Below are 112,979 nucleotides of genomic sequence, written 5' to 3' on the forward strand. Positions count from 1 at the left end.
ATGACGTGCTGGCCCACCGTGGTGGAGATCCACGTCTGCACCACCCCGAGGATCGAGGCGACGACGGTGACGGCGAGCATCGCGCCGACGGCGCCGAGCAGCAACGGCACGTCCTGGTCGGGAATCGCGTGGTCGATGAGGGTGCGGACGAGGAACGGGTTGGCGAGCGTGATCACCGACGACACCACGATGAGCGCGACGACGAGCGCGACCTGCCAGCGGTAGGGCGCGAAGAGCGCGCCGATGCGGCGCACGCTCACGGGGGATTCCTCGAGCTGGGCGCGGTCGCGCGGGTCGGGCTTGGCGTGCCGCATCGGTCCCGGCCCGCCGCCGGGCGGAGGCTGCATCATGCCCATCACCTCCTTCGTGAGGCACGAAACGTACTTGTTGAGGTTGCCTCACTAAGAGGCAGCCGTCAAGTGAGGTATGATCCGCATCATGTCCGACGCCCCCACCGACCCGGCGCTGCGCGACCTGCTGATGACGGCCACCCGCACGCTGCGACGCCGCTGGCACGCCACCCTCGTCCCGTGGGAACTGTCCCCGCACGAGCACCGCGCGCTGCACGTCGTCGGCCACTCCGCTCAGCCGCTGCGCCTCGGCGACGTCGCCAAGGCGCTGCGCATCGCGCCGCGATCGGCCACCGAGGTGATCGACCGGCTCGAGGCCCGGGGCCTGACCCGTCGCGTCGCCGACCCCGCCGACCGTCGCGCCGTGTGCGTCCACCTCACCGACGAGGGCCGTCGCATCGCCGCCGAACTCGACGCGGCCCGCGACGCCGAGGCCACCGAGTTCTTCGCCCACCTCGACGGCCCCGAACGCACCGAACTGGCCCGCCTCCTCACCAAGCTCGCCGACGGGTGACTCCCGCGACGAAGGGGAGGTTGTTGTGGCAACGTGCGAGTGGCGTGCCCGACAACCGCCCCCTCGGCGCGACAACCTCCCGCTCGGATCTCACGTTCCCCGCCCGACGGACGTCTACCCGGTGGGCCGGGTGGGACAGCCCGGGCGGAGGAGGAACCATGACCACCGGGAACCGGACCGACTCGCTCACCGCGCGGGTCGATGCTCAGGACTGGCCGGCGCTCGTCGCCGAACTCGACGCGACGGGGTGCGCGCAGACCGGGCCGCTGCTCACCGCGGACGAGTGCGCGCGCGTCGCCGCGATGTGGGACGACGACCGCCGCTTCCGCAGCACGATCGACATGGAACGGCACCGCTTCGGCAAGGGCACCTACCGCTACTTCGGCGACCCCGTACCCGAGGGCATCACCCGGTTGCGCGCGGCGTTCTACCACCGGTTGCTGCCCGTCGCACGGGACTGGGCGCAGCGGCTCGGCGACCCGGCGCCCTGGCCCGACGACTTCGGCGACTGGCTCGACGCCTGCCACGCCGCCGGACAGGCCAGGCCGACGCCCATCCTGCTGCGCTACACGACCGGCGACTGGAACGCCCTGCACCGCGACCTCTACGGCGACCTGGTGTTCCCGCTGCAGGTGGTGATCGGCCTCGACCGGCCCGGCCACGACCACCTCGGCGGCGAGTTCCTCCTCGTCGAGCAACGCGCCCGCGCACAGTCCCGCGGCACCGTCACCGTGCTGCAGCAGGGTCACGGGCTGATCTTCACCACCCGCGACCGGCCCACCCCCTCCGCGCGCGGCTGGACCCGCTCCCCCGTCCGGCACGGGGTCAGCACCGTCCGCGCCGGCGTCCGCCGCACCCTCGGCCTCGTCCTGCACGACGCCCGATGACCGGCTACACGCTGCTCGGCGCGGACGGCCGTCCCTACCGCAGCCCGATCCCCGGGTCCGTCGGTGGGCACCGGCGCGGCCGGATCTACGGTCGCCTCGACTGCCGCGCGGCGCTGCGGGCGATCGCCCGCGGCGGGTACGTCCGGGACCGGGTCTTCTTCGCCGACGAATCCGATGCCGTCGCAGCCGGATACCGCCCGTGCGCGGTGTGCCTTCCGGGGCGCTACCGGGAATGGCAGACGAGGCGGCACCCGTGAGCGACGCCCTGTTCCCCGTGCCGCGCGCCCGCGTCGAGATCGCCCCGGGCGCCGTGCACGTGCCCGGCTGGCTCGACGTCGACGAGCAACGCCGCCTCGTCGCCGCCTGCCGGGACTGGGCGCGCGGGCCCGTGCCGATCCGTCACACCGCCCTGCCTGGCGGGGGCCGGATGTCGGTGCAGACCGTCTGCCTCGGGTGGCACTGGTCGCCGTACCGTTACACCCGCACCGCGGTGGACGTGAACGACGCTCCCGTCGCCCCTTTCCCGGACCGGCTGGGCGACCTCGGGCGGCGTGCCCTCGTCGCCGCGTACGACGACCCGCACGCCGGCGACGATTACACCCCCGACACCGCGCTGATCAACTTCTACGACGGCGACGCCCGCATGGGCATGCATCAGGACAAGGACGAACGCAGCGACGCCCCCATCGTGTCGCTCAGCATCGGCGACGCGTGCACCTTCCGGTTCGGCAACACCGAGAGCCGCGGCCGGCCCCACCGCGACGTCCGGCTCGAATCCGGCGACCTGTTCGTGTTCGGCGGTCCGTCGCGGTTCGCGTATCACGGTGTGCCCAAAGTCTTTCCCGGCACGGCCGACCCCGCGTCGGGGATGACGCGGGGCCGGCTCAACCTCACGATGCGGGTCACCGGGCTCGGCGGGTGAGCTACCCCGGAGCGGCGGGGAGCCTCACCCCTCCTCGGGCTTGACCGCCAGCACCGGTTTGCGGCAGGACAGCAGCAGCCGCTGGGCGGTACTGCCGAGAAGCAACTTGCCGACGGGTGTGCGGTCGCGGACCCCGATCACCAGCAGTTGCGCCTCGTCGGGCTCCATGGCGTCCAGGATCACGTCGACGGTCTCGTCGCCGACCGTCTGCCTGATCTCGTGCTCGACGCCGCTTCCGGACAACTTCTCCTCCAGCGCCTCGAGCTGTGCCCGGGCGGCGAACGACCGGTCGGCGAGGGCATCGCCCCTGGAGGTGTTGATCACGAGCAGTGAGGTGCCGCGCAACCGGGCCTCGGCGATGCCGTGGTCGACGGCGGCTCCGCCGTACCGGTCCGGGGTGAATCCGACGACGATCATGCGTGGGCCTTCTCTCGGGTCTCGCTGGAGTCGTCACCGGGGGTGCCGGCCGGAATCACGGCAGGCCGTCGCGAGTGGACGAACCGGGCGGCGAGCGGCGCGACGAGCAGCAGTGCGATGACGATGTAGACGACGATGGCGACGGGTTCGGTGACGAGACTGCCCCAGTCGCCGCCACCGAGCTGCAAGCTCTGGCGGAGTTGGCGTTCGATGCGCGGCCCGAGGATCACCCCGATGATCAACGGCAGGACCGGAAGACCGAACCGGCGCATCATGAGCCCGAGCAGGCCGAACGTCAGCAGCAGGGCGAGGTCGAGCCACTGCAGGTTGACGGCGAACGCGCCGAGCGCGGCGAAGAACAGGATGCCGGCGTACAGATACGGCCGGGGCGTGCGGAGCAGCTTGGCCCACAGCGGGGCGAGGGGAAGGTTGAGGACGAGCAGGAGGAAGTTGCCGATGAACAGGCTCGCGATCAGCGTCCAGATCAGCAGCGGTTCCTTCTCGAACAGCGTCGGCCCGGGCTGGATTCCGTACGACACGAAGGCGGTCAGCATCACCGCGGCGGTCGCATTGGTCGGCAGGCCCAGCGACAGCATCGGCACGAGGGTGCCCGCCGCGGAGGCGTTGTTCGCCGCCTCCGGTCCCGCGACGCCTTCGATGGCGCCCTTGCCGAACTCCTCCTTGTGCTTCGACAGCTTCTTCTCGGTGATGTACGAGAGGAAGGTCGGCAGCTCGGCACCACCCGCCGGCAGCGCGCCGAACGGGAATCCGTATGCGGTGCCGCGCAACCACGGCTTCCACGACCGCTTCCAGTCGCTGCGGCCCATCCACGGACGGCCGACCGGGATGACCTCGGCGGGGCGGCGGCGCAGGTGCGCGGCCACCCACAGCGCCTCACCGACCGCGAACACCGCGACCGCGACGACGACGATGTCGATGCCGTCGGACAGCTGCGGAATGCCGAAGGTGGCGCGGGGCTGCCCGGTGAGGAAGTCGATTCCGACCAGTCCGATCGCGAGGCCCAGGAACAGCGAGATGCAGCCCCGGAGCTTGGAACTGCCGAGGACGGCGGTGACGGCGACCAGCGCGAGCAGCATGATCGCCAGATACGACGGCGCACCGAGAGTCACGGCGAAGCGCGACACCGCGGGAGCGAAGAGCACCAGCAGCATCGTGCCGATCGATCCGGCGACGAACGAGCCGATGGCGGCGGTGGCGAGGGCCTGCGCCGCGCGCCCGGCTCTCGCCATCCGGTTGCCCTCGATCGCGGTGATCACGGAGGACGACTCCCCCGGGGTGTTGAGCAGGATCGAGGTCGTCGACCCGCCGTACATTCCGCCGTAGTAGATGCCGGCGAACATGATGAACGCGGCGCTCGGGCTCACGTTGTAGGTGACGGGCAGCAGCAGCGCCACCGTCATCGCGGGCCCGATGCCCGGCAGCACTCCGACCGCGGTCCCCAGCAGGACACCGAGACACGCGTAGAGCAGGTTCATCGGGGTCGCCGCCTGCTCGAACCCCTGCAGCAGCCAGGTCAATGTGTCCATGTCACAGAATTCCGTCCAGAATGCCTGCGGGCAGCGGTATTCCGAGCCCGACGTAGAATGCGTAGAAGCTGCCGAACCCGAGGACCGCCCCGATCACGAGACTGCGCACGTAGTGCCTGTTTCCCAGGACCGTCGCGGCGCCGGCGAACAACAGGGTTCCGGTGATCGCCCACCCCAGCGGGCCGACGAGGGCGATCGTCGCGACGAACAACGCGACCAGCAGCCCGACCGTGCGCCAGTCCCCGGGCGACGACAGGTCCACGTCCTCTCCGCCGTCCTCCTCGCCGGTCGATCCCCACAGGATCGCCGCTGCGAGCGCCACCGCGCAGACGACGAGTCCGGTGCCGACGACCATCGGGAACAGCCGAGGCCCCACCGGGTCGACCTTGACGAAACCCGCTGTCAGAGTGAGCGCGTCGACGATCAGGAAGACTCCCACCGCCACGAGCACACCGCAGACGACGAACTGGGCCGGATCCTTCATCCGGCGGGCCGGCGTCGCATCGGCCGCTGCCCGCGTACTCATGCCAGCCCCAGCTCGGACAGCGTGGACGAAACCCGCTCGTCCTGCTCTTCGAGGAACCGCTCGAACTCCGGTCCGGTCGCGAACGCGTCGCTCCACCCGTTCTTCACCAGAGCCTCCTTCCATGCCGGGGTGTCGTGCAACTTCGCGAGCGCCTCCACCATTGCCGCCTTGGCCTCGTCCGAAATTCCGGGCGGCGCAAGGATTCCGCGCCAGTTGGTGAAGGTCAGATCGATGCCCGCCTCACGGAGCGTCGGTGCGTCGATGCCGGGAACGCGCTCGTTGCCCGACACCGCGAGGACCCGGACCTGGCCCGCCTCGATCTGGTCGACGTACTCGCCGAGCCCCGACGTGCCCGCGGTGATCTTCTCGCCGAGCAGCGCGGTCAGCAGATCACCGCCGCCGTCGTAGGACACGAAGTTCACTGCCTTCGGATCCACTCCCACCGCACGTGCCGTCTCCATCGGGAACAGGTGGTCGGGACCTCCGGGTGACGATCCACCGCCGATCGTGATCGCCGACGGGTCGGCGCGCCACGCGGCGACGAAGTCGTCGACGGTGCGCAACGGCGAGTCCGCGGGGACGAGAATGCCCTCCTGCTCCTCGACCATCCTGGCCAGGGCCGTAGCGTCGGACACCCGGGCCGTCGAGCCGTTCGTGTAGCCGGCGCCGACCACCCCGAGGCCCATCATCATCATGAGGTCGTCGTTGCCCGCCTCGTTCATGAGCCGGGCCATCGCCACCGTTCCGCCTGCGCCGATGACGTTGAAGACCTCCACGCGGCCGGTGATGCCGTCGTCCTCCATGATCTTCACCGCCGTCCGGGCGGTGAGGTCGTAGCCTCCGCCGGGGCTGTTGGGAACCATCATCCGCACCCGGTGCAGACCCTCGTCCTCGCCGCGGGTGACGCCGCATCCGGCAACGAGAATCCCCGCGAGCACGAGCAGTAGGACCGCACGTACGCGGCCTCCGCCGGCTGTCCTGGACATCGTTCCTTCTTTCGCCGAAAAATGTGACCTTCGGCAATACTGAACCCGTCAGTGAGTCACGTCACTCTTGAGTACGAAACGGAACTTGAGTTCATTGTGGTCACCACGTCCCCTCCGTATCCGCAGCCTCGCCGGGCAGGTTCTGCTCCTTCAGCTCGCCGTCGTGGCGGTGGTGCTGCTGGCGGTCGCCGCGGTGTCGGTGCACCAGTCGACCGTCGGATTCCGCGACCTGCAGGGTCAGCGGATGATCGCGGTCGCCGAGAACGTGGCCTCGACGCCCGTGGTGCGGGAACTGCTGTCCGCACCGTCCGCCGGCACGGTTCTCGCGCCCGAAGTGGACCGCGCCGTGAACCTGTCCGGGGCGACGCTCGCCGAGATCGTGACCGCCGACGGCACGGTCCTCGTGTCGTCGGACCCGACCCGGCTCGGCGCGGCTGCGGAACTCGGGGCCAGCGACGTGGCAAGCGGCCGGGCCTGGTCCGGTGACGTGGTCGTCGACGGCCGTCGGGCCATCGCGGGACACGTCCCGATCCTGTCGCCGGCCGGGTCCGTGCTCGCGATCGTGGCGGTGAGCGACGACTACCCGTCCCTGTGGGACCTCCTCCGCAGCGCCGGAGCCCGGTTGCTGCTGTATCTCGGCATCGGCGCCGGGCTCGGGCTCCTCGGCTCGTGGCTGTTGTCGCGACGGATCAAGACCCACACCCGGGGGCTCGAGATCGCCGAGATCGCCAACCTCGCCGACCACCGCGAGGCGCTGCTGCACAACATCCGCGAGGGCGTGGTGGCGGTGAACACCGAGGGCGTCATCACCGTTCTCAACGACAGCGCACAGGAGCTGCTCGACCTCACCGCGGACGCCGTCGGCCGCCGCGTCGACGACGTCGACCTCGAACCGGCGGTCCGTCAGTACCTGCTCAGCGGGGACGACAGCGGCGACGTCGTGCTGTCGACGGCGTCCCGGGTGCTGGCGCTCAGTCGCCGGACCGCGACGAGCCGGGGACAGCGGATCGGCACCGTCACCACGATGCGCGACAGCACCGAGCTGGCGTCGCTGCAGAGCCAGCTGTCGTCGCACAAGAGTGTCACCGACACCCTCCGGGCCCAGACCCACGAATTCGCCAATCAGCTCCACACCATCTCGGGGCTCACCCAACTCGGCGACTACGACGCCGTCACCGACTTCGTCGGAACTCTCACCAGGCGCCGAGCGGAAATCAGTGACGCTGTGACGCAGCGTATTTCCGACCCCGCCGTGGCCGCCCTGCTCATCGCGAAGACATCGCTCGCCGCGGAGACCGGAGTGACCCTGGTCCTCGAGCCCGATTCGCGCCTGCGGGCCCTCGACCCCGAACTCGCCACCGACGTCATCACCGTCCTCGGCAATCTCGTCGACAACGCCGTCGACGTGTCGCAGGGCGGGCGGGACGCGCGGATCTCCGTCCGCATCACCGACTCCGATGGCATCACGGTCGAGGTCGCCGATTCGGGTCCCGGCGTGCCCGATTCCCTGCGGGAGGAGATCTTCGCCCGGGGCGTCACGTCCAAACCCGACACGCCCGGGGGACGCGGGGTCGGACTGGCGCTGGTGCGACTGGTCAGCGCCCAGCACGGCGGATCGGCTACCGTCTCCGATGCCCCGGTCACCGGCGGCGCCTTGTTCACCGTCCACATCCCGCGCAGTAAGGATGGCTGACCATGCACGACCGTCCAGGATCGGACGAGGCGGCGACGCACAAGGTCGTCGTCGTGGACGACGACTTCATGGTCGCGGAGATCCACCGTCGATTCGTGGACCGGACAAAGGGATTCACCACGGTCGCGGTGGCACACAGCGGCGCGGAGGCGCTCGACGCCGCGCGGACCACCGCACCCGACCTCCTCCTGCTCGACGTCTACCTGCCCGACATGTCGGGACTCGACGTTCTTCAGCGGCTGCGCGCCGAGGGCGACGCCGTCGCCGTCATCATGATCACCGCCGCCCGGGAGATCGACACCGTCGGTCGCGCCCTGCACGGCGGAGCGACCGACTACCTGGTCAAGCCGTTCGAGTACGCGCAGCTCCGGGAGAAGCTCGAGCACTTCCGGCGCCGAGCGCACGAGCTCGCGACCCAGACGAGCGCCGACCAGACGTTCATCGACTCCCTGTTCGGTGCCGGCGGCAAGGCCGCCGAACCCGTACGGCTGCCGAAGGGTCTGAGCGCCGAAACCGGCCGGCTGATCCTCGCCACGGTCCGCGCCCGCGGCGAACTGTCCGCCACCGAGTGCGCGGAGCTGGCCGGGTTGTCGCGGGTGAGCGTGCGCCGCTACCTCGAGCACTACCTGGACGCAGGCCTGCTCGAACTGCGTCTCGAATACGGCGGCACCGGCCGACCGGTCCGCCGCTACCGGCCCGCCGGGCACTGACCCCGGGCCGCATCCCGGGAGTGTTCCGCGGGTTGCAGGTGCACGACGGAGCGGTAGAACGCGAGGTGCGCGGCCGCCGCGTCGTCCCAGGTGTGGGCCGCGGCGAGCGCCCGCCCCCGGTGTGTCCGCGCGGCGTCGGGCGGCTCGGTGAGGGCGCCGGCCATCTCCCGGTGCGTCGACGCGAACCGGACGGTGTCGCCGAACACCTCGCGCAGTACCGGCAGATCCCGCGCCACCACGGGCACTCCGGCGGCCAGGGCCTCCATCGCGGCGAGCCCGAAGCCCTCCTTCGTGGACAGGAACGCGAACACCGACGCCTGCGCGACCAACGCCGGCAGCGCGTCCTCGGCCACCGTCCCCAGGATCGTCGGATCCACGCCCAGTTCCGCGCAGCGACGGTCGAATTCGGCTCGGTACGGCCGGTAGTCGAACAACGTCTCGCCGCCGGCGAACACCAGCCGCATCCCGGGCCGCTCACGGCGCAGCAGGGCGAACGCCTCCACCAGATCGATGCTGCCCTTGCGGGGCTCGATGCCACCGACGGCCAGCACGTACTCCCCCAGCTGCGCCCGCCACCGGGCCCGCGCCGCCCTGTCGTGCTCGGCGCGCGAGAAGCGGTGCGCGTCGACGCCGTTGGCGATGACCGTGGGCGTGAAACCCCAGCCCGCGCGGACCTCCTCGGCGACCGCACGCGAGACGCAGATCCGCGCATACGGTTCGGCGACGGCCCGTTCGTGACAGGCGGCGAGCTGCGGCGTGGTGAACCGGTCGAGGTGGTGGATCGTGCGGATGCACCGGTTTCCGACGGCGTTGGCGCTGATGCAGTCCTGCGCGTGCACCACGTCGTACCTGCCGGGGGTGAACGCCGCGCCGAGCGCGGCGATCGAACGCATGATGCGCTCCCCGACCCCCTCCCCCTCCACCCCGGCGAACGGGACGACGCGCACCCGCACGGCCGGGTCGACGGCGCGGAAGAACCCGTCGTCGCCGCCGCGCCCGAGCGTCCACACGGCGACGTCGTGGCCCGTCCGGGCCAGGGCCTCGGCAAGATTGAGGGTGTGGACGACACCGCCGCGCGGCTTGGTGGAGTACGTGAGCAGAGCGATCCTCACCCGATGTCCCCCTTCTCGTCGAGCAGTCCCCGATAGGTGTCCACGCGCCGCTCGGCCAGGTGGTGCAGCACCCGGCGGGCCCGTTCCACCTCGACCTCGACGTCGATGTCGACGACGGCGAGCCCGCCCTTGGTACCCGTGCGGGCGAGCACCTCGCCACCCGGGCCGACGATCTTCGCCTGCCCGAGGAAGCGCATGCCGCCCTGCATCCCGGTCTGATTGGACGAGACGAGCACGACCTGGTTCTCGGCGGCGCGGGCCGCGTCGTACAGGTCGAACAGCCGGGACTGCCGGTCCTGCGGCAGCCGGGCCGCCCGGTCGGTGACGCTCGCGGGCCACGCCGACAGCGCGGCGACGATCCGTGCGCCGTCCAGCGCCAGCGTGCGGGCGGACTCGGGGAACGTCTTGTCGTAGTCGATCAGCATCCCCATGCGACCCACCGGGGTGTCGAAGGCCTCGAACCGGTCGCCCGGCGCGTAGGCGAGGAATTCCCCGGCCGGCTGGTGCACCTTGCGGTGGGTGCCGAGAATCCCGTCGCCGGTGACGCAGGCGGCGGCGTTGTACCGCAGATCCCCGTCCCGTTCGGTGTAGCCGACGCACACGGTCATCTCGCCCGCCATCCGGGCGAGCGCGTCGAGTTCGGGTCCGTCCCGCCACAGTGCGGGCGGCAGGTCGTCCGGGTCGGGCCGGCGCAGGTCCGAGATGTACCCGCCGAGGCACGCGTCGGGCAGCACCAGCAACTCGATGCGGTCCCGTCGCGCGGACTCGATCAGGGTCTCCAGTTTGAGCAGGGCCCGCGGCACGTCGCGTCCGAAGTGACCGGCCAGGGCGGCGATGCGCGTCATGCGGCGCCCGTCAGGCCGGGGCGCCGATCGAGGCCCGCAGTCCAGCCTCGAGCTCGATCCGGTCCGCGAGGTGTTCGGCGTCGCGGGCGATTCCGGCGAACCGTCCCGATCCCCACGTGTGCAGCCAGGGCAGGCCCAGGAAGTACAGGCCGGGCACCGAGGTCACGCCCCGATTGTGGCACGGCAGACCGGCACCGTCGAAGACCCCGGCGTGCAGCCAGCGGTAGTTCGTCCGGAATCCGATCGACCAGATCACCGAGCCGATCCCGGCGGTGTCCAGGTCCAGGCCGGTGGGTTCCTCGGCGGGTCGCCACACCGGGACGTACCGCTCCTCCGGCGGGGCGTCGATGCCCTCCCGCGCGATGTGGTCGTCGATCAGGTCCTTGATGCTCTCGGCCACGGCGTCGGCCGCGTCGAGCGACGCGCCGAGGGTGGGCGCCACACGCAGCACTCCGTCGTCCACACCGAGCAGCCTGCCGTAGAGGCGCATCCCCTCGAGGGCGAAGGACCGCAGGTCGATGTCGCGACCGCCGTCGCGGCCCGTGACGTAGTGATTGGTGTTCTCCCGTTTGGCGGTTCCGCCGGGGTGTTCGGCGATGGGCACGTCATAGGTGCCCATGTCGTGCAGCCAGGCCACGCAGTCCCGCCCGCGGTAGAACCGCGCCACCCGCGGTGCGCTCCCGGTCACCAGGTGGACCTGCCGGCCGGCGAGCATGAGGTCCTCGGCGATCTGCGCGCCGGACTGCCCGTTGCCGACCACCAGCACCGCACCGTCCGGCAGCGCGGACGCCGACCTGTACCGCGAGGAGTGCAGCTGGGTGAGGTGCGCGGGCAGCTTCTCCGCGTACCGCGGCACCACGGGCTCGTGGTAGCCGCCGGTGGCGACGACGACCTGCCGCGCCCGGATCGGGCCTGCGGTGGTCTGCACATCGAAGCCGCCGCCGGCCGCCTGCGTCACCGACGTGACCGCGACGCCCTCGCGCACCGGCGGGTGGAAGGTGCCGGCGTAGCCGCGGACGAACGCGTACGTCTCGTCGCGGGTCATGAACCCGTCCGGATCGTCGCCGCGGTAGCTGTAGCCGGGCAGGTTGCATTGCCAGTTGGGGGTGACGAGGGTGAAGTTGTCCCACCGGCTGTCGCGCCACTCGTGGGCGATGCCGTCCCGTTCGAGCACCACATGGTCGATGCCCCGCTGCACGAGGTGCCAGCTGACGGACAGACCGGCCTGGCCCCCGCCCACGACGACGACGTCACGGTTCTCGATCATCGGACTGTTCCTTCCGGTCGGTGGGCTGCGCCGGCGCCGCCCGGCGCGGCGTCGACGGTGGGCGGATCCAGGGCCAGCACCCGCACGACGGCATCGGGTTCGTAACGACCGGCCGCCGCCTCGATCTCCGCGAGTGTCGCGGCCGCGGAGGTGCAGTACATGCCGAACTTGACGCGCACGCGTTCGCTCGCCTCGGTGAGGGCCAGGCGAGTGCGGTCGACGAAGTCCCGGACGGCGTACTCCGCGCCCGCGGTCAGATGGTCGTGCATCACCAGGGACGGCGAGTAGTACTCGCCGGCGCGGCCGTCGGGCCACCGCACCGTGCAGGTCATTTCAGGCATGGGCCGGCACACCTGCGCCGCGGAGGGACGCCGGCCGCTGCTCGCGGCTCAGCTGCGTCCCGGTCACCAGGTTGGGGGCCACCACGTCGCCGTAGACCTCGGGCCGCCGGTCCCGCAGGTTGTACATGCCGCCGCCGCGGATCGCGTCGAGTTCGGCGCGCACGTCGAGCCGGGCGGACGCGAGGCCGGGGTCGGTGCCGGTGGTCGCCAGGATCTCCCCACCCGGCCCGACGATCTTGGCGCTGCACACGAACCGCAGCGACCCGAAGGTGCCGGCCTGGTTGGACGCCACCCACACCACCTGGTTCTCGGTGGCCCGGGCCCGGTCGTAGATGTCGAAGCGCTGCGTCCACCGATCGTCCGCGAGAGCCGCGGCCTGCGCGGTCCGGGCCGTCGGCCAGGCGGACAGCGACGTGACGATCTCCGCGCCGTCGAGCGCCAGGGCGCGGGCCGCCTCGGGGAACGCCTTGTCGTAGCAGATCTGCATGCCCATCCGGCCGATCGGCGTGTCGAACGCCGCGTAGCGGTCGCCGGCGTCGTAGCAGAGGTTCTCGCCCAGCGGCTGGTGCACCTTGCGGTAGGAGCCGAGGATGCCGTCGCCGTGCAGCGTCACGGCCGCGTTGTAGCGGGTCGGCCCGTCGGCCTCGCAGAAGCCCAGGGTCACCACGAGGTCGCCGGCGAGGTCCACGACCCGCCGCAGTTCCGGTCCGTCGAGTGCGAGCGCCGGCGGCAGCGCGCGCAGGCGCCGCTCCCGCGCCGCCTCGCTCTCGTCGCCACCGCCGAGGCTCGGCAGGTACCCGCCGAGGCACGCTTCGGGCAGCACCAGCAGGTCGCTGCCGCGGGCGCGGGCCTGGTCGATCAGTGCCGCGATCGTCGCGTAGGACTGCTCCATGTCGCGGCCGAATTCCGCCGCCGCGACCGAGATTCCGATCTCGCTCATGCTCTTCCCAATCCTGTGACGGTGCCGTGCACCGCGTTCGTGATCATGCCGTCGGGCCAGCGCAGGCCGACCCCCGGTCGTGTGGTCAGTTCCCCGCACACCGCGGACACAGCCGGTCCGCTCGGCGGCGTGGGGCGTCCGGGCCGGTCCGCGGTCACCATCGCGAAGCCCGGGAAGCACGCCATCCAGTCGCCCATCGTCGCGCCCGCCGGCCGGGGAATCCTCGCGACGTCGAGGACGGCGCCGACGCCGCTCGCTTCGGCCAGCATCCCGACGGTGCCGGCGAGTCCGGCCATGCTCACGTCCTTGGCCGCCGCCGGCCGCGCGCGGCGGACGAAGGACCCGAGCAGCGCGAGCTCCTCGGACGTGCACGTCGAGGTGGAATCCCATTGCTGTCCAGTGTATCCCGGTCGCCACCGGCCGCGCAGGTCCACGGTGAGGCGGAGGTCGTGGCCCGCGGAGCCACCGCCCGCCGGGATCGGCTCGGCCGCCGCGCCGAGCGCGGTGACCGACAGCGCGGCGGGGACGCCGAGCTGGGTGTGGCCACCGAGGATCGGCACGTTCCACATCCGGCCGGCGTGCGCCAGCCCGCGGAGCACGCGGGTGAGCACCGAGCGGTTGGGGGCGCCGACGGCGTCGAGCATCCCGACCGGCGTCGCACCCATCGCGGACAGGTCGTTGAGGTTGACCAGGGCCGCGCACCAGCCCGCCCACTCGGGATCGCGCTGGACCATCGCCGGCACGATCGCGTCGCACGCCGCGACGAGGTCGCTGCCGGGGACGGGCGCACCGTCGTCACCACGAAACCCGTTGCCACCGAGCCCGTCCGGATCCCGGTCCAACGGCGCCAAGACCTGCGCCAGGACCGATTTCGTGGACCGGACGAGCCGTTCGATGCGGTCGAGCGGCCACTGCATCAGCACATGCGGGGCACCGGCGACGACGACGTCGTCCCGGCGGACCCAACCGAGTCGGGTGAACATCGGCTCGTTGGGTGCCTGCACGGTCGCGTCGAAGCGCAGCACGCCGTGGGACTCGGCGTACGCGCAGGCCGCGCGGACGAGGGCCCGGCCGATGCCGCCGCCGTGGCGGCTGCGGCTGTCGACGACCAGGCGGCTGCCGGTCCACCAGCCGAGGTCCACGCCGTCGGTGGCCGGGGCGAGCCGCACCCCGCCGAGGACGGCGCCGTCGGGTGCGGCAGCGACCAGGACGACGGTGCGGGGATCGTCGTCGAGGTCGTCCCGGTCGCTGCCCGCGAACAGTCCCTGCTCGAGCACGAACGTCTCGCGGCGCAGCCGGTGGTAGGCGGCCACGTCGCCGGCGTGGGCCGCCGCGCGCACGAGGAAGCCGGGCGGCGGCGCCGGTGCGGGACCGGCGAGCACCGCGGGGTCGAACAGTTCGGTGGTCCGGGAACCGGATTCGGATGTCATGTCAGCCTCCCGCGTTCTGCAGCACGCTGCACGCGCCGCACGCGGCGCATCCGGCCTTCTGGTCGGAGCCGGCCATGCCCGCCGCCCGCAGCTGCGCGGCGACGCGCCGGGTGACGTCCTCGAGCAGCGTCGCGTCGGGGGCCGTCGCCCCGTCGACGTCGACGGCGAGGGTGCCGGCGAGGGGCCGGAACGGCACCACGAACGGGTAGACCCCCATCGCGATGAGTTCGGCTGCGCCGGCGACGAGTTCGTCGGCGTCCTCGCCGAGTCCGACGAGCAGGTAGGTGGAGACCTGATTGCGCCCGAAGACGCGCACGGCCTCGGCCCACGCCGCCCGGTACTCGGCGAGCGGAACCGTCGCCTTGCCCGGCATCCAGCGCCGGCGCACGCCGTCGTCGAGGGATTCGACGTGGATGCCGATCGAGTCGGCGCCCGCCCGGCGCAGGTCGGTGAGGGTGGCGAGATCGCCGGGCGGTTCGCACTGCACCTGGACGGCGAGGTGCGGCACGGCCGCCTTGACCGCGCGCACGCAGCGGGCCAGGTGGCGGGCGCCCCGGTCCGTCCCGGCGGAGGTGCCCGTGGTCATGATCATCTGGGTGACCCCGTCGAGGTGGACCGCGGCCGCGGCGACCTCGGCGAGCTGCTCGGGACGTTTGACCGCGACCGTCGAACCCGCCGCCAGCGACGCCTCGATCGAGCAGAAGCGGCAGCGCTGGTCGGGGTCGTACCGGATACAGGTCTGCACCACGGTGGTGGCCAGGACGTCGGCGCCGTGCAGGCGGGCGATCTTCTCGTAGGAGACGCCGTCCGCGGTCTGCAGGTCGTAGAACCTGGGCCGGCGCACCGGCTCGACGTCGAGGCCCATGTCCGTTCCGTCCAGCAGCAGCCGGGTGCCGTCCACCGTGTACGGGCTGTCGGACCGGATAGGGATCGCGCCGCCCACCCCGCCGATCAGGACGTGCCCGTCGTCGCTCGGGCCGGCGCCGGAACGCCTGTGCACCGGCGCCTCGAGGGACCGGATGCCGCGGACGGCCAGGTCGACCCGGGTCGAGAGACCGCTCATGGTGTCACCCTTCAGACCATGTAGGTGGAGTTGATGATGGCGCCCTTGCGGGCGTAGTGGATGATCGCGTCCTGCACGTCCAGGGGGTGGGCGGGAATGGCGCCCTCGATCAGGTCCTCCTCCCGGTGCCCGTGCAGCGCGAGGCCGAACCGGCACACGAAGACCTTGCCGCCCTCCGTGATGAAGGTGGTCAGCGCGTCGTTGATGTTCTGCTCACCCGGGAACCCGTTGTCACCTGTCGTCGGGAAGCCGCGTGTGGCAACGGCATTCATCGCTCCGGTGCCGTAGAAGTAGATGGCCGACTCGAAGCCCTTGCGCAGCGCGCGCGTGGCCTGCAGGACCGCGACGAAGCTCACCGACGACTCGTGGGCGATGCCGTGCACGAGGGTGAAGTAGCACTCGCCGTCCTCGGCCCGATAGTCGGGGAAGATCTTGGTCGAGCCGTAGAGGTTGGTGCCCTTGGGCAGTGCCGGATGGGGGATCTCGGCCAGGGACCTGGCGATGTTGTCGGCAATGGTCTGCTCGATGTCGGTCACTGAGTTCTCCTCGGAGATCGGTGGATTCGGCGGGCGCGCCGGTGATCTCGCCCGGCTGCGGCCTGCAATCAGTAGACGTGCAGTCGATTTCGCGTTGGTCATCCCTGGAACAACGCCGCATTTCGTGGAGCTCACATCGGCCGGAATCCCGTCATCGCCGCGTAACACCGCCGCCGGGAGGGTGCGCGGCAGCGGGTGCGAGGCGACGGCAATGGGCAGGTCACCGGTTGGGTAGCATCGAGACCATGAGCACGGAGGCCCGCCCGCAGTCGGCCGGGGTCGAAGCCGGGTCGGCGAGGGCGACGGACGACCCGCTCGCCCTGGACCGTCAGGTCTGCTTCGCGCTCGCCGTCGCCAACCGGGCGGTGCTCTCGGTGTACCGGCCGGTGCTCGAGCCGCTCGGCCTGACCCACCCGCAGTACCTGGTGATGCTGGCCCTGTGGGGCGACGCCCCGATGTCGGTGAAGGAGATCGGCCGGGCCCTGCAGCTGGACTCCCCCACCCTGTCGCCGTTGCTCAAGCGGCTCGAGTCGACCGGGTTGATCACCCGCACCCGCAGCCCGCTGGACGAGCGGCAACTCGTCGTCGACCTGACCGACGAAGGCCGGGCCCTGCGGGCGCGGGCCGCGACGGTCCCGGAGACGGTCGTCCGCAAGCTCGGCGTGAGCCTGGCCGAGCTGGAGGAACTGCACGACGTGCTCACCCGCATCAACGCCGCGGCGCTGAAGGCCGGCGCGCTGCACCACGACTGAACCGCTCGCACCCCCCACCCCCGTGCGCGGCGGCGTCCACCATGCGGGAAACCCCAGAAGAACAATTACGGAACAGTAACGAACTCTCTCCATCGTCGCATCGACCGGATCCCGCGTGCGCTCTGTGGGTACGCAGGGACGGTTGTCCGAACGAAGGGAAGTGTCGTGAGCACCACCAACGCCGGCCGGAAGGGTGAGCCCCAGGAGGTCCCACCGGGGCATCTACGGCGCGCCATCAGCGCCTCTGCCATGGGGAACTTCACCGAGTGGTTCGACTACGGCGTGTACGCCTACACCGCCACCTACATCGCCGGCGCGTTCTTCCCCGACGATCTCGAGTCGGCAACCCTGCTCACCCTCGGCGTCTTCGCCGTGTCCTTCCTCGTCCGTCCCCTCGGCGGGCTGGTGTGGGGCCCCCTCGGCGACCGCCTCGGCCGCCGGCAGGTGCTCGCGCTCACGATCATCCTGATGGGCACCGCGACCGTCCTGCTGGGCGCCGTCCCGTCGTACGCGTCCATCGGGTTCTGGGCGCCGCTGCTGCTGGTTCTGCTGCGCATGATCCAGGGCTTCTCGACCGGCGGCGAGTACGGCGGCGCCGCGACGTTCATGGCCGAGTACTCCCCCGACCGCAAGCGCGGGTTCTTCGGCAGCTTCCTGGAGTTCGGCACCCTCGGCGGGTTCTCGTTCGGCGCGCTCATCGTGTTGTTCGTCGACCTGGTCTCCACCGACGCGTTCATGAGCACGTGGGGCTGGCGTCTGCCGTTCTTCGTCGCCGGACCGCTCGCCCTGGTGGGCCTGTACCTGCGGTCCAGGCTCGACGACACCCCGGTGTTCCGGGAACTCGAAGCCGAGGGCGCCGTCGAGCACGACACCGGCACGCAGTTCAAGGACCTGCTCGTGCAGTACCGGCGGCCCATCCTGACCCTGATGGGCCTGGTCGTCGCCCTCAACGTCTGCAACTACACCCTGCTGAGCTACATGCCCACCTACCTCGAGAACCGCATCGGGCTGTCGAGCACCGCGTCGCTGTTCCTCGTCGTGATCGGCCAGCTCGCGATGATGGCCGTCATCCCGTTCGCGGGCGCCCTGTCCGACCGGATCGGCCGCAAGCCGATGTGGACGATCTCGATGGGCGGCCTGCTGCTCTTCGCGGTTCCCATGTACAAGCTCATGAGCATCAGCTTCGGGTGGGCGATCGTCGCGTTCACCGTCCTCGGTCTGCTGTACGTCCTGCAGCTGTCGACCATCTCGGCGACATTCCCGGCCATGTTCCCCACCCACGTGCGCTTCGCCGGCTTCGCGATCGCCTACAACGTCTCGACGTCGCTGTTCGGCGGGACCGCACCGGCGGTCAACGAGTGGCTGGTGGAACGGACCGGCAACGACCTGGTGCCCGCCTTCTACATGATGGGGGCATGCGTCGTCGGCCTCGTCGCGCTGTACTTCGTGGCAGAGACGGCCGGGGCTTCCCTGCGCGGGCGCGGCATCCCCGGCGTCGACACCGAACCCCACCCGACGGCGCTGTCGAAGGCCTGACATCCGCCGAACACCTTCTCCGGAGGGGTCTTTCGATCGACCCCCGGGGCCGGGTACGCGACCGCCCCGGCTCAGGTCGACGTTACGGCGCGGGTCATCGCGGCACGTAAAGCGACGTCGCGCGGATCGTTTCGAGACTTGCCCATGCGGTTGCAGACGTAGCCGTAGCCGATCCCGGCATCCGGATCGGCGTAGCCGAAGGAGCCGCCGGCACCGGGCGCGCCGAACGACCGGGGCCCGCCGAAAGACCAGTCGGGACTCGGGCGCATGAAACCGAGGGAGAACCGGATGTCCCCGAGCATGCACGCGTCGTGGAATCCGTTCCGGGGCGGCACCGGCGGGGCCGTCAGTTCGTGCAGCGTGTCCGGGCGCATGCCGAGTTCCGCACCGCCGGTGGCCAGGACGCCGTAGGCGTGCGCCAGGGCGCGTGCCGTGCCCACGCCTCCGCCGGACGGTGCCTCCAGATCGCGTGCGTAGATCGTGTCCGCGTCCATTGCCACGAGCGTTCCCGGGTTGGCGACCAGCGAGCGGTAGAACACCGACCGCTTGTTCAGGAACGCCGGAAACAGCCGCGGCGACAGCTCAGCGAGGTTCAGGAAGGGGTTCCGCATCACCAGCGGGGCAAGTCGGGCGTCGGGAACGGAGGCCGGGAGACGGATGTAGAACTCCAGCCCCAGCGGGGTCGCGATCTCGTCCTGGAAGACCTGCCCCAGCGTGCGGTGCTGCGGGTCGACCCGGCGAACGAGTTCACCCTGATAGAAGCCGAGGCTGATCGCGTGGTAGGCCTGCCGCGCCCCCGGCTCCCACTCCGGTCTCTGGCGAGCCATGATCGCGGCCAGCCGGTCCGGATCGGCAATGACCCCGACATCCACCGGCTCGTCGAAACCGAACAGCCCGGCCTGGTGGGCCAGCAGTTGGCGGACGGTGATCCGTTCCTTGCCGTTCTGCGCGAACTCGGGCCAGTAGGTGCAGACGCGCTCGTCGAAATCGAGCCATCCACGGGAATGGGCCAGCGCGACGGTCATGGCGGCCATCCCCTTCGTGGCGGAGAACACCAGCGCCATGGTGTCCCGTTCCCAGGGTTCGCCGGTCGCCTTGTCCCGTACCCCGCCCCACAGATCGACCACCTTCTCGCCGCGGTAGTAGACGCAGCAGGCAGCGCCCAACTCCCCACGGCGGGCGAAGTTCTCGGCAAACGCCTGCCGTACGGCCGCGAAGTCGCTGCGCGCGTATCCGTGAATCCCCGGATGTACGGACTTTCGAGCGGACACGGTCGTCTCCTCTCGCGCGGGCTCGGCACCCGGTTACCGACGGTCCGGCACGGGGCCGCTCACAGCTTGTAGCCGATCGTGCGCAGCAGGGCTTTACGGTCGGCGACGTCGGAACTCGACTCCACGCGGGCAGGCGGCCGCCCGTCGATCATCCCGGCGATCTCCCGACGAGGTTCATGTCGTCCGACTCGTCGACCGCCACGATCTGCAACTCCACGACCGCCTCCTCGAACGCCTGCGACTCGCCGGGTCGCCGTCCACAGACAGTCTCCCGCGCCCGGGAGACGAGGGCAATGCAGTCGCCGGCCGGGGCAGGCGCCCATCGGGCACATGTCCGCCGCATCAGGGATGAGGGAGGATGGTGCGGTGACCGATTCCTCCCGTTCCCCGGTGAGCCGGCTCCGCAGGCGCGGACGTTCCGGCCGCGCTGTCGTCCTCGTCGGCTCGCTCGCCTCGGCCCTGACCGTTGGCATCCTGTGGCTGCGGTCGGGCCAGGGCGTCAGCGCGTCGGCGTGGCGTGACGACGAAGTGGGCCCGGACGATCTGGCCGGGTGAGTCCGGAGGATTCACCCGGCCTCAATCGGAACCCACACTCAGCGCCGCGCGGATCGTCTCGGCGGTCCCGTCGAGTACGGTGCGGTTCGGCGTGCGCGGCACCGCCCGCAGCCCGAACCCGTCGCCGCGACGCCGCGGAACGACGTGCAGGTGTACGTGGAACACCTCCTGGCCGGCGGCGACGCCGTCGGCCAGGAAGAGGTTGACCCCCTCGATCGGGAGCGAACTCGCGCGCAGTGCGGTGGCGATGCGCCGGCCCGCGTCGAACACCCGCGCGCCGTCCTGCGGATCGAGGTGCGCGAGACCGGACGCGTGACGCTTCGGGATCACCAGCAGGTGTCCCGGTGTGAACGGGCGAATGTCCATGAACGCCAACACGTCCGGTTCGTCCAGCACGATGCTCGCCGGCGCGGTGCCGGCGACGATCGCGCAGAACACGCAGTCGCTCACGCACTCTCCTGGACGGGTGCCGGCCGCCGGACGCCCTCGAGGAGCTGCAGCAGCTGCGCCTGCACCTCCGGCCGTTCGCGGACCGGGTCGTCGCTGTGGGCGAGGTAGAGCATGGCCTCCTCCACGGCCGCGACGATCATGTGCGCCAGCGCCGAGGACTGCGGGGCCGGCTCACCGCTGCGCCGCGCGATGGCCCGCAGCGCGCGCTCGGTGATCATGATGGTGTTCTTGCGGTGCCCCTCCCGCACCTCCGCCCAGCCCAGCACCGCGGGAGCCTCGATGAGCAGCAATCGGCGGATCGCCGGGTCGTACACGACGTCGAGCGAGGCGAGCACCGCCGCGGTGAACGAGTCCCACGGATCGTTCCCCTCGATCGCCGCGAGCGTCTCCTCGGTCTCCACCTGCATCCGTTCCACGACGCCGCGGAACAGGTCCCGCTTGTTCGCGAAGTGGTGGTAGAGCGCCCCGCGGGTCACGCCCGCGACGGCGACGATCTCCTCGGTCGCCGCCGCGGCGTATCCGTCGCGGAGGAAGACCTCCGTCGCGGCGTCGAGCAGCGCGGCTCGTGTCCGCACCGCATCCCGAATTCGTACGGAATTACCCGGCTTCCCAGCCAACATCTTCTCCCCTGCACTTCGGCTACCCCCATCTGACAAATCCCCTGGCAGCCCGTTCCGGACGATCCCTACAGGATCGGCGCCGGCGTGTACTTCGCGGCGTCCGGGTACTGCTCGACGAGGTCCTGCACCGCCGCAACGACGGTGGCGACCTGCGCCTCCGCGGCCCCGACGAACGCCGACCGGTCGGCCAGCGCGGCGTCGAGAGCCGCTCGATCCAGTGGCAGCCGCTCGTCGGCGGCCAGCCGGTCCAGCAGGTCCGGCTCGCGGCCCTGCTCGCGCATCGCCAGCGCCACGGCGACCGCATGCTCCTTGATGACCTCGTGGGCCGTCTCGCGGCCCACGCCCGCGCGCACCGCCGCCATGAGCACCTTGGTGGTGGCCAGGAACGGCAGGTAGCGGTTGAGCTCCTTCTCGATCACCGCCGGGTACGCGCCGAACTCGGCGAGGACCGTCAGGAACGTCTCCATCAGGCCGTCGAGGGCGAAGAAGGCGTCGGGCAGTGCGACGCGCCGCACGACCGAGCAGAACACGTCGCCCTCGTTCCACTGCGCGCCGGCGAGCTCGGCGGCCATCGACGCATACCCGCGCAGCACCACCTGCAGGCCGTTGACACGCTCGCAGGAACGGGTGTTCATCTTGTGCGGCATCGCGGACGAGCCGACCTGGCCCGGCTGGAAGCCCTCGGTGACGAGCTCGTGCCCGGCCATCAGGCGGACGGTGTGCGCGAACGACGACGGCCCGGCCGCGACCTGCACGAGCGCGGAGAGCACGTCGTGGTCCAGCGAGCGCGGATAGACCTGACCGACGCTGGTGAGCACGTTCGCGAACCCGAGGTGCTCGGCGACCGTCGCCTCGAGACGCGCGAGCTTGCCGGCGTCGCCGCCGAGCAGGTCCAGCATGTCCTGCGCGGTGCCCATGGGGCCCTTGATGCCGCGCAGCGGGTACCGGGCGATCAGCTCGCGCAACCGGGTGAGCGCGATGAGCAGCTCGTCGGCGGCGGACGCGAACCGCTTGCCGAGGGTGGTGGCCTGCGCGGCGACGTTGTGCGACCGGCCCGCCATCACCAGCGCCGAGTACTCGGCGGCGCGGTCGGCCAGCCGCGCGGCGATCGCGACGCCGTGGGCGTGCACGTGCTCGAGGGAGCGCAGGATCTGCAGCTGTTCGACGTTCTCGGTGAGGTCGCGGCTGGTCATGCCCTTGTGCACGTGCTCGTGGCCGGCGAGGGCGTTGAACTCCTCGATGCGGGCCTTCACGTCGTGGCGGGTGACGCGCTCGCGGGCCGCGATCGACTCGAGGTCGACCTGCTCGAGCACCCGCTCGTAGTCGGCCAGGGCCTCCTGCGGGACGTCGATCCCGAGTTCCGCCTGCGCCCGGAGGACCGCCAGCCACAGCTGGCGCTCGAGCACGATCTTGTGCTCCGGCGACCACAGCGCTGTCAGGTCCGGGCTGGCATAACGGGTGGCAAGAACGTTCGGGATGCGACTCACAGGACATCAGTTTACGGCGCCCCGTCACGCCTCCTGTTCGGCAGGCGGTGCCACCCGCTCCACGACGTCGGGCAGGATGCCCCGCGCGAGGGCCCGCGGATCGGGCTCGAGATCGCCGAGCGCGCCGAGCACGGCCCCGTCGACGACCGCGACGAGCCGCCGCAACTGCGGCTCGTGCACCGAGCGCCCGCACCGCTGCAGCAGGTCCGTGAGCAGCTGATCGATCTGCACGCGCAACTCATGCTGGACGTCGCGCAGTTCGGGGTGCCGGGCGGTGGCGACGCACCGTTCGTAGCGGGCGATGAGGCGCTCGCGTTCGATCTCGCCGACCCCGCCGGGGCCGACGAGCAGGTCGACGATCAGGTCCGCGGTGGACTCGGGGCTGCGGTCGCTCGGCGGGACGCACTGCACCCGCGAGCGCATCGCGTCGAGCTCGCGCCGCCCGTTGTGCTGCACCGCGCTCGCGATCAGGTCGTCGAGGGAATGGAAGTAGTAGGTGGTCGAGGCGAGCGGAAGTCCGGCGCGGTGCGCGACGGCGCGGTGCCGGACGGCATCGATCCCGCCCTCGAGGATCAGGTCGGCCGCCGCCTCGACGAGCGCCTGGCGGCGCCGTTCGCCCTTCGGGGTGGCTGCGATCGACACCCTTGTCATGGTGCCAGTCCCGGTGGTCACGCCTGAGGGAAACGGCCCGAATACTCGCAGGTAGGACCTATCTGTCGGGTTTCGTCACGGTGTGGGCAACCAGGCGCGCAGCCGTTCCAGCGCCGCCCGCACGTCCGCGGTGGAACCGGCGAAGGACAGCCGGACGGTCCGGTCGCCGTGCACGGTGTCGAAGTCGACGCCGGGCGCGAGCGCCACTCCGGTCTCCTGCAGCAGCCGGGCGCACCAGCGGGTGGAGTTCTCGCCGGCCGGGAGCAGGTGACCGATGTCGGCGTAGACGTAGAAGGCGCCGTCGGCGGGCGCAAGCTCGGTGATCCCCAGCTCCGGCAGGCCCCGGAGCAGCAGCTCGCGGTTGGCCGCGTACCGCGCGACGTGGCCGTCGAGTTCGGCCCGGGCCTCCGCGCCGAACGCGTCGACGGCCGCGTACTGGGAGATCGTCGGCGGGCACACCGTCATGTTGGAGGCCAGCCGCTGCAGCGGCGGGCGCAGTCCCTCCGGCACGAGCATCCAGCCGAGCCGCCATCCCGTCATCGAGAAGTACTTGGACACGGAGCCAATCACCACGGCTTCGCGGGAGGTCTCCCACGCGCAGCTCGTTGCGGGCGCACCGTGCGTTCCGAACTCGATGCCGTGGTAGATCTCGTCGGAGATGAGCAGCGCGCCGTGGTCGTCGCACCAGCGGGCCAGCGCGGCCAGCTCGGCCGGTTCGATCATGGTGCCGGTCGGGTTGGCGGGGCTGGCGACGACGAGTCCGGCGATCGGACCGTCGAGGGCCTCGAGCATCTCGACGGTCGGCTGGTAGCGGGTGTGCGGCCCGCAGTCCAGCTCGACGACCGTGCAGCCGAGCGCGGCGAGGGTGTTGCGGTAGGCGGGGTAGCCGGGCCGGGCGACGACGACCGTGTCGCCGACGTCGAAGGCGGCCAGGAACAGCAGGGTGAACGCCCCGGAGGATCCGGTGGTGACGACCACGTCGTCGGCGTCGGCGTCGATGCCGTAGCGGTCGCGGTGGTAGCCCGCGATCGCCGCGCGCAGCGGCAGGATCCCGAACGTCTCGGTGTAGCCGAGCAGCTCGTCGTCGAGCGCGCGGTGGGTGGCGCGCAGCACCGGGGCGGGTGCCGGCGTGGACGGCTGACCCGCCGCCAGGCTCAGCACGTCGCCGTGGGTGCGCTGCCGCTCGGTGGCGGCCTTCCACACGTCCATGACGTGGAAGGTCTGGATCCGGGATCGCTGCGATTCGCTCCGCACGTCACCAGACGGTAGTCGCGGGCCCGGGGGCGACCGGCGGCCGGGGACGGTCAGACGGTGATCCGGCCCTCGACGGCGGCGAGGCCGATGTCCTTGCGGAAGTGCCCGCCCGGCAGCTTGATGCCGGCGAGCGTGGCGTAGGCCTCGTCGCGGGCGGCGGTCAGGTCGGCGCCGGTGCCGACGATGCTGAGCACGCGGCCGCCGGCGGAGACCAGCGATCCGTCGGCGAGCCTGGTGCCGGCGTGGAGGACCCCGTCGGCGTCGGCCCCGGTGATGACGTCGCCCGTGCGCGGGCTGGCCGGGTAGTACTCGGCGGCCAGCACCACGGTGACGGCGGCGCCGTCGCGCCAGCGCAGCGGCGGCAGCTCGGCCAGGGTGCCGGTCGCGACCGCGTTCAGCGCCTCCCCGAGCGGCGACTCGAGCAGGGCGAGCACGGCTTGGGTTTCGGGATCGCCGAAGCGGCAGTTGAATTCGACGACGGCCGGGCCGTCCTTGCCGATGGCCAGGCCCGCGTAGAGCAGGCCCGAGAAGCCGCATCCGCGGCGGACCATCTCGGCGGCGACGGGCCGGACGACGTCCTCGACGATCGTGTCGACCATGCCTTCGGGCAGCCACGGCAGCGGCGTGTAGGCGCCCATGCCGCCGGTGTTGGGGCCGGTGTCGCCGTCGCCGACACGCTTGTGGTCCTGCGCGGGCAGCAGCGGCACCACGGTCTCGCCGTCGACGAGGCAGAACAGCGAGACCTCGGGGCCGTCGAGGAACGATTCGAGCAGCACCGGGTGCCCGTTCTCGAGGATCTCCGCCGCGTGGTCGCGGGCGGCGGCCCGGTCGGTGGTGACGACGACGCCCTTGCCGGCGGCGAGCCCGTCGTCCTTGACCACCCAGGTGGGTCCGAAGCGGTCGAGCTTCTCGTCGAGCTCGGCCGGATTGTCGACGACCTCGCTGTGCGCGGTGCGCACCCCGGCGGTCTGCATGACGTCCTTGGCGAAGGCCTTCGAGCCCTCGATGCGGGCGGCCGCGGCGGACGGGCCGAAGCAGGCGATGCCCGCGGCGCGGACGGCGTCGGCGACACCGAGGACGAGCGGAACCTCCGGGCCGATGACCACGAGGTCGACGTTCTGTTCCTTCGCGAGCGCGACGACCTCCTCGGCGGAGGCGGCGTCGACCGGGAACTGCTCGGCGATCCGGCCGATGCCGGCGTTGCCGGGGGCTGCCAGCACGGCCGTCACGCCGGGATCGCGGGTCAGGGCCAGGACGAGGGCATGTTCACGGGCACCGGAGCCGATAACGAGTACGCGCACGCAGCACAGGTTACGGGACCGGTCCGGGGCCTCGGACCGACGCATCCGCGCGGCTCCAGCGGGCCGCTCCCGCGCCTCGGTCGTTCCCCTCCACCGGGCACCACACGAGGTCGGCGCGGTCGCGGGTCCGCGCGACGGTGCGCGCGTTGGGCATATCCACCGTGCGGACCCACTCGGCGGCCTGCTCGGCGGTGGATCCGGTGGCCCGATGGCGCCGGATGAGCCGGGCGGCGAGCTCGTCGCCCGGTGCGTCGAGGTAGACGACGAGGTCGAGCAGCGGGCGGATCCGCTCCCACCCGCCGTCGCCGAGGAGCAGGTAGTTGCCCTCGGTAACGACGACGCGGGTCTCGGGGGTGATCTCGTGGAACGCGGCGATCGGTTCGTGGAGGCGGCGCGAGTACTCGGGGGCGTGGACGGTCTCCGTGCGGTCGTCGCGGATGCGGCGCAGCAGCGCCGCGAACCCGGCGACGTCGAACGTCTCCGGCGCACCCTTACGGGATCGGGTGCCGCGGGCGTCGAGCCGGTGGTTCGACAGGTGGAAGCCGTCCATCGGCGCGGCCGCGGCGGGTATGCCCGCGTCGCGGAGGAGGCCGACGAGCAGGTCGGCGGCGGTGCTCTTGCCGGCGCCGGGTGGGCCGCAGAGCCCGACCACGCGCCGCTCCCCCGCCGCGACGATGCGCAGGTGCCGGTCGATCAGGTCGGCGACGAGCGCGCGCAGCGGGCCCGTCCGGGGCGGCTGCGGCGACGACATGCGACGAGGATACGAGAGGCGGCGCGCGCGGCGGTCCGCCTATTCTCCCCGGTATGGCTTCCGTGTTCAGCATGATCATCGCCGGCGACCTGCCGGGCCGGTTCGTGTGGCAGGACGACGACGTCGTCGTCTTCCTGACCATCAACCCCGTGAACCAGGGCCACGTGCTCGTGGTGCCGCGTCAGGAGGTGGACCACTGGCAGAGCGTCGACGCCGACGTGTGGGGCAAGGTCGGCGACGTCGCCCGCATCATGGGCCGGGCGGTGTGCTCGGCGTTCGACGCGCCGCGCGCGGGCCTGCTCGTCGCGGGCCTCGAGGTGCCGCACCTGCACCTGCACGTCTTCCCGGCGTACGACCTCGGCGACTTCGACATCAGCAAGGCCGAGAAGGACCCGTCGCCGGAGTCGCTCGACGAGGCGCAGGCGAAGCTGAAGGCCGCGCTACGAGAACTCGGGTACGCGGACAACGTCCCCGACTGACGCGCCGGGACCCGTCGGCACCGGCGCCGACGGGTCGTCGAGGAACGCGGTGAAGTGCGCCCACGACGTGCCGCGGGCGGTGAGGCCGGCGAGCAGCCCGAGGTGACTGCCGGGCACGACCTCGAACCGCACGTGGGGCGAGCCGGGCAGCACCCGGCGGATCGCCTCGACCGCCGGGACGGGCGCGAGCACGTCGTCGCTGCCGCCGAGTGCGAGCACGGGCACGGAGACGTCGGCGAGGTCGATCGTCCGGTCGTCGAAGCGGACCCGGCCCGTCGCGAGATCGTTCGCGACCGTGATGCGCATCGCCATCTGGTGGAACAGCCTGCCGGGGTAGCCGGGCATGTCGGCCTGGAACCGGTCGATCGCCTCCATCCGGGCCAGGGTGTCGGCGTCGGCGAGGTTGCAGGCGACGAACCACGGCCGGGTCAGTTCGCGTTCGAGGGCGGTGGCCCGGTAGCCGATCTGCACCAGCGGGGCGGGCACGCCGCCGAGCAGGTGGGTCACGGCGGTGAGGGCGGGCTCGCCCAGGGCGCGTCCGAGGTGGCGGGCCGGCCCCAGGAAGGGGATGCGCGCGTAGTCGATCGGCGTGCCGAACGCGGTGATCGAGCGGATCGGCAGCCCGGGGTGGGCGGCCGCGGTGAGCAGGCACAGGGTCCCACCGAGGCTCCAGGCGCCCAGGTCGACGTCGCGGCCGCCGCACAGTTCGGAGACCCGCGCGATCGCCTCGGGCACGATGTCGTCGACCCAGTGCTCGAAGCCGAGGTGCCGGTCGGAACGGTCCATGGTGCCGAAGTCGAGGACGTGGACGCTGCGGCCAGCGTCGACGAGGTGCTGCACGAGGCTCTGCCCGGGCCGCAGGTCGTAGCAGCGTGCGGGCGCGGCGAGCGGGGGCACGAGCAGGACGGGGGCACCCGCGTCGGGCTCGCCGTAGCGGCGCAGGGTACGGTGCGGTCCGTCGGCGACGACGGCCGACGCGGTGGCGTGCGGCGGTTCGATTCCGTCGCCGACGAACAGCGCCCAGGCGTTGCGCAGGGCGCGCTGCGCCGTCCCCGACAGTCCCACGCGACGTCTCCTTACTCGAAAGTCAGTTACGTCACCGTAGCCGAGGGCCGGATCGTCACTCCACCGGCATCCGCGGGATGAGCACCCGGAACGTGGAACCGGCGCCCACGGCCGACTCCACCTCCACGCGGCCGCCGTGGGCCGCCACCAGCGCCGCGACGATCGACAGTCCGAGACCGCTGCCGCCCGACGATCGGGTGCGCGACGTGTCGGCGCGATAGAACCGCTCGAAGACCCGGGCACGGTCGGCCTCGCTCAGGCCGGGGCCGGTGTCGAGAACCTCGAGCACCGCATCGGATCCGATCGTGCCCACCCGTACGGTGATGCGGGCGTCGGCCGGGGTATGGGTGAGGGCGTTGGTGACGAGATTGCCGAGGACCTGCCGCAGCCGCGCGTCGTCGCCGAGCACCTCCGGGGTACCGGGACCGTCGACCACCTCGAGCCCGACGGTGCGATCGGGCGCGACGGCCCGCGCATCGTGCACGGCGTCGGCGGCCAGGGCCAGCAGGTCCACCGGCTTCCGCTCGAGCGGCCGCTGCGCGTCGAGGCGGGCCAGCATGAGCAGATCCTCGACGAGGATCCCCATGCGCCGGGACTCGCTCTCGATGCGGTCCATCAGCATCGCAGTGTCGCTGCTCGCGCCCTGGCGGTAGAGCTCGGCGAATCCTCGGATCGTGGTGAGCGGGGTGCGCAGCTCGTGGCTGGCGTCGGCGACGAACCGTCGCATCCTCTCCTCGGATCTGCGCGCGGATTCCTCCGACGACGCCGTCGCCGCGAACGCCGCCTGGATCTGGCTGAGCATGACGTTCAGCGCCACCGACAGCCGGCCGACCTCGGTGCGCGGATCCCGTTCGGGAACCCGCCGGTGCAGATCCCCGCCCGCGATCGCCACGGCGGTGCGCTCGACCTCCACCAGGGGCCGCAGGCTGCGCCGCACCACGAAGTAGCCGGCCACCCCGAGAACGAGCAGCACCGCGGCGCCGATGCCGACCTGCAGCACGACGAGCCGATCCACGGTCTCCTCGATCGAGGTCAGCGTGACCCCGACGGTGGTCACGATGCCCGCGGCGCTGCGGGTCGACACCACCCGCCAGCGCACGTCGGAACCGTCGACGGAACCCACGGTCACCGGCTCCCCCGCCGGCTCGCCGGGCAGCGCCGGCGACGTGGACTCGTCGTTGACGACGAACCGCTCCACCCCGTCGGGGCCGACGACCCGCACATAGAACGGGCTCGGCGGGCGATTCGAACTCGGGGCGTCCGGCGGCGGCAGCTCGCGGCCGGCACCGGGCGGCTTGGCCCACGTCTGCGCCGCGGTGCGCAGATCCTGATCGGTGCGGGCGAGGAGCGAACCCTGCAAAGCGGACGTCACCGCCACCCCGGACGCCAGCAGCCCCAGCCCCGACAACGACACCAGCGCCGCGACCAGCGCCAACCGCAGCGGCAGCGCCCGCATGCGGCTCACTCGCGGGGTTCCCGCATGACGTACCCGACCCCGCGCAGGGTGTGGATCAGCGGCTTGTCCCCGGTGTCGACCTTGCGGCGGAGGTAGGAGACGTACGACTCCACGACGCCGACCTCCCCGCCGAAGTCGTAGCTCCACACGTGGTCGAGGATCCGCGGCTTGCTGAGCACCGTGCCCGCGTTGACCATGAAGTACCGCAGCAGGGTGAACTCGGTGGGTGAGAGCGACACCGGCCTGCCGGCCTTCCACACCTCGTGGGTGTCGTCGTCGAGTTCGATGTCGGCGAAGGTGATGCGGGACGAGCGTTCGTCCTCGGACACCTTGCCGGCCCGCCGCAGGATCACCCGCAGCCGGGCGATGACCTCCTCGAGGCTGAACGGCTTGGTGACGTAGTCGTCCGCACCCAGGGTCAGGCCGGACACCTTGTCCTCCACGGCGTCCTTCGCCGTCAGGAACAACACCGGCGCGTCCGAACCGTCGGCCCGGAGCCGGCGCAGCATCCCGAACCCGTCCATCCCGGGCATCATGACGTCGAGGATCACCGCGTCCGGCCGGAAGGCCCGGGCCCGGTCGAGTCCCTCGGCGCCGTTTCCCGCCGTCTCGACCTCGAAACCCTGGAACTTCAGGCTCACCGAGAGCAGTTCGACGATGCTCGGCTCGTCGTCGACGATCAGGATCCGCGCTTCGGGGGTCTTGTCGGTCACGGCGTCGATTCTCCCGGAGAGCTCTGGCATGCCGCTGCGAGAATCCTGGGAACTTCCTGTATGCCGGCCCTGCCGAATTCGGGCCGTCGGAGTACGGCGATCGGGGATCATGGACGTGTCCGCACCGGGAGGAGCCGCCGTGTCGCCGAAGTGGGTGCGCCGCGGGGCGGCGTCGGCCGCAGCCGTCGCCGTGTCCCTGATCGCGGTCTGCCCGCCCGCGGCCGCGGAGGAGGTCGAGGTCTCGTTCGGCATCGCGTGCCGGGTGCGGTCGGTGATCGACGTCGACGAGCTGCTCGGGTCGTCGGCCACGGTGGACGCGCCCGCCCGGGTTCGTCCCGGCGAGCGGTTCACCTACCGCATCCAGACGGCGCCCGTCGCGTACCCCGACTCGAGCCGCGGCGCCACCACCCGCAGCGTCTCCCGCCTGAAGAACGACTTCGCCATTCCCGCCAACGCGACGTTCGTCGACGCCGCTGTCGTACCCGGCACCGCCTTCAACCTGGACAACGTGCCGCCCGGTGTGCTGCGGGTGAACGAGGACGGCGTCCCCGACCCGGCGGGCACGATCCTGCGCCTGTCCGGAAACAACGAGGTCATCGGCAACAGCCCCACGTCCGGTGCCGACAGCGAGGCCGGGATCCGGGCGCCGAAGACGCAGCTGCAGCTCGACGGCTCCCCCAGCCCCGTCGGCGACAGCTGGTTCCGGCTGCCGGCGGTGGAGGTGACCATGATCGCGGGCGACGCGGGCGTGATCACGCCGATGCTCCGCACGGCCGGTGCCGCGGGCCTGGTCGACGACGACGCCAACTACAACACCTCGCTCACCCAGGCCACGTTCCTCGGCACCAACCAGTGGGGACCGACCCGCTGCTCGCCGCGGGACACCATGACCGGTCCGCTCAACGCCGGCGCCGGCCCGCTGGCGACCATCACCATCTCCGACACCGCCGAGGTGCCCGCCACGGTCACCGTCGACGCCCCGGACGTGGTCGACGACGGGACGGTCGTCACGCTCACGGCGACGGTGTCACCGGACGTCGACGGCGGCACGATCCTGTTCCGGGACGGCGGCACCGACCTGGGTCCACCGGTGGCGGTCGTCGACGGCCGCGCCACCACCGAGCACCGCGTCTCCGGCGCCGGGAGCCACACGATCACGGCGGTCTATTCGGGCGCGCCCGGCGCGGCGGGCGCGACATCCGAACCCGTCGCCGTGACGGTTCCCGGATCCGACAGCACACCCGGCTGGTGGGTCGCAGCCGGGATCGGGGTGATCGCCGGCGCGCTGGCCGTCGCCCTCGTCGCCCGGCGCAGGCGGCGCTGATCCGGCGTAACACGCCCCGCACGTCCACCACCTTGTCGGCGCGTGATGCTATTACGGGACGAAGACAGCCACCGCGAAGGAGGTCCCGCCCATGACGTGCCGGGCGTGCCGATCCGATCTCGACCACTGTCACGGCACCCTCGTCGTGCACGCGACGGTGCCCGTGGAATGCACCGAACCCGACTGCTTCGACACCTCCCGCGTGCGGCACATGCTGGTGGTCGACTGCTCCGACCTCGCCCACGGCTGCGGATGCACCGAGACGTACGTACGGGTCGGAACGCTCCGCGTCTCCTGACGACCTTCGGTAACGGCTCGTCCCGCCGAGCCGGACTGTTGTGCCGGTTACAGTGACAGGCATGAGTCTGGCGTCCGCGCTCGCGTTTCCCGTCCGCCTCGGATTCGCCGCAGCGGACTCGGCCCTGGGCGTGGCGGAGGGCGCGATCGCCACCGTCCGCCTGGCGATTTCCCCCCGGACGTACGCGGGGTTGAGCGCGGTCGGCGTGGCGAATCCGCGGGGACCGCTGGGCCTGCTGCAACAGGTCTCCGTGCTCGCCGCCGACGACCGTCCTCTCGGCCAGGCGCTGCGCCCCGACGGACCGCTGGACCGCCTCCTCGCCCCCGGCGGGCCGGTGGACCGGCTCACCGCACCCGGCGGCCCCCTCGACCGCCTCCTCGAGCCCGGCGGCGCCCTCGACCGCGTCACCGCCCCCGGCGGTCCGCTCGAGAAGATCCTCGCCGAGGACGGGGCGCTGGACCGCCTGCTGTCGAACGGCGGCCTCCTCGACCGTCTCACCGCACCCAGCGGCCCGCTCGAGCGCCTGCTCGCCGAGAGCGGGCCCGTCGAACGCCTCACCGCCCCCGGCGGCATCGTCGACATCGCCCTCCAGCCCGGCGGCCTGCTCGAGCGGGCCCTCGAGCGGGGTGGAGTGCTGGACACCCTCCTCGCCGAACAGGGCGCCCTCGAGCGCCTCCTCGCCAAGGGCGGTCCGCTCGATCAGATCGTGTCGCTGTCCGAGACGCTGGCGCAGCTCACCCCCAGCATCCTGCGGATGAGCACCAGCATCGACGTGCTGCAGGAGACCGTCGAACTGCTCCGCGGGGCGGTGGGCCCACTGGGCGACCTCGCGGGCAAGCTGCCCGGTCGGTGGCTGCGCAGCAACTCGGGCGGCACGGGCAACAGCGGCAGGCACGAACTGCAGCCACCGGACTGAGCCGGTCACTCCTGCAGGTCCGTGACGGCCCGGAAGGAACCGTCCATATGGAACGGGGTGGACTCGTGCTCGTGCGCGATCCGCCACGACCCCTCGACGCGGCGTAGACCGAACGTGACACGGAACCACATGTCGAATCGCGGTCCACCGAGCTGTGTCGCTCCCAGCCGCGACAGCGCGTGGCAGAACGCGACGTCGCCGGCCGCCTCGACGCGCAGATCCCGCACTTCGCAGTCGAGAGGGCCGTCGAACCCCGCGAACCACGACGCCCAGGCCTGCGGGTCGGGAGCGGACTTGCGCAGCGGCGGCGCCAGATCGAACACCGTCGCACCGGGGATATAGCACGCGGCGAGCCGATCGACGTCCTTGGCGTTGCGGGCCGCGGTGTGTTCCTCGATCAGCGCGCGGATCTGTTCGTCGGCCGGGGCCTCGTCCACCTCGAGGAGGGCGAGGATGTTGCCCGCCGGGTCCCGGAACCAGGCGATCGGCGGACCCACCCGACGGAAGATGCCCTTGCCGTCGACACCCTCGTAGCGCTCGAACCGGATTCCGCGCGCGGCGAGTTCGTCCACCGCCTTCTCGATGTCGCGAACCGGGAAGTTGAGGATCGTGTAGGTGGCCGGGGTGTGGTCCTCCTTCGGATAGATCAACGTGTCGCGGCCGCCGTCGAGGTGCAGGTGGAGCATTCCGTGCTCCTCGGACACGGAGACGCCGAGGACGTCGCCGTAGAACTTCGCGGCCGCGGCAACGTCGTCGACGGCGAAGCCGGAAAAGGCTGGGGAACGGTCGAACATGGTGCTCACTCCTCCGCTGCGAACGATGCTGCACCTGTTCCGACCGCCGAGCGACGGCAAACTCATCGGCCGGCCGGGGACCTTCTTCCCTGACGCGGATCCGGACGCCGGGGCTAGCGTGGAAGACGGTCCTGCCCGAGGGAGGTCGCCATGACACCCACCACGACCCGTCCGCGCTCCCCGGTCGCCGCCCGGCGATTCGGGTATCTCGTCGCGGTGCTCCTCAATGCGGCGGTGCTGTACGCCGCCAACGTGTGGCCGGGCTGGGAAGCCGTACCATTCCTCACCGACGGCACCCGGTCGGTCATCGGCTTCGTCAATGCCTCGATCCTGGCGAGCCTGGTCGCCAATCTCCTGTACTTCGTGTGGGATCCCATCTGGTTCAAGGCGCTGGGAGACGTGGTCACCACCGCGGTCGCGCTGCTGGCGCTGCTGCGGATCTGGCAGGTGTTCCCGTTCGACTTCGGCGACGCCTCGTTCGACTGGCCGCTCGTGGTGCGCATTGCGCTGGGACTGGGAATCGTGGGCAGCATCATCGGAATCGTCGCCGCGTTCGTCACCTTCGTCCGCAACGTGGCGGGCCACCCGTCCACCCGCGAGATCCGGCACCACTGAACGGCGCCCCGAACCGGCGATTTCCCCGCAATCCGGAGGTCAGCATGGAAGAGCGTTACGACTACGACGTGATCGTCATCGGGGCCGGACCCGGTGGGCTCACGGCCGCGGCATATCTGGCGGCCGCCGGGCGCCGGGTACTGGTGGCCGACGCCCGCAACCAGCCGGGTGGGCACATGTCCGCCTTCACCCACGACGGATACGAATTCGACATCGGGCTGCATTACACCTCCGAGGCGCCGGTGCGACACGCACTCGGACCGTTGGGTGTGGACGTGACGTTCCGGGAGTTCGATCCCGCAGGAATGTTCCGGCTGCTGAACGGCGACCGCGAACTGGCGGTCCCGAAGGGCATGGATGCCTTCAAAGCCACTCTGTACGAGGCATTTCCGGCAGAGCGTCACACGATCGACGAATTCCTCACCACCGTCGAGCTGCTCACCGAGGAGCTGGGACGGATCGCGGAGCGGCCGCACCTGCGTGAGCTGCCACAGCTGCCGTGGCGGCTACGTGGCCTGCTGCGCTACGGACGCGCGACCGCCGGTGGCTACCTGCGCCATCTGCACGCCTCCCCGCAACTCACCACCGCACTTCTCGGCTGGACGACCGGCAGTCTGGCCGTGGCGCCGTCGCGGCTGTCGCTGCCGGTGGCGGCCCGGATGATCCACACCTATCTCGAGGGCCTGTCGTACCCGCAAGGCGGATCGCGGGTCGTCTCGGAGGGCCTGGCAGAGGTGGTGCGCGGCCATGGTGGCGACGTACTGCTCGGCACGGAGGTGAGCCGGATTCTCGTCGACGACGGCAGAGTTCGCGGCGTACGAACACAGGACGCATCGCTCGACACCGTTCCGGGGGCCGGACGCGAGATTCTCGCCCCCGCGGTCGTGTCGGCGGTCGATATTCAGCAGACGTATCTGTCGCTGCTGCCGCCGGATCGTGTGCCTTCCCGGCTCCTCCGGCGGGTACGCAGCTACGAACTGGCCCTGCCGCTCGCCGTCGTCTATCTGATTCTCGACCGGGACCTCGCCGCCGAGGGCTATCCGAACGCGACCCGTCTCGTCACCGACACGGACGACTTCGATGCGGAGTACGCCGCGCTCCGTGCGGGTGAGCTTCCCTCGTCCACGTCCGCCGGCCTGTGGATCGCGAGCCTCGCCGACCCGGAGAACCCCCGGCTGTGCGCGCCCGGGCAGACCAACGTTCAGCTGATCGGCCCGGCCCCGGCACAGCACACCTGGTGGGGAATAACACCGGGAAGCGGTTCGACAGCGCGCTACGACGCGAGACGACGCGAGCTTCGCGACCGGCTCGTGAGGTCGGCCGAACGCACGGTTCCCGGCCTGGCCGACGCCATCGTCCACGAGGAGACGGGGACTCCCGTCACCGACGAACGCTTCATGCGCTGCACCGGCGGCGTGTCGTACGGCCCGGCGTTCACCCCGAGCCAGACGTTCACCCGCCTCGGCGCGACGGGACCGGTCGAGGGCCTGTTCCACGCCGGTGCGGGGGTGCGCCCGTCGCACGGGCTGGTCGGCACCCTGTTCGGTGGGGTGGCCGCCGCAGCGGCGGTCGCGGGAGTATCCGTCGACGACCTGCGGGACGCCGCAGCAGCCGGATGCGGCGCGGCCGCGGCCGGCACCCCCACCTGACCGGTCACGGGACGGCGGCGTCCCGCCGCGCCACACGACTCGGACCGCATGACGACGGCCGTCCGGCGAGGCTTGCCTGGTACCACCCCCGGCACCGCACTAGCGTTGGAACCATGCCCGTTCCCGAACTGCTCGCCGGCCGCTACGAGTTGCGCGGCCTGCTCGGCTGCGGCGGCATGGGCGAGATCCACGACGGCTGGGACACGCGGCTGGGGCGGCCCGTCGCGGTGAAGGTGCTGCGCGGCGAGTTCGGCCGCCAGCCCGACGTACGCCGGCGCTTCGAAGCCGAGGCGCGAGCCGCGGCGAACCTCACCGATCCGCACATCGTCGCGGTGCACGACAGCGGTGAGGACGCCGGAGTTCCGTACATCGTGATGGAACGCCTGCCCGGCCGCACCCTCGCCGACGAGATCGCCCTCGGCCCGATGCCGGAGGACCGGGTGCGCGCGATACTGATCGCCGTGGTGGCTGCGGTCGCCGCGGCGCACGACGCCGGGATTCTCCACCGCGACATCAAGCCCGGCAACATCCTCTTCACCGAGACCGGAACGGTGAAGGTGACCGACTTCGGTATCGCCAAGAGCGCCGGCGAGGACTACACCCGCACCGGTGAACTCGTCGGCACCGTCGCCTACCTGAGCCCCGATCGGCTCTCCGGCACACCGGCGAGCGTGACGGACGATCTGTATGCCGCCGGGGCCGTGGGGTACGAGGCGCTGACCGGGCGGAAACCCTACGACTACGACAACCTGCTGGCCCTGGCGCGGGCGATCACGCAGGGGCCGCCGCCGCCGCTGGCCACCGCGCGACCGGACGTCGACTCCGCACTCGTGGCCGTGATCGAGCGTGCGATGGCACGCGAACCGGAGCACCGCTTCGGGAGCGCCCGGGACATGCTCGCTGCACTGCGGGAACCGCACCTGGCCACACTGCGGGAACCGCACCTGGCCGCACTGCGGGAACCGCACCGCGCCGATCCGGTGACCGAGGTGATCCACGCGCCGACCCGGGGGTTCACCGTTGCCGGGCCGCCCGTGCCGGCGCCCGTCCCGACGCTGTCGACGTTCGACGCGGCGCCCGACTCCGGTCGCCGCCGGATCCTGCTCGCAATCGGCCTCACCGCCGCGGCGGTGGTCGCCCTCCTCCTGCTGGCCTGGGGTCAGGGCGGCGACACACCGCCGGTCGCCACGCCGGGGACGAGCAGCGTTCCCGCCACCGCCCCGACACCGGTCGGCAGCGTGGGTTCGCCCACCCCCTCGGCCGTGGACACCGGGCCCGTCTTCACCACCCTTCCCGTACCGGCCCCGGCGCCGGCACCGGCGCAACCGCCGGCGGAGGAGAAGCCTCCCAAGCCCGAAAAGCCCAGCAACGACAACGGAAACGGCGGCGGAAACAACAGCAACAGCGGAAACAACGGGGGCGGCAACAATGGGGGCGGCAACAATGGAGGCGGCAACGGCCGCTGACCGTCGGCCGTCGAGACAGGCCCGGCACGAGCCGGGACCGCGCGCCGCAAGCGCTCCCGCTTCGAGGCGGAGCGCTTGCGGCGTGGGTCGAGCGTGGGTCAGAGCAGGATGCCGAGACCGGCGAGCAGCGTGAACAGCGTTGCAGCGAGGGAACCGAGAACCATGTTTACCTCCGTTGTGTCGAGTGACGATCCTTCCGTCCTCGCATGAGCGGGGACGAACGACGCTCCCGCAGCAGCAGGGTGCACCACAGGGGACGCCATCAAGATCATCGAGCGGTACGTTCTAGGTGTTACCCGCGGTTCGACGTCCCACTCCGTGATGTGCATCACCGACGCTTCCGTCAGCCTCCGAGGATGCGGCGCAGCTGCCGGGCCTGACCGACGAGGTGGCCGTCGCCGTCGGTCAGCTCCGCCTCGTCGACGCACAGCATCTCGGTGGCCCACACCGTTCGGTGCCGCAGGTGATACCAACCGTCGGCGGCTGCACGCGACGGGGCGAAATGCGCCGCGAACTCCACCGTGGGAACCGGGACGGGTGCGGACATCGTCGCGAACAACCCCGGCGGCAGCGCATCGAGGAGGATCGCGGCGCGCTCGACCGGAGCGAACTCGACCGCGGACATCAGCCGTATCCACACCTCGAATTCCGGGTCGTCGCCCCGGCCGAAGGGCCGGGCCGCATTGATCGGCCGGATGTCGAGGTACTGCGAGAACGGCACGAAGTCGACCGGGATCTCCAGGGGCGGCAGCGTCACGGGATCCGTGCCGCCGAAATCGCTTCCCGTACGCGGCCAGGTCGTTTCACCCACCGTCCGGGCGAGCCGGACGAGGGCGGTGACCGAGTCCGGCATCGATGCCCGGGCGCTCACGGTCCGGCCGCCGCGGACGTCGTCGACCGCGACGTCGACGGGGCCGGGCTGCACAGGGCCGGTGAAGTGCGCCGAGACGGCGAGCGGCGTTGCGCCGGTTTCCACGGCGGCCGCGCGGATCAGGGCCGCGACGACGAGTCCGCCGTGCACGCCACCGAATCCCAGCCAGCTGGAATCGAATTCGATCGGGAAGGGGGCGGGGGCGAGATGGGTCATGCCAGGACCTTCACTTCCGGTGTGGACGGGCGGGGGGTCATACCTCCGGCGGCGAGGGCGGCGACGACGGCAACCGCCGCGATCGTCCACCAGGAGAATCGGAAGGCGGACACCGCATCGTCACCGGCCCCGAGGATCGCGACGAGCACGCTGATCCCGAGCACGGTGCCGAGCTGCCGGCTCATGGTGACGATCGCGCTGCCGGTGGCGGTGCGTGCGGGGGGCAGTTGCGCCGTGGCGGCCGAGAGGATGGTCGGCAAGGCCAGCCCCACGCCGACGCCGCCGATCAGCCAGCCGGGCAGCAGCGCGGTCGCATACTCCGGCTCCGGCCCCACCGTCGCGAGGACCAGGCCGGCGCCTGCGCCCCACAGCACGCATCCCGCTGCGGCGATCGTGCCGGGGGTGAAACGTCGCGCGAGCACCTGCCCGACGGCGGCGAAGAGCGGCACCATCAGCGGCCCGGGAGCCACGGCCAGACCCGTCCGCAGGGCGGAGTATCCCCAGACCTGTTGCACCCACAGCACATTGGCCAGGAGACCGGCCGCGAACGTCGCGCTGAAGATCAGGGCGGTCACGTTCGACCAGGAGAAGGAGCGCACCGCAAGCAGACTCGGCTCGATCAGCGGCGCGGGGTGCCGGGCGTTGACGTGCGCGAACAGCAGCAGGGCCCCGGCGGCGACGACGAACGCGGCGAGGATGCGGACGTCGGCCCAGCCCCACTCCGGCCCCTGGACGAGTCCGAGCGCGAGTGCACCGATGCCCAGCGTCAGCAGAGCGGCGCCGGCCAGGTCGAGGCGGGTGCCGGAATCGACCGGGCGGATGTCCGGCACGACGCGCCGCGCGACGGCGAGGAGCAGGATCCCGATCGGGACGTTGATCAGGAACGCCCAGCGCCACGAGACCTCGACCAGAAGCCCGCCGACCACCGGGCCGAACGCCGCCGCCGCAGCACCCGTGGCCGCCCAGATCCTCACGGCACCGGCACGTCGCGCCTCCGGCACCGCGCTCACGAGCAGCCCCAGGCTGGCCGGCGTCAGCGCCGCGGCTCCGACGGCCTGGAACAGCCGGCAGATCACGAGCACCCACAGCGACGGACTCAGCGCACATGCCGCGCTCGCGACGGTGAACAGCCCGAGGCCGGCGAGGAAGCCGCGCCGGCGGCCGATGCGGTCGGCCCAGCGACCGAGCGGGACCAGCAGCGCCGCGTACACGATCGCGTAGCCACTGAGCACCCAGCTGAGCTCTCCCAGCGAGCTGCCGGGGTAGCTGGTCCCGATGTCGCCCAGTGCGACGTTGAGGACGAACAGATCGAGGCTCGCGACGAAGGGCGCTCCCGAGAGGACGGCGAGGAGCGGGCCGATCCGGACCGAGGCCTGACTTTGGCTTTCCATAGCCAGAGAGGTTAGAAGCTGACTATGGCCTTGGCAAGTCAGATAGGATGGGGGCATGCATGCGGCACGGTTGGACGGCTTCCTCGCCGATCGCGACGCCTGGCAGGCCTCCCAGTGCTCGATCGCCAAGGCGATGGACGTGGTGGGGACCCGCTCGGCGATGCTGATCCTGCGCGAGGCCTACTACGGCACCACCCGGTTCGACGACTTCGCGCGCCGCGTCGGCATCACCGAGGCCGTCGCGGCCGCACGCCTGCGCGAACTGACCGCCGAGGGCCTGTTCGAGCGCCGGCCCTACAAGAAGCCCGGGCAGCGGACACGGTACGAATACATCCTCACCGAGAAGGGCCGCGACCTGTTGCCTGCGGTGCTCGCGCTGATGCAGTGGGGCGACAAGTACCTCCAGGGCGAGCGCGGCGGCCCCCTCGGCCTGTCCGACGACGCCACCGGCGACCCCGTGCGCGTCGAGGTCCGCAGCACCGAACGTGAAGTCCCCCTGGAGGAATTGCGCCTGACACCGAACTTCACCGAGGAGCAGGCCCGGCGCGCGATGCGTCGCACCGACCCCGCAAACCGATGACTCGCCGTCACGCGCTCTGAGACAATCGCATCGGTCGATGCGTTTCCACGAGCGTGCCGGGGTGGTCACGGTGACAAAGATCCCGGAAGACGGTGCCGGGCCCGATCTCACCCGGGTGCCTACCGACTTGCTTCTCGCCGAGCTCCGCCGGCGGATCGAGTCGTCGACGGCCCCCTCCGCGGCGGCAACGCCCGGACGGAACGAGGGCACCCCTCCCCCGAACACGCCCCTGCAGGTGTTCGAGGTCTCCGAGGGCGACGAGAGCGAGCTGCGCACGTCACCGATCCACCCGGACAGCGAGACCTGAGCCGAGCACATTCCCACGCTTTGACGGTCATGCGCATGATCAAGCCGGTAGTTGCCACTCTGCTCGAGACAGGCGGGTGTTGCGGCCAGTGAGCCCGGACAGGGCCGGCGCCGTGGGGCGGCGGAACCGCTCGGAGTGTGCAGCCCAGTACTCGCCGAGCGGCTGCCGACGATGCACCTCGGCGGCGGTCCCGTGGTGCACTCCCGTCGGGGCGTGCCGGCCCGGTGCGCTGTGCCGGCGCTCGGTCGCGACCCGACTAGCAGTGTCGCTCAATATGCACCACGGAGTTGGAACCCGTCCTCGGCCGGTCAGCTCGTCGCGACGAGCCCGTCCACTGCGGCTTCGGCCAGGGCTTCACCGAACTCGTCGGCACCGAGCCGACCTTCGGGTGAATACCACTCCGATGCGGAGGTGAGCATGCCGATCACCGCAAGCACTGCGATGCGCTCGCTGCGCGCCTTCCGGAAGGTGCCCTCCGCGACCCCCGCCCGATAGATCTGCAGAAATACATTCTCGTACTGCTTACGCAGCTCGACTACTTGCTCTCGGGCACCGTCACCGAGGAACCGCCATTGATGAAAGGCGACCCGGGTCTGTTCGAGGGTCTTCGCCAGCACCTTCACGTGGGCCTTGACGGCGCCGCGCATCCGATCGGGAGCCGGATCCTGGGATTCGAGGAAGGGGCGGAGTTCTACCAGATAGTTCGTGATGCCCTCGGTGACGATGTCGGCGAGCAACTCTTCCTTGCTGCTGATGTGGGCGTACAGACTACCGGGCAGCAGCCCGACCGCCTCAGCGATGTCTCGCATCCCGATGACGGGGAACGTCCGCTCGCTGAACAAGGCCAAGGCGGCTGCACGGATCTCCGCAGCCGAAACCGGGCCGCTCTTTGCGGAACGGCTGTTGTTACGCCGTTGTCTCGGTGGCATGCCTCCCCCTTCCCCGTCCGGGACGGTCAGTTCTTCTTACGAATGTAACCCAAACAAACAGTCGTTACCAAGGCGACAGCATCGGGTTCGTGCCGCTTCCCGGCTGCTGCGACATCGACCGCTACGGTGCATTCTCGTCGAATGGACGCAGCCCGGCGAGAAGGATGTCTGCCAGCTTCCGCCCGCTGTCCGCACGCGCTGGATCGTCGGCGTGGATCCATTCCGGCGCCCAGTTCAGCGCGCCGAGAACCGTCAAGGTTGCGTAGCGAACGTCGAGGTCAGGGCGGAATACCTGGGTCTCGGCGCCCTCGCGGATGGTGGTGCGGAAGAACTCTTCGTAACGGCGCCGGGCTGCGATCACCTGGGCACGGGACTCGTCGCCCAGATACCGCCATTGATGGAAGACGACGAGGGCCCGTTGCGGGTTTTCGGCGACGATGTCGATGTGGGCACGGATGGCTTGTTCGAGTCGTTCGTCCGGTGCGGTGGCGGGGTCGATGGATTCGACCGCAGAGACGAACCGGTCGATCCCGGTGGAGACGATCTCGTACAAGATCGCCTCTTTGCTCTCGACGTAGGCGTAGATACTGCCCGGGAGCATGTCGACCGCCCGGGCGATGTCGCGGATGGAGGTGGCCGGGTAGTCGAGGTCACCGAACAGTGCCGTCGCCGCGGCGAGGATCGTTTCGCGCGTGGCGGCGGCAGGTGCCCGTTCCGAAGTGCTCACAGTGTCACTGTAGTGAGGCGTCACTGTAGTGAGGCGTGAGCGGGCGCCGATGCCGCCGGATCCGCGGTGGGCGAATCCGCGGCGTGTGTCCGATCCTCGTTGAAGCGTGGTGGACGCTTGTCGAGGAAGGCCGAGACCCCTTCGAGCAGATCCGGCCCGTAGTGCAGGGCCGAGACCGCCCAGAAGCTGTTGGTCATCGAGGTGGCCAGGTCGACTTGCCACGTCGAGCGCAAGGCTTGTTTGGTGGCCTCGACCGCGCGCCAGGACTTGGCTGCGATCTTGCCGGCCAGCGCCACCGCCTCGGGGAGCAGGTCCTCGGGTTCGACTACACGGTTGACCAGCCCGATCTCGAGAGCGCGCTGCGCGTCGATGACGTCCCCGGTCAGCGCCAATTCCGCCGCCATGCCCGATCCGAGGAGTCGCGGCAGGAAGTAGGAGCCACCGTTGCCAGGGGGAAGACCCATGTTGATGTAGGTCTCCCCCATTTTCGCTCTGGTGGAGCAGATGCGGATGTCGCATGCCAGGGCGAAGTCGAGGCCCCCGGCGGTGGCGCCCCCGTTGATCGCCGCGATCGTCGGCAGCCGGGATGCGACGACACGCTGGGTCAGGGGGAAAAGTACCCGGGCGTTGTAGGGTTCGTGCTCGACGCGGTGCTGATGTTCGAGGTAGTCCTTCATCGCCTTCAGATCGGCACCGGCGGAGAACTGCTTCCCGGCGCCGGTCAGGACGAGGGCACGGACACTCTTGTCGGCCTCGAGCCGCGTCAAGGTCTCCACGAAGTCCCGGACCAGTTCCGGCACGACCCCGTTGCCCCGATCCGGGCGGTTGAGTGTCAGTACGACGACGCCGTCGTCGGCCTGCTCGTAGTACAGCGTTTCCAGGTCTTGCCGCACTGGTGTCTCCTTGGGTGCTGGATGGACGGTGCCGACGACGGTCACCGCGTGAGGAGGGTGGCGACGGTGGTGGCGTAGGCGCCCGCCAGCCATCCGCCGGCATTGACTGCCAGCCCTACGCCGGCGCGTTCGACCTGCCGGGCTCCGGCTCGTCCGCTCAGCTGGTCGAACAGTTCGACGATCTGGGCGCAGCCGGTGGCGCCGAGGGGATGTCCCCGGCTGAGCAGACCGCCGCTGACGTTGACGGGGGTACGGCCGCCGAGGGCGGTCTGACCCTTGCGCAGCAGCAGGTGTCCTTCCCCGTCCTCGCACAATCCGATTTCGCTGTACTGCAGGATCTCCGACGGTGCTGCGGCGTCGTGAACCTCGATGACGTCGAGGTCGTCGGGGCCGATGCCGGTGGCGTCGTAGACGGCGCGGGCAGCGCGGGCGACCGGTTCCGAGCCGGCGCCGTGGCCGGAGGCCAGGTCGATTCCCCGGATCTGACACGTGCCTGCCCCGTTGCGGTTGCGGTAGCGCTCGGACACGAGCACGACGGCGGCGGCGCCGTCGGTGGTCGGTGAGCACATCGGCAGGGTCAGTGGGTCGACGATCATGCGGGCGGCGAGCACGTCGTCGATCGTCTGCGGGGTGCCGAACTGGGCCCGGGGGTTGAGGGCGCCGTGAGTGCGGTTCTTGACCGCCACGGCGGCGAAGTCTTCGACCGAGGCGCCGTAGGTGTCGATGTACTCGCGGGCCTCGGCGGCGTAGACGTCGAGCAGGGCCGAACTCTTCAGTTCCTGGGCAGCAGCATCGGTGTCGAGTTCGGCGACATCGGTCGCGCCGCGGATGGCGGCGAAGGTGCGGTGTTTCTCGCTGTGGGAGAGTTTTTCGACGCCGATGGCCACGGCCACGTCGCAGCGGCCGGCGCGGATGGCGTCGTATGCCCCGAGCACCGCGCTGCTGCCGGAGGCGCACGCGTTCTCCACATTGACCAGGGGTATTCCAGCCAAGGGGGTGTGGCGAAGCGCCACCTGGCCTCGGATCATTTCCTGGCCGGTGAGCAGGCCGGCGGCGCCGTTGCCGAAATACACCCGGCCGACGTCGCGGGGCTCGATGGCGGCGTCGGTCAAGGCTTGCGCGGCGGCCGCGGCTGCCATCTCGCCGAGGGTCTGGTCGGTGCGGCTGACGAACGGTGTCATGCCGACGCCGGCGATGAAAACTCTGTCCACGGCAAACTCCTGGTTCTGTGAGGCGGCCGGGCCACCGCGAGGGTCGTGGCGCCGTCGCGGCGGCCCGGCATGCCAAGGTCGTTACGGCGTCGCGGTCGCCACGCCGCGTGCGCCGCCGCCGACCTTGCGGTCGTGGCCGGCCCAGTAGCGGTCGCGGACCTCGCGGCGCAGGATCTTCCCGTAGGCACTGACCGGGAGTTCCGGTACGAACTCCACGGCTTTGGGTTTTTTGTATCCGGCCAGGTTCTCCCCGCAGAAGCGGATGAGCTCCTCGGCGGTGACCTGGTGGCCCGGTTCGGTCACGACCACGGCGTGCACGGCTTCGCCCCAGTACTCGTCGGGGATGCCGAAGACCACCACGCTGGCCACCGCAGGGTGGGTGATCAGCACTTCCTCGACCTCTCGGGGGTAGACGTTGTTGCCGCCCGAGACCACCATGTCCTTGGTCCGGTCCAGAAGGTAGAGGTAGCCCTGGTCGTCGAAGGTGCCCACGTCGCCGGTGTAGAGCCATCCGTCGCGCAGCGCCTCGGCGGTGGCCTCGGGATTGTTCCAGTACCCGCGCATGACGACGTCGCCACGGACGATGATTTCGCCGGCTTGGCCGGGAGCGACGGGAGTGCCGTCGGCATCGACCACCCGCACCTCGACGTCGGTGCGGGCTATGCCGGCCGATCCGAGGCGGGGATCGTCGGTGGCCGCGAACCGGGCGTGCATCTCCCGGGTCAGTCCGGTGACCGTGATCGGAGCTTCCCCCTGGCCGTAGATCTGCGCGAAGATCGGGCCGAAGGTTTCGACAGCGGCCTTGAGGTGCTCGAGGTAGATCGGGGCTCCCCCGTAGCACACTGCCTTCACGGTGCTCAGATCGAACCGGTCCGGGTCGTACTTGTCGAGGATCGCGACGATCTGGGTGGGGGCGAGGAAGGCGATGTGGGAGACCTTGTGCCGGGCGACGGTGTCGAACAGCAGTTCCGGGGAGAAGCTCAGCGCATCGAGGATGACGTTGGTTGCGCCCCGGGCGATGGTGGGCAGAGCGACGATTCCGCTACCGTGCGACAGGGGTGCGGCGTGCAGCACGACATCGTCATGGTCGATGTTGTAGACGTCGGCGAGGTAGTTCATCACTACCACGCGGCCGGTCCGGTGGGTCCAGGTCGCGCCCTTGGGGCGTCCGGTGGTGCCGGAGGTGTAGAACAGCCAGCTCGCGTCCTCGGCGGTCACCTCCACAGGCGCCTCGAGCGGCGTGCCGGAGTCGAGGAGGCGGTCGTACGGTTCGATGCCCGCGGTGCCCCCGACCTCGAAGCGCCACTGCATGCCGTCGAATTCGCCCAGGTGCTCGTCGATCTGGGCGGTGAAGGCGGTGCCGTGGATGAGTACCTTCGCTCCCGAGGAGCGGACGATGTAGCCCATCTCCTTGGGGTGCAGCCGGGCGTTCATCGGAACGGCGACCAGCCCGGCGGCCAGGCACCCGAAGACGGTCTCGAGGACCTCGGGACTGTTGTGCAGCGCGAAGGCGACCCGGTCTCCGCGACGCAGCCCGCGGGCGAGCAGTTCGCCGCCGATGCTCAGGGCACGACGGTAGAACTCGCGGTAGGTGACGGTCCGGGCCCCGGCCACGATGGCCGGGTGATCCGGGTGGTGGGTTGCGGACTTGGCGAGGAAGGTCGCGATGTTCATCTCGGGGATAGACACGGCACCGGCTTCCTATTCCGCCCGGAACCAGGCGATATGGCGGCCTTCGTCCGGGGTGGTGTCGAACTGGACCCGCATGTCGCAGCGATAGGCGTCCCAGCCGCCGTTCGCATCGGGACGGAGACGGGCGAGGAGCTGGACGCCCTCATCGAGCTTGACCACGCCGACGGCGTACGGCAGGTCGTCCTCGAATCCGGTTGGAGCCCCCACTCGCTGAATCGCGAAACTGTGCAGCTGTCCCGCGCCGGGAGTGGGCGTCCATCCGAGATCGGTGCTGCCGCAGGAGGGGCACACGTACTTCGGGTACATGATGGGGTTGTGGCATCCACCGCACTGCTGGATCACCAGTTCGCCTCGGCTCAGCGCGGCGTAGTACTCGTCGGTCAGAGAAGTCGTCATGTTGTCCCTCACTTGTCCACGCGCTCGAGCAGGAGCACCTGGCTGTCCATATAGGTGCCGCCGGAGCCGCCGCAGACGGCACGCCGGCAATCGGAAATCTGGCGGGCGTCCTCGGCGCGGCCGAGGAGCTGGCGGATGCCCTCCACCAGCAGGGCGGTGCCGCCGCCGACGCCGGTGTGCCCGGCCGAGAGCAGACCGCCGTTGGTGTTGACCGGCAGGCGGCCGCCGGGAGAGAACTCCCCGGCGGCGAACAGCCGGGCGCCCTCATGCAGCTTGCACAGGCCCAGGCCCTCGAGGCCGATGGTCAGCACGGCCGCATAGGAGTCGTAGACCTGCGCGATGTCGGCGTCGTCGGGGCCCCAGCCGGCCTGTTCGTAGGCGCGTTCACCGGCCCGCCGCCATCCCATGGTGGCCAGGTCGTTCTCCTGACCGATGCTGTAGTGCGACACGCAGCCGCCCGAGCCGGCGATCCGGACCCACCGGTCATGCGTCTTGCGGGCATTCTCGGTACTGGTCATCACGTACGCGGTGGCGCCGTCGGCCAACATCGGGCACTCCATGGCATGGATCGGATCGCACACCATCTTCGAGCCGAGCACCTGCTCGACGGTCAGGTCCTTGTCCTTGTACATCGCATTCGGATTGAGTCGGGCCCACTGGCGCAGGGCGACGCATACCGCGGCCATCTCTTCCGGAGTCGAGCCGGACGCTGCCATGTATCGCTGGGTGATCAGGGCGCCGACCGCGTTGAAGGTCAGGCCGGTGGGGCGCTCCCACTCGCGGGGGATGCCGTAGCCGCTGAGCATGTCGACCATGTCCGCGACGGGGGCGGAGCCCCACTTGTCGGCCTGGACCACCAGGATGTTCTTGGCCTGTCCGCTGGCGATCAGGCCGGCGGCGGTGCGGGTGATGTTGTCGCTGGTCGATCCGCCGGAGTGCAGCATGGCGCTGGCCTTGGCGCGGCCGTGCAGGCCGAGTTCCTCCACCACACGGGAGAAGATGAGGTCGGCCTGATCGTCCGCGGAGTGCAGGCACGGGATCAGCAGCACCGTGTCGATGTCGGAGATCTGCATGCCGGCGTCGCGGACCGCGGCGACCGCGACCTCGACGAGGGAGCCGATGAAGGGGCGGTTCGGATAGCGCCCGGAGGGGATTTCGGCGATACCCACGAAAGCTGCTTCGAGAGGGCTTCCCGCCATGGGGTTGAAACCGAGATCGGTCGAAGAGAGTGTCATGTGTCAGCCTTCCAAGGGGCTACGTCGCTTGGCCAGCAACACCATTCGGACGGTCATCACCGTCTCGTCGTGCTGGTTGACCACGGTGTAATCGAGGGAGAGGATGCCCTGGTCGGGCTTTCGTGCGGGTTCGGCAGCCACCACTTCGACCCGGACGTGCACGGTGTCGCCGGGACGCACCGGCTTGAGGGCACGGATCGACTGGACCTCGCGCATCGCGACGATGGCTTCGCCGTAGAAGCCGGCCAGGGCCACCAGACCCACCGCGATGCAGAAGGTGAAGGGCCCGTGCGCGATTCGGGTACCGAACTGGGTTCGGCTGGCGTACTGTTCGTCGGTGTGCAGGGGATAGTGGTCGCCGGTCAGGCCGGCGAACATCGAGATGTCGGACATGTCCACGGTGCGACCGCCGGTGACGCAGACCGTGCCGACCGGGAAGTCCTCGAAGTAGCGGTCGACGTTGAAAGTCCCCGTCTCGGCTACGGTCGAGGGTGCTGTGCTGGTCACTGTTCGGACTCCATTCCCAGATCGATGGCGGCGAGCGCTTCGTGCGCGAGGCCGAGACTCAGGTCGGCTTCCATGACCCGCCGCAGCTGACGGGTCAGCACCTTGCGGGCGTACCGGCGGGCCAGGAGCGGTTTCTCGGCGATACCGCGGGCGAGCTCCCAGGCGCGGGGCAGCAGCTCCTGCTCGGACAGGACCTCGTTGACCGCGCCGTAGTCGAGGGCGGTGCGAGCATCGAGTTCCTGGCCGGTCAGCAGGAAGTAGCGTCCACGGTTCGAGCCCAGCACGTGCGGCCACACCACGTGGGCGCCGTCCCCGGGCACGATGCCGGAAGGGAAGTGCGGTCCGTCCTGGAAGGTGGCGGACTCCGCGGCGAGGACGATGTCCGACATGACGGGGATCTCCGGGTGGTTGGTCACCGGTCCGTTGACCGCCGCGATGACCGGCACCTCGATACTCAGCAGGTTGTTGAGCAGACGCTGGCCTTCGAAGATGATCTCGTCCCAGTCGTGCGGGGTGCCGAGGTTGAACGAGGTGAAGTCGATCTCGTTGCAGAACGAGGGGCCGGTGCCGGTGAGGATGACGACCTTGTTCTCCCGGTCGCACGCGATGTCGTGGAAGCAGTAGGCCAGCTCGTCGTGTGCGGTTGAGGTCCACACCAGGCTCTTGCCTTCGGTGTGGACGGTGACCAGGAGGACGCCGCCGTCTCGTTCGAGGCGGATGTTCTCGTACTTCTGTGAGTACTCCTGGAAGGGGGTGGCCAATTGCTTCATCGAACTTCCTCCGTTCGAGTCACCGAGGAGCGGTGAACAATCATTTGTTTTTTGAATGTAACATCAGGTGAGGCCGGTAACAAGACCGCTGTACTCGTCGGAAACCGGGTAGAGAACAATCAGGTGTCATGCCGTGGTGTCCGCACTGCACGGCCACCCGTTCGAAAGGAGGCGCCATGCCCCGGCAGTCCCGTGCCCGCGCTTCGGCACCGAAGAAACCGACCAAGCAGGAACGGCTCATGGCGGCAGCGGTGCGTCTGTTCAGCCGGCAAGGCTATGCCGGTACCTCCGTGCGCGACCTCGGCGAGGCGCTGGGAATCCAGCCGGGCAGCGTGTACGCCCACATCGACAGCAAGCACACGATGCTGGTCAGTCTCGTCGAGAGCGGCATCGACCAGTACCTCGACGCTGTGGCCGAGTTGCCCGGCACTCCGACCGAACAACTGCGGCACTTCGTCGAGGCCCACGTGCGGGTCGTGGCCGAAGACGTCAACCGCGCCCGAGTCGTCTACCACCAGTGGCGCCACATCCAACCACCGGAGCGCACCCGGATCGTGGCCAAGCGCTACGCCTACGAACACCGGCTCCGGGACATCATCGACGCCGGGGTAGCGGCCGGCGAATTCGCCCCCGACCTCGATCGTCCGACCGCCGTACGCGCCGTCCTCGGCATGGTGAACTGGTGCCCGGAATGGTTGCCCGCGGACGGCTCGGAGCCGGCCGAGGCGGTCGCTGCGGGCGTGGCCGAGATCGTGCTGGCGAGCGTGCGCGTCGGCCACGGCGCAGCCCACGCCTAGTCGGGCCGGACGACGACGGCGCCGACGAGCGAGTCCGGCACACCGGAGTCGACGCACCGGGTGTGGATCAGCCAACGGCCGTCGACCTTGGCGAACTCGTCGCGGTACCGCCCCAGGGCGGCCAGACGCACGGTCTCGCCGTCGACCCGCAGTGCCAGCACGCGCGCGCTGCCCCGCGCCCGATCCGTGGACATTTTCTCCACCAGGATGTTGCTGACGATGTGATGGGTGCCGGCGGACCGTTGGGCCGCGGCGGCGAAGAACTGCGCCAGTGCCGCTGTGCCCGCCACCGGTTCCCGCCCCGTAACGGTGAATGTGCCGTCCTCGGTGAACAATTCGATGCATCCTGGGACGTCCCCGGTGTCGAAGGACGTCGAGTAGCGCGCGTACAACTCGGTGATCGCCACCCGGTCCGCTACGGGGAGGGTGCGTTCGATATCGATGCTCACAGGTACCTCCTGATCGTAAGAATTCGCCGTCAGCCGACGGCGCCGGCCGCGGCCTGCTTCTGAAAGGCCAGACGCGCCTCGAGGAATTCGCGGGGACTGTTGGAGGCGAACACCCCGGTGACGGTGCTCCCGCAGCGCAGGTGCGCGACGAACTTCCCCTCGTCGATCGATCCACTGAGCACGTCCACTTCGGCGTCGGTGCCGCCGGCACCGACGAACTGCAATCGGTGGCCGTGCTGCTCGGTCCAGAAGAACCCGTCGCCCGGGTCGTGGGAGTGCTCGGCCTCCATCAATGCGTGGGCGGTGCGGCGGGCGCTGTCGGCGGCGGCCGTCCAGTGCTGCAGGTCCTCGTGCTCGGGACCGATGTGCATGCACACGATGTCCCCGACACCGAAGACGAACGGATCGCTGGTGCGGCCGTCGACGTCGCACACCAGGCCTCGGTCCACCTCGAGCCCGGCCTCGCGCAACCACTGCAGCTCGCGGCCGACGCCCACCCCCACGGCCACGATGTCCGAGGAGCGGGAGGTGCCGTCGTCGAGGGTGAGGGTCACCCCCGTGGCGGACTCGTCCACCGACGACACCACGACCGAATTGGTCAGGCGCACCCCGTGCGCGGTGTGCAGCTCTGTCAGCCACTGGGACAGCCGGCGACCGACGATGCCGATCATCGGTCCTTCGTCGGCGGCCACGACGTCGACCTCGAGACCGAGGTGGCGGGCCGACGAGGCCACCTCGAGCCCGATGAAGCCGGTTCCGACGACCGTGATCCGGGAGGCGTCGGCCAACGCCGTGCGTAGCGCACGGGCATCGTCGACGGTACGCAGGTAGTGGATGCGCGCTGAGGGCGACAACCCCGGCAATCGGCGGGCCTGCGCCCCGGTGGCCACCACGAGGCGTCCGTAGGGCACGGTGGTGCCGTCGGCAAGGGCCAGACGGCGGCCGGCCGGATCGAGCGCGACGACTTCCGAATCCAGATGGATGTCGAGGTCGAGTCTCGCCAGGGCCTTGTCGTGGAGCAAATGCAGGCCGTCGGTGTCGAGTTCACCGGTCAGAAAGTCCTTCGACAGCGGCGGGCGGTCGTACGGCGGTTCGGACTCGTTCGAATACAGACGGATCGGCCCGTCGTAGCCCAGGGTCCGCAGCCCCTGCGCGGTCCGCACGGCGGCCAGGCCACCGCCGACGATGACGATGTCGTTGGAGGGTTGGGCCATGGTCATCTCACCGTTTCGACGCGTTGGGCCAGCACTTGGGTCGCCCGCTGCACCAGGCGGAACTTCTGCACCCGGCCTGTCACGGTGACCGGAAGCTCGTGCTCGGCGACCACCAGGACATGGGCCGGCACCTTGAATCGGGCGAGCAGATCGCTGCAATAGGCGATCAACTCGTCTTCTTGGATCGAGGCGCCGTCGGCAGGCACGACGAAGGCACATCCGACTTCGCCCATGCGCTCGTGCGGAACGCCGACCACGTGTGCCACCTTCACCGCCTCGTGGCGGTTGAGCACGGCCTCGATCTCCGACGGGAGCACCAGCTCACCACCGCAGCGGTACGACTCCTTGATCCGACCGGTCAGCGTGAGGTAACCGTCTGCGTCGAGGCGACCGAGGTCGCCGGTGCGCATCCACCCGTCCGCGGTGAACAGCGCCGCGGTCTCGGCGGGCTTGTTGTAGTACCCGGGGGTGACCGCCGGGCCTCGCACCACGAGCTCACCGATCTCTCCCACCGGCAGATCGGCGCCGGTGTCGGTCGCGATGACCTTGTACACCGCCACGGCAGCGCCGAGGCCGGGGTCGCCGGCGGCGCCGGCGGGCTTGACGGTGCCGTTGGTGGTCTGGAACCGGATCAGCGCGTCTCCCGGCAGCGTGCACATCGTCGACGCGGTGGTCTCACTCTGCCCGTACGCGGTGAACAGTTCCTCGACGCCGAGCACGTCGAGCATGCGCTGCCACATCTCCGGGCTGTGGGCGGTGCCCGAGGAGAACATCGTCGACAGGGGTGAGAGGTCGTAGGTTCCGTCGGCGGCCGCGTCGAGCAGCCGGGAGGTCATCGTCGGCACGCAGATGAGTTCGTCGATGTCGTGGCGTGAGACCGACGCGAGCATGGCCGCCGGATCGAACGTCACCTGTGGTGCCACGGCACCACCGACGAACATCGCCGCCACCATCGCCTCGATGTAGCCGAAGACGTGGTACATCGGCAGGGCGTAGCCGATGCGACGCCCGTCCTGGAAGGCCCGCGTATAGGCCGAGCTGTAGGCGGTGCGGGTCACCGCATCGTGAACGAGCATGACCCCCTTGGGTTTGCCCGTGGTCCCGGACGTGTACAGGATGTCCGAGACGGTCCGCGCGCCGACCCCGGGGGTGACCATGAGCACCTGCTCGTCGGGGATCGAGGCACCGGCGGCCTCGATACAGGACAGCGGAGCGCCGCGGCGGGGCAGGTCCGAGGTCACGGCGCGGACGAAGACGTGCCGCAGCCGCGGCAGGGCCTCTCCCCCACCGTTGTCCTCCCAGCCCGGAGCGATCCGGTCGAGGCAGTCCAGATAGTCGAGCCCTCTGAACTCGTCCATCGTGATCAGCACGCTCGCGTCGGACTGGCGCAGCACGTAGGCCAGTTCTTCGTGCCGGAGCAGGTAGTTGACCGCGACGGACACCGCGCCGATCCGGGCGATTGCCAGCTTGAGTGCGATGAAGTCGGCGAAGTTCGCCATGTCCACGGCGACATGGTCGCCGGGCCGCACGCCGACCGCCATCAGTCCGGCGGCGAGTCGAAGGGTCCACCGGTGCATGTCGGCGTAGGTGTAGGTGCGGTCGTCGGTCAGGACGAAGGGGCGCTCGGGGTACTCGGCGGCGACCTCGTCGAACAGTTGGGCGGTGGTACGCGGCCGCCACGGGGCGTACCGTTGCTCCAGCGCCAAGCGGCGTTCGGTCGTAGTGTCAGGATTCATCTCGGCGGGTCTCCGGTTCACGGGAGGGTGTTCTCGGCGGATACGAGGGCACGGATCTCTTCGGGGGCGAAGCCGGCCTCACGGAGGATGTCCTCGGTGTGCTGGCCGAGCGGCGGTGGAGAGACGAGCGGCAGGTCGCGGTCTTGGTCGAGCGGCAGGCGCACCTGTGCGGCAGCGGGGTCGTCGACCACCAGTGCGCGTTCCTTGGTCAATGGGTGGGCGAGGGCCTCCTCGAGGGAGTGGACGGGACCGACCGGCACCCCGGCGGCTGCGATGCGCGCGAGCCAGTAGCCGGACGATTGGGTGACGAACACCTTCTCGAGTTCGGTGGTGAGGTCCTCGCGGTGGTGCACCCGATCGGTGACGGTCGCGAATCGCGGATCGTCGACGAGTTCCTCGGCTTCCATTGCAGAGCAGAGTTTTTGGAAGAGTCGGTTGGTGGCGGCGGCGACCATGATCGATCCGTCGGAGGTGGGGAACTCCTGGTAGGGCGCGGTGCTGGGGGCGGCCGATCCCAGTCGTTGCGGGTGGAAGTCGGCGGCCACGAGGCCGATGATCTGGTGGCACATCATGAACAGGCCGCTGTCGATCAGGGTGGATTCGAGGCGGACCGGACCGTCCTGACGGGGCCGGTTGGCCAGCGCGGCCATGATCGACATGCCGGCCCACATCCCGGTGGAGATGTCGACGAGGGAGGGGGCGGTGCGGGCCGGGCGGCCATCGGGGTCACCGGTCAGACTCATGATCCCGGTGAAGGCCTGGACCAGCGCGTCGTAGCCGGGGCGGTCATGGCCGAGTCGTCCGCGGCCGAAGGCGCTGATCGAACAGTAGATCACTCGGTCGTTGACGGCGGTGACGTCGTCGAATCCGAGGCCCAGTCGCTCGGCGACACCGGGCCGGAACGACTCGACCACCACATCGACGTCGCGGGCTAGGCGCAGGACGGCGTCTCGCCCCTGCCTGGTGGCGAGGTCGAGGGCGACGCTGCGCTTATTGCGGTTGACTGTGGAAAACACCGTTCCGGTGCCTTCCCGTTGCGGCGGGAGCAGCCGGGTGGAATCGCCACCGACGGCGCGTTCGATCTTGATCACGTCGGCGCCGAGGTCGGCCATGATCATGCACGCGAGGGGACCGGCGATGTTCTCGCTGAGGTCGAGGACTCGTATGCCCTGGTACGTGTGTTGCAGACCCATCTACGCTCACATCTTTCCATGGTGCCCGACTGAGAACACCGGGGCGGACGGTGCTGAAAAAACAATCACTTGTTTATTGCTATCAGATGCGGTTAAGGTGGTCAAGACCACAGCGTCCTCCGAATATCACCCCCGTCACACCCCAGGAGAACTCATGGATTTCCGTTTCACCGACGAGCAGCAGATGTGGCACGAGACCGTCCACGCCTTCATGGAGCGTGAGGTCGGGATCGAGTACATCCGCAAGCACGACGAGGCCCGCGAGTTCCCGGAGGAGGCGTACCAGAAGATCGCCGACCGCGGCTGGCTCGGGTTGCTCATCCCGGAGCAGTACGGCGGCCTCGAAGCCGACCCGGTGATGTACGCGATCTTCTGCGAAGCCATCGCCAAGTACAGCCTCGACTTCGCCGCGGCGATCATGACCTCGATGTTCACCGCCACCAACATTGCGTTCCACGGCACCGACGAGCAGCGCCAGAAGTACCTGCCGGACTTCATGGAAGGCAAGATCAAGTTCAGCATCTCCATCACCGAACCCAATGCCGGTTCCGATGCCGCCGGCCTGCGCACCCGCGCCGTTCAAGACGGTGACTCGTGGATCATCAACGGCAACAAGGTGTTCTGCTCCGGAGCCCACCTCCCGGGCACAGTCATCGCCGTCATGGCCCGCACGTCCGAGGACAAGCACAAGGGTCTGAGCATGATCCTGGTGCCCAACACCACCGAGGGCGTCGACGTCCGCAAACTCGACACCATCGTCCGCCGCAGCCTCGGCACGACGGAGATCTTCTTCACCGACGCCCGCGTCCCAGTGGAGAACATCATCGGCCAGCCGGGCGACGGCTGGACCGTCGTCGGCAGCCACCTCGAATGGGAGCGCCTGAGCCTGGCAGCCACCTACGTCGGCAACGCCCGCACCGCCCTCGACGACACCATCCGCTACACCAAGGACCGCACCCAGTTCGGCCGGCCACTGTCGTCCTTCCAAGTGCTCAAGCACCGCATGGCCGAGGACGAGTGCGAGGTCGAGGCGGCACGCCTGCTGGTCTACAGCGCCGCCACCAAGCTCGCCCGTGGAGAGAAGGCGCTCAAGGAGGTCTCCATGGCCAAGGTCTTCGCCGCCAAGACCGCCTTCCGGGTGGCCACCAACGGCATGCAGGCCCTCGGCGGTTACGCGACGCTGCCCGAGTACGACATGGAGCGCTACTTCCGCGAGGCCAAGCACGGCATGGTCGGCGGTGGCACCAACGAGATCCAGCACAGCATCATCGCCAAGCAGATGGGGCTCTGACCGGCCTCGAATTCCCTGCAAGCCCCATACGCGTGACACATATCCGTGGATACGTGCGGCGCATGAAAAACAAACGATTGTTATTGGTCCGGGGCTCGATCGACGCAGCGAAGCGGCTCGCCTGTTCGGCCGCCCGGAACGCTCGCCCCCAGGCCAACGAGAGGAAGTGCAATGACGAAAGAACTCGATTTCGACGCCGTGGTGATCGGCGCGGGATTGACCGGTCTGTACCAGACCTATCGACTGCGCGAGATGGGCTACTCCGTCCTGGGCGTCGAAGGGTCGGACGACATCGGCGGTGTGTGGCATCACAACCGCTATCCGGGCGCTCGGGTCGACTCGGAGAGCGAAGTGTACGGCTACTTCTGGAATGAAGAGCTCATGCAGGAGTGGAACTGGTCCGAGCGCTTCGCCGCCCAACCGGAAGTACTCGAATACATCCACCGCGCGGCCGACCTCATGGACATCCGCAAGGACTACATCTTCAACGCGCGGGTCAAGAAGGCCGTCTTCGACGACGAGAACAACTATTGGACACTCGAGTTCGAACAACAGTATCGCGCTCCGGTGACTGCACGCTTCGTCTTCTCGGCCCTCGGACCGCTGTCCGCGCCCCAGATGCCCAACGCCCCCGGCATCAACACCTTCAAGGGCGAAAGCTTCCACACCGCGAACTGGCCGCATGACCCGAACGGATTCGGTCCCGCCGATCTGGATTTCTCCGACAAGCGCGTAGCCGTGATCGGCGTGGGTTCAACGGGTGTGCAGGTCATTCAGGAGATGGCAAAGGTCGCCAAGAACCTGACGGTGTTCCTGCGCTCACCGAACTGGTGCACGCCTCTGGGCAACGGTCCCATGACCCAGGAGCGGATGGACTACATCAAATCGCACTACAACGAGTTCATTGCCAAGTGCGACGCATCCATTGCCGGCTATACGCACGAGTTCATTCCGAAGAACCTGTTCGACGTTCCGAAGGAGGAGCGCGATGCCAAGCTGGAAGAACTGTACAAGGGCCCGGGATTCTCGCTGTGGCTCGGTGCGTATCAGGACGTGCTGTCCGATCCGGTAGCCAACAAGTACGTCTCGGAATTCGTGGCCCAGAAGATTCGTGAGCGGGTCAAGGACCCCCGCACCGCCGAACTGCTGATCCCGAAAGATCACGGCTTCGGCATGAAGCGGGTGCCTCTCGAAACCGACTACTACGAGGTCTACAACCAGGACAACGTCTCCCTGGTCGACTTGAACACGACGCCGATCACCAGAATCACACCCGATGGCATCCAGACCACCGAGACCCTGCACGAATTCGACGTCATCATCTACGCCACGGGCTTCGATGCAGTCAAGGGAGCGTGGAACCGTATCGACATCCGCGGCACGGACGGTGTGGCACTGAAGGATGCGTGGGCTGATGGCGTGACCACCTACATGGGTATGCAATGCCCCGGTTTCCCCAACTTCTTCCTGCTTGTCGGACCGCAGAGCGGGGCCACCTTCTGCAACATTCCGCGCTGCTCGGCGCTCGCCGTCGACTGGCTGAGCGAAATGATGGCCCATGCAAAGGAAAACCATGTCCAACGCATAGAGCCGGAACCCGATGCAGCCGAAAGCTATACGCTCTACTGCACGAAGTTGATGGGCAAGTTGCTCCTTGGGCAGACGAACTCCTGGTTCACCGGCATCAACAAGAACATCGAGGGGCGCGACAAACGCGAGGTGTTGCTCTTCGTTGGGGGCAATCCCAGGTTCCGGGAGTACTGCGAGGACGTGACCCGCAACGGCTACAAGGGATACGTCATGTCGTGATCCTGCGACGTCTCGGATTTACAGCTGGCCAAGGCACCGAATGCACACAGAAATCGATCGACTTGCCACACCGGCCGGTTGATTCGCGAAAGGAGAGAAGCAGATGACACGACTGTCCGATAAGACGGCGGTAGTGACCGGAGGTGGCCGCGGCCTGGGTTCGGCCATCTCGACCGCTCTGGCCTCGGAAGGCGCACACGTCCTGGTGGTTGACAGGAACAAGGAAGCAGCAGATGTCGTGGTTGCGGACATCAAGGCTTCGGGTGGTTCGGCCTCTGCCGAGATCCTGGACATCAGCGACCGTGAGGGCGTCAATGCCTTCGGCGCTCGGATGGCCGAGCAATACGGAAATATCGATGTGCTGGTGAACAATGCGGGCATCGCGCCCCGCATCAGACCGAACGATCCTGATCAGGCGGAGAAGTGGGATCAGGTCATCGGCGTGAACCTCACTGCGCAATGGGACATTACAGTCGCGCTGCTGCCCACGTTGAAGCATGCGGGCGCAAGCGTGATCTTCGTTTCGTCGATTGCCGGATTCACGGCGCCGAGATCGAGTGCCGCCTACGGCGCGTCCAAGGCTGCCGTCCGCTCACTGGTCCAGTATTTCGCCCGAACGCTCGGCCCGACAGGTGGTCGAGCCAACGGACTGGCACCGGGCAGGATCAAGAGCGACCTGATGACGGTGACCGGTGAAGCGGGCGAGAAGTTCCTCCAACGACTACCGCTCGGTCGTGTCGGCGAGACACAGGAGATCGCCGGCCCGGCGGTGTTCCTCGCTTCCGATATGTCCTCGTATGTCACAGGAGTCACGATTCCCGTCGATGGCGGTTACCTGGCCTTGTGAGCGGCAGCGTCACGCTTGGTGCACGCCGACGCAACCGCTGAGCCCCCAAAGAGTCGCCGCGATCGGAGATCCCGACCGCACTCCGATCGCGGCCTGACTCCATTGCAATCAGGAGAGAAGACAAATGGTGCTGACCGAAATCGAGCCGTTTCAGCCGGCGGATCTGTCGCAGATCGGCAGTGGCCTGAACCGGCCGGAATGCGTGCTGGCAGCAAGCGATGGCTCGATCTACACCGGCGATTGGACGCTCGGTATCGCGCGGATCGCGCCCGACGGGACCACTGGCCCCGCCGTCGAGGCAGATCTGATTGCGCAGGGCTTTCGGCCGAACGGTATCGCGTTGACGGCAGACGGTGACTTCTTGTTCGCCAATATGGGTAAGGCGGGGGGTGTCTGGCGGGTCGGACGGCGTGGTGAGGCCCGCCCCTTCGCGACCGAGCTCGACGGGACCGCTATACCGCGCACCAATTTCGTGCTGGTGGACGGTGACCGGGCCTGGATCACCATCAGCTCGTTGAGACGCAAGCACGACCACTTCACCGCGGAAGAGAACACCGGGCAGATCCTGCTGGTGCACGATGGCAAGGTCACTGTTGCGGCAGATGGGCTGAACTGGACGAACGAACTACGGCTCTCGCCCGACGGCAAGTACCTTTTCGTCAACGAGACCTTTGCCTGCCGCACCACCCGGTACGACGTTGCGGCAGAAGGCCTGTTGAGTAATCCTGTCCGGATCACCTACCCGGAAGACACCTTCCCCGATGGCATGGCCGTCGATGCGGAGGGCGCGCTCTGGATCGTCTGTGTCATCTCCAACCGCCTGATCCGCATCGCACCGGATATGACCTGGACCGTCGTGTTCGAAGACGTCAATCGCAGTGAGCTGGACGCGATCGCCTCGGCCCATGCCGAGGGGCGCCTGACCTGGGATCAGATTTCGCACAGCCGTGGGTCTCGTGTGTCCAACCTGTCCAGCATCGCTTTCGGAGGACCGGATCTGAAGACGCTCTATTTGGGTGGGCTCGGCAATCGAGAGGTGCAGGTGTTGTGGTCTCCGGTAGCGGGAATGCCCATGGAGCATTGGCGATGAGGCCCTCGGCTCAGGTATTGGATCCGACTGTTCGCGGGCCTGTGACCTGGGGTGTCGGTAGAGGATCTGCGTCGCGCACCGACGGCTGTCCCACCGAATCGATCATCGTCGGCGAGTAGGTCGCACCGCCGATCCGCCACCGGCCGTCGGGGGCCGACATCGCCCATACGGACGGTTCTGCGGGACCGAGTGATCGGAAAGGGATTCGTGAGCAGAGAACTGAACGGCAAGGTAGCCGTCGTCACCGGTGGCGCGGGCGGGATCGGCCGCGCCGTCACCGAAGCGTTCGTCGACAACGGCGCCGTGGTGCTCGTCGGAGACATCGATGACCACCGCGGCGCCGAAGTAGCCGACACCCATCCCGGTTCGATCGTGTTCCACCACACCGACGTCACCTGCGAGACCGACATCCAGGCTCTCGTTGCCGCCGCAGTCGACACGTTCGGCCGGATCGACATCATGGTCAACAACGCCGGCGCACTCGGCGGCCAGGGTCGCCTGCTCGACGTCGACGCCGACTCCTTCACCCGCACCAGCGATCTGTTACTACGATCGGTGTTGCTGGGGCACAAGCATGCCGGGCAGCGTATGAAGGCCCAGGGCACCGGCGGAAGCATCGTCTCGATATCGAGTATCGCCACGACACTGGCCGGCATCGGATCGGTGTCCTACTCGGCCGTCAAGGCCGGAATCGAGCAGATCGCCCGCGCCGCCTCCCACGAACTGGGCCGCTACGCGATTCGCTCCAACGTCATCACTCCCGGTGTCATCCTGACCCCCATCCTCGCCCAGGCCACCCGCCTCGGCCGCGAACGCCACAACGAGTTCCTCGACCGACTGGCCCCACGGCTGGGCGAGTTGCACCCGCTCGGTCGTGCCGGCACAGTCCAGGACATCGCCGACGTGGCAGTGTTCCTCGCTGGTGACCGCTCCGGATTCGTCACCGGCCAATCTCTCACCGTCGATGGCGGTCTGACCTCCGTGTGGGCTCACGACATGGCCGTTCTCGTCCGGGAGGTGCTGAGCACGATGGCCGAAGGGCAGGGACCTCTTCGAACCCCGCCATCCGGAACCGCTGAGATCCGCTCCGGGACGGTGACCGAGTCGACAGATCGCTTTGAAACTTCTTGACATTCCCCGAGTGGGAGCGCACAGTGTGACGCAGAAAACAATCAATCGTTTTTTATGGCGTTCGTCCGGCTCGGCCGATGCCCGCCACGGTGGAAGCACCGTCGTCCAGGACGAATCCGTCCGGGCACGGAACGTCAGGGCGCACCTCGATCGAGGTCAGTGTCCCATCGGTTCCGTCGGCCCGCAGCTACCGACCCAGTGCCCGCCGAGCCGGCGGGCACGGCGCGCTGGGTAGACGCCATCATCCCGTCACCGTTCCACGAGGGAGCAGAAGGTATGGATGTCATCAGCAAGATCAATTCAACGAAGATGAGGCCTTATCAGTGGCTCATCGTTGTCTTGTGCATGTTTTGCAACATGCTCGACGGCTTCGATTTCTTCGCCATGGGCTTCGTGCTGCCTCATCTACCGGCAGACTTCGCCGCCCCCAGCGAAAAGGGATACCTGATCAGTGCCGGACTCCTCGGCATGGCGGCGGGGGCGATCTTCGTCGCTCCTCTGGCAGATCGCTACGGCCGGCGCCTTCTGATCCTGGCGGGCCTGACCCTGAACATCGTCTCGATGGTCACGACCGCCCTGGCACCGAACTCTGCGGTCATGCTCGGCGGCCGCTTCCTCACCGGCATCGGTGTCGGCGTCATCAGCGCCACCATGATCGTGGTGGCCCAGGAGTACTCCTCGGCCGCGCGCCGCAATTTCGCCATCGGCATCGTCACCGTCGGATTTCCCTTGGGCAGCACCCTCGCCGGCCTTACCGGCGTGTCCCTCATGTCGATCTTCGGCGGGGCATGGCAGGCGATGTTCTGGGTGGGGGCCGCCGTCAGCTTCCTCGGACTCGTCCTGGTCGCCGCTCTGCTGCCCGAGACCTTGACCTTCCTGCTGACCACCGACAAGCCGGGGGCACAGGACAAGGTCGCTCGCATCGCGACGAAACTGGGCCTGGATTACACCCCCACCGAGCAGCAACCGCAGTCGTCGACCACCGTCGCTCCCCCCGCCCCCGGCAAGCCTCGGGTGCTCAGCGCCGAACTGCGCGAGCGCACCGTACTGCTGTGGATCGGCTACGCCTTCCTCACCGCGGCGTACTACTTCGTCGGCACCTGGACGCCGCAGCTGATCGCCGACGCCAGCGGCAGCACTCAGGACGGCGCCATCGCCGGCACGATCATCAGCATCGGCAGCCTCGCCGGATCGATCGTCTTCGGGCTCATCGGCCTGAGATTCCTCGCCACCCGAATCGCCTGGATGGCACTGAGCCTGGCCGTGGTCAGCCTGGTGCTCTTCACCCTCACCATGGGCGGACCCCTCGCCCTCGTCATGGCCACCGCACTCGGACTGGCCGTGTTCGTGTCCGTGTCCTCCTACACCGCCATGGCACCACCGATGTACCCGGCGCTCGCCCGCGCTCGGGGTTACGGCCTGATGGTCGGTATCAGCCGTATCGGCGCGATCATCACCCCGATCCTGGCCGGCTACGCCTCCGAATCCGTTGCCCCCAAGTACATCTTCCTGGCGGCCTCGATCCCGCTCGCGATCTCGGCCCTGGCCGCTCTGCGTCTGTGGTCGATCACCCGTACCCAGTTCACCGCCGAACTCGCGGACGCAGCCGCGCTACACGAGGCGGCGCAGACTCTGGACACGGAATCGCGTACGGCCGTCCGGTAGGCGACACGTCCTCGGGCCAGACGATCCGCAGAGCCCGCCCCGGAATAACCGGCACAGCACTCGATCCCCACAACTCGACGGAAGGAACCACGATGTCCTCGACAGGTGACGATCCCACGGTCTGTGGCGGCCGGACCGCCGAGCGGATCACCAAGGTGGACCACGTCGCCTTCGCGGTCTCGTCGATGGCCGAAGCCGCAACGTTTTTCCGTGACGTGATCGGCGGGACGTTCCTGTGCGGCGGGGACAACGACGAGACCGGGATCCGGCTGACGCACTGGATGCTGCCCGGGTTCAAACTGGAACTGATGCAGCCGCTGCGCAGCGATTCGCTCATCTCCGAAGCGATGCGCCGCCGCGGCCCGGGTTTTCACCACATGACGTTCCTGGTCGACGACATCCCGCGCACGGTCGAGGCCCTGCGCACCGACGGGTGCGAACCCATCGACACCGACACCCGCCTATCGGCCTGGAGCGAAACGTTCCTCTCGCCTCGAGTCACGTTCGGAGCGCTGCTCCAGTTCGTCAGTACCGATCTGCGGTGGGACACCCCTACCCAGGATTACACCTGCGAGGACGTCCTCGCCGGCCGCATCGTGTGGCGGGACTACATCGCCTGTGTACGCGAGGACCACCCGATCGCCTGATGCGCCCCGCTGGACGACAAGGAGCAGTGATGACCGCCAATCCCGAGATCGAGAAAACCCCGTCCCTGACCGAGCTGGCCGCCTCGGTTCGAGAGCTGCAGGACAGGCAGAGCATCCGCGACTGCCTGATGACCTATTCACGGGCGGTGGACCGGCTCGATCGCGAATTGCTGCTGTCGGTTTACCATCCCGACGCCATCGACGACCACGGCGTCTTCGTCGGAAGCCCGGAGGAGTTCGCCGACTGGGCGATCGACATGCACACCCGGACCCACCTGTCCCACCAACATGCCATCTTCAACATCACCTGCGAGCTCGACGGCGATGTCGCCCACACCGAGACGTACTACATGTTCGTCGGGCTCAACCGTGAGGGAACACCCCTGACCATGAGCGGTGGCCGCTACCTCGACCGATTCGAAAAACGCGACGGCCACTGGGCGATCGCCGCGCGCGCCTGCATCCGGGACTGGGCACCGCTCGACTCGATCCCCGACCAACTCGACCAGGTCGCGATGACAGTGGTGAAAAACCTTCCGGAACGGACAAAGACCCTCATGCGGACGGGTCCCCAGCCTCGCCGAGACCGTTCGGACATCTCCTATCAGCGTCCGCTGACCATCGATCCCTCACGCCTCGGCGGCTGAGCCGCCGACGACGCCGTCACCACCCAGATCAGTCTCACAACAACACCACCCATCGAGCAATCGTCCCAGGAGAGATCCACATGAACAGACTGCAGGACAAGGTCGCCTTCATCACCGGAGCCGGCCGCGGGCAGGGACGCGCACACGCCGTGCGCCTGGCCGAGGAGGGCGCGAACATCATCGCCGTCGATCTCTGCGCGAACATGGCGAGCGTCCCGTACGACCTGGCGACCCAGGACGACCTCGCCGAAACCGCCCGGCTCGTCGACAAAGCCGGTGGACGGATCGTGGCGCGAACGGCAGACGTGCGGGACCTCGACTCTCTGCGCGCCGCCGTCGATGCCGGGGTCGCGGAGTTCGGCCGCCTGGACATCGTCGTGGCCAACGCCGGGATCTGGTCCAGCGCTCCCTTCCTCGACATGCCCGAACAGACGTACCACGAGATGATCGATGTACAGATGCACGGACCCTACAACACGTGTCGTGCCGCCCTTCCCCACATCGTCGACGGCGGCCGCGGCGGCTCGGTGATCATCATCAGTTCGACCGCCGGGATGCGGGGCTTCCCCAACCAGGTGCACTACAACATGGGCAAGCACGCCGTCGTCGGACTCATGCGGACCTTGGCGAACGAGTTTGCACCCCAGTTCATTCGCGTCAACACCATCCACCCCAGCTCCGTCGACACGAAGATGATCCAGAACGACGCGATCTGGTCCGCTTTCGCACCGGGAGTGGAGAATCCCACGTTCGACGACTTCGGTGACACCTTCACCGCCATGAACCTGCTGCCGGTGCCGTGGATGGAGCCGGAGGCGATCTCGGGTGCGGTCGCATGGTTGGCGTCGGACGATGCGAAGTACGTCACCGGCGCCACTATCCCCGTCGATGCGGGCTATCTCGGAAAGTACAACTGAGGCGGCAGACCCTGCGTGCGGGCAACCCGCGGTCCTCGTGATCTCGAGTTGTGTCCGCGAGCGACGGCGAGACAGCCACGCCCGCCTCCACCACGGGCGATGAGTCACTGCGCCGAGATCGAGCCCGTCAGCGCGGAGCGTCACGCCGACGGGGCTCGGATGCCCCAGCTCCGCCGGCGGGACCGGGTGAGGCAGACCCTGTATGCGGGTCTGCCTCACCGTCGTGAAAAGGACGACGAGTTGGACGAAGAGGGCGGAAGCCCCGCACAGGCGCGAGAAGAAATCCTGATCGAGGGCAGCACGGACGACACTCCGGTATCGGTAGAGTCGCCGGCGAGCATTCGTAGCAGACACATAGTGGACGCGATCTCCCTGAACACCATGCGCATTCTGCCCAGCTTCTGGTCAGCGCGATGGGCGAGAACATCCGATCTGCACCTCGACGAAGCTGTCCTCGGGTTCGCGTTCTCCGGCTATCGGCTGGTGGCGTCCGTTGCCGCGTTTCCGAGGGCCGTACTCGCAGACCGATGGGCGCCGTGAGAGCACTGCGCGCCGCCGGCCTCGGTGCGTTCGCCCTGGGTCTTGTCTTCACCTGGGCCGCGCACTCCGGTGCGGGTTTGGTACTCGCACTCGCGGTGGTCGGACTCGCTCCGGCCTTGGCCACACCCGCAGTGAACGTGGTGATCATGTCGGGTGTGCGCGTCCAACGACGCGCGCTTGCGTTCGCGGCGGCAAGTGCCAGTCCCGTGACGGCGCTGATGGTGGCCGGAGCAACCGCGCCGGTGCTGGAGAGACTGATCGGATGGCGGTCCGCCCTCGGCATCGGGGGTCTGGTCGCCGCGCTGATCGTGCTGTGGCTACGCGGGGCACAATCGCAACGGACGCGTTCCGTCCCGGCCGCTGCTCTGGAGAAGGTGTCGTTGCGTCCCTCTGGTGGTGATGATGACCGGGGTCCTGGCCGGCAACGTGGCATTGGGCGGCGCCACGGCCTTCGTGGTGATCGCCGCTCCCACTGCCGGCCTGGACATCGCGTCCGTCTCGTTCGTCGTTGCCGCCTGTGCCTGTGGATCGATCCTGTTCCGTCTGACGTGTGCTCTGATAGTCGACCGGCGGGGATCGGACCCGTTCCCCGTGGCCTGGATGATGATGGTGGCCGGCGGCGGTGGGGTTTCGTTCTGTTGGCGTCAGGGATTCCCGGAGCATTTGTCGCCCGACTGATTTTGGTCTTGGTGCCCGGCTGGTCGTGGATCCCGCTGCTCGTACACGGGGTCACGAGCCGGTATTGCGATGCGGTGGCACCGGCCTCCGGTGTGGTCCAAGGTGCATACTTCGGCGGTGGTGTCGTAGGACTCTCGATAATGGGGGTTCTCGTCACGACCGCTTCGTACTCGTTTGCCTGGTTGGCGATGGGGGCTGCCAGCCTCGTCGCTGCACTCTCGGTCCTCGGGCAGGAACGCCGACTTCCACCGTTCCGCACGGCACGGGTGGGATGCTGATTCAGGCGTGGCCGTCCCGATCGGCCCTCTCGTCGCACGCTTTTTCGGATGGGGATGTGCGTTGCCAAGCCCCGGTACCCGCGCTGACGCATGCCCGGGGGTACCCCCGCCGGACCGATTCTTGTGGAATCGTGCCCGACGTGCGTTCGACGGCCTGCAATAGCGTTCGCAGCCACAAGTGCCCACGCTGTCGACACGCATCGCCACGCCGTGGCGACCGTGACCGTCCCTCAGGTTCCGCCCCTTGGGCCGGAGCACGTGAGGCAGACCCTGCGCGTGGGTCTGCCTCACCCGTCCTGACGACTGAGTTGGAGGAAGCGCCGGAACTCCACGCGGGCGTAGGAAAGCAGAGGATTCACCATCGGACTGATCTTGGTCTTGGCGCCCGGTTAGTCATGGATCTCGTTGGTCCTGGTTCTCACTGCATGTGACGCGGGGGCAGCGGTCTCCGGTGTGGTTCAGGTTGCCGACGTCAGTGGTGATGTCTTCGGCCTCGTTACCATGGGCGTACACATCGCGTTCACTTCGTACTCGATAACTTGGCTCTGGACGGGTCCTGCACGCAGTGTGTCGTCGCGTTCTCCTGGGTGGGAATGTCGCGGACACCATGCGCCGTGTCGGATAACGCTGTAGCACTTCGTTATCCGACACGGCGCACCGCGTCGCATTTGCCGATTTACAGGCTCAGTGGGCGGTCCCACCTCCGTCGACCACGAAGGTTTGTCCGGTGACGAGGTCACCACCGGAGCCGTGCAGGTGTAAAGCCATGGATGCGACGTCGTCGGGATTGCCCAGTCGGCCGGCCGGGGTACCGGCGATCATCACGTCGTACAGCTCCTTCGGGATATCGCCCAGGATGGGAGTCTCGATAGTGCCGGGCGCGAGGACGTTGACCCGGATTTTCTCGGAGGCGTCCTGGATGGCAGCTTGGCGGGAGAGGCCGAGGATGCCTCCCTTCGCAGCGGCGTACGCGGCCGTGTTCTGCATGCCGATCAGCGCGGCGACCGAGGAGACATTGACAATCTTCCCGCCACCGGAACCGATCATCGACGGCAGCACAGCCTGCATGCCGAGCCCCATTCCCTTCAATGGGCCGGGTCACGGCTTGTCCCGGCCGCCCTGTCACGACGCTGACGCGTTCAGACCAGGGTGTAGCCGCCGTCCACGAGAATGTCGTCGCCGGTGATGAACGAGGACTCGTCGGAGGCGAGGAACAGAGCAAGGTTCGCCACTTCGGAGGGACTGGCGATGCGATTCAACGGGGTGGCGTCCTTGATGCCTTGGATGAGATCGGCCGGAAGGTGGGGTGTCATTCCGGTGCCGATCACGCCGGGCAGGATGGCGTTGACGCGAATGTTGTCCTTGGCGTACTCCACGGCAGCAGTCTTGGTCAGCATAACGACGCCTGCCTTGCTCGCGCAGTAGGCGGGCATGTTCGCGAAGGCGACGTTGGCGGCCATCGAGGCCGTACTGATGATGGAGCCCCCACCGTTCTTGATCATTGCCGGGATGCCGTGCCGCATGCCGAGGAATACACCTTTGAGGTTCACATTCAGCACCTGGTCCCACGCCTCCTCGGTGTATTCACCGGTGGCCGCTTGGTCGCCGTCGATGCCTGCATTGTTGTACAGCACATCGAGACGGCCGAAGTGGGTGATGGCTGCCTGGATCATCGCCTCGACGTCGGCCGACTTGGAGACGTCGACGTGGACCGGAATACAGCCCTCGCCGAGGCGCTTGGCCACCTCTTCCTGCTTTCCGGAGATATCGGCCACCACGACCTTGGCACCTTCCCGATGGAAGACCTCCGCTGTCGCCTCTCCGATTCCCGATCCCGCTCCGCTGATGACGGCGACCTTACCTGCCAGCCTTCCGGACATTTCTTCCTCCTCGCATCGGGTGAACGACCGTGGAAAACAATCATTCGTTTCCAGAGACGGTAACGCGGGGGGCAAACAGCGTCAATAGGTTTCGGCACAAGCCGGGTAGACGACGATGAAGCCGCCTTTACCCCGTCAGGCCGAGGAGGGATGGTGGCGCCGCCAGAAGCAGCCGAGAGTGCCGGCACTCACAACCCTGACCGAAGGGTGGTTGACGTCACACCGATCGGCATCTAGCCTTGGAAAAAACAGACACTTGTTTTTTGACCCGGACCGTCGGGCCAAGTCCACCCAGAGAGGCAACGAGGCATGACTCAAGAGCAGACGCGCACCACCCCGGACGTCGAGTCCCTCAAGGGACGCTTCGGACGAGACATGTTCAACGACTTCGATATCGACGACCCGAAGTTCAACGAGCACTTCTTCGACATCCTCGACGAGATGGTCGCGAAGTGCCCGGTTGTGCGCAGCAACGTCGGCAACGGGTACTGGATGGTCACCCGTCAAGAAGACGTGCGGAAGGTCGGCCAGGACTGGCGTACCTTCAGCAGCGCCAAGGGATACATGCCGAACCGCCCCGAGGGGCTGCCGTACCTCATGCCCGAGGAATCGGACCCGCCCAAGCACACGGCATGGCGGAAGGTCCTGAACCCGTACCTGAGCCCGACCACCGTCGCCCGGTACGAGGATCAGATCCGCGCCGACGTGAACACCCTCATCGACCGATTCATCGACAAGGGCGAATGCGAATTCGTCAGCGAATTCGGATCGAAGCTACCGGGATGGGCCTTCTTCAAGAACGTGCTCGGCGTGCCGATCGACGACCTCGACATGCTCGTCACCGGCGTGGAGAACGGCACCTTCGCTCCGCCGGAGGAACGGCCCGGACACATGGCGAAGGTCTTCGAGTACCTCGGCCAATACCTGGAGATCCGCAAGAACCAGCCCCCGCGCGGTGACCTGGTCGACGTCATCGCCGCCGGCGTGGAGTACGAGGACGGTCAGCCTGCACCGTGGGAGGACCGGGTCAGCATTCTCGTCGACCTGACCTTCGGTGGCATCGCCACCACCACCTACGTCATGGCGGGTGCCATCCATCACCTGGCCACGCATCAGGGGGATCGTGAAGCCCTTGTCGACAATCCCGACATGATCGAACGGGCGGTGGAGGAATTCGTCCGGGTCTTCCCACCGGTGGTTGCCCTCGGGCGCACCTGCACCCGAGACACCGAGGTCGCCGGCACGCCGATGAAGGAAGGGGATTTTGTTCTGCTCGGTTACAGCACAGCATCGCGCGATCCCCGTGTGGTGGAAAATCCCGGGAAGATCGATATCACCCGGCAGACGGTGCTCCACACCGCTTTCGGCGTAGGCCAGCATCGCTGCATCGGGTCGAACTTGGCACGACTGGAACTGCGTGCCACCTTCGACGAGTGGCTCAAGCGGATCCCCGATTTCGGTATCAAGCCGGGAACCGAGCCGAGCTACGAGACCGGAATTCTGCGCACGATGAAGGATCTGCACCTGGTCTTCTGACCAGCATGCTCCGGGCGTAGACGCGCCGACCAGTGGCGCGACCGGACACTTCGGTCGTGGATGTAGTGAACCACGCATGAACGACGTGATGGAGGATCACGATGAAGGTAGAGATCGACGGCACACTGTGCTCAGGTCATGGACGGTGCTTCATCCTCGCCAAGGATGTGTACCGACTCGACGACGAAGGCTACAACGCCGACCGCGGTTCCACCATCGAAGTGGCGCCCGGCCAGGAGGCAGCCGCCGAACTCGGGATGCGAAACTGCCCCGAGGGAGCGATCGCCCTCGTCGACAATTAGGACGGGACACACGGGCGGGCGCGGAGCAAAGGCAACGTCTCCGCGCCCGCCCCCTCTACCTTCCAGCGCTGACCCGGCTACTCCGACACACTCACTCGTCACCGACCACGCTTTCATCGATGGCGACCAGCCATCCATCGCCACTTCCATCCCCTTCTGAAGGGTTGTACCGAGGACACTTGTCATGGCCTATGTGATCACCCAACCGTGTTGCAACGACGCCTCCTGCGTGCCGGTGTGCCCGGTGGACTGCATCCGCCCCACCCCGGGGGACCCGCAATACCTGAACACGGAGATGCTCTACATCGATCCCGTGACGTGCATCGACTGCGGGGCGTGCATGGACGCATGCCCGGTCGGCGCCATCTACCCGGAGTGGGACCTCACCGGGACCGACGTGCGGTACGCCAGCATCAACGCAGACTATTTCGACAAGCACCCGCTCCAGTCCAAGGGCATGCCGAACATTTCGGTATCGACGATCGCATTGCCCGAGCAGGACCAACCGTTGCGGGTTGCGATTGTCGGCTCAGGCCCGGCGGCCTGCTATGCGGCCGATGATCTGCTCACCAACGTTCACGGGGCCGTCGAGGTCGAGATGTTCGACCGGCTCCCCACCCCCTGGGGGCTCGTGCGGGCGGGTGTGGCTCCCGACCATCAGCGCACCAAGGCTGTCACCGATCTCTTCCGAAACGCCGCAGCCAAGCCGGCTCTGCAGTTTCACCTCAACGTCGAAATCGGCAAGCACCTGAGCCACCCGGAGCTGATGTCGCACCACCACGCCGTCATTTACGCGGTCGGCGCGCTACGCGACCGTCGTCTCGGCGTTCCGGGTGAAGACCTGCCCGGCAGTCACGCTGCGACCGAGTTCGTGGCCTGGTACAACGGTCACCCGGACTATGCCGACCTGCAGTTCGATCTGTCCGGTGAACGTGCCGTCGTCGTCGGCAACGGCAACGTCGCCTTGGACGTGGCACGTATCCTGGTCTCCGACCCGGACGATCTCGCTGGAACCGACATCGCCGATCACGCATTGGACGCTCTGCGACACAGCCGTATTCGCGAGGTGTTGGTGCTCGGTCGTCGCGGACCGGTTCAAGCCGCATACACTACCCCGGAGCTGTTGGCTCTCGGAGCGCTCGAGGGGGTCGACGTGGTGGTCGATTCTCAGGATCTGATCTTGGACGAGCACAGCAGAGCTGCGCTGGAGGACCCCGCGGCCGAGCCCTCGACTGTGCTCAAGACCGAGCTCGCCCGCGAGTACTCCACCCGAGTCCCCGACCCGACGCGCAAGCGAATCGTGCTGCGCTATCTCGCTTCACCGACCGCGGTGCTCGGCGCCGGCCATGTCGAAGCCATCGAAATCGCACACAATGAACTCTATCGGGCCGCCGACGGCTCTCTCAAAGCCCGCCTCACCGACCGGACGGAGACCATAGAGACGGGTCTTGTGCTGCGTTCCATCGGATATCGCGGCGCAGGCGTTCCCGGCGTCCCCTTCGACGACGCCACAGGAACGATCCCCCATCGAGACGGGCGGGTCATCGACCCGCAGACCGGCGAGTCCCTGACCGGTGTGTACACCGCAGGCTGGATCAAGCGCGGACCCTCCGGCGTCATCGGAACCAACAAGAAGTGCGCCCAGGAGACCGTCAAGGTATTGCTCGAGGATTTCCTCGCCGGCACACTGGAGGGACCCGCTTCCGACTGCAGCAGGGAACAACTGAGCGCCCTCGTCACCGAACGACAGCCGGAGGTCGTCGACTACCGAGGATGGCAGGCCATCGACGCTGCCGAACGCAAGCAAGGCAGGGAACACGGACGTCCCCGCATCAAGATCACCAATGTGAAGGCGATGCTGGAAGTGGTCAAGGTGCACGACACCTCGACACGCTGATCTCCCACCTCGCAACGGCGGTGCGGTCACGGCGGGAGTCAGTCCTGTGGCGGAAGAGCAGGGTTTGAACACGTCAATGCAGACACTGCACGGGCCTTCGATTCGAGGGCGGGACCGCAGGACACGCCGCGATAGTCCTGCGCTGCAGTGTGTGCGAACAGTCGCGTTGTGCATCCGCCCGTCGATCAGCGGCAGCTGTCCGAAAGGGCGCCCCTGCGTCGGCCGAGTGCACCCAGGGGAATCAATCCGCAGTATTGAAAAACAAATAATTGTTTGCAACACTGGAGACCAGCCCACTGGATGCCGGAACGCCCGAACTTCTCACACTGGGCCGATCCATCTACGGATCAGTACTTCCCGTCCGGTCCGTTGCGCCCCGAGGCACAACGTGAACGAAAGGAGAGATCGATGACCACCGAAGACCAAGAGTTTATCGACTTCGCAACCAAGTGGCTCCCTTTCGGCGGGGGCGACGAATACATTCTTCCCCAGTTCGGCGTCACGCCGTACACCTTCTACCTACGACTGCACACCCTGCTGCAGTCACGTCCGACGCTCGGCTTGGGGCTGACGGCAAAGCGCAAACTGGCCGAAGCGTGCGCAGCAAAGCTGTCCCAGAGGAGTCGACGCGCCTCCGAGTTGGTTTGACCGCTTACGTCGACCCCGGGTCTCGGGGCGCGAAACTCGAGGAGAAAGGGCAGACGGATGGATCTCGGTGTGCACGGTAAGGCGTTCGTGATCACGGGCGGCTCCGACGGCCTTGGTCTGGCGACCGCGCGCTCGCTGCTCGCCGAAGGCGCCCACGTCACCATCTGCGGCCGCGACAAGCGTCGACTCGACGACGCCGTCACCGCCCTCGGTCACGACGTGCACGCGGTCCCCGCCGACGTCACCCGCATCGACGACCTCACCACCCTTATCGACGCCACCACCGACCGGTGGGGCCGCGTCGACGGACTGCTCAATGCCGCCGGCGTGCATACCGGCGGCCGGTTCGAAGACATCACCGACGAGGAATGGATCGCGGACTACGAACTGAAGTTCCTCGCCGCCGCCCGGACGATCCGCCTCGCCCTTCCGCACCTGCGAGCCAGCCGCGGGGCCGTGGTCAACGTCCTGAGCACCGGCGCCCGCACTCCCGGACGCAAAGCCATGCCGAGTGCCCCTCTGCGCGCCGCCGGGCTGAGCATGACCAATGCGCTCGCCACCGAACTCGGGCCCGACGGGATCCGGGTCAACGCAATCCTCGTCGGCGTCATCCGCAGCGGCCAGATCCAGCGCCCCGCACTCGAGGCGGGCCGCGACGTCGAGGAATACCTACACACGATGGCCGACCGGATGCGGATCCCGCTCGGTCGGGTCGGCGAAGCTCACGAGTTCGGTGACACCGCCGCCTTCCTGCTCTCGCCCCGAGCGGGCTACATCACCGGCACCGCCGTCCACGTCGACGGCGGCCACTGCCACGCCATCTGACAGCGCGTCCAGAGTTGGTCGATGCGCCCCTCCGTCGATCCGCTGGCGAAAGGTCCGACCGATCCAGCCGATGCCGGACTACCCACCATCCCCACGGTTGCCTCTCCCCTGTCGGTGGTCGTGGTCTCAGTTGAGCGATCGGCCGGAGCCGAGCGCCCTGCCTCCTCCTCGGCAGGGTGTTCGGTTATCCACCACCGCGTCTCGACAGACCTGGGGGCTTCACGAACGAGATGAAGGGATGGTCCGTCGACGAGGCGATCAGCCATCCAGAGCGTAGTCGACGGCATCGTCGAGCCCGAGTCCTCTCCCGTGGCGCAGTCGGGCTTCGAATTCGTTGTTACCGAGAGTAATCCGCGCGGACTTCTCGCATTCCGCATGATTGCGGTCAAGCGCACGGAAGAGTAGCGATGAGCTTCCGGTCGCACGTCCCAACGACTCCGCTGCGCCCATCAGTACGGCAGCGCGTTCGGCACGGTTCTCAACGTCCTCGGTCCACGCCAGCGCCTCGAGGCATACCGCAGCAGCCAGAGGTTCGCCGACACGCCGAATCACACCGAGCGCCTGCTCGAGCATCACCCGAGCCTCATGGTGATCGCCCTCCTGGAACAGCGCAACACCCAAGGCCCACTGCGAGTAGGACCGATACACGAACTCACCGTGCGCTTCGGTGATGGCCAGCACCTTCCGGTGGCACTCGATCGCTCGGTCGGTATCGCCGCGCAATTCGTATGCGAGACCGAGCATCACCAGAATCCAGACGTGCCGCGAAAGGTGATGTTCCGCATCGAAGACCGCGAGTGCACGCTCCAAATGCGTGCAGGCCTGGACCAGATCACCGCTGTACAAAGCGAGAAGGCCGGCGGCGTGATCGGCGCGGGCATCCAGGAGCGGGTCGTTCGCGCCCTGGACCAGGGCTTTGCACTGCTCGACCAACTCAGCCCCGGTAGCCAAATCGCCCTGCAGTTCGGCGAGAACACTGTGGGCATAGAGGGCGTCGATCCTGTCATTGCTGGAGGCGAGAGGATGCATGAGCATACGTCCGAGCCAGTGGCGGCCTTCGTTGAGCAGCCCCCGTGCCAGCCAGTACGGAAACAGCGCGGTGGCCATCCGTAATGCGGGATCCGATCTGGACGCGGCCGGTTCGGTCGAAGCGAACTCGAGGGCCTCACGCAGATTCGGCAACTCTCTGTTCAAGCAGGTGATCCAGTCCAGCTGCCGGGGACTGATCCATTCCGCTTCTGCCCGCAGGACCATCTGCTCGAACCACTCCCGGTGGCGGTGGCGCCACCCGAGGTACTCATCACACTGTTGAGCCTTCTCGCGACCGTACTGCCGGATCGTCTCGAGCATCCGGAAGCGAACCTGATCATCGTGCTGTTCTCGAATCATGATCGACTTGTCGACCAGCGCAGTGACCCGGTCGAGAACGTCGGTAGAGGTCGCGGTGCCGCCACTCAGGTACTCGACCGCCTCGAGGCCGAAACTGCCGGCGAAGATCGACAACTGTTGCCACAGTTGCTGTTCGGCGGGCGTGCACAGATCGTAGCTCCAGTCGATCGACAGACGCAGCGTCCGTTGTCGTGTGGGCACGTGCCGCTCCGCCGTGGTCAGGACGGTGAACCGCTCGGCCAAGCGTTGCCGGAGCTGCTCGGCAGACATCACCCGCATGCGGGCCGCCGCCAGCTCGATGGGCAAGGGCAGTCCGTCGAGCCGGGTACAGACCTCCACCACAGCGGCACGGTTGTACTCGGTCAACTCGAAGTCCGGCACGGCGGCTGCTGCCCGCTCGACGAACAGCTTCAACGCATCGAATCGGCGCGGTTCCCGGACCGATCCCAATTGATCCAAGGGCGGCACCGACAGCGGCGATACCCGCATGACCACCTCACCGCGAATACCGAGGGGTTCACGGCTGGTGGCCAGAATGCGTAGATCCGGACAGTGTCGCAACAACCGGTCCGCCAGCCGCGCCGCAGCGTCGACAATCTGCTCACAGTTATCGAGTACCAGCAGAAGCTGTCGCGAGGCCACGAAGTCGACTACTGCATCCTCCAGCGATCGACCCGGCGAATCTCGGACGTCGAGTACCTCGGCCACGACATCGACGAGTAGCGCCTCGTCGTTGAGTTCTCCCAACTCGACCAGCCACGCACCGTCGCGGTAGCTCGGCTGCAGCTCCGTCGCGACCCGCAGCGCCAGCCGCGTCTTACCCACCCCACCGATCCCGGTCAGCGTCAGCGCGCGGGAGGCCGTCAATCTCTTCTTCGCGGCGGAAACTTCTCGCCGGCGCCCCACGAAGGTGGTCGATTCGGCGGGCAGGTTCCCCACTCGGCGGACAGGTCTCACAGCATCGGGTAATCCGGGCCGGAGCCGGCCGCTGTACTCGAGCAGCGCCATCTCGTCGGCTCGCTGCCCTCGACTCACCTGGATTTGTTGCAGCTCGTGCCCAAAGGCTGCTGCAGTGCTCGGGCGTCGGCGGGGATCGGCGTCCATGGCGCGTTCAACAGCGCGGCTGATGTCATCCGGAAATCCGTTTTCGCGTAGATCCGGGACCGGCTGGGTGGTGATCCGCAGGAATTGGGCGACCACCTGCTCACCCTGTCGGCGTTCGAAGGCAGCGTGCCCGGTCAGAGCTGCGAACAACGTCGCTCCGAGGCCGTAGATGTCCGAGGCCACACTGGGACGCTCGCCGCTGAGCACCTCCGGCGCGGTGAATGCGGGCGACCCGATGATCGCCCCGGTTTCGGTTTCGAAGCCCCCTTCGATGTGGGCAATCCCGAAGTCGGTCAGCACCGGCTCGCCGTACTCGGTGAGAAGGACATTCGCCGGTTTGACATCGCGGTGCAAGACTCCCAGCCGATGGGTCGTGTCCAAGGCACCGGCAAGCCGGACCCCCATCCGCAGGGCGTCGTCGACCGACAACGGACCTTGGCGGCGGATCCATGCGTCGAGGGAAGTCTGGGGGTAGTACGGCATCACCAGATAGGGCCGGCCACTGTCGGTCGTCCCGACCTGCAGGACATGGACGATGTTGGGATGCCCGGTCAACCGGCCCATGGCCCGCTGCTCACGCAGAAACCGGGCAAGGTTCTCCTCGTCCAATGACACGGTGAGGATCTTGACGGCGACCGTACGGTCCAAGGCCCGCTGCCGACAGCGGTAGACCATGCCGAAGCCGCCGCGTCCGATCTGCTCGGCGTCCTCGAAACCCGCTGCCCCGAGTTCGGCACCGATGGCCGTCGCGTCGTCGCGCTGAGTCGCCCGCGGATCACCGCCTGCCATCGCAGCAACCTGTTCCAGCGTGTCGGCTCGACCGCTTCAACGCAACAATCAGGCTTGTTCGCCGTTCCTTCAATGCCATGTGCCACCTCTGCGGACAGTTTCAGAATAGCGCGGCAACACCGCCGTCACCGTGCAGCTGATGTCGACGAACGTCTGGAACATGATCCACATCGTCGCCACCGCGGCGAGCATGCACAGGAACGGATCAGCCGAACCCATCGCCACCCGTAATCCCACCCACAATTGCGCGGCGAACTGCCCGATCACCACCAGCATGCCGAATTCTTCCCCGGTGATCGAAAAGGGGAATTCGTTGTATGCCTGCGGCCTGGAACTCCACTTCGGGTCCGAAGGTCCAGGCCTGCACCCCAACCATCGAGCGCACGATCTACAGTCGCGCCCTGATCTCCTGGACTACGGCTTCGACGTCGGTGTACGAGGATACGGGGAAATCCCCACACAACTGCGCGGTCGCCCGGCTGATGCCCTGCTCTTTCCGACCAGGGGGTGATCATGGCACAATCCTCCCACCGCACCAATTGCCTGAACATCGTAATATGTTGGGGCACAGGGTCATATCTCGGAGAGTAGCCACGCCGCCCCGGTACGCCCCACACCCACGGCCGTGTGTGTGCTCCGGCTGTCGCGCTGGACAGCCCAGTATCCGATGTCGGGGACACACCGCAGCCGCACCGGGGACCGGTGTACGCGGCCGCCAGCCCCGGGGCATTACCGATGTCGAACCTACGTTCCCGTGAGTAGATGGCACTCCCCGGTCCTCATGCTGGTCCACATTCCCTGCGCCAGAAGGGCAGAACAAGCAGGTCGCCCAGTCCGGCGCTTCGAGCAGGGAGATTGCCATGACCCACGAACAAGGCCGACACGGCGTATGGCAAGCCGACCGTGCCCCTCGACCCGCCAGCCTCCGCACAGCACACCGCTGGGGAAATAGCGCCGGTCGGGCAGGACACCGGGCGGGCGGGACTATACGACGCACTGCGCACTGCCGGCACCGCCTACTTGCGCACCGTCAGCGAAGCACTCGCCGCACACCAGCGCAACGAGACCGGCCCCAACACCGATGCCGGCACCGAAGCGGAAGAGACGAGCTGCCATGCCACGCGCCCGACCTCGGCGACGAAGCCGAACCGGCATAGTGGCGGTGGCAGACTCGACACGCTGATATGGCATTCGGTATCAGCGTGCCGGACCGTCAGCTGTCGACGAACCGAAGGCTAGCATTATCGACAGGTGACAAGGCCGTCCGAAACCTGATGGGGTGCATCGGTCCAGTCTCGGCGGGACCGGTGCCTGAGACGCTATCGAGTTCGCGGCCGATGAGGGCCGGGTCGTGCATTTTCCGCTCGACCGTGTCCTGGATGATCTCTCCGAGCCGGATCAACCCTCGATCGTTGCGAGTGGCAGCGGTCGGCGAGCGACCCGACGGTGCTTTCCAGCTGCTGCGACGGTGAGCGGCTCGAGTGGCTCGGCTACCGCGGTGGTGTCGGCCTGGCGGGTGGCTTCGAGGGCGTTGGAGCGAGCTGTCCGGGCCATGTGCTCATCCCGGGTGACGATTTCCGGCTGGCCGCGGATCCGCTCGCACAGCCGGGCGGCGTCCGGGCGTTGGACAGCGGCAACTCGGCGCGCAGGGGTTGGCTGCGGCATCGTGGCCTGTGCTGAAGGAGACAGGAATGCGACGTCACGGGGTCAACGCCCGACAATCGTCGAGCTGAGCGGGGGGCTGGCCACCGCCGCGTTCCCGGCTGTCGTCCTGGATCACCGTGCCGACGTACCGATTCGTGAACGGGATCTTGTCGGCCCCCACGGTCCCCTGCAGCACGATCTTGCCGTTGACCCGGGCTGTGTACAGGTCTCCCTCGGCCCGCAGCTCGATCACTGCGCCTTCGGGAAACCTCGACGTGGACGCGTACTGCGGAGTCCCCGCCACGGGGGTGAACCCGTTCGGGTTGGCAGGATCTTCGTGGTACAACGCCATGATGCTGTCGGTGAACGCGAACTGCACACCGGTGTCGACACCGGGATTGGCGCGCACCACCGGACCGATCGACGAGTGCTCCGGCTCGCGTCCGTTCCAGCGGACCACACACCGCATCACCTGCGTCTCGCTCGGCATCGGCTCACTCCAGAACGCAAGACTCAACGGAGTCGACGGAGTCCCCCGGCCGTCGAGATGACCGTTCACGATCTTCAGTGTGCCTCCACCCCAGGTGATCCAGTTCGGGCCGAGCGGGCCGTCCGGGCGATCGAAGTCGTCGGCCGCACGCAGCACCAAGGGGGTCGCCGGAGCCGGTGCGCGGTAGTTGTCCCCGCCCCTCTCGTCGGCGGTGTCTATGAGCGGCGAGGCCACGATCCTCGGAATCGGAGCGAATTCGGGCCCGGCAGGGCGGGCATGTGGGTCCGCGGTACCCGGATCCGCGTCAGCCAGAGGTGCCAGTCCGGTTGCGAGGGCGAGCGACCCACACACGATGCCGAGCCGCACGGCGCCTTTTCGGACGGACGTGAGAATACGATCGTTCGGTTCGGGAAGCACGCCGGGAATTTTAGGGCCCGAAAGCACATATGACAGTGATGCTCGTCACGACCACGTCCCTCCGGGCCGCGGCGGGCCGATGTCTCCAACGCCCATATGCACCGATCAGAGGCATACACGGTGTCAGTAGTGGGGGACCCTGGCGGTCCTGTTTCCGGGATTCGAACGGCCGCCTCGACGGCGGAGCTCTGCGCCCAGCCGTGCAGCCTGACGCGTGAGGTGGTCGCGTTCGGGGAGGTTGGGCGCCGATCGGGCCGCTTCGGTGTAGAGCCGTGCTGCGGTCACCAGGTCACCGGCACGCTCGTGGAGGTACGCCGCGGCGGCGGCATGGCGGGGCAGGGCGGGGTCGAGCCCCGCCAGGGCGGCCAGACCGGCCCGCGGGCCGTCGGCCTCGCCGACCGCGACGGCGCGGTTGAGGCGGGCCACCGGGTTGTCGGTGAACCGCAGCAACTCGTCGTACCACTCGACGATCTGCACCCAGTCGGTCTCCTCGGCCGTGCGGGCATCGGCGTGGAGCGCGGCGAGGGCGGCCTGGGCCTGGAACTCCCCCAGTCGGTCGCGGGCGAGCGCTGCCTGGAGCACGTCGACGCCCTCGGCGATCAGACGGGTGTCCCACAGGCTGCGATCCTGCTCGGCCAGCGGCACGAGGCTGCCGTCGGTACGGGTCCGCGCCGGGCGCCGTGCGTGGTGGAGCAGCATGAGCGCGAGCAGGCCCGCCACCTCCTCATGCTCGATCATGGCCGCCAGCTGGCGAGTGAGCCGGATCGCCTCGACGGCGAGGTCGACGTCGCCGGAGTAGCCCTCGTTGAAAACGAGGTAGAGCACGCGCAGCACCGTGGCGACGTCACCGGGCCGGTCGAACCGGACACCCGAGAGGGTCCGCTTGGCCCGGCTGATGCGCTGGGCCATGGTTGCCTCGGGCACGAGGTAGGCCTGCGCAATCTGTCGCGTGGTCAGACCGCCGACCGCGCGCAGTGTCAGCGCGACCGCCGAGGCCGGCGTCAGGGACGGGTGCGCGCACAGAAAGTACAGCGCAAGCGTGTCGTCCACTGCCTCGGCCGGGCCGGGCCCGGGCTCGACCTCGACGAGCACCTCGCGCCGCCGCCGGGAGGACTCGGCGCGGGTGGCGTCGAGGAACCTGCGCCAGGCCACGGCGACCAACCAGCCCTTCGGGTCCCGCGGCGGATCGTCCGGCCACACGCGCACCGCTTCGACCAGGGCGTCCTGCACGGCGTCCTCGGCCGCCGCGAAGTCGGCTCCGCGGCGGACGAGGATCCCGATCACCGTGGGGGTGAGGGTCCGCAGCAGGGTCTCATCCACCGTGCCTCACTCCGTGACGGTCGGAGGCGCGGACAGGAACGGGCGCACCTCGAGCCACTCGTGAATCGGCTTCCCACCCGCCCCCGGAGCCGCAGACAGCTCGCCGGCCAGCTCCAGCGCCCGCTCGTAGCTGTCGACGTCGATCACCATCCAGCCGGCGATCAGATCCTTGGTCTCGGCGAACGGGCCGTCGGTGACCGGCGGCCGCCCCTCGCCGTCGTACCGGACGAACGTCCCCTCCGGGGACAGCGCCTGCGCGTCGACGAACTCTCCGGTGCCCTCGAGCCGAGCGGCGAAGTCGTTCATGTACTGCATGTGGGCGGAGATCTCCTCCGGCGTCCACTGGTCCATCGGCACGTCGTTGACCGGTGCGGGCGCGCCACGGTAGTGCTTGAGCAGCAGGTACTTGGCCATCGTGTTCTCCTTGATGCGGTACAGCCCATTGTGGCCGTGTTCACCTCAGGGACGGAGCCGTGCTCGGGATCTCGACATCCCACCGCGACATTTCCCGGCGATCCTCCTGACACCGCGCACTCTGCGGCGCCACGGGAGCCGCGACGAGCTTCGCGCCCGCGGGCTTGCAGGCCGGCCACGACGGCGTCGAGCGAGAGAATGTGGGCAAGAACCAGAACAGGGCCGGCTCCCGTTCCCGGAACCGGCCCCTGACCTGCCGTGCAGCGTTTCCGCTGGTGGAGCCCCCTGTCAGGATTGAACTGACGACCGCTCGCTTACAAGGCGAGTGCTCTACCACTGAGCTAAGGAGGCAGTCGAGCGGCCCCATCATATCGGTAGCGCCCGCTCCACATGCGACCGCCCGGGTTCGTTACGGTGGATCCATGGCTGCTGTTACCGCGCGCATCGCCGAACACCGGACGGACGGGAGCACGTAACGGTGGGGACGCTGGCAACCGCCTTCGGGAAGCTCGTCCTCGACCGTCGCGCCACCCTCGACACCATCACCGAGGCGCCGGCGCCGCTGCAGCCGATCGACCTGACCGACGACGCGACGGTCGCCGAGGCGCTCGACGTCGCCGTCCGCGTCGGCGAGGTGCTGCTGGCCGCGGGCACGGGTGCGATCGACACCTCCGAGCAGGTCCGTTTCGTCGCCGCGACGTACGGCCTGGCCCAGTGCGACGTGGACGTCACCTACAACTCGATCGTGCTCTCGGCGTACCGGGGGCCGACGATGCCGCCGGCGAGCACGATGCGCGTCGTGCAGTACCGGTCGATGGATTTCACGCGGCTCGCCGCGGTGGACCGGCTGACCCGGCGCATCCGACGGGAGGCGATCTCGCCGGCGCAGGCCCGCGAGGATCTGCTGGCGATCACGACGGCGCCGCACCCGTATCACCGCTGGGTGGCGACGTTCGCGTGGGCGGCGATGGCCGCGTCGATCTCGGTGCTGCTCGGCGGCGGCGCGCTCGTGGCGGTGATGGCGTTCGCATCCACGGCGGTCATCGACCGGACGAACCGCGTCCTCAACGGCATGGGCCTGCCGTTCTTCTTCCAGCACGTGGTCGGCGGCATCATCGCCGCGACGCCCGCGATCCTGTTGTTCAACCTGCGCGAACCGTTGGGTGTCGACGTGCCGCCGGGCCTGATCATCGCGGCCGGCGTGACGGTGCTGCTGTCGGGACTGTCGCTGGTCGGTTCGGTGCAGGACGCGATCACCGGGGCACCGATCACCGCGTCGGCGCGGTTCTTCGAGCTGGTGATGATGACCGGCGGAATCATCGCCGGCGTGGCGACGGCGCTGAAGGTGATGGAGGCGCTCGGCGCGGAGCTGCCGGTGATCAGCAACGATGCGCTGCCGACGGCGACCGCGCTGCCGGTGAAGGTGCTCGCCGGTGCGGCGTCGGCGTTGTTCTACGCGCTGGCGTGCTACGCCGAGCGACGGGCGCTGACGGCCGCCGCGCTCGGCGGTGCGGTGGGCAGCCTCGTGTTCTTGATGTCGATGGAGTTCGCGGTGGGTCCGATCATCTCGTCGGCGACCGCCGCGACGGTGGTCGGCTTCGCCGGTGGCTTGATGGCGCGACGGGCGCTGACCCCGCCGCTGGTGGTGGCGGTCGCCGGCATCACCCCGTTGCTGCCGGGCCTGTCGTTGTATCGGGGCCTGTACGCGGTGATCGGCAGCGAACTGCTGCTCGGGCTGACCGCGCTGTTCTCGGCGTTCGGCATCGGGTGCGCGCTGGCGGCAGGGGTGACGCTCGGCGAGTGGCTGGCCCGCACGGTCCGGCATCCGCGGAGCGTGCTGCGGGCGGGGTCGCTTCGCCGGCCGCAGTTGCGCCGCGTCCGGCGGGTGCGTCCGTACCGGGGCTCGAAACGCCACGAGAGTCACTCCGCGGGTGGTGCACCCACGGCGTGACTCTCGGTCGACGCGGTTACCGCGGCAGGTCAGGCGCCCGCGTTGCGGGCCTTCTCGTCTGCCTCCATGGCGTCACGCAGGCTCTTCGGCCGCATGTCGGTCCAGTTCTTCTCCACGTACTCGACGCATGCTGCACGCGACTCCTCCCCGAACACCACGCGCCACCCCTGCGGCACCTCGGAGAAAGTCGGCCACAGCGAGTACTGCTCCTCGTCGTTCATGAGGACGTAGAAGCGGCCGTCTTCGTCGTCAAAAGGATTCGTGCTCATCTCGCCTCACTTGTCGCATAGGTGTGCTGCTTTCGTACCCTAGCAAGCCCGGGGGTCCGGTCATGACCCGCTGGTAGTTTTCCTCCGCGCCGCTCGAGGACGGATCCGAGGATCTCCCCGGACCGGATCGCCACGTTCGACAGCAGCGACGCCGTCAACCCGTGGGTCTTCTCGGTGCCGCCCTGCAGATAGATCCCGGCACGGACGTCGCCGGCGGTGGGCAGGCGGTAGTCCCGGTCGACCGTGCGCAGCGGCGACGACGCGGAAGCGAGGGCGCCGAGCAGGGGCGGCAGCGGGGCGGGCTCGAACCCGGTGGCGAGGACGACGGCGTCGCACATCAGGGTGTCGGTGAGTCCGTCGATCGTGCTGCGCACGTCCACCTCGATTCCGGTGGTCGTCTCGGTGACCGCGGCGATCTCGGAGGCGCGCCGCATGAACAGCCGCCGCCGTCCGCTGACGCGTTCGCGGTACTCGGCCGCGTACAGCGCGGTGATCAGGTCGGGGTCGACGACGGAGTAGTTGGTGCCGCGGTGCAGGGCGAGCAGTCGTGCCCGCTCGGCCTCGGGTGCGGCGTGCAGTTCGTCGACGGTGGCCGGGTCGAAGATGCGGTTGGCGTACGGACTGTCGTCGGCGGGGCTGTAGCCGAAGCGGGCGAAGACGTTGTGCACTTCGGCCTGCGGATAGTGGCTGTGCAGGTACTGCACCACCTCGGCGGCGCTCTGGCCGGCGCCGACGACGACGAACCGCTGGTGCACGGGCGCGGGCATCTCGGCCAGATGGAACAGGAACCGGTGGTTGTGGAAGCAGCGCGCGGTCTCGGTGGCCCACGCGGGGATGCGGGGCCGCAACCCCACGCCGACGACGACGTTTCGGGCGTGCACGACGGTGCCGTCGGCGGTGTGGACGGCGAGGCGGTCGGCGATGCCTGCCTCGTCGTGCACGGCCTCGACCGCGGTGACCTCGGTGCCGTAGCGCACGTCGGCGTCGACGCGGCCGGCCGCCCACTGCAGGTAGTCCTGGAATTCGTGCCGCGTCGGGAAGAACGTCTGGTGGTTGACGAAGTCTACGAGCCGGCCCCGGTCGTGCAGGTAGGCGAAGAAGGTGTAGGGACTCGTGGGGTTGCGGAAGGTGACCAGGTCCTTCGGGAAGGCGATCTGCATGGTGGCGCCCTCGAGGAGCATGCCGGGATGCCACGCGAAGGCGGGTTGCCGGTCGAAGAACCGTGCCCGCACGGGATCGTGCGGGGCGTCGGCATTGCGTTCTTCGACGGCGATCGCCAAAGCGAGATTGGCGGGCCCGAATCCGATCCCGACGAGGTCGAGGAGTTCCGGTGGTTCGCCGTCCGGCGACGGCGAGTCACCGCTGTCGTTGCAGGATCGGTCGGTCATTGGTCGCTCTTCCGTGCTCTGGGGCCGCAGCCGCGGATGGATCGATCGCACAAGAAGATAGCTCAGGCTATCCTTGGTTTGGTTAGCCTACCAATCATTGAGGTCGGCTGGGGAGGCTGCGCTGCACCCCTCCCGGCCCGGCTCCGGCCCGCCCTAGTTGCGCTCCTCCGCCCGCGCGAACAGGTCGCCCTTGCGGATCTTGCCGGTGGCGGTCATGGGCAGCGCAGCCACGAGTTCGACGATCGGCACCTTGTAGCCGGCCATGTTCTCCCGCGCCCACGCCACGAGCCCCTCGGCCGTGACGGCCGCGCCGGGGACCGGCTGGACGAACGCGAACGCGACCTGTCCCCTGTCCGGGTCGGACTTGGGGACCACCGCGACCGTCGCGACGTCCGGATGCATGCGCAGCAGCGCCTCGACCTCGGCGGGGAAGACGCTCATGCCGTTGGTCTTGATCATCTCCTTGTTGCGGGCGAGATAGTGCAGCGCGCCCCGCTCGTCGAACCGACCGACGTCACCGGTGCACAACCAGGCGCCCTGGAACGAGTCCGCGGTGGCCTCGGCGTTGCGGTAGTACCCGGTCGTCACCGAGGGGCTGCGCACGATGATCTGCCCGGTCGCGCCGATCGGCACCGGAACGCCCGTCTCGTCGACGATCAGGATGTCGGTGCCCGGCACCGGCAGGCCGCAGAACACGGGCTCGCTCTGGAGGTCGACGTCGCCGTCCTGGAAGCCGAGGGTGAAGGTGTCGGCGGTGTTCGTCTCGGTCATGCCGTAGCTCGCCTCCCGCAGGGTGTGGCCGGTCGCGTCGCGCCACCGCCGGCGGATCGCCGGATCCAGCTTCAGCACGAACGACACCGCCATGGCGTTGTCGAGGCTGGCGGCGCGGCTGCCGTCGAAGCCGGGCGCCTCCAACAGCTCCACGTAGTTGTCGACGGTGCCGACCGTGCTGGTGACTCCGTGCCGCTCGACGAGGGCCAGCGCGGCGTCCGCGTCCCACCGGGTCATCAGCACGACGGTGCCGCCGTTGACGAGGGGATTGAGGATGCCGAAAACCTCGCCGGCGATCCAGAACATGGGCAGGTAGTTGAGCACCACCGTCGTCTCCCCCACCCGGCGGCCGCCGCCGACGGTGGCCGCGGCGGCGGTGTAGACCATGTGCCACTGGGTGTGCTCACAGCCCTTCGGCATGCCGGTGGTGCCACCGGTGTAGTTCAGCGCGGCGAGCGCGTCCGGATCGGTCGCGACGGCAGGAGCGCGGGGGCTGTCGACGATGCCCGCCCAGTCGCCGACGGCGGGATCGGCGACCGGGAAGGGCGGTGGCACCTCCCCCGGCGCCACACCGGCGAGCATGTCGCCGAGGGCGGTGACGGCGACGTGCCGCACAGGGGTGCGCGGCCGGACCGCTTCCACGAGCGGGAGCAGTTCGGGCTGCGTGAGCAGGATCGTGACGCCGGCGTCGGCGAGCTCGTGGGCGAGTTCGTGCTCGCGCAGCATCGGGTTCACGGGCACGTGGACGGCGCCGATCTTGAGGATCCCGAGCATCGCGACGTGGAACTGCGGGCAGTTGCCGAGGTGGACACCGACGCGGTCGCCGGCCCGGGCGCCGCGGGCGAGCAGCCAGCCGGCGAACCGGTCGGAGAGGTCGTCGTACTCGGCATAGCCGACGGTGCGACCGTAGAACTCGATCGCGGGGGCGTGGGGACGCACGCTCGCCCAGTGCCGCAGGTAGTCCACGAGCCCGCGACCCTCGATCGGGTACTCCACCGTGCGCGGCACCTCCGGCGGCCAGTGGGCCTCCTGCACCCGCCGGATCTCGGCGAGCGCGGCCTCGAGCGCATCGGAATCGGTGGGGACCGTGTCGAGCTGGCGTGTCATGTCGACCTTCCGTTTCTCGGGGCATCCGCGACGGCCGGGGTGATCCCGGTCACCCGCCATGTATAGTTGAATCCGGTGTCGGATTCAACTGCCCGGAATTCTCGCGAGGAGTCCGAATCACCGCACCGCAGTAGACGTTCCGCTGCCGAAAGGAATACGCATGGCGTCCGTGAACAAGCAGGTCCGATTGGCGCGACGACCGGTCGGCCGCCCCGACGAGTCCACCTGGGACATCACCACCGCACCCGTTCCGCGGCCCGCCGACGGCGAGTTCACCGTCCGCGTCGAGTATGTCTCCCTCGACCCCGCCATGCGGGGGTGGCTGAACGACGTCCGTTCGTACATCCCGCCGGTCGCGATCGGCGAGATCATGCGCGCCCATGCCGTCGGCCGGGTACACGAATCCCGGCACGACGACTACAAGGAGGGGCAACTCGTCTCGGGACACTTCGGGGTGTGCGACTACGCCGTCTCCGACGGTAGCGGCGTCGTCCCGGTCGACGAATCCCTTGCGGCCCCGCCGGTGTGGCTGGGCGCCCTCGGATTCCCTGGCATGACAGCATATTTCGGCCTCGTCGACGTCGGGCGGATGAAGCCGGGCGACACCGTGCTCGTCTCGGGCGCCGCCGGGGCCGTCGGCAGCATCGCCGGGCAGATCGCCAAACTGAGCGGATGTCGCGTCATCGGCATCGCCGGCGGGCCCGACAAGTGCGCGTGGCTCACCGACGAACTGGGCTTCGACGCCGCCATCGACTACAAGGCCGGTTCCGTGGGCCGGGCGCTGCACGCCGCCGCGCCGGACGGGATCGACATCTACTTCGACAACGTCGGCGGTGAGACGCTCGACTCGGCGCTCGCCGTGCTGCGCAAGAATGCGCGAGTCGTGTTGTGCGGTGCCATCTCCGGCTACAACGCGACCGACCCGCAGCCGGGGCCGTCACGCTACCTGTCCCTGCTGGTGAACCGGGCCTCCATGGCCGGGTTCATCGTCTTCGACTACCTCGACCGCTTCCCCGAGGGCATGGCCGCGGTGTCGGAGTGGATCCGCCGCGGCGAACTGGTCACCCGTGAGCAGGTCGAGAGCGGCGGCGCCGAGGCCTTCGGGCGCACGCTCAACATGCTGTTCGACGGCGCGAACACCGGCAAGCTCGTGCTGAAGATGACCGACGACGCCTGAGGGCTCGCGCGGGGTGGTCGAGTGTCGGGACCCGCCACCCCGCGACCGGCCCCCAGCGATCAGTTCTCGAACCGGTAGACCGCGTAGGCGGTGCGGATGACCGGCTGCGCGACGTTGCGGACCCGCACGCCGCCCGGGGTGGTGCCGCGCTCGCACCCGGCGTGCGCGTGCCCGTGCACGGCCAGGTCCAGGTGGAACTCGTCGACCGGTTCGCCGAGCAGATACGACCCGAGGAACGGGTAGATCTCGGCGGGTTCGCCGCGCAGGGTGTCGCTGATCGGCGAGTAGTGCAGCAGCCCGACGCGGACGTCGGCACCGTCGAGCTCGGCGACGGCGCTGCGGAACCTGTCGGCCAGTTCCACGGTGTGCCCGGCGAACTGCTTCATCTCCGGCTCACCGAACGCGCTCGCGCACTTGCCCGCGAAACCCCCGCCGAATCCCTTGGTCCCCGCCACACCGAGCCGCGCCCCGTCCACCTCGAGGACGACCGACTCACCCTCGAGCATGACGATGCCCCGGTCGCGGAGCAGTTCGGTGATCTCGTCCGCGGCGTCGCTGTGGTAGTCGTGATTGCCGAGTACACCGACGACGGGCACCGGCAGGTCGCCGAACTCGTCGGCGACGACGCGCGCCTCGTCGACGGTGCCGTGCCGGGTGAGATCACCGGCGAGCAGCAGCACGTCGGCATGCTCGTGCAGGTGTTCGAGGGCGGGCCGCAGATGGCCGCGGGCGTCCTCGGCCAGGTGTACGTCGCCGACGGCGGCAATCCTCATCGCAGTTCCTCCACCGAGGTTCCGGGGTCGCGCGAGTCGACCACGTGCACGTCGTTGTGGACGGTGACGTCCGGTAGCTGTTCCTGCACCACCAGGGTCAGCGCGTCGCGGCGTGCGGCGCTGGCGACCTCGCCGGTCAGGTACACGTCGGTGCCGCGGATCGTGACGCGCACGCCCTGTTCGGCGGTGCGGGGATCCTCGGCCAGGGCGCGGTGCAGGTGCGCCACCACATACTGCGGGTGATCCTGCTCCGGGTGTTCGTGACTCATCGCCGGACCTCCGAGCCGGGTTCGATGATGCCCAGGTCGGCGAGCAGGCCGAGGAAGGCGCGGGCGTACGGCGACGCCGCCGTGGCGGTGGCCACCTGGGCCCAGTCCACCTGCTCGCGCAGGGCGCGGGCGATGCGCAGCAGCGGCGCGAAGTCGCAGCGGTGCGCGTCGAGCACGTTGAGCTTGTCGCTCATCAGGTCGGTGCCGCTGATCACCGGCGCCGCGGTCGGGCCGATGCGCATCCACTGGGCGCGGGCGAGCATCGAATCGTCGACGTCCCGGTCGTTGGGGCGGAAGATCAGGTCCACGAGATGCTCCCCCTCGTAGACCTTGCTCAGCCAGTTCTCGGGCGGATCGACCGGACGCATGCCGGCGGCGACGAGCGCCTCCCGCGCGGCGTCCACGTCCCGGGGGCGGACGAACAGGTCCACGTCGTGGTCGGACGCGGGCCCACCGCGCGCGTACACCGCGCATCCACCGCCGACCGCGAACGGCACCCCGGCTTCGTTGAGGGTGTTCGCCGCCTTGGTCAGCACCTGCAGCAGCTGGGTCTCCTTGACCGACTCGTCCGGCGAACCCGCGACGTCGACCGTCGCGGCGTCGGGGCTGTGGGGCTGTGCGTTGGTCATGGGTGGCGGGTACCCGCGCGCCGACGGCTCACACCTGACCGGGCACTCGTCCCGTCACGAAGCCGAACCGCTCGGCGAGCTCGAGGCGCGTGGTGTCGGCGTCGGTGTGCAGCACGCCGGCGATGCCGATCCGCGCCGCCCCGTCGAGGTTCTGCTGCAGGTCGTCGACCATCACGGCCTGCTCGGGCGCCACCCCCAGCCGCTCGCACGCGAGGGCGTAGATGCGGCGCGACGGCTTGCGGATGCCGATCTCGGCGGAGATCACCACCTCGTCCGCGAGCGCGGCCAGGTCGAAGCCAGCATAGCAGTCCCGGCCGAAGGCGTTGGACACCAATGCGACCGGCACGCCGGCCGCCCGGAGGTCGTCGACGAGGGCCACCGTCCGGTCGTCGCGCCGCATCCCGGCCTGCATCCGGGCGGCGAGTCCCTCCGCGGTCACGGCCGCCCCGTGGGCGCGCAACCGCTCGGCGAAGCCCTGCTCGAACTCCTCCGCGTCGATGCGCCCCGACTCGTGCTCGGCGAGCAGCCCGCGCGAGATCGGGTCGCCGCCGAGCAGCCGCAGCGGCAGTCCCGGATCGCCGAGTGTCGCGCCGAACTCCTCGAACGCGGCGAACACGCTCGTGGTGATCACCCCGCCGAAGTCGACCAGGACGGCGGTGCGTTCGGAGATGGGTGCAGCGAGGTTCATTCCGCCCGGCCTTCCGCGCGTCCGGCGCCGACCGCCGCGGCGCGCTCGGTGTGGAACCGCACCATGCCCTCCTGCGCGACGGCGGCGACCAGTCGTCCGGCCGTGTCGAAGATCTGTCCCTGGATCAGGGCGCGCCCCGATTCGGACGACGGCGACACCTGATCGAACAGCAGCCATTCGTCCACCCGGAACGGCCGCAGGAACCACACGGCGTGATCGAGGGACGCTCCCTGGATCGGCCTGTCGGGATGCGGTAGGACGGCGATGTCGAGCAGCGCCATGTCGCTGCAGTACGTCAGGGCGCAGGCGTGCAGGACCGGGTCGTCCGGCAGGGGGGTGCGGTGCCGTATCCACAGCCGCCGGCGCGACGGCACGTCGGGCGTGGCCTCGTCCGCAGGGAGCCAGCGGCGCTCCCAGTCGTCCCATTCCGGGAAGTCGTACCACGCGGCCCACGGGCGGCCGTTCTCCGCGATCTCTTCCGGTCCGGCCGTCGCCGGCATGGCCGCCTGATGGGTGTACCCGTCGTCGCCGCGGTGGAACGAGGCGGTCAGTGTGAACACCGTCTCGCCGTCCTGGACCGCGGTGACGTACCGGGTGCGGAAGCTGCCACCGTCCCGCACGGCGTCCACCCGATAGTCGGTGGGGTCGAGCGGCCGGCCGGGGCGCAGGAAGTGCCCGTGCACCGAGTGCACGCCGAACTCGGGCGGCACGGTCCGTGCCGCCGCGGAAAGCGCCTGCCCGGCGACCTGGCCGCCGAAGGTCCGCTCCATCTCGGTCGGCACCGGGTCGGCGCGGAACGTCGCCGGGGCGATCTCGCGCAGGCCCAGAACCTCGTCGATGCTCGGCACGTGTTTCCCTCCTCGGGTCAGGACGACGCGACCCTGCGCATCTCGCGGCGCAGGATCTTCCCGCTGGTGGTCTTGGGCAGCTCGTCCAGGATCTCGACCGACCGCGGGGCCTTGTAGGTGGCCAGCCGGTCGCGGCACCACGCCACCAGCTCGTCCGGGTCGACGTCCTGGTCCGGGCGCAGGCTCACGAACGCAGCGACCGACTCGCCGCGGTAGGAGTCGGGCACGCCGACGACCGCGGCCTCGCGGACCGCCGGATGCCGGTAGAGCACGTCCTCCACCTCGCGGGGCCAGACCTTGAACCCGGAGGCATTGATCATGTCCTTCTTGCGGTCGACCACGTACACCCAGCCCTGTGCGTCCATGAAGCCGACGTCACCGGTCAGCAGCCGCCCGCCCGGGATGGATTCGGCGGTGGCCTCGGGCAGGTTCCAGTAGGCGGGGACGACCATGGGACCCTCGACGGCGATCTCCCCGACCTCGCCCGGTCCGAGGTCCTTGCCGTCCTCGTCGACGATGCGCACCATCGCGGTGGGCAGCGGCAGGCCGATCGACAGCGTGCCCGAGTCCGGATCCACCGGCGCCTCGCGGCCGGAGGGCACGACGACACAGGGCGCGCTGGTCTCCGTCAGGCCGTAACCGTTGCGGATGTAGAGGCCGGTCCGCTCGCGGAAGCGCTCGACGATGGCCGGTGGCAGCGGCGCGCCACCGGAGTTGAGGGTCAGGAGCGACTCGAACGCGTCCGACGAGAACGACGGATGCGCCAGCAGCGCCATGTACGCGGTCGACGGGCCGACCATGAACGCGGGCCGCTCCCGCTTCAGGACGTCGAGCACCACCCCGGCGTCGAAGCGGTAGGCCAGCACCAGCGGACCGGCCAGATCCACCGCGGTGAGCAACTGGACGACCATCCCGGTGATGTGGAACAGCGGCGCGAGAGCGAAGATCGGCGAACCCGCCGGAATCTCGTCGTACAGGCGCAGCAGTACGCAGTTGACGGTGAGGTTCGCGTGGGTGTTGGTGGCGCCCTTGGGCAGTCCGCTCGTCCCGGACGTGTAGGAGACGAGCGCGATGTCGTCGGGGACCAGGCCCGGATCGGGGACGGGGCGGCCCGCCCACTCGCGGGCGACCTCCAGTAGGTCGGGGACGCCCGGCGTACGGCGGCGCTCGACGCCCGCGAAGAGCCGCTCGTCGTTCCGGGTCTGCAGGTCCAGTTCGCTCGCGGTCAGCGCGATCGTCACGCCCGCCCCGGCGGCCCGCTCCGCCACCCGGTCCGCCCACGCCTGTTCGCCGCACACGACGGCGACGACGCCGGCGTCGGTGAGGATGTGGTCGAGTTCGTCCTTGTACATCGGGTTCAGCGGCACCACCGCGCCGCCGGCCTTCCACGCGCCGAACAGCGCGAGGACGAACTGCGGCACGTTCTGCAGGTACACGGCCAGCCGGTCGCCCCTGCGGAAGCCGTGTTCGAGCAGGTAGGCCGCCACGCCGTCGGTCAACTCGTCGACTTCCCGATAGGTCAGCGTCGCACCGAGATACGTGATCGCCGGCCCGTCCGGCGCGGCGGCGACGGCGTCGGCGAACACCTCGAGCGTGGTCCGCCGCGGGACGGGTCCGACCTCGGCCACGCGGGGATCGTACTGGGCCATCCAGGGCCTGTCGTCGTACCAGCTCATCGTGGCGGCACCTGTCCTTTCGTGTGTTGTTGCAGCGCAATCGTTTCGGTCACGAGACCGGCAGGCCGACGAGGTCCGCCAGCCGGGCACGGTGCCGGGACGGGACGCCGAGCGCGAGCTGATCGGCCTTGGCCCGCTTGAGGTAGAGATGCGCCGGGTACTCCCAGGTCATGCCGAGGCCGCCGTGCAACTGGATGCACTCCTCGGCAGCGTGGACGGCGACGTCGCTGCAGTAGGACTGGGCGACCGCCGCCGCGATCGCGGTGTCGTCGTCGCCGCGTGCGTACGCGTCGGCCGCGTACCGGGCGGCCGACAGCGCCGCGCCCACCTCGAGCCACAGATCGGCGAGCCGGTGCTTGATCGCCTGGTACGAACCGACGGCGCGGCCGAACTGGCGGCGCTCCTTGACGTAGGCGACGGTGGTCTCGAGGCACCACTGGGCCACGCCGAGCTGCTCGGAGGCGAGCAGCACCGCCCCGCACTGCAGCGCCTCGGTCACCGCGGCGGCCGCGTCGCCGCCGTCGACGCGGGTGGAGGCGGCCCCGGCGAACTCGACGTCGGCGATCGGCCGGGTCATGTCCAGCGACAGCACCGGGGTCACCGTGACGCCGGCGGCGTCCGACCGGACGGTGTGCAGTTCGAGGCCGTCCGGCCCCGCGACGGGGACGACGAGGACGTCGGCCTCGTGTGCCCCGGCGACGCTGGTGACCCGTCCGGTCAGGCCGTCGGCCGTGCGACGCACCCCGGTGATCGCGGCGTCCGGCGCCGTCGACAACGGCACGACGAGGGCGCCGGTCGCGGCGCCCTCCGCGAGGGCCGGCACGGTCCCGGTGTCGCCGGCGCGCAGCAGCGCGACGGTGGCGAGCACCGCGCTCGACAGGTACGGCATCGGCGCGGCGGCCCGGCCGATCTCCTCCATGACGACCGCGGCCTCGCGGGTGCTCGCGCCGGCGCCGCCGAGCGACTCGGGCACCAGCAGCCCCGCCAGCCCGAGTTCGGCGGCGACCGTCTTCCACACGCCCGAGAAGTCGGCGGGCGCGACGTCGTACGCGGTCACCACGACGGACGGTGGGCAGCGGTCGGTGAGCACGCGACGGACGCTGTCCCGCAGGGCGTCCTCGGTGTCGGAGTACAGCAGGTCGGTCATCGCGCCAGGTCCTTCCACGGAATGTCCTTGTCCACACGGTGTTCCGGCGGCAGCCCGAGTACCCGCTCGGCGACGACGTTGCGCAGGATCTCCGACGTGCCGCCCTCGATCGAGTTGCCCTTGGCGCGCAGATACCGGTATCCGGGTTCACGGCCGGTGAAGTCCACCGCCTCAGGCCGGCGCAGGGTCCAGTCGTCGTATCGGAGGCCGTCCTCGCCGTGCAACTCCACCTCGAATCCCGACACGGTCTGGGCGAGGCGGGCGAACGCGAGCTTCATGCCGGAGCCCTCCGGACCGGGCTGGCCCGCGGCGAGCTGCTGGCGCAGGCGTTCTCCGGTCAGCCGGGTCACCTCCGCCTCCACCCACAGCCGCATCAGCTGGTCGTGCCGCGCCGGGTCGCGCAGCTCGGGACGCTCGCGCCACGTCGCGGCGACCTTGCCGATCATGCCGCCCTCGCGGGGCGCGCCGGAGCCGATCGCGACGCGTTCGTTGTTGAGGGTGGTCGTGGCGACGCGCCAGCCCTGCCCCTCGTCGCCGAGCCGGTTGGCGTCGGGTACCCGCACGTCGGTGAGGAACACCTCGTTGAACTCGGCCTCGCCGGTGATCTGCCGCAGGGGCCGCACGTCGACGCCCGGATCGCTCATGTCCAGCAGGAAGTACGTCAAGCCGGCGTGCTTGGGCACGCTCGGGTCGGTGCGGGCCACCAGGATCGCCATCTGCGCGTTCTGCGCGCCCGACGTCCACACCTTCTGGCCGTTGACGATCCAGTCGTCGCCGTCGCGGACCGCGCGGGTCGCGACGGCGGCCAGGTCGGAGCCGGCGCCGGGCTCGCTGAACAGCTGGCAGTAGATGTGCCGTCCGGTGTAGAGGGGACGCAGGAACCGGCGTTTCTGCTCCTCGGTGCCGAACGCCGCGATGGTGGGCGCGGCCATGCCCAGGCCGATGCCGTTGCGGCCCGCGGCGGGCCGGGGTGCTCCGGCGGCGGCCAGTTCGGCCTCGACCTGCGCCTGGTGACTCTGCGACAGGCCGAGTCCGCCGTGGCCCGGCGGGAAGTGCACCCAGGCGAGACCCGCGTCGAACCGAGCGCCGAGGAAGTCCTCCGGCCCGGTCGTGCTCGGATCATACTGGTCCAGAAGATGTTTCACGCGCCCGGAGAGGTCGCGCGAGGTCGTCTGCTCGTCGGGGGACATCGTCGTCTCCTGCGTGTCGAGGGTGGTGGGGGCGTCAGATGCCGGCTTCGTCGGCGATCTCGCGGGCCTTGTGGACGAGAGCGTCGATGCGCGCGACCGTGGGAGTGCCGGCCGCGGCCTTGTTCTGCGGTTCGTCGAGGGCGCGGCGCATCACACCCTCCGCGATCACCGCCACCTTCCACAGCCCCAGCGCGTGCCAGAACTTCAGCGCCGCCGGGTCGCGGCCCGTCTCGTCCAGGTAGACGGCGGCGAGTTCGGCGCGGCTCGGGAAGCCCTCGAGGGTGGAGGCGGGGAAGTCGCCGCCGGTGTCCTCCCCCGGCTCGGGCCAGTACGCGAACAACGACCCGACGTCGGCGAGGGGGTCGCCGACGGTGGACAGTTCCCAGTCCAGCGCGGCGACGACGTCACCGCTCTCGCACGAGGTGATGACGTTGCGCAGGTGGAAATCACCGTGCACCAAGGTGATTTCGTGCTGTGGCGGCACGGCGGCCAGGAGCCGGCGGGTCAGGTCGTCGAGTTCGGGCAGCTCGCGGGTCTTCGACTTCTCCCACTGGCCGGCCCAGCGGTGCAGCTGCCGCTCCGCATACGGCTTGGGGCGGGCGAGGGCGTCGAGCCCCGTACGTTCGAGGTCCACGGCATGGATCCGGCCGAGCGTCCGCGCGAGCGACAGCCCGATCCGGCGGCGGCGCTCCGGCGTCAGGGATTCGGCGACGGACATCCGGTCCACCACCTGTCCGTCGACGAACTCCATGAGCACCAGCGGCACGTCACTGAATGCCGGATCGTCGGTGAGCCCGAACACCTTCGGCGTCGGCACGTCGGTGCCCTCGAGCGCGGAGAGGATGCGGGCCTCGCGCGCGACGTCGTGCGCGGACGCCAGTAGGTGCCCGAGCGGCGGTCGCCGCAGCACCCACCGGCGGCCGTCGCCGTCCTGCACCAGGTAGGTCAGGTTCGACTGTCCGAGCCCGATGCGGTCGAAGGTCAGCGGCGCGGTGTGCTCGATGCCGAGGTCGCCGAACCAGCGCAGGATCGCGTCCGGGTCGATGCCGACGGTTTCACGCAGGGGCATGGGCACTCCCGGGCAGGGCGGCGAACGCGGGGGCGCGCCGCTCGAGGTGACTGGCGACGCCCTCGGCGACGTCGGGACCGCGGAAGGCCTCGCGCATCAGGCGGTCCGCGGCGGCGAGCGCGTCCGGGTAGGACCGGTCGGCGTCGTCGCGCAGCTGCTGCTTGATCGTCGCCATCGACCGCGGCGAGCAGTGCGCGGCGAGGTCGGTCGCGTAGGCGACGGCGGCGTCGACGACGTCGCCGGTGGTGACGAGATGGTCGAGCAGGCCGATCCGGTGGGCCTCGTCCGCGTCGACCATACGGCTCGACAGGAGCAGGTCCGTGGCGCGGCTGTGGCCCACGAGGCGGGGCAGCAGCCAGCTGATGCCGTACTCGGCGATGAGCCCGCGGCGCGCGAACGCGGTGGTGAACCGGGCGGTCGGGTCGCCGAAGCGGACGTCGCAGTAGAGAGCCTCGACCAGGCCGAGTCCCGCGACGGGTCCACGGATCGCGGCGACGAGCGGTGTGCGGACCCGCAGCGGGAAGTCGCGCGGGCGTGGCCGCATCAGGTCGTCGTCCGACGCGTCGGCGACGTGGCGCAGGTCGTCGAGGTCGGCGCCGGAGCAGAATCCGCGGCCGGCACCGGTGACGACGACGGCCCGCACCTGCGGGTCGTCGTCGGCCTCGGCGAGCAGGTCGAAGTAGCGGTCCTCGAGCGCGTTGCTCCAGGCGTTGAGCTTGGCCGGCCGGTTGAGGGTGAGCAGGGCGACGGGGCCGCGCCGCTCGGTCAGGACCAGGTCGTCGGTGGTGGCCACGCCGCGGGTCGCCGCGGCGGGTGCGTCGGTCATCCGGGTGCTCCTTCACAGCAGGGAGTCACGTAACTTGACGTCAGATTCAAGTTGCTGAGCGCTCGCATAGTTTGCGCCCGAGGCGGTGTGATGTCAATCGCTCGGGCCATCCGGATGTGACCGGGGCAGGCGGCCCGGGCCACGGTCGGCGCGGGCTCGACGGGGCTTGCCCGATCCCCGAGTCCCGGGTCGCCGGCGGGCGGAGGACCCGGTCAGGGCCCAACGGCGTCTGGGGCGCGTGGACCGCGCCCCGAATTTCCCCGGTGGTCCGGCACGGCACGTACCGATCGGTGCGCGAGGCGAGTAAGCATGAGGGATCCGCACCGGATCCGAACGAGCAGAGAGGGCGCGATGGCTCAGGTGGATGCCGCGAGCGAGCCGATCGGCCTCGACGCAGCGCGCGTCACCGCGTGGTTCGTCGAGCACCTCCCGGACGTCGCACCCCCGTTGCACTTCGAACTGATCACCGGAGGCCGGTCCAACCTCACCTACCGGGTCCGTGACGAGGCGGGGACGCGTTGGGTCCTGCGCCGGCCGCCGACCGGGGAACTGCTCTCCTCCGCCCACGACGTCGTGCGGGAGTGGCGCATCCTCGACCTGCTCGCCGGCGGCCCGGTGCCGGTGCCGCCGGTGACGGGCTGCTGCACCGACCGGTCGGTGACGGGGGCGGACTTCTACGTCATGAAGCACGTCGAGGGCATCGTCCTCGACGATGCCGAGACGGTCGCCGCGATCCCCCGGCCGAACCGACCGACCGCCTCCCGCAGCATCGTGGACACCCTCGCGGTGATCCACGCGGTGGACACCACGACCGGACCGCTGGCGCAACTGCGCAAACCGGGCAGCTACCTCGAGCGCCAATTTCGGCGCTGGAGCCGTCAGCTCACCGCCGGCGGTGTCGGTCCCGGGCCCGTGTGGGACGTCCACGAGCTCCTGACCCGGAAACTGCCCGCCGAACGGTGGACCGGGTTGGTGCACGGCGACTTCCGGCCGGGCAACCTGCTGATCGGGACCGACGGGCAGGTGCGCGCGGTTCTGGACTGGGAGCTGTGGACCATCGGCGACGTGATGGCCGACCTCGGGTGGCTCACCGCCACCTGGGCGTCGGCCGACGTGATCGGCTGGGCGCCCGATCCCGCCGACGGTTTCCTCGACGTCGACACGGTCGCCTCCCGGTACGCCGACACGACCGGCCGTGACCTCGACGACCTGCGGTATCACCAGGGCTTCGCGCTGTGGAAGCTCGCAGCCATCGCGGAGGGTGTGGCGGCGAGGTTCCGCGCCGGCGCGATGGGCGATCAGGAGGTCGACATCGACGCCCTCGCACAGCGTCCGGCGCAGCTGGCCGAGATGGCCCGCGCGGTGCTCACGGGGCGAGGGCCGGGCTGACGCGACGCGAGTGCGGGCGGTGCGGCGGCCCGATCCGGGTGCGCGTCCGGACGATCGTCCCTCACCCGGACCGCCGGGGGCGGTGGCGCAGCAACTGGGTGAGACGATGCGCCTGCCGGAGCAGCAGTTCCCCGAGTTCGGGACGACGGTCGGCGCGGAAACGGCTCTCCACCCCGGTGATGCTCAGCGCCCAGGCCGGCGCGTCCCGGTGGTCGAAGACGGCGGCCCCCATCCCCCAGCTTCCCTCCACGAGCAGGGCGGGATTGGTGGAGTAGCCGGCCAGGCGCGTCGCGGCGATCCGTTCCTCGACGGCCTGCCGGCTGTGGTCCGGCCCCCACCCGGCGGTCAGGTCGGTACGGGACAGATACTCGTCGATGTCGCGGTCGGACAGGTGGGACAGGATGACGAGCCCCGCGGACGCGACACCGAGGGGCAGCCGGATCCCGACGTGGAGGACGTGGGAACGCAGCGGGAAGCTGCCCTCCTCGCTGGCGAGGCACACGGTCTCGTCCCCGCGCCGGGCGGACAGGAAGGCGCTCTCGCCGGTCTCCCGTGCGAGGTCGCGCAGGATGTCGCGGGCGAGGTCGGTGATGTCGTAACGGCCGGCCGCCAGCGAGCCGAGCAGGTACAGCTCGGGCCCCAGCGACCATCGACCGGTCTTCGGGTCGCGGTCGACGAGGCCCTCGTCGGTGAGCGAAGTCAGCAGGCGGTGCGCCGTCGGGCGCGCGAGGTTCGTCGCCCGGGCCAGATCCGAGGTCGACGAGCCGGTGGGCTCGTGCCCGGCGATCGCGCGCAGCAGCGCGCTGACGCGGCCGATCACGTGGGGTCTCTGTGCCTCCTCCATGACACGAGAATACGTCCACTCAGTGAACGCCGTCGAAATCGACGTTCCGATGGGCGAGCAATCTCGAATGCGCCGCTCGCAAGGCCTTGAAATCGGCAAACACAGAGCATGTAGTGGTACTCGACCGATGCGTCATCGTCCATTGAATGAACGCATCCTGCACCGGGGTCCGGAGGGACCGAAGTCTCGAGAAGGGGTCTGTGATGGGAACGAAAGTGTTCGACACGCCCGCGGCCGCCGTCGCGGACGTGTCCGACGGCGCGACGATCGCCGTCGGCGGGTTCGGGTTGTGCGGCATCCCCGACGCCTTGATCCGCGCGCTGGTCGAGTCCGGCGTCGGTGATCTCGAGGTGTTCTCCAACAACTGCGGCGTCGACGACCACGGCCTGGGCCTGCTGCTGAACGCGCGCCAGATCCGCCGGGTCACCGCCTCCTACGTCGGGGAGAACAAGGAGTTCGCCCGCCAGTATCTCGCCGGTGAGCTCGAGGTCGAGCTCACCCCGCAGGGCACCCTCGCCGAGCGGCTGCGCGCCGGTGGCGCCGGCATCCCCGCGTTCTTCACCCCGGCGGGTGTCGGCACCCCCGTCGCGGACGGCGGACTGCCGTGGCGGTACCACGTCGACGGCTCGGTGGCCGTGGCCTCCCCGCCGAAGGAGACCCGGGCCTTCGGCGACAAGCGGTACGTGATGGAGGAGGGCATCACCGCCGACTTCGCGCTGGTGCACGCCGTCAAGGGCGACACCGCCGGCAACCTGATCTTCGACAAGACGGCGATGAACTTCAACCCGCTGGCCGCGATGGCCGGGAAGGTCACGATCGCGCAGGTCGAGGAACTCGTCGAGCCCGGCGAGCTCGATCCCGCGCAGGTGCACCTGCCGGGAATCTTCGTGCAGCGCATCGTCGAAACCGGTCCGCAGGACAAGCGGATCGAGAAGCGGACAGTCCAGGCAACGGAAGGGGCGGCACGATGACCGGCACCAAGGGATGGACCCGAGACCAGATGGCGGCCCGCGCGGCCGCGGAGATGATCGACGGCGAGTACGTCAACCTGGGCATCGGGCTGCCGACGCTCATCCCCGGTCATCTTCCGCCGGACGTGCAGGTGACGCTGCACTCGGAGAACGGCATCCTCGGCACCGGCCCGTACCCGACCGAGGAGAACGTCGACCCGGACCTGATCAACGCGGGCAAGGAGACGGTCACCGTCAATCCCGGTGCCGCATTCTTCGATTCGGCATTGTCGTTCGGCATGATCCGCGGCGGGCACATCGACACCGCCGTGCTCGGCGGCATGCAGGTCTCCCGGACCGGCGACCTGGCCAACTGGATGGTTCCCGGCAAGATGGTCAAGGGCATGGGCGGCGCCATGGACCTGGTGCACGGCGCCAGCCGCGTCATCGTGGTCATGGAACACACCGACCGCGACGGCAATTCGAAGATCGTCGACACGTGCTCCCTGCCCCTCACCGGCCAGGGTGTCGTCGACCGGATCATCACCGACCTCGCGGTGATCGACGTCGTCGGCGACGGGACCCTCGCGCTGCGCGAGCTCGCGCCGGGCGTGACCGTCGACGACGTCGTTGCGGCCACCGCGGCGCCGCTCGAGATCCGCATCGACGAGCTCGTCTGAGAGAAGTAGTCGAATACCACTGCTCGACAACAAGATCGGAGACCCCATCGTGACCAGTTCTGTCATCGTTGCCGGAGCCCGGACCCCGATGGGGCGTCTGCAGGGCGCCCTGAAGGACCTCTCCGGTTCGGACCTCGGCGGGGTCGCCATCGCCGGTGCCCTCGCCAAGGCCGGGGTGGCCCCGGAGCAGGTCGAGTACGTGATCATGGGTCAGGTGCTCACCGCCGGCGCCGGCCAGATCCCGGCCCGGCAGGCCGCCGTGGCCGCCGGCATCCCGATGGACGTGCCCGCCCTGACCGTGAACAAGGTGTGCCTGTCCGGCATCGACGCGATCGCGCTGGCCGACCAGCTCATCCGCGCCGGCGAGTTCGACATCGTCGTCGCCGGCGGCCAGGAGTCGATGAGCCGGGCCCCGCACCTGCTCGAGCACTCCCGGGCCGGGTTCAAGTACGGCGATGTGACCCTGCGCGACCACATGGCCTTCGACGGGCTGCACGACATCTTCACCGACCAGGCCATGGGCAACCTCACCGAGGCCGCCAACACCGGCACCCGGTTCGTCTCCCGTGCCGAGCAGGACGCCGTCGCCGCCGCCAGCCACCAGCGGGCGGCCCGCGCGCAGAAGGACGGGCTGTTCGACGCGGAGATCGTGCCGGTGTCGATCCCGCAGCGCCGCGGCGAGCCGGTCGTGGTCACCGCCGACGAGGGCATCCGCCCGGAGACCACCGCCGAGTCGCTGGCGGCACTGCGGCCGGCGTTCGCGAAGGACGGCACCGTCACCGCCGGGTCGGCCTCGCAGATCTCCGACGGGGCGGCCGCGGTGGTGGTGATGAGCCGGGCCAGGGCCGAACAGTTGGGTCTGTCCTGGCTCGCCGAGATCGGCGCGCACGGGGTGGTCGCCGGCCCGGACTCGACGCTGCAGTCCCAGCCGGCCCGGGCGATCGCCAAGGCCTGCGCCCGGGAGGGCCTGGACCCGGCCGGGCTGGACCTGGTGGAGATCAACGAGGCGTTCGCCGCGGTCGGGATCGCCTCCGGCCGCGAGCTGGGGCTGGACCCGGCCCGGATCAACGTCAACGGCGGCGCCATCGCGCTGGGCCACCCGCTGGGGATGTCCGGGGCCCGGATCGTGCTGCACCTGGCGCTCGAACTGGCCCGCCGCGGCGGCGGTGTCGGGGCCGCGGCCCTGTGCGGCGGCGGCGGCCAGGGCGACGCCCTCATCGTCCGCGTCCCCAAGGCGTAGGACCCGCGACCTCGAGGATCCGTCGAGGACCGTCACGTTCGGGCGGAGGCGACACGATCGCCTCCGCCCGAACGCGTGTCCGGGGACCCTGTCGCGCGCCGGCCGGCGCGCGACGCGGTCGACCGGGTATGCGGGACAGAGCTTGAAGTGCGAATGTCCCCTCGCTCCGAGATAAGGCGGCGGCCAGCGCGTCCGGGTTGGCGAGGATGAGGGCGATCCCGTCGCTGTCGCTGTCGGATTCGACCTCGGTGTGCGCATGCCCCCAGGCCCGAATAGGAATCGAAAGATACTGTTCGGCAACGGTTCCGAACGTCATCGGTGAACCCGCTCGGGAGCCGAACCGGTCACCGCGGCACCGAGCGCGCGGGACATCCGCGCACTCTCGAACACCGTCGGTGCCCGTAGCAGAGCCAGGACGACGGAGGCGAGCGAGTACTCCGCGCCGGCGGGCAGGTGCCGCACAGCCCCCGCTGCCCCGCACACGGTGACGGTCAGCGCGGCGACCGCGACTCCGATGCCGGCGCCGCGAGCGTGAGGAGATGCGCCGAGAATGCCGCGTTCACCACGACGGCCGCGACGACATCACGAGAGGCGCCCGCGGGTTCTCAGCGGTCGACGACGGTGGTGTCGAAGTGGTAGCGCGACGCGCGGTAGCAGTGACTACCGAACTCCACGGCGGTTCCCGAGTCGTCGTACGCGGTGCGGTTCATGGTGAGCAGGGGCGCGCCCGTCTTCTCGTCGAGCAGGCCGGCCTCCTCGCGGGTGGCCGCTCGCGCTCCGATGCGCTGGCGGGCCAGCCGGATGTGCACGCCGCGCGCACGAAGCGACTGATAGAGGCCGTGATCCTCGAGTTCGTCCGCATCCGGCGCGATCGCGACCGGGAGGTGGTTGTTCATGATCGCCAGCGGTTCCCCGTTGGTACACCGCAGCCGGCGGATCGACACCACCTCCGCGTCCGGCCCGAGATTGAGTTCGAGCGCGACCTCCTCGGCCGGAGGGCCCACCCGATAGTCGAGGAGCTTCGTGGTGGGGGTCTGCCCCGCGCGGGCGAGGTCGTCGAACAGGCTGGTCAGCTCCACGGGACGGTGGACGGGACTCTGGACGACCTGCGTGCCGACCCCGCGCTTGCGTACCAGCAGACCCTTGTCGACGAGTTCCTGGATGGCGCGCCGGGTGGTCGGGCGGGACAGATTGAGCCGCTGCGCCAGCGCGAGCTCGTTCTCGAACCGGTCGCCGGGGGCGAGATCCCCACCAAGGATGGCCTTTTCGATGGCCTGGGCAAGCTGGAAGTACAGCGGTACCGGGCTCGAACGGTCGAGCTCGACTGCGAGCTGTGCACTCACGGACCACTCCGATCTCCAGCGAGGCGGCCCGGCGGACCGCGGATTCAGCTGATGTGTATGTAAACACGGACATACGCTTGATTGCAAGTCAATATGTCAGGACAAAGCATTGACACGTGCCGGTGACATGGCGCACAGTTTCTGTGGACGCCGCGATCCCCGCGGACTGCCACCATCATCTTTCGGGAGTGCAGCCTTGACCACCACGCAGACGCAGACCGAGCGCCCGCTGGACGTGCTCGCCATCGGACGCAGCGGCGTCGACATCTACCCGCTCCAGACCGGCGTCGGACTGGAGGACGTGTCGACCTTCGGCAAGTTTCTCGGCGGCAGCGCCGCGAACGTGGCCGTTGCCGCGGCCCGGCTCGGGCGCAGCAGCGCCCTGATTTCCGGGATCGGCGCCGACCCGTTCGGCCGGTTCGTCCGCGCCGAACTCGAGCGGCTCGGCGTCCGGACCCGGCACCTGATCACCGACGGCCGCTACCCCACCCCGGTCACCTTCTGTGAGATCTTCCCGCCCGACGACTTCCCGCTCTACTTCTACCGCCGTCCGTCGGCTCCCGATCTGCAGATCCAGCCCGAACACCTCGACCTCGAGGCCGTCCGCACCGCGCGGCTGTTCTGGGCGACGGTGACCGGACTGTCCGAAGAACCCAGCCGCAGTGCACATTTCGCCGCCTGGGAGGCGCGCGGCCGAATCCGGAACACGGTCCTCGACCTGGACTACCGGCCGATGTTCTGGGATTCCCCGGCGGCCGCCACCGAGCAGGTCCAGCGGGCACTGCAGCACGTCACCGTCGCCGTCGGCAATCGTGAGGAGTGCGAGATCGCCGTCGGCGAGACCAATGCGCACCGCGCGGCCGACGCCCTGCTCGACCTCGGCGTCGAGCTCGCGATCGTCAAGCAGGGCCCGAAAGGCGTGCTCGGCAAGACCCGCTCGCAGTCGGTGACCGTCGCGCCCAACCCCGTGGACGTCGTCAACGGCCTCGGTGCGGGCGACGCGTTCGGCGGCTCGCTGATCAACGGACTGCTCGCCGGGTGGCCGCTCGAGAAGACCCTGCGCTACGCCAACGCCGCAGGCGCCATCGTGGCCTCCCGCCTCGAATGCTCCACCGCCATGCCCACCGCGGACGAGGTCGCCCACCTCGCCGACGCGACCGCCACGGAGGCCGTCGATGTCTGAGAATTCCACCCTGCCGTCGACCCCGCCCCAGCGGACCTACGGCGAGATCACCGAGCTGCGCGCCGAGGATCCGGGCGCCATCGAACGGGCCTGGGCCGCGCGGGCCACCCGGCCCGCGACGCGCGGCGACGGGCGCCTGATGATCGTCGCCGCCGACCACCCCGCCCGCGGCGCCCTGGCCGTCGGCGACCGGCCCACCGCCATGAACAGCCGCACCGACCTGCTCGACCGGCTCCGCACCGCGCTGGCGGACCCGGGCGTCGACGGCGTGCTCGCCACCTCCGACATCCTCGACGACCTCGTGCTGCTCGGCGCGCTCGAGGACAAGGTGGTCTTCTCCTCGATGAACCGCGGCGGGCTCGCCGGCGCCACCTTCGAATTCGACGACCGGATGACCGGCGCGACCGCCGCGTCGACCGCCCGGTACCGCATGAACGGCGCGAAGATGCTCTGCCGGGTGGCGCTCGACGATCCCGGCACCCTGTCGATGATGACCGAGTGTGCCCGGGCCGTCGACGAACTCGCCGACCACGGCCTGATCGCTATGCTCGAGCCGTTCCTCTCCCGGCGCGTCGACGGCAAGGTCCGCAACGACCTGTCGCCCGACGCGGTCATCAAGTCGATCCACATCCTGCAGGGCATCGGATCCACCTCCGCCTACACCTGGATGAAACTGCCCGTGGTCGACGAGATGGAGCGGGTCATGGACGCCACCACGCTGCCGACCCTGCTGCTCGGCGGGGACCCCAGCGATCCCGACACCGCCTTCGCCGCCTGGGAGAAGGCGCTGGGCCTGCCGTCCGTGCGCGGCCTCGTCGTCGGGCGCACCCTGCTGTACCCGCACGACGACGACGTCGCCGGCGCCGTCGCGACCGCCGTCTCGCTGGTGCGGTGAGCGCCGTGAACAGCAAGTACTACCTGCCCGCCCGCTCCACCGGCGAGGCCCCGTTCACCGTGGCCGTCACCCCCGGGACCGCCGGGTGGTCCGAATCCAGCCTGTGGGTCGTCGAACTCGGCCCCGGCGAGCACGTCGAGCACCGGTCCGGCGACGACGAGATCCTCGTCGTGCCGCTGTCCGGCTCCGCCGAGGTGCGCTGCGCCGACGAGACGGTGACGCTCGCCGGCCGCCGGAGCGTCTTCGACGGCCCCACCGACTTCGCCTACGTCGGCGTCGACAGCTCCTTCCGGGTCGCGAGCGCGGCCGGTGGCCGCTTCGCGCTCTGCGGTGCCCGCGCCACCCGCCGGATGCCGTTCCGGTACGTCCCGGCCGCCGACGTCCCCGTCGAACTGCGCGGCGCGGGCAACTGCAGCCGTCAGGTGCACAACTTCGGCACCGCGGATGTCTTCGACGCCGACTCGATCATCGCGTGCGAGGTCATCACCCCGGGCGGCAACTGGTCGTCCTACCCCGCCCACAAGCACGACGAGAACACCGACGCCGAGTCCGAGCTCGAGGAGATCTACTACTTCGAGATCGACGAAGGCGAGACGGGCACACCAGGATTCGGTTTCCACCGGGTCTACGGCACGCCCGAGCGGCCGATCGAGGTGCTCGAGGAGGTCCGCAGCGGCGACGTCGTGCTCGTCCCGCACGGCTACCACGGCCCGTCCATCGCGGCCCCCGGCTACCACATGTACTACCTCAACGTGATGGCCGGACCCGGCCCCGAACGGGCCTGGCGCATCTGCGACGACCCCGCCCACACCTGGCTCCGCACCAGCTGGGAACACCAGGAGATCGATCCCCGACTGCCGCTCCACACCGGCCGCCCGCCCCAGAGCTCAGGAGAGTAGACCAGTGGCGCCCATCAACTCCGACCGCGACGGCGCGGTCACCGGAATCCGCACGCCGGACACCGAGCACACCGTGCGCCTGACCGTGGCGCAGGCGACCGTGCGGTTCCTCGCCGCCCAGCACGTCGAACGCGACGGCGAGCGCACCCCGTTCTTCGCCGGCTGCTTCGGCATCTTCGGACACGGCAACGTCGCCGGCCTCGGCCAGGCTCTGCTGCAGGCCGAGACCGAGGACCTCGACGCCGGGCGCGAGCCCTCCCTGCCGTACGTGCTCGGCCGCAACGAACAGGCCATGGTGCACAGCGCCGTCGCCTACGCCCGCATGAAGGACCGCCTCCAGGCCTGGGCCGTGACCGCATCCGTCGGACCGGGCTCGACCAACATGGTCACCGGTGCCGCCCTCGCGACGATCAACCGCCTGCCCGTGCTGCTCCTGCCGGCGGACACGTTCGCCACCCGTGCCAGCGCTCCGGTCCTGCAGGAACTCGAACGTCCCGATTCCGGGGACGTCACCGTCAACGACTGCTTCCGTCCGGTGTCGCGCTTCTTCGACCGGGTCTGGCGGCCGGAGCAGCTGCCCGCGGCCCTGCTCGGCGCGATGCGGGTCCTCACCGACCCGGTCGAGACCGGCACCGCCACCGTCGCGATCCCGCAGGACGTGCAGGCGGAGGCGTTCGACTGGCCGGTGTCCCTGTTCGCCGAACGGACCTGGCACGTGGGCCGCCCGCTGCCCGAGCGCGCAGCGCTGGCCCGTGCGGCCGAGGCGATCCGGTCGGCGCGCCGGCCGTTGATCGTCGCCGGTGGCGGCGTCGTCTACAGCCGCGCGACGGACGCGCTGGCGCGGTTCTGCGAGCGCACCGGGATTCCGGTCGGGCAGAGCCAGGCCGGAAAGGGCTCGCTGCCCTACGACCACCCGCAGTCGGTGGGAGCGATCGGCTCGACCGGCACCACCGCCGCCAACGCCCTGGCCGCCGAGGCCGACCTGGTGATCGGGATCGGCACCCGCTACAGCGATTTCACCTCCGCGTCCCGCACCGCGTTCACCGACCCCGACGTGCGGTTCGTCAACATCAACGTGGCGTCGTTCGATGCGGTCAAGCAGGGCGCCGTCGGCGTGGTCGCCGACGCCCGCGAGACGATCGAGGCACTCGACGAGGCGCTGGCGGGCTACGCCGTCTCCGACGGCTACCGCGCCCTCGTCGCGCAGCTCGCCGCCGACTGGGAGGCGACCGTCGACGCCGTCTACTCCCCCGGCGTGCACGGCACGAACGTCGCGACGGGTGCCGAAGCCCTCACCCAGAACGAGGTCATCGGGCTCGTCAACGCCATCTCGGAACCGCGGGACGTCGTGGTGTGCGCCGCCGGGTCGATGCCCGGCGACCTGCACAAGCTGTGGCGCACCCGGGATCCCAAGGGCTACCACGTGGAATACGGCTACTCGTGCATGGGATACGAGGTCGCCGGCGGGCTCGGCGTGGCGATGGCATGCCCCGACCGGGACGTCTTCGTGATGGTCGGGGACGGCTCCTACCTGATGATGGCCACCGAACTCGTCACCGCCGTGCAGGAGGGCGTGAAGGTGATCGTGGTGCTGGTGCAGAACCACGGATTCGCCTCCATCGGCTCGCTGTCGGAATCGCTCGGCTCGCAGCGCTTCGGCACCTCGTACCGCTATCGCAGCGACCGGGGCCGGCTGGACGGCGGCGTGCTGCCGGTGGATCTGGCGGCCAACGCCGCCAGCCTCGGCGTGGACGTCCTGCGGGCGACGACCGCCGCGGAGTTCGCCGACGCCCTCGAGGCCGCGAAGGCGTCCGACCGCGCCACCGTCGTCCACGTGGAGACGGACCCGCTCATCGGCGCACCCGACAGCGAATCCTGGTGGGACGTACCCGTATCGGAGACCTCGACGCTCGAGTCCACACAGCAGGCCCGCGAGGTGTACGAGGCGTGGAAGAGGGTCCAGCGTCCCTACCTGCGCCCGTCCGAACCCGCGCCCGAATCGTCCTCCACCGACAACTGACCCCCACCAAGAGAAGGACACCCACCACATGAGCACCATCCGCGTCGGCTCCGCTCCCGACTCCTGGGGCGTCTGGTTCCCGGACGACCCGCAGCAGACGCCCCACACCCGTTTCCTCGACGAGGTGGCGGCGGCCGGCTACCGGTGGATCGAACTGGGCCCCTACGGCTACCTGCCCACCGACCCGCAGCAGCTCACCGACGAGCTCGCGGCCCGCGACCTGAAGCTCTCTGCCGGCACGGTGTTCGAGCACCTCCACCAGGACGACTCCTGGGGCGCGGTGTGGTCCCAGATCGAGGACGTCGCCAAGCTCACCGCCGCGGTGGGCGGCACCCACGTCGTGGTGATCCCGGAGATGTGGCGGCATCCCGCGACCGGCGAGGTGCTCGAGGACCGCAACCTGACGCCGGAGCAGTGGCGCAAGAAGACCGGCGGCATGAACGAGCTCGGCAAGGCCATGTTCGAGAAGTACGGCGTGCGTGCCCAGTACCATCCGCACGCCGACAGCCACGTCGACACGGAAGAGAACGTCTACCGGTTCCTCGACGGCACCGATCCCGAGTTCGTCAACCTGTGCCTCGACACCGGTCACATCAGCTACTGCGGCGGCGACAACCTGGCGATCATCGCCAAGCACCCCGACCGGATCGGCTACCTGCACCTCAAGCAGGTCGATCCCGAGGTCCGCGCCAAGGTCGAGGCCGAGGACCTGCCGTTCGGCGAAGCCGTGCGCCTCGGCGCGATGACCGAACCGCCACGCGGCATCCCGGACATGCCGCCCCTGCTCGAGGCGGTCGAGCAGCTCGGGATCGACGTGTTCGCCATCGTCGAGCAGGACATGTACCCCTGCCCGGTCGACGCCCCGCTGCCGATCGCACAGCGCACCCGAAAGTACCTGGGGTCCTGCGGGATTCCAGCCGTACGCTTCGTCTGAGTACGTCAGGAGCCACCGAGAATGTCCGACAACACCGATCTCCGCATCGCCGTGCTCGGCGTCGGCATGATGGGCGCCGACCACGTCGCCCGCATCACCGACCGCATCAGCGGCGCGCGCGTCACCGTGATCAACGACTACCTCACCGAGAAGGCCGAGCAGGTCGCCGCCACCGTGCCCGGCGCCCGCGTCGTCGCCGATCCGCTCGACGCGATCGCCGCCGACGACGTGGATGCCGTCGTGCTCGCCACCCCGGGACCCACGCACGAGAAGCAGCTGCTCGCCTGCCTCGACGCCGGCAAGCCCGTCATGTGCGAGAAGCCCCTGACCACCGACGCCGCGACGTCCCTCGAGATCGTCAAGCGCGAGGCCCAGCTCGGCAGGAAGCTGATCCAGGTCGGGTTCATGCGCCGGTTCGACGCGGAGTACGAACAGCTCAAGGCCGCCCTCGTCGCGGGCGAGCTGGGGCAGCCGCTCGTGATGCACTGCGCGCACCGCAACCCTGCGGTCCCGCCGTACTTCGACAGCGCGATGATCGTCAAGGATTCGATCGTGCACGAGGTCGACGTCACCCGGTTCCTGTTCGCCGAGGAGATCACCTCCGTGCAGATCATCAGGCCGACGGCCAACACGCTCTCCGGCTCCGATCTGCAGGATCCGCAGATCGCCATCTTCACCACCGAGACCGGCCGCCACGTCGACGTCGAGGCGTTCGTCACTACCGGCCTGGCGTACGAGGTGCGCACCGAGGTCGTCGGCGAGCTCGGCTCCGCGATGATCGGCCTGGACGTGGGACTGGTCCGCAAGACCCGCCCCGGCGTCTGGGGCGGCACCATCACGCCGGACTTCCGGGTGCGTTTCGGTGCCGCCTACGACGCCGAGATCCAGCGCTGGGTGCACGCGGTACGGTCGGGCGCCGAGACCGGCAGCTACGTCGACGGTCCCGGCGCCTGGGACGGCTACGCCGCCGCGGCGGTGTGCGAGGCCGGCGTCCGTTCGCTCGAGACCGGTGAGCGGGTCGCCGTGGACATGGTGGACCGCGCGTCCGTCCCGGGAGCGTGACCGCCGTGAAGATCGCACTGGATCCCACCCCGTTCCACCACTCCCACTCGCTGCTCGAGCTGCCCGGGGTCGTCGCCGAACTCGGCTACGAATACCTGCAACTGACCCCGCACGTGGACATGATCCCGTTCTTCAACCATCCGAAGGCGGACGACGCGCTGGTGGCCAAGTTCCGCAAGGCGTGCGCCGACGCGGGCGTCGGCATCGCCTCCGTGCTCCCCGTGCTGCGCTGGTCCGGTCCGGACGAGGATGCGCGTGAAGCCGCGGTGCGGTACTGGAAGCGCGCCATCCAGATCACGGTCGACCTGGGTGTGAACGTGATGAACACCGAATTCTCGGGCCGGCCGGAGAAGGCCGAGGAGTCCGAGCGGGCGTTCTACCGGTCGATGGAGGAACTCGTCCCGATCATCGAACGCGAGGGCATCGACGTCCGGATCGACCCGCACCCGGACGACTTCGTGGAGGACGGACTGGCCGCCATCCGGATGATCCGCGGTATCAATTCGAAGAACTTCGGACTGGTGTACGTCGCCTGCCACACCTATCACATGGGCGGCAACATGCTGGAGATCATGCGGACCGCCGGCGACATGCTCCGCCTGGTGCACGTCGCGGACACGATGGACCATCACGCCTCGCACGGCCTTCGCTACATCACCAATCCCCCCGGCAACGCGGTCCGTGTCCACCAGCACCTGAAGATCGGCGACGGCGACGTCGACTGGGACGAGTTCTTCGGGGGCCTCGCCGAGATCGGTTTCTACGACCGTGACGACACCGTGATGGAGGGAAGAGTCTGCAGATGTAATCCGAGCGGTTTAGCACGTGCTAATCCGTAGTGACGACCCTCACACATAGCCCCGGTATATGTCAAGACATATGCCCATATTCATCACCCGCGCGCACAGGACAGGTCGCCGGCGCGCCCCTCGTCGCGGGGATGCGTCGGCGGCCTGTCGAAGCGCGGGGACCACTCCGCCGTCCGAACGGGCGCGGAGAAGCGCCACGACGGCCGGACCGGCGGTACCGGAAGGAAACCGGCTACGAAACGAGGTTGGCTGCAGCCCATTTCATATGGGAACGCACGGCGGCGGCCGCTTCGTCGGAGTCGCCGGTTTCGATGGCGTCGACGATGGCGCTGTGCCGTCCGACGTCCATGTTGCCGACAGCCTTTTCCAGGCCGGCGAACATGATGGACATGCGGATCGACCCTTCGAGGGACTGCCACGAGTGCATCAGTGTCTCGTTGCCGGTCAGACGGCAGAGGATGCGGTGGAAGTTCAGATCCGCCTCGATGCGCGCATCGAGATCGTGCTCGGCACGCGCCATGATGTCGAGCGCCGCGCGCAGGGTCGGGACCACGGTGGAGCGGTCGGGAAGCTCGGCGAGCTCCCGGACCGCGAGGGCTTCGAGGGCCGCGCGGACGGCGAAGATGTCACGGATCTCCTTGGCGTCGAGGTGGCGCACGTAGAGCCGGCCCCGGGCGCCGGCGGAGATCAGGCCTTCCTGCTGGAGCTGGCGCATGGCCTCGCGCAAGGTGCCGCGGCTGATCTGGAGCATCTCGGACAGCTCGGTTTCGACGAGCGGGCTGCTGGGGGCGAGGGCGCCGCTGGTGATCGCGCTGCGCAGAGCCGCGACGGCCTGCTGGCGCAAACTGGTCTTCTCCAGTCCGAGCAGCGCGGCAGGTTGTGCGGCCATTGATGCCTCCAGGCGGTGTCAGCGGGCGACTGTCGACAGCAGTCTGTCGACAATGATACGGGCCCGCGCCGGCGGCGGCGCGGGCCCGTCCACACTGCGTCAGCTCAGCTCAGCTCGTCCAGGACGCGGGCGACGATGCGGTCGGTGCTCAGGCCGTAACGATCGTGCAGCGTCGGCAGGGCACCGGCGTCGAGGAAGCGGTCGGGCAGCGCGATCGGGGTGATCTTCCGGCCCAGGCCCGCCTCGGCGGCGGCAGCGGCCACCGTTTCGAACAGCCCTCCGACGACCGTGTGATTCTCGAGGGTGACCACGAGGCGGTCCGTGTCGATCTCGGCGAGCACGGTGGCGGCGTCGAACGGTTTGATCGTCGGGGTGTGGACCACGGCGACATCGACGTTGTGCCGGGACAGCTCCTGCGCCGCCTGCAGTGCCCGCATGGTCATCAGGCCGCTGGCGACGAAGACCACGTCGTTGCCGTCGCGCAGCACCTTGGCCTTGCCGAGCTCGAAGGTGTAGTCGTACTCGTCGAGGACGGTGGCGACCTTGCCGCGCAGCAATCGCAGATAGGTCGGCCCCTCGCAGGCGGCCAGTTGTGGTACCGCCTGCTCGATGTCGACCGAGTCGCACGGGTCGACGATCGTCAGGTTGGGCATGCCCCGGAAGATGGCGATGTCCTCGGTGGCCTGGTGGCTCGGGCCGTAGCCGGTGGTCAGGCCGGGCAGGCCGCCGACGATGTTGACGTTGAGGTTCGGTTCGGCGATGTCCAGGCACAGGAAGTCGTAGGCGCGACGGGCGGCGAACACCGAGTAGGTCGAGGCGAACGGCACCAGTCCGGTTTCGGCCATGCCGGCGGCGGCGCCGAGCAGCAGCTGCTCGGCCATGCCCATCTGGAAGAAGCGGTCCGGGAACGCCTCGGCGAAGATGTGCATGTCGGTGTACTTGGCCAGATCCGCGGACAGTCCGACGATCTTGTCGTTCTCCCGTGCCGCCGCGACCAGTGCGTGGCCGAACGGCGCGGCGGTCGTCTTCTGGCCGGGGTCGACGAAGGAGGCGATCATCGCCGACGTCTTGAGCTTGGGGGCGGTGGTGGTCATCGAGCATCCTCGAGGTCGTATCCGGCGGTCAACTGGTCGCGGCAGATCTGCCATTCGTGCTCGTCGATGCGCATGAAGTGGGCCTTCTCCCTGGTCTCCAGCAACGGCACGCCCTTGCCGACTCGCGTGTCGCACAGGACGACCGCCGGCGCGCCGCGCACGGCGGCACCGG

At 69.3% G+C, this 112,979-nt stretch carries 113 protein-coding genes, 1 tRNA gene and 2 pseudogenes (2 of these 116 running past the window's edge); 49 read left to right on the top strand and 67 right to left on the bottom strand.

Going from position 1 to position 112,979, the window contains the following annotated elements; all coding sequences use genetic code 11:
* Positions 1–350: the 5' portion of an ABC transporter ATP-binding protein gene (locus OCS65_RS24310; RefSeq protein WP_180987026.1), read on the bottom strand. The gene continues 1,486 nt to the left of window position 1, outside the view; the window shows 350 of its 1,836 coding nt (coding positions 1–350); its start codon is at positions 348–350; its stop codon lies off the left edge, out of view.
* 76 nt (positions 351–426) lie between these two features.
* On the opposite strand from OCS65_RS24310, the gene OCS65_RS24315 reads away from it, so the two are divergent.
* The 4 genes from OCS65_RS24315 (at position 427) to OCS65_RS24330 (ending at position 2,673) form a co-directional block, all read left to right on the top strand.
* A complete protein-coding gene (locus OCS65_RS24315) occupies positions 427–864 on the top strand; it encodes a MarR family winged helix-turn-helix transcriptional regulator (protein ID WP_006931898.1) in 438 nt (145 codons plus the stop codon).
* A 158-nt stretch (positions 865–1,022) separates the two neighbouring features.
* Complete coding sequence (locus OCS65_RS24320; RefSeq protein ID WP_161996681.1) at positions 1,023–1,751, top strand: 2OG-Fe(II) oxygenase; 729 nt, start codon at positions 1,023–1,025, stop codon at positions 1,749–1,751.
* Positions 1,748–2,008: an Ada metal-binding domain-containing protein gene (locus tag OCS65_RS24325; protein WP_006931895.1), complete on the top strand. Its 261-nt coding sequence runs from the start codon at positions 1,748–1,750 to the stop codon at positions 2,006–2,008. Before OCS65_RS24320 ends, OCS65_RS24325 begins: the two co-directional genes overlap by 4 nt.
* Positions 1,984–2,673 carry an alpha-ketoglutarate-dependent dioxygenase AlkB family protein gene (locus OCS65_RS24330; RefSeq protein WP_037200500.1) on the top strand — a complete coding sequence of 230 codons (690 nt, stop codon included), beginning with the start codon at positions 1,984–1,986 and terminating at the stop codon, positions 2,671–2,673. Before OCS65_RS24325 ends, OCS65_RS24330 begins: the two co-directional genes overlap by 25 nt.
* Before the next feature lie 24 nt (positions 2,674–2,697).
* Here OCS65_RS24330 and OCS65_RS24335 read toward each other — a convergent pair whose 3' ends face one another.
* From OCS65_RS24335 to OCS65_RS24350, 4 genes are read right to left on the bottom strand one after another with little or no spacing between them, the layout of a single operon-like run.
* A complete protein-coding gene (locus OCS65_RS24335; RefSeq protein ID WP_029541295.1) occupies positions 2,698–3,090 on the bottom strand; it encodes a universal stress protein in 393 nt (130 codons plus the stop codon).
* The gene (locus OCS65_RS24340) at positions 3,087–4,637 is read right to left on the bottom strand and encodes a tripartite tricarboxylate transporter permease (RefSeq protein ID WP_263507887.1); all 1,551 of its coding nucleotides are present in this window, start codon (positions 4,635–4,637) and stop codon (positions 3,087–3,089) included. The genes OCS65_RS24335 and OCS65_RS24340 overlap by 4 nt, the downstream gene beginning before the upstream one ends.
* A gap of 1 nt (position 4,638) precedes the next feature.
* Positions 4,639–5,163 carry a tripartite tricarboxylate transporter TctB family protein gene (locus OCS65_RS24345; protein WP_006931888.1) on the bottom strand — a complete coding sequence of 175 codons (525 nt, stop codon included), beginning with the start codon at positions 5,161–5,163 and terminating at the stop codon, positions 4,639–4,641.
* Positions 5,160–6,149: a Bug family tripartite tricarboxylate transporter substrate binding protein gene (locus OCS65_RS24350; RefSeq protein WP_006931886.1), complete on the bottom strand. Its 990-nt coding sequence runs from the start codon at positions 6,147–6,149 to the stop codon at positions 5,160–5,162. The genes OCS65_RS24345 and OCS65_RS24350 overlap by 4 nt, the downstream gene beginning before the upstream one ends.
* Positions 6,150–6,216: 67 nt before the next feature.
* Here OCS65_RS24350 and OCS65_RS24355 point away from each other — a divergent pair, with 67 nt between their 5' ends.
* Together OCS65_RS24355 and OCS65_RS24360 are read left to right on the top strand one after the other, a co-directional pair.
* Complete coding sequence (locus OCS65_RS24355; protein ID WP_263507890.1) at positions 6,217–7,842, top strand: sensor histidine kinase; 1,626 nt, start codon at positions 6,217–6,219, stop codon at positions 7,840–7,842.
* A gap of 2 nt (positions 7,843–7,844) precedes the next feature.
* Positions 7,845–8,552, top strand: coding sequence for a response regulator (locus OCS65_RS24360; RefSeq protein WP_006931882.1), 708 nt, complete (start codon positions 7,845–7,847; stop codon positions 8,550–8,552).
* Here OCS65_RS24360 and OCS65_RS24365 read toward each other — a convergent pair.
* From OCS65_RS24365 to OCS65_RS24400, 8 genes are read right to left on the bottom strand one after another with little or no spacing between them, the layout of a single operon-like run.
* Complete coding sequence (locus tag OCS65_RS24365; RefSeq protein WP_263507892.1) at positions 8,531–9,664, bottom strand: MSMEG_0565 family glycosyltransferase; 1,134 nt, start codon at positions 9,662–9,664, stop codon at positions 8,531–8,533. The two genes, OCS65_RS24360 and OCS65_RS24365, sit on opposite strands and share 22 nt — an antisense overlap.
* The gene (locus tag OCS65_RS24370) at positions 9,661–10,509 is read right to left on the bottom strand and encodes a carbon-nitrogen hydrolase family protein (protein WP_006931879.1); all 849 of its coding nucleotides are present in this window, start codon (positions 10,507–10,509) and stop codon (positions 9,661–9,663) included. Before OCS65_RS24370 ends, OCS65_RS24365 begins: the two co-directional genes overlap by 4 nt.
* A 10-nt stretch (positions 10,510–10,519) precedes the next feature.
* Positions 10,520–11,776, bottom strand: coding sequence for an MSMEG_0569 family flavin-dependent oxidoreductase (locus OCS65_RS24375; protein ID WP_006931875.1), 1,257 nt, complete (start codon positions 11,774–11,776; stop codon positions 10,520–10,522).
* Positions 11,773–12,117 carry an MSMEG_0570 family nitrogen starvation response protein gene (locus OCS65_RS24380; protein WP_065923013.1) on the bottom strand — a complete coding sequence of 115 codons (345 nt, stop codon included), beginning with the start codon at positions 12,115–12,117 and terminating at the stop codon, positions 11,773–11,775. Before OCS65_RS24380 ends, OCS65_RS24375 begins: the two co-directional genes overlap by 4 nt.
* Entirely contained in the window at positions 12,110–13,057 is a 948-nt protein-coding gene (locus OCS65_RS24385) for a carbon-nitrogen hydrolase family protein (protein WP_006931873.1), read from the bottom strand. Before OCS65_RS24385 ends, OCS65_RS24380 begins: the two co-directional genes overlap by 8 nt.
* On the bottom strand, positions 13,054–14,487 hold the full coding sequence (locus tag OCS65_RS24390) for an MSMEG_0567/sll0787 family protein (RefSeq protein ID WP_050034611.1): 1,434 nt from the start codon (positions 14,485–14,487) through the stop codon (positions 13,054–13,056). Before OCS65_RS24390 ends, OCS65_RS24385 begins: the two co-directional genes overlap by 4 nt.
* A gap of 1 nt (position 14,488) precedes the next feature.
* Entirely contained in the window at positions 14,489–15,550 is a 1,062-nt protein-coding gene (locus OCS65_RS24395) for an MSMEG_0568 family radical SAM protein (RefSeq protein ID WP_050034610.1), read from the bottom strand.
* A gap of 11 nt (positions 15,551–15,561) precedes the next feature.
* Positions 15,562–16,086 carry an MSMEG_0572/Sll0783 family nitrogen starvation response protein gene (locus OCS65_RS24400; RefSeq protein WP_006931869.1) on the bottom strand — a complete coding sequence of 175 codons (525 nt, stop codon included), beginning with the start codon at positions 16,084–16,086 and terminating at the stop codon, positions 15,562–15,564.
* 245 nt (positions 16,087–16,331) lie between these two features.
* On the opposite strand from OCS65_RS24400, the gene OCS65_RS24405 reads away from it, so the two are divergent.
* Both OCS65_RS24405 and OCS65_RS24410 read left to right on the top strand, forming a co-directional pair.
* Positions 16,332–16,838 (top strand): MarR family winged helix-turn-helix transcriptional regulator, encoded by a 507-nt coding sequence (locus OCS65_RS24405; protein WP_050034609.1) that lies wholly within the window; start codon positions 16,332–16,334, stop codon positions 16,836–16,838.
* A 249-nt stretch (positions 16,839–17,087) separates the two neighbouring features.
* Entirely contained in the window at positions 17,088–18,374 is a 1,287-nt protein-coding gene (locus OCS65_RS24410) for an MFS transporter (protein ID WP_232334203.1), read from the top strand.
* A gap of 71 nt (positions 18,375–18,445) precedes the next feature.
* Here OCS65_RS24410 and OCS65_RS24415 read toward each other — a convergent pair whose 3' ends face one another.
* Positions 18,446–19,645, bottom strand: coding sequence for an EstA family serine hydrolase (locus tag OCS65_RS24415; RefSeq protein WP_029541258.1), 1,200 nt, complete (start codon positions 19,643–19,645; stop codon positions 18,446–18,448).
* Between the two features lie 59 nt (positions 19,646–19,704).
* Positions 19,705–19,812 (bottom strand): annotated as a pseudogene (locus OCS65_RS29875) (adenosine-specific kinase); the annotation flags it as partial.
* A 199-nt stretch (positions 19,813–20,011) separates the two neighbouring features.
* Here OCS65_RS29875 and OCS65_RS24425 point away from each other — a divergent pair.
* Positions 20,012–20,200 (top strand): hypothetical protein, encoded by a 189-nt coding sequence (locus OCS65_RS24425; protein WP_029541253.1) that lies wholly within the window; start codon positions 20,012–20,014, stop codon positions 20,198–20,200.
* A gap of 21 nt (positions 20,201–20,221) precedes the next feature.
* On the opposite strand, the gene OCS65_RS24430 is transcribed toward OCS65_RS24425, so the two are convergent.
* From OCS65_RS24430 to OCS65_RS24460, 7 genes are all read right to left on the bottom strand, one after another.
* Positions 20,222–20,650, bottom strand: coding sequence for an HIT family protein (locus tag OCS65_RS24430; protein ID WP_006931860.1), 429 nt, complete (start codon positions 20,648–20,650; stop codon positions 20,222–20,224).
* The gene (locus OCS65_RS24435) at positions 20,647–21,225 is read right to left on the bottom strand and encodes a TetR/AcrR family transcriptional regulator (protein WP_006931853.1); all 579 of its coding nucleotides are present in this window, start codon (positions 21,223–21,225) and stop codon (positions 20,647–20,649) included. The genes OCS65_RS24430 and OCS65_RS24435 overlap by 4 nt, the downstream gene beginning before the upstream one ends.
* Before the next feature lie 110 nt (positions 21,226–21,335).
* Positions 21,336–22,757, bottom strand: a complete 1,422-nt coding sequence (gene purB, locus OCS65_RS24440) for an adenylosuccinate lyase (protein WP_043801500.1) — start codon at positions 22,755–22,757, stop codon at positions 21,336–21,338.
* A gap of 24 nt (positions 22,758–22,781) precedes the next feature.
* Entirely contained in the window at positions 22,782–23,399 is a 618-nt protein-coding gene (locus OCS65_RS24445; protein WP_029541237.1) for a TetR/AcrR family transcriptional regulator, read from the bottom strand.
* 84 nt (positions 23,400–23,483) lie between these two features.
* Entirely contained in the window at positions 23,484–24,662 is a 1,179-nt protein-coding gene (locus OCS65_RS24450; protein ID WP_029541234.1) for a pyridoxal phosphate-dependent aminotransferase, read from the bottom strand.
* Between the two features lie 50 nt (positions 24,663–24,712).
* Positions 24,713–25,963: a phosphoribosylamine--glycine ligase gene (gene purD / locus OCS65_RS24455; protein ID WP_029541231.1), complete on the bottom strand. Its 1,251-nt coding sequence runs from the start codon at positions 25,961–25,963 to the stop codon at positions 24,713–24,715.
* Positions 25,964–25,973: 10 nt separating this feature from the next.
* Positions 25,974–26,714: a nucleoside/nucleotide kinase family protein gene (locus OCS65_RS24460; protein WP_050034606.1), complete on the bottom strand. Its 741-nt coding sequence runs from the start codon at positions 26,712–26,714 to the stop codon at positions 25,974–25,976.
* Positions 26,715–26,767: 53 nt separating this feature from the next.
* Here OCS65_RS24460 and OCS65_RS24465 point away from each other — a divergent pair, with 53 nt between their 5' ends.
* The gene (locus OCS65_RS24465) at positions 26,768–27,193 is read left to right on the top strand and encodes an HIT family protein (RefSeq protein ID WP_029541228.1); all 426 of its coding nucleotides are present in this window, start codon (positions 26,768–26,770) and stop codon (positions 27,191–27,193) included.
* Here the strand turns inward: OCS65_RS24465 and OCS65_RS24470 are convergent.
* Genes OCS65_RS24470 through OCS65_RS24480 form a run of 3 tightly spaced genes read right to left on the bottom strand, consistent with a single transcriptional unit; the run spans position 27,155 to position 30,457 of the window.
* Positions 27,155–28,258, bottom strand: coding sequence for an alpha/beta fold hydrolase (locus tag OCS65_RS24470; protein ID WP_043801495.1), 1,104 nt, complete (start codon positions 28,256–28,258; stop codon positions 27,155–27,157). The genes OCS65_RS24465 and OCS65_RS24470 overlap by 39 nt on opposite strands.
* Positions 28,259–28,313: 55 nt before the next feature.
* Positions 28,314–29,723 (bottom strand): sensor histidine kinase, encoded by a 1,410-nt coding sequence (locus OCS65_RS24475; protein WP_050034605.1) that lies wholly within the window; start codon positions 29,721–29,723, stop codon positions 28,314–28,316.
* Positions 29,720–30,457 (bottom strand): response regulator transcription factor, encoded by a 738-nt coding sequence (locus tag OCS65_RS24480; RefSeq protein ID WP_170914022.1) that lies wholly within the window; start codon positions 30,455–30,457, stop codon positions 29,720–29,722. The genes OCS65_RS24475 and OCS65_RS24480 overlap by 4 nt, the downstream gene beginning before the upstream one ends.
* 109 nt (positions 30,458–30,566) lie before the next feature.
* Here OCS65_RS24480 and OCS65_RS24485 point away from each other — a divergent pair, with 109 nt between their 5' ends.
* The 3 genes from OCS65_RS24485 (at position 30,567) to OCS65_RS24495 (ending at position 32,965) form a co-directional block, all read left to right on the top strand.
* Positions 30,567–31,751, top strand: a complete 1,185-nt coding sequence (locus OCS65_RS24485) for an Ig-like domain-containing protein (RefSeq protein WP_050036273.1) — start codon at positions 30,567–30,569, stop codon at positions 31,749–31,751.
* A gap of 91 nt (positions 31,752–31,842) precedes the next feature.
* Positions 31,843–32,049 carry a hypothetical protein gene (locus OCS65_RS24490; protein WP_006942989.1) on the top strand — a complete coding sequence of 69 codons (207 nt, stop codon included), beginning with the start codon at positions 31,843–31,845 and terminating at the stop codon, positions 32,047–32,049.
* A 61-nt stretch (positions 32,050–32,110) separates the two neighbouring features.
* Positions 32,111–32,965, top strand: a complete 855-nt coding sequence (locus OCS65_RS24495) for a hypothetical protein (protein ID WP_029541220.1) — start codon at positions 32,111–32,113, stop codon at positions 32,963–32,965.
* A gap of 5 nt (positions 32,966–32,970) precedes the next feature.
* Here OCS65_RS24495 and OCS65_RS24500 read toward each other — a convergent pair whose 3' ends face one another.
* A complete protein-coding gene (locus tag OCS65_RS24500) occupies positions 32,971–33,759 on the bottom strand; it encodes a nuclear transport factor 2 family protein (protein WP_006942987.1) in 789 nt (262 codons plus the stop codon).
* 150 nt (positions 33,760–33,909) lie between these two features.
* Here OCS65_RS24500 and OCS65_RS24505 point away from each other — a divergent pair, with 150 nt between their 5' ends.
* From OCS65_RS24505 to OCS65_RS24515, 3 genes are all read left to right on the top strand, one after another.
* Complete coding sequence (locus tag OCS65_RS24505; protein WP_006942986.1) at positions 33,910–34,374, top strand: hypothetical protein; 465 nt, start codon at positions 33,910–33,912, stop codon at positions 34,372–34,374.
* A gap of 44 nt (positions 34,375–34,418) precedes the next feature.
* On the top strand, positions 34,419–36,023 hold the full coding sequence (locus tag OCS65_RS24510) for a phytoene desaturase family protein (protein ID WP_006942985.1): 1,605 nt from the start codon (positions 34,419–34,421) through the stop codon (positions 36,021–36,023).
* 113 nt (positions 36,024–36,136) lie between these two features.
* On the top strand, positions 36,137–37,489 hold the full coding sequence (locus OCS65_RS24515) for a serine/threonine-protein kinase (protein WP_006942984.1): 1,353 nt from the start codon (positions 36,137–36,139) through the stop codon (positions 37,487–37,489).
* A 343-nt stretch (positions 37,490–37,832) separates the two neighbouring features.
* Here the strand turns inward: OCS65_RS24515 and OCS65_RS24520 are convergent, their stop codons facing one another.
* Entirely contained in the window at positions 37,833–38,576 is a 744-nt protein-coding gene (locus tag OCS65_RS24520; protein ID WP_050034601.1) for an acyl-CoA thioesterase, read from the bottom strand.
* On the bottom strand, positions 38,573–39,967 hold the full coding sequence (locus tag OCS65_RS24525; protein ID WP_006942981.1) for an MFS transporter: 1,395 nt from the start codon (positions 39,965–39,967) through the stop codon (positions 38,573–38,575). The genes OCS65_RS24520 and OCS65_RS24525 overlap by 4 nt, the downstream gene beginning before the upstream one ends.
* A gap of 55 nt (positions 39,968–40,022) precedes the next feature.
* Here OCS65_RS24525 and OCS65_RS24530 point away from each other — a divergent pair, with 55 nt between their 5' ends.
* Positions 40,023–40,547, top strand: a complete 525-nt coding sequence (locus OCS65_RS24530; RefSeq protein ID WP_006942980.1) for a winged helix-turn-helix transcriptional regulator — start codon at positions 40,023–40,025, stop codon at positions 40,545–40,547.
* 37 nt (positions 40,548–40,584) lie between these two features.
* Positions 40,585–40,854 carry a hypothetical protein gene (locus OCS65_RS24535; protein WP_221776578.1) on the top strand — a complete coding sequence of 90 codons (270 nt, stop codon included), beginning with the start codon at positions 40,585–40,587 and terminating at the stop codon, positions 40,852–40,854.
* Between the two features lie 308 nt (positions 40,855–41,162).
* Here the strand turns inward: OCS65_RS24535 and OCS65_RS24540 are convergent, their stop codons facing one another.
* The 9 genes from OCS65_RS24540 to camK form a co-directional block, all read right to left on the bottom strand.
* Positions 41,163–41,783: a TetR/AcrR family transcriptional regulator gene (locus tag OCS65_RS24540; RefSeq protein WP_161996384.1), complete on the bottom strand. Its 621-nt coding sequence runs from the start codon at positions 41,781–41,783 to the stop codon at positions 41,163–41,165.
* A 121-nt stretch (positions 41,784–41,904) separates the two neighbouring features.
* Positions 41,905–42,510 (bottom strand): TetR/AcrR family transcriptional regulator, encoded by a 606-nt coding sequence (locus OCS65_RS24545; protein ID WP_006942975.1) that lies wholly within the window; start codon positions 42,508–42,510, stop codon positions 41,905–41,907.
* Between the two features lie 20 nt (positions 42,511–42,530).
* Positions 42,531–43,403, bottom strand: coding sequence for an enoyl-CoA hydratase/isomerase family protein (locus tag OCS65_RS24550; RefSeq protein ID WP_065923017.1), 873 nt, complete (start codon positions 43,401–43,403; stop codon positions 42,531–42,533).
* 41 nt (positions 43,404–43,444) lie between these two features.
* A complete protein-coding gene (locus OCS65_RS24555) occupies positions 43,445–44,614 on the bottom strand; it encodes a thiolase family protein (RefSeq protein WP_006942971.1) in 1,170 nt (389 codons plus the stop codon).
* 81 nt (positions 44,615–44,695) lie between these two features.
* Positions 44,696–46,303: a class I adenylate-forming enzyme family protein gene (locus OCS65_RS24560; protein ID WP_006942969.1), complete on the bottom strand. Its 1,608-nt coding sequence runs from the start codon at positions 46,301–46,303 to the stop codon at positions 44,696–44,698.
* A gap of 12 nt (positions 46,304–46,315) precedes the next feature.
* Complete coding sequence (locus tag OCS65_RS24565) at positions 46,316–46,702, bottom strand: Zn-ribbon domain-containing OB-fold protein (protein ID WP_006942967.1); 387 nt, start codon at positions 46,700–46,702, stop codon at positions 46,316–46,318.
* A gap of 8 nt (positions 46,703–46,710) precedes the next feature.
* Positions 46,711–47,937 carry a thiolase family protein gene (locus OCS65_RS24570; protein WP_065923018.1) on the bottom strand — a complete coding sequence of 409 codons (1,227 nt, stop codon included), beginning with the start codon at positions 47,935–47,937 and terminating at the stop codon, positions 46,711–46,713.
* 3 nt (positions 47,938–47,940) lie between these two features.
* A complete protein-coding gene (locus OCS65_RS24575; RefSeq protein WP_263507909.1) occupies positions 47,941–48,444 on the bottom strand; it encodes a MaoC/PaaZ C-terminal domain-containing protein in 504 nt (167 codons plus the stop codon).
* Positions 48,441–49,214 carry a 6-oxocamphor hydrolase gene (gene camK / locus OCS65_RS24580; RefSeq protein WP_006942964.1) on the bottom strand — a complete coding sequence of 258 codons (774 nt, stop codon included), beginning with the start codon at positions 49,212–49,214 and terminating at the stop codon, positions 48,441–48,443. The genes OCS65_RS24575 and camK overlap by 4 nt, the downstream gene beginning before the upstream one ends.
* A gap of 176 nt (positions 49,215–49,390) precedes the next feature.
* Between camK and OCS65_RS24585 the strand changes: the two genes are divergently transcribed.
* Positions 49,391–50,011 (top strand): TetR/AcrR family transcriptional regulator, encoded by a 621-nt coding sequence (locus OCS65_RS24585; RefSeq protein WP_006942961.1) that lies wholly within the window; start codon positions 49,391–49,393, stop codon positions 50,009–50,011.
* Here the strand turns inward: OCS65_RS24585 and OCS65_RS24590 are convergent.
* Genes OCS65_RS24590 through OCS65_RS24605 form a run of 4 tightly spaced genes read right to left on the bottom strand, consistent with a single transcriptional unit; the run spans position 50,008 to position 54,603 of the window.
* Positions 50,008–50,460, bottom strand: coding sequence for a nuclear transport factor 2 family protein (locus tag OCS65_RS24590; protein ID WP_006942960.1), 453 nt, complete (start codon positions 50,458–50,460; stop codon positions 50,008–50,010). The two genes, OCS65_RS24585 and OCS65_RS24590, sit on opposite strands and share 4 nt — an antisense overlap.
* A gap of 29 nt (positions 50,461–50,489) precedes the next feature.
* Complete coding sequence (locus OCS65_RS24595; RefSeq protein WP_006942957.1) at positions 50,490–51,674, bottom strand: NAD(P)/FAD-dependent oxidoreductase; 1,185 nt, start codon at positions 51,672–51,674, stop codon at positions 50,490–50,492.
* A gap of 2 nt (positions 51,675–51,676) precedes the next feature.
* Positions 51,677–53,410 (bottom strand): class I adenylate-forming enzyme family protein, encoded by a 1,734-nt coding sequence (locus OCS65_RS24600; RefSeq protein ID WP_263507912.1) that lies wholly within the window; start codon positions 53,408–53,410, stop codon positions 51,677–51,679.
* Between the two features lie 17 nt (positions 53,411–53,427).
* On the bottom strand, positions 53,428–54,603 hold the full coding sequence (locus OCS65_RS24605) for a CaiB/BaiF CoA transferase family protein (RefSeq protein ID WP_006942951.1): 1,176 nt from the start codon (positions 54,601–54,603) through the stop codon (positions 53,428–53,430).
* 154 nt (positions 54,604–54,757) lie between these two features.
* Here OCS65_RS24605 and OCS65_RS24610 point away from each other — a divergent pair, with 154 nt between their 5' ends.
* From OCS65_RS24610 to OCS65_RS24655, 11 genes and pseudogenes are all read left to right on the top strand, one after another.
* The gene (locus OCS65_RS24610) at positions 54,758–55,894 is read left to right on the top strand and encodes an acyl-CoA dehydrogenase family protein (protein WP_006942948.1); all 1,137 of its coding nucleotides are present in this window, start codon (positions 54,758–54,760) and stop codon (positions 55,892–55,894) included.
* Positions 55,895–56,065: 171 nt separating this feature from the next.
* Complete coding sequence (locus OCS65_RS24615; protein ID WP_263507915.1) at positions 56,066–57,703, top strand: flavin-containing monooxygenase; 1,638 nt, start codon at positions 56,066–56,068, stop codon at positions 57,701–57,703.
* Between the two features lie 103 nt (positions 57,704–57,806).
* Positions 57,807–58,550: an SDR family NAD(P)-dependent oxidoreductase gene (locus OCS65_RS24620; RefSeq protein WP_006942936.1), complete on the top strand. Its 744-nt coding sequence runs from the start codon at positions 57,807–57,809 to the stop codon at positions 58,548–58,550.
* A gap of 124 nt (positions 58,551–58,674) precedes the next feature.
* The gene (locus OCS65_RS24625; RefSeq protein WP_263507917.1) at positions 58,675–59,640 is read left to right on the top strand and encodes an SMP-30/gluconolactonase/LRE family protein; all 966 of its coding nucleotides are present in this window, start codon (positions 58,675–58,677) and stop codon (positions 59,638–59,640) included.
* A gap of 207 nt (positions 59,641–59,847) precedes the next feature.
* Positions 59,848–60,771: an SDR family NAD(P)-dependent oxidoreductase gene (locus OCS65_RS24630; RefSeq protein WP_044476301.1), complete on the top strand. Its 924-nt coding sequence runs from the start codon at positions 59,848–59,850 to the stop codon at positions 60,769–60,771.
* A 54-nt stretch (positions 60,772–60,825) separates the two neighbouring features.
* Positions 60,826–62,436 (top strand): MFS transporter, encoded by a 1,611-nt coding sequence (locus OCS65_RS24635; RefSeq protein ID WP_006942930.1) that lies wholly within the window; start codon positions 60,826–60,828, stop codon positions 62,434–62,436.
* Positions 62,437–62,528: 92 nt separating this feature from the next.
* Entirely contained in the window at positions 62,529–63,083 is a 555-nt protein-coding gene (locus tag OCS65_RS24640; protein ID WP_006942929.1) for a VOC family protein, read from the top strand.
* A gap of 29 nt (positions 63,084–63,112) precedes the next feature.
* Positions 63,113–63,730: a nuclear transport factor 2 family protein gene (locus tag OCS65_RS24645; protein WP_006942927.1), complete on the top strand. Its 618-nt coding sequence runs from the start codon at positions 63,113–63,115 to the stop codon at positions 63,728–63,730.
* A gap of 80 nt (positions 63,731–63,810) precedes the next feature.
* Positions 63,811–64,647, top strand: a complete 837-nt coding sequence (locus OCS65_RS24650) for a mycofactocin-coupled SDR family oxidoreductase (protein WP_006942926.1) — start codon at positions 63,811–63,813, stop codon at positions 64,645–64,647.
* 527 nt (positions 64,648–65,174) lie between these two features.
* Positions 65,175–65,540, top strand: a pseudogene (locus tag OCS65_RS29965) (hypothetical protein); the annotation flags it as partial.
* Between the two features lie 40 nt (positions 65,541–65,580).
* A complete protein-coding gene (locus tag OCS65_RS24655) occupies positions 65,581–65,865 on the top strand; it encodes a hypothetical protein (protein ID WP_006942924.1) in 285 nt (94 codons plus the stop codon).
* Positions 65,866–66,827: 962 nt separating this feature from the next.
* On the opposite strand, the gene OCS65_RS24660 is transcribed toward OCS65_RS24655, so the two are convergent.
* Entirely contained in the window at positions 66,828–67,223 is a 396-nt protein-coding gene (locus OCS65_RS24660) for an SDR family NAD(P)-dependent oxidoreductase (RefSeq protein WP_006942923.1), read from the bottom strand.
* Positions 67,224–67,282: 59 nt separating this feature from the next.
* Positions 67,283–68,023 carry an SDR family NAD(P)-dependent oxidoreductase gene (locus OCS65_RS24665; RefSeq protein WP_006942922.1) on the bottom strand — a complete coding sequence of 247 codons (741 nt, stop codon included), beginning with the start codon at positions 68,021–68,023 and terminating at the stop codon, positions 67,283–67,285.
* 309 nt (positions 68,024–68,332) lie between these two features.
* Here OCS65_RS24665 and OCS65_RS24670 point away from each other — a divergent pair, with 309 nt between their 5' ends.
* From OCS65_RS24670 to OCS65_RS24690, 5 genes are all read left to right on the top strand, one after another.
* Positions 68,333–69,559, top strand: coding sequence for a cytochrome P450 (locus tag OCS65_RS24670; protein WP_006942921.1), 1,227 nt, complete (start codon positions 68,333–68,335; stop codon positions 69,557–69,559).
* Between the two features lie 101 nt (positions 69,560–69,660).
* Positions 69,661–69,861 (top strand): ferredoxin, encoded by a 201-nt coding sequence (locus OCS65_RS24675; RefSeq protein ID WP_006942920.1) that lies wholly within the window; start codon positions 69,661–69,663, stop codon positions 69,859–69,861.
* Between the two features lie 184 nt (positions 69,862–70,045).
* Positions 70,046–71,758, top strand: a complete 1,713-nt coding sequence (locus OCS65_RS24680; protein WP_065923020.1) for an FAD-dependent oxidoreductase — start codon at positions 70,046–70,048, stop codon at positions 71,756–71,758.
* A gap of 408 nt (positions 71,759–72,166) precedes the next feature.
* Complete coding sequence (locus tag OCS65_RS24685; protein WP_044476293.1) at positions 72,167–72,406, top strand: hypothetical protein; 240 nt, start codon at positions 72,167–72,169, stop codon at positions 72,404–72,406.
* Between the two features lie 57 nt (positions 72,407–72,463).
* Positions 72,464–73,231 carry an SDR family NAD(P)-dependent oxidoreductase gene (locus tag OCS65_RS24690; protein ID WP_006942918.1) on the top strand — a complete coding sequence of 256 codons (768 nt, stop codon included), beginning with the start codon at positions 72,464–72,466 and terminating at the stop codon, positions 73,229–73,231.
* 258 nt (positions 73,232–73,489) lie between these two features.
* Here OCS65_RS24690 and OCS65_RS24695 read toward each other — a convergent pair whose 3' ends face one another.
* Positions 73,490–76,513 carry a protein kinase domain-containing protein gene (locus OCS65_RS24695; protein ID WP_006942917.1) on the bottom strand — a complete coding sequence of 1,008 codons (3,024 nt, stop codon included), beginning with the start codon at positions 76,511–76,513 and terminating at the stop codon, positions 73,490–73,492.
* A 69-nt stretch (positions 76,514–76,582) separates the two neighbouring features.
* A complete protein-coding gene (locus OCS65_RS24700) occupies positions 76,583–76,885 on the bottom strand; it encodes an FtsW/RodA/SpoVE family cell cycle protein (protein WP_081637032.1) in 303 nt (100 codons plus the stop codon).
* Positions 76,886–77,959: 1,074 nt separating this feature from the next.
* Here OCS65_RS24700 and OCS65_RS24705 point away from each other — a divergent pair.
* Positions 77,960–78,193: a hypothetical protein gene (locus OCS65_RS24705; protein WP_146034312.1), complete on the top strand. Its 234-nt coding sequence runs from the start codon at positions 77,960–77,962 to the stop codon at positions 78,191–78,193.
* 19 nt (positions 78,194–78,212) lie between these two features.
* Here the strand turns inward: OCS65_RS24705 and OCS65_RS24710 are convergent, their stop codons facing one another.
* From OCS65_RS24710 to OCS65_RS24725, 4 genes are all read right to left on the bottom strand, one after another.
* Positions 78,213–78,881, bottom strand: coding sequence for a hypothetical protein (locus OCS65_RS24710; protein ID WP_232334117.1), 669 nt, complete (start codon positions 78,879–78,881; stop codon positions 78,213–78,215).
* 306 nt (positions 78,882–79,187) lie between these two features.
* Entirely contained in the window at positions 79,188–80,384 is a 1,197-nt protein-coding gene (locus OCS65_RS24715; protein ID WP_006942910.1) for an RNA polymerase sigma factor, read from the bottom strand.
* A 6-nt stretch (positions 80,385–80,390) separates the two neighbouring features.
* Entirely contained in the window at positions 80,391–80,798 is a 408-nt protein-coding gene (locus tag OCS65_RS24720; RefSeq protein ID WP_006942909.1) for a YciI family protein, read from the bottom strand.
* A 276-nt stretch (positions 80,799–81,074) separates the two neighbouring features.
* Positions 81,075–81,149, bottom strand: a tRNA-Thr gene (locus OCS65_RS24725).
* 127 nt (positions 81,150–81,276) lie between these two features.
* On the opposite strand from OCS65_RS24725, the gene OCS65_RS24730 reads away from it, so the two are divergent.
* Positions 81,277–82,749 (top strand): threonine/serine exporter family protein, encoded by a 1,473-nt coding sequence (locus tag OCS65_RS24730; protein ID WP_006942907.1) that lies wholly within the window; start codon positions 81,277–81,279, stop codon positions 82,747–82,749.
* A 29-nt stretch (positions 82,750–82,778) separates the two neighbouring features.
* On the opposite strand, the gene OCS65_RS24735 is transcribed toward OCS65_RS24730, so the two are convergent.
* The 3 genes from OCS65_RS24735 to OCS65_RS24745 form a co-directional block, all read right to left on the bottom strand.
* A complete protein-coding gene (locus OCS65_RS24735) occupies positions 82,779–83,018 on the bottom strand; it encodes an MbtH family protein (RefSeq protein ID WP_003936798.1) in 240 nt (79 codons plus the stop codon).
* Positions 83,015–84,406: a lysine N(6)-hydroxylase/L-ornithine N(5)-oxygenase family protein gene (locus OCS65_RS24740; RefSeq protein WP_263507926.1), complete on the bottom strand. Its 1,392-nt coding sequence runs from the start codon at positions 84,404–84,406 to the stop codon at positions 83,015–83,017. Before OCS65_RS24740 ends, OCS65_RS24735 begins: the two co-directional genes overlap by 4 nt.
* Before the next feature lie 153 nt (positions 84,407–84,559).
* Positions 84,560–86,284 (bottom strand): AMP-binding protein, encoded by a 1,725-nt coding sequence (locus OCS65_RS24745; protein ID WP_263507928.1) that lies wholly within the window; start codon positions 86,282–86,284, stop codon positions 84,560–84,562.
* A gap of 160 nt (positions 86,285–86,444) precedes the next feature.
* On the opposite strand from OCS65_RS24745, the gene OCS65_RS24750 reads away from it, so the two are divergent.
* Entirely contained in the window at positions 86,445–87,461 is a 1,017-nt protein-coding gene (locus OCS65_RS24750) for an NADP-dependent oxidoreductase (RefSeq protein WP_006942896.1), read from the top strand.
* 59 nt (positions 87,462–87,520) lie between these two features.
* On the opposite strand, the gene OCS65_RS24755 is transcribed toward OCS65_RS24750, so the two are convergent.
* The 10 genes from OCS65_RS24755 to OCS65_RS24800 are packed head-to-tail and all read right to left on the bottom strand — an operon-like array spanning position 87,521 to position 96,576.
* Positions 87,521–88,234: a metallophosphoesterase family protein gene (locus OCS65_RS24755; protein WP_050034595.1), complete on the bottom strand. Its 714-nt coding sequence runs from the start codon at positions 88,232–88,234 to the stop codon at positions 87,521–87,523.
* Positions 88,231–88,503, bottom strand: coding sequence for a BON domain-containing protein (locus tag OCS65_RS24760; protein WP_050034594.1), 273 nt, complete (start codon positions 88,501–88,503; stop codon positions 88,231–88,233). The genes OCS65_RS24755 and OCS65_RS24760 overlap by 4 nt, the downstream gene beginning before the upstream one ends.
* Positions 88,500–89,132, bottom strand: coding sequence for a nucleotidyltransferase (locus tag OCS65_RS24765; protein ID WP_029541180.1), 633 nt, complete (start codon positions 89,130–89,132; stop codon positions 88,500–88,502). Before OCS65_RS24765 ends, OCS65_RS24760 begins: the two co-directional genes overlap by 4 nt.
* A 28-nt stretch (positions 89,133–89,160) precedes the next feature.
* Complete coding sequence (locus OCS65_RS24770) at positions 89,161–89,820, bottom strand: HAD family hydrolase (RefSeq protein ID WP_006942885.1); 660 nt, start codon at positions 89,818–89,820, stop codon at positions 89,161–89,163.
* Positions 89,817–90,668, bottom strand: a complete 852-nt coding sequence (locus OCS65_RS24775; RefSeq protein WP_029541176.1) for an acyl-CoA thioesterase — start codon at positions 90,666–90,668, stop codon at positions 89,817–89,819. The genes OCS65_RS24770 and OCS65_RS24775 overlap by 4 nt, the downstream gene beginning before the upstream one ends.
* 17 nt (positions 90,669–90,685) lie before the next feature.
* On the bottom strand, positions 90,686–92,344 hold the full coding sequence (locus tag OCS65_RS24780) for an AMP-binding protein (RefSeq protein WP_050034592.1): 1,659 nt from the start codon (positions 92,342–92,344) through the stop codon (positions 90,686–90,688).
* A 49-nt stretch (positions 92,345–92,393) separates the two neighbouring features.
* Entirely contained in the window at positions 92,394–93,491 is a 1,098-nt protein-coding gene (locus OCS65_RS24785) for an acyl-CoA dehydrogenase family protein (RefSeq protein WP_263507933.1), read from the bottom strand.
* A complete protein-coding gene (locus OCS65_RS24790) occupies positions 93,488–94,681 on the bottom strand; it encodes an acyl-CoA dehydrogenase family protein (RefSeq protein WP_263507935.1) in 1,194 nt (397 codons plus the stop codon). Before OCS65_RS24790 ends, OCS65_RS24785 begins: the two co-directional genes overlap by 4 nt.
* Positions 94,682–94,715: 34 nt before the next feature.
* On the bottom strand, positions 94,716–95,750 hold the full coding sequence (locus OCS65_RS24795; protein ID WP_006942877.1) for a phosphotransferase family protein: 1,035 nt from the start codon (positions 95,748–95,750) through the stop codon (positions 94,716–94,718).
* Positions 95,737–96,576 (bottom strand): enoyl-CoA hydratase-related protein, encoded by an 840-nt coding sequence (locus OCS65_RS24800; protein ID WP_006942875.1) that lies wholly within the window; start codon positions 96,574–96,576, stop codon positions 95,737–95,739. Before OCS65_RS24800 ends, OCS65_RS24795 begins: the two co-directional genes overlap by 14 nt.
* 351 nt (positions 96,577–96,927) lie before the next feature.
* On the opposite strand from OCS65_RS24800, the gene OCS65_RS24805 reads away from it, so the two are divergent.
* On the top strand, positions 96,928–97,965 hold the full coding sequence (locus OCS65_RS24805; protein WP_029541167.1) for a phosphotransferase family protein: 1,038 nt from the start codon (positions 96,928–96,930) through the stop codon (positions 97,963–97,965).
* Positions 97,966–98,026: 61 nt separating this feature from the next.
* On the opposite strand, the gene OCS65_RS24810 is transcribed toward OCS65_RS24805, so the two are convergent.
* Positions 98,027–98,809: an IclR family transcriptional regulator gene (locus tag OCS65_RS24810; RefSeq protein ID WP_043801479.1), complete on the bottom strand. Its 783-nt coding sequence runs from the start codon at positions 98,807–98,809 to the stop codon at positions 98,027–98,029.
* 203 nt (positions 98,810–99,012) lie between these two features.
* On the opposite strand from OCS65_RS24810, the gene OCS65_RS24815 reads away from it, so the two are divergent.
* From OCS65_RS24815 to OCS65_RS24825, 3 genes are read left to right on the top strand one after another with little or no spacing between them, the layout of a single operon-like run.
* Entirely contained in the window at positions 99,013–99,780 is a 768-nt protein-coding gene (locus tag OCS65_RS24815) for a CoA transferase subunit A (RefSeq protein WP_029541161.1), read from the top strand.
* Positions 99,777–100,439, top strand: coding sequence for a CoA transferase subunit B (locus OCS65_RS24820; protein ID WP_006942868.1), 663 nt, complete (start codon positions 99,777–99,779; stop codon positions 100,437–100,439). The genes OCS65_RS24815 and OCS65_RS24820 overlap by 4 nt, the downstream gene beginning before the upstream one ends.
* Positions 100,440–100,488: 49 nt before the next feature.
* Complete coding sequence (locus OCS65_RS24825; protein WP_185712663.1) at positions 100,489–101,679, top strand: acetyl-CoA C-acetyltransferase; 1,191 nt, start codon at positions 100,489–100,491, stop codon at positions 101,677–101,679.
* A gap of 605 nt (positions 101,680–102,284) precedes the next feature.
* Here OCS65_RS24825 and OCS65_RS24830 read toward each other — a convergent pair.
* Complete coding sequence (locus OCS65_RS24830; RefSeq protein WP_006937917.1) at positions 102,285–103,022, bottom strand: GntR family transcriptional regulator; 738 nt, start codon at positions 103,020–103,022, stop codon at positions 102,285–102,287.
* A 196-nt stretch (positions 103,023–103,218) separates the two neighbouring features.
* Here OCS65_RS24830 and iolC point away from each other — a divergent pair, with 196 nt between their 5' ends.
* The 7 genes from iolC to OCS65_RS24865 are packed head-to-tail and all read left to right on the top strand — an operon-like array spanning position 103,219 to position 110,854.
* Positions 103,219–104,205: a 5-dehydro-2-deoxygluconokinase gene (gene iolC, locus OCS65_RS24835; RefSeq protein WP_263507937.1), complete on the top strand. Its 987-nt coding sequence runs from the start codon at positions 103,219–103,221 to the stop codon at positions 104,203–104,205.
* Positions 104,198–105,100 (top strand): Cgl0159 family (beta/alpha)8-fold protein, encoded by a 903-nt coding sequence (locus tag OCS65_RS24840; RefSeq protein ID WP_263507939.1) that lies wholly within the window; start codon positions 104,198–104,200, stop codon positions 105,098–105,100. The genes iolC and OCS65_RS24840 overlap by 8 nt, the downstream gene beginning before the upstream one ends.
* Positions 105,101–105,105: 5 nt before the next feature.
* On the top strand, positions 105,106–105,999 hold the full coding sequence (gene iolB, locus OCS65_RS24845; protein WP_029541104.1) for a 5-deoxy-glucuronate isomerase: 894 nt from the start codon (positions 105,106–105,108) through the stop codon (positions 105,997–105,999).
* Positions 106,000–106,003: 4 nt separating this feature from the next.
* Positions 106,004–108,019 carry a 3D-(3,5/4)-trihydroxycyclohexane-1,2-dione acylhydrolase (decyclizing) gene (gene iolD / locus OCS65_RS24850; protein ID WP_029541101.1) on the top strand — a complete coding sequence of 672 codons (2,016 nt, stop codon included), beginning with the start codon at positions 106,004–106,006 and terminating at the stop codon, positions 108,017–108,019.
* Between the two features lie 28 nt (positions 108,020–108,047).
* Positions 108,048–108,953, top strand: coding sequence for a sugar phosphate isomerase/epimerase family protein (locus OCS65_RS24855; RefSeq protein WP_263507943.1), 906 nt, complete (start codon positions 108,048–108,050; stop codon positions 108,951–108,953).
* A gap of 21 nt (positions 108,954–108,974) precedes the next feature.
* Positions 108,975–110,015 (top strand): Gfo/Idh/MocA family protein, encoded by a 1,041-nt coding sequence (locus OCS65_RS24860; protein WP_006937906.1) that lies wholly within the window; start codon positions 108,975–108,977, stop codon positions 110,013–110,015.
* A 5-nt stretch (positions 110,016–110,020) separates the two neighbouring features.
* Positions 110,021–110,854, top strand: coding sequence for a sugar phosphate isomerase/epimerase family protein (locus OCS65_RS24865; RefSeq protein ID WP_065923541.1), 834 nt, complete (start codon positions 110,021–110,023; stop codon positions 110,852–110,854).
* Positions 110,855–111,056: 202 nt separating this feature from the next.
* On the opposite strand, the gene OCS65_RS24870 is transcribed toward OCS65_RS24865, so the two are convergent.
* The 3 genes from OCS65_RS24870 to OCS65_RS24880 form a co-directional block, all read right to left on the bottom strand.
* Positions 111,057–111,713, bottom strand: coding sequence for a GntR family transcriptional regulator (locus OCS65_RS24870; RefSeq protein WP_029541081.1), 657 nt, complete (start codon positions 111,711–111,713; stop codon positions 111,057–111,059).
* 104 nt (positions 111,714–111,817) lie between these two features.
* Complete coding sequence (locus OCS65_RS24875; protein WP_065923033.1) at positions 111,818–112,807, bottom strand: transketolase family protein; 990 nt, start codon at positions 112,805–112,807, stop codon at positions 111,818–111,820.
* Positions 112,804–112,979 carry the end of a transketolase gene (locus OCS65_RS24880; RefSeq protein WP_006937900.1) on the bottom strand. The gene runs 709 nt beyond the window's last position, so the window shows 176 of its 885 coding nt (coding positions 710–885); its start codon lies off the right edge, out of view; its stop codon occupies positions 112,804–112,806. The genes OCS65_RS24875 and OCS65_RS24880 overlap by 4 nt, the downstream gene beginning before the upstream one ends.

Origin of the sequence: Rhodococcus aetherivorans, from assembly GCF_025722975.1 — a bacterium.
Classification (GTDB): Bacteria; Actinomycetota; Actinomycetes; order Mycobacteriales; family Mycobacteriaceae; genus Rhodococcus; species Rhodococcus aetherivorans.

Bases quoted from the DNA above. Each gene is read 5' to 3' on its own strand.
- OCS65_RS24770 (WP_006942885.1), bottom strand. From the start codon at position 89,820: ATGAACCTCGCTGCACCCATCTCCGAACGCACCGCCGTCCTGGTCGAC.
- OCS65_RS24565 (WP_006942967.1), bottom strand. From the start codon at position 46,702: ATGACGACTTCTCTGACCGACGAGTACTACGCCGCGCTGAGCCGAGGC.
- OCS65_RS24740 (WP_263507926.1), bottom strand. From the start codon at position 84,406: ATGACCGACCGATCCTGCAACGACAGCGGTGACTCGCCGTCGCCGGAC.
- OCS65_RS24340 (WP_263507887.1), bottom strand. From the start codon at position 4,637: ATGGACACATTGACCTGGCTGCTGCAGGGGTTCGAGCAGGCGGCGACC.
- OCS65_RS24670 (WP_006942921.1), top strand. From the start codon at position 68,333: ATGACTCAAGAGCAGACGCGCACCACCCCGGACGTCGAGTCCCTCAAG.
- OCS65_RS24875 (WP_065923033.1), bottom strand. From the start codon at position 112,807: ATGACCACCACCGCCCCCAAGCTCAAGACGTCGGCGATGATCGCCTCC.
- OCS65_RS24785 (WP_263507933.1), bottom strand. From the start codon at position 93,491: ATGACCGACCTGCTGTACTCCGACACCGAGGACGCCCTGCGGGACAGC.
- OCS65_RS24375 (WP_006931875.1), bottom strand. From the start codon at position 11,776: ATGATCGAGAACCGTGACGTCGTCGTCGTGGGCGGGGGCCAGGCCGGT.
- OCS65_RS24535 (WP_221776578.1), top strand. From the start codon at position 40,585: ATGCGTTTCCACGAGCGTGCCGGGGTGGTCACGGTGACAAAGATCCCG.
- OCS65_RS24465 (WP_029541228.1), top strand. From the start codon at position 26,768: ATGGCTTCCGTGTTCAGCATGATCATCGCCGGCGACCTGCCGGGCCGG.
- OCS65_RS24635 (WP_006942930.1), top strand. From the start codon at position 60,826: ATGGCGTTCGTCCGGCTCGGCCGATGCCCGCCACGGTGGAAGCACCGT.
- OCS65_RS24585 (WP_006942961.1), top strand. From the start codon at position 49,391: ATGCCCCGGCAGTCCCGTGCCCGCGCTTCGGCACCGAAGAAACCGACC.
- OCS65_RS24800 (WP_006942875.1), bottom strand. From the start codon at position 96,576: ATGACCGACGCACCCGCCGCGGCGACCCGCGGCGTGGCCACCACCGAC.
- OCS65_RS24335 (WP_029541295.1), bottom strand. From the start codon at position 3,090: ATGATCGTCGTCGGATTCACCCCGGACCGGTACGGCGGAGCCGCCGTC.
- OCS65_RS24795 (WP_006942877.1), bottom strand. From the start codon at position 95,750: ATGCCCCTGCGTGAAACCGTCGGCATCGACCCGGACGCGATCCTGCGC.
- OCS65_RS24680 (WP_065923020.1), top strand. From the start codon at position 70,046: ATGGCCTATGTGATCACCCAACCGTGTTGCAACGACGCCTCCTGCGTG.
- OCS65_RS24720 (WP_006942909.1), bottom strand. From the start codon at position 80,798: ATGGCCAAGTACCTGCTGCTCAAGCACTACCGTGGCGCGCCCGCACCG.
- OCS65_RS24855 (WP_263507943.1), top strand. From the start codon at position 108,048: ATGAGCACCATCCGCGTCGGCTCCGCTCCCGACTCCTGGGGCGTCTGG.
- OCS65_RS24650 (WP_006942926.1), top strand. From the start codon at position 63,811: ATGAACAGACTGCAGGACAAGGTCGCCTTCATCACCGGAGCCGGCCGC.
- OCS65_RS24665 (WP_006942922.1), bottom strand. From the start codon at position 68,023: ATGTCCGGAAGGCTGGCAGGTAAGGTCGCCGTCATCAGCGGAGCGGGA.
- OCS65_RS24750 (WP_006942896.1), top strand. From the start codon at position 86,445: ATGGCGTCCGTGAACAAGCAGGTCCGATTGGCGCGACGACCGGTCGGC.
- OCS65_RS24360 (WP_006931882.1), top strand. From the start codon at position 7,845: ATGCACGACCGTCCAGGATCGGACGAGGCGGCGACGCACAAGGTCGTC.
- OCS65_RS24460 (WP_050034606.1), bottom strand. From the start codon at position 26,714: ATGTCGTCGCCGCAGCCGCCCCGGACGGGCCCGCTGCGCGCGCTCGTC.
- OCS65_RS24530 (WP_006942980.1), top strand. From the start codon at position 40,023: ATGCATGCGGCACGGTTGGACGGCTTCCTCGCCGATCGCGACGCCTGG.
- OCS65_RS24490 (WP_006942989.1), top strand. From the start codon at position 31,843: ATGACGTGCCGGGCGTGCCGATCCGATCTCGACCACTGTCACGGCACC.
- OCS65_RS24780 (WP_050034592.1), bottom strand. From the start codon at position 92,344: ATGAGCTGGTACGACGACAGGCCCTGGATGGCCCAGTACGATCCCCGC.
- OCS65_RS24495 (WP_029541220.1), top strand. From the start codon at position 32,111: ATGAGTCTGGCGTCCGCGCTCGCGTTTCCCGTCCGCCTCGGATTCGCC.
- OCS65_RS24410 (WP_232334203.1), top strand. From the start codon at position 17,088: ATGGGGAACTTCACCGAGTGGTTCGACTACGGCGTGTACGCCTACACC.
- OCS65_RS24370 (WP_006931879.1), bottom strand. From the start codon at position 10,509: ATGACGCGCATCGCCGCCCTGGCCGGTCACTTCGGACGCGACGTGCCG.
- OCS65_RS24820 (WP_006942868.1), top strand. From the start codon at position 99,777: ATGACCGGCACCAAGGGATGGACCCGAGACCAGATGGCGGCCCGCGCG.
- OCS65_RS24395 (WP_050034610.1), bottom strand. From the start codon at position 15,550: ATGAGCGGTCTCTCGACCCGGGTCGACCTGGCCGTCCGCGGCATCCGG.
- OCS65_RS24505 (WP_006942986.1), top strand. From the start codon at position 33,910: ATGACACCCACCACGACCCGTCCGCGCTCCCCGGTCGCCGCCCGGCGA.
- OCS65_RS24755 (WP_050034595.1), bottom strand. From the start codon at position 88,234: ATGAGGATTGCCGCCGTCGGCGACGTACACCTGGCCGAGGACGCCCGC.
- OCS65_RS24685 (WP_044476293.1), top strand. From the start codon at position 72,167: ATGACCACCGAAGACCAAGAGTTTATCGACTTCGCAACCAAGTGGCTC.
- OCS65_RS24790 (WP_263507935.1), bottom strand. From the start codon at position 94,681: ATGTCCCCCGACGAGCAGACGACCTCGCGCGACCTCTCCGGGCGCGTG.
- OCS65_RS24350 (WP_006931886.1), bottom strand. From the start codon at position 6,149: ATGTCCAGGACAGCCGGCGGAGGCCGCGTACGTGCGGTCCTACTGCTC.
- OCS65_RS24745 (WP_263507928.1), bottom strand. From the start codon at position 86,284: ATGACACGCCAGCTCGACACGGTCCCCACCGATTCCGATGCGCTCGAG.
- OCS65_RS24525 (WP_006942981.1), bottom strand. From the start codon at position 39,967: ATGGAAAGCCAAAGTCAGGCCTCGGTCCGGATCGGCCCGCTCCTCGCC.
- OCS65_RS24805 (WP_029541167.1), top strand. From the start codon at position 96,928: ATGGCTCAGGTGGATGCCGCGAGCGAGCCGATCGGCCTCGACGCAGCG.
- OCS65_RS24595 (WP_006942957.1), bottom strand. From the start codon at position 51,674: ATGGCCCAACCCTCCAACGACATCGTCATCGTCGGCGGTGGCCTGGCC.
- OCS65_RS24515 (WP_006942984.1), top strand. From the start codon at position 36,137: ATGCCCGTTCCCGAACTGCTCGCCGGCCGCTACGAGTTGCGCGGCCTG.
- OCS65_RS24645 (WP_006942927.1), top strand. From the start codon at position 63,113: ATGACCGCCAATCCCGAGATCGAGAAAACCCCGTCCCTGACCGAGCTG.
- OCS65_RS24315 (WP_006931898.1), top strand. From the start codon at position 427: ATGATCCGCATCATGTCCGACGCCCCCACCGACCCGGCGCTGCGCGAC.
- OCS65_RS24810 (WP_043801479.1), bottom strand. From the start codon at position 98,809: ATGGAGGAGGCACAGAGACCCCACGTGATCGGCCGCGTCAGCGCGCTG.
- OCS65_RS24605 (WP_006942951.1), bottom strand. From the start codon at position 54,603: ATGGGTCTGCAACACACGTACCAGGGCATACGAGTCCTCGACCTCAGC.
- OCS65_RS24815 (WP_029541161.1), top strand. From the start codon at position 99,013: ATGGGAACGAAAGTGTTCGACACGCCCGCGGCCGCCGTCGCGGACGTG.
- OCS65_RS24760 (WP_050034594.1), bottom strand. From the start codon at position 88,503: ATGAGTCACGAACACCCGGAGCAGGATCACCCGCAGTATGTGGTGGCG.
- OCS65_RS24345 (WP_006931888.1), bottom strand. From the start codon at position 5,163: ATGAGTACGCGGGCAGCGGCCGATGCGACGCCGGCCCGCCGGATGAAG.
- OCS65_RS24640 (WP_006942929.1), top strand. From the start codon at position 62,529: ATGTCCTCGACAGGTGACGATCCCACGGTCTGTGGCGGCCGGACCGCC.
- OCS65_RS24570 (WP_065923018.1), bottom strand. From the start codon at position 47,937: ATGACACTCTCTTCGACCGATCTCGGTTTCAACCCCATGGCGGGAAGC.
- OCS65_RS24870 (WP_029541081.1), bottom strand. From the start codon at position 111,713: ATGGCCGCACAACCTGCCGCGCTGCTCGGACTGGAGAAGACCAGTTTG.
- OCS65_RS24840 (WP_263507939.1), top strand. From the start codon at position 104,198: ATGTCTGAGAATTCCACCCTGCCGTCGACCCCGCCCCAGCGGACCTAC.
- OCS65_RS24610 (WP_006942948.1), top strand. From the start codon at position 54,758: ATGGATTTCCGTTTCACCGACGAGCAGCAGATGTGGCACGAGACCGTC.
- OCS65_RS24500 (WP_006942987.1), bottom strand. From the start codon at position 33,759: ATGTTCGACCGTTCCCCAGCCTTTTCCGGCTTCGCCGTCGACGACGTT.
- camK (WP_006942964.1), bottom strand. From the start codon at position 49,214: ATGAAGCAATTGGCCACCCCCTTCCAGGAGTACTCACAGAAGTACGAG.
- OCS65_RS24390 (WP_050034611.1), bottom strand. From the start codon at position 14,487: ATGACATCCGAATCCGGTTCCCGGACCACCGAACTGTTCGACCCCGCG.
- OCS65_RS24600 (WP_263507912.1), bottom strand. From the start codon at position 53,410: ATGAATCCTGACACTACGACCGAACGCCGCTTGGCGCTGGAGCAACGG.
- OCS65_RS24860 (WP_006937906.1), top strand. From the start codon at position 108,975: ATGTCCGACAACACCGATCTCCGCATCGCCGTGCTCGGCGTCGGCATG.
- OCS65_RS24765 (WP_029541180.1), bottom strand. From the start codon at position 89,132: ATGACCAACGCACAGCCCCACAGCCCCGACGCCGCGACGGTCGACGTC.
- OCS65_RS24615 (WP_263507915.1), top strand. From the start codon at position 56,066: ATGACGAAAGAACTCGATTTCGACGCCGTGGTGATCGGCGCGGGATTG.
- OCS65_RS24660 (WP_006942923.1), bottom strand. From the start codon at position 67,223: ATGGGGCTCGGCATGCAGGCTGTGCTGCCGTCGATGATCGGTTCCGGT.
- OCS65_RS24690 (WP_006942918.1), top strand. From the start codon at position 72,464: ATGGATCTCGGTGTGCACGGTAAGGCGTTCGTGATCACGGGCGGCTCC.
- OCS65_RS24540 (WP_161996384.1), bottom strand. From the start codon at position 41,783: ATGCCACCGAGACAACGGCGTAACAACAGCCGTTCCGCAAAGAGCGGC.
- OCS65_RS24620 (WP_006942936.1), top strand. From the start codon at position 57,807: ATGACACGACTGTCCGATAAGACGGCGGTAGTGACCGGAGGTGGCCGC.
- OCS65_RS24625 (WP_263507917.1), top strand. From the start codon at position 58,675: ATGGTGCTGACCGAAATCGAGCCGTTTCAGCCGGCGGATCTGTCGCAG.
- OCS65_RS24385 (WP_006931873.1), bottom strand. From the start codon at position 13,057: ATGAGCGAGATCGGAATCTCGGTCGCGGCGGCGGAATTCGGCCGCGAC.
- OCS65_RS24405 (WP_050034609.1), top strand. From the start codon at position 16,332: ATGAGCACGGAGGCCCGCCCGCAGTCGGCCGGGGTCGAAGCCGGGTCG.
- OCS65_RS24480 (WP_170914022.1), bottom strand. From the start codon at position 30,457: ATGCCAGAGCTCTCCGGGAGAATCGACGCCGTGACCGACAAGACCCCC.
- OCS65_RS24380 (WP_065923013.1), bottom strand. From the start codon at position 12,117: ATGCCTGAAATGACCTGCACGGTGCGGTGGCCCGACGGCCGCGCCGGC.
- OCS65_RS24520 (WP_050034601.1), bottom strand. From the start codon at position 38,576: ATGACCCATCTCGCCCCCGCCCCCTTCCCGATCGAATTCGATTCCAGC.
- OCS65_RS24325 (WP_006931895.1), top strand. From the start codon at position 1,748: ATGACCGGCTACACGCTGCTCGGCGCGGACGGCCGTCCCTACCGCAGC.
- OCS65_RS24735 (WP_003936798.1), bottom strand. From the start codon at position 83,018: ATGAGCACGAATCCTTTTGACGACGAAGACGGCCGCTTCTACGTCCTC.
- OCS65_RS24695 (WP_006942917.1), bottom strand. From the start codon at position 76,513: ATGGCAGGCGGTGATCCGCGGGCGACTCAGCGCGACGACGCGACGGCC.
- OCS65_RS24330 (WP_037200500.1), top strand. From the start codon at position 1,984: ATGGCAGACGAGGCGGCACCCGTGAGCGACGCCCTGTTCCCCGTGCCG.
- OCS65_RS24320 (WP_161996681.1), top strand. From the start codon at position 1,023: ATGACCACCGGGAACCGGACCGACTCGCTCACCGCGCGGGTCGATGCT.
- OCS65_RS24510 (WP_006942985.1), top strand. From the start codon at position 34,419: ATGGAAGAGCGTTACGACTACGACGTGATCGTCATCGGGGCCGGACCC.
- OCS65_RS24675 (WP_006942920.1), top strand. From the start codon at position 69,661: ATGAAGGTAGAGATCGACGGCACACTGTGCTCAGGTCATGGACGGTGC.